Source organism: Streptomyces sp. TRM70350 (assembly GCF_019219825.1).
In the GTDB taxonomy this organism is placed as follows: domain Bacteria; phylum Actinomycetota; class Actinomycetes; order Streptomycetales; family Streptomycetaceae; genus Streptomyces.
This window is the reverse complement of record NZ_JAHUXH010000006.1, coordinates 226,557-337,407: the sequence shown is the minus strand read 5'-3', so window position 1 is coordinate 337,407 and position 110,851 is coordinate 226,557. Positions and strand designations below refer to the sequence as shown.

Genomic DNA, 110,851 nt, shown 5'->3' with positions numbered 1-110,851 from the left:
GGCGGCAGCCTCGTCACCCGGGCGGGCGGCCACTACGCCACCGGCGGCACCCGCATCGACGACTTCGTCGAGTCCCTACGGGCCATCACGCCCACCGGCGTCTGGGAGAGCCGCCGACTGCCCGGATCGGGGGCCGGTCCGAGCCCGGACAGGCTGCTGCTGGGCTCCGAGGGCGTCCTCGGCGTCGTCACCGAGGCATGGCTGCGCCTGCAGGACCGGCCCGTCCACCGGGCTTCGCAGGCCGTGCGGTTCCGCACCTTCCTCGACGGGGCGAAGGCCGTTCGCACCCTTGTGCAGCTTGGTCTGCGCCCCGCCAACTGCCGACTGCTCGACGGCGGGGAAGCGGCCCTGAGCGGGGCCGGCGACGGCACGAGCGCCGTGCTCCTGCTGGGTTTCGAGTCCGCCCACTTCCCGCAGGGCGGCGAGCTGGAGCAGGCCCTGCGGTGCTGCCGCGACCTCGGCGGAACGCCGGTCGGGACACCGCGCGTACGGGGCCCACAGGGTACGCCGCCCCAGGGTGGTGGGCCGGAACAGCGCTGGCGCGACGGTTTCCTGGCCGCCCCGTACCTGCGGGACGCGCTCGTGGCAGCCGGGATCCTCGTGGAGACGTTCGAGACCGCCATCACCTGGGACCGCTTTCCCGACTTCACCACCGGCATCACCCGCGCCGCGCGGGACGCGGCCGCCGACGTGTGCGGCGCCGCGGCCGTCAACTGCCGTCTCACCCATGTCTATCCCGACGGAGCCGCCCTCTACGTGACCGTCCTCGCACCCGCCCGGCGCGGTAGCGAGACAGCCCAGTGGGACGCGGTGAAGAGCACGGTCTGCGAACTCCTCCTCGACCACGGCGGCACCATCACCCACCACCATGCCGTGGGCCGCGAGCACCGCCCCTGGTACGACCGCCAGCGCCCCGACGCCTTCGCCGCGGCCCTCGGCGCCGCCAAGCGAGCCCTTGACCCGCGGGCGATCCTCAACCCCGGTGTGCTGCTCGACGCCTTCACACCGCCGACAACGGACTGACAGCCGGGCTCACGACTCCCACCATCCCGTCCCGCGTCCGGCCGACGCCGCCGGGCCGTCACCAGAAAGGGCAGGCGCCTGATGTCCGACGCCCACCTCATCCCGCGCATCGACAGACCCGCACCCGTGGCCACCGCTGCCACGGGCCGCCTACGCCCGTCACGCCGCCCCGCCCGGCATGCGGTGCGAGCCGCCGTGGCGGCCCTGTTCGCCGTACTGCTGGTGTTCGTATCCGGCAACACGGCCTGGGCGAGCGGTCGGCACAGCGAGGGGCTCGGCGCCGTCTCCCACCCCGACTGGATGGCCGCGCTGCCCGACACGGCACGGCTGGCCGACCTCTCGATCCCCGGCACGCACGACACCATGGCCCGTGACGTCACCTTCGTGGCGGAGACCCAGAAGAGCCCGCTGCCCGAGCAACTGGGCGCCGGTATCAGAGCACTCGACATCCGCGCACGGCACTTCAAGGACCACTTCACGATCCACCACGGCGTGGTCTATCTGAACGCCAACTTCACCGACGTCCTGCGCCAGACGACCGACTTCCTCAAGGCTCACCCCCGCGAAGCGGTGCTGATGCGGCTCAAGCAGGAGCACACCCCGGAAGGCAACACCCGTTCCTTCGCCCAGACACTGAGGTGGTACCTGGAGCAGAACCCGGAAACGGCCCCGCTCGCCCGGGACCACCTGTGGCGGCCGACCGACGGCGACCAGCAGGCTCCCACCCTCGGTGAGGTCCGTGGAAAGTTCGTCATCCTGCAGCAGTTCGACGGCGAGGGCACCGACTTCGGGCTGAGCTACTACAGTCCCGCCCTGAACATCCAGGACGCCTACGACGTGCCCACCATGTTCCACATCAAGGGAAAGTGGGACAAGGCCAGAGGACATCTGGAAGAAGCCGCCGGCAGCAACCCGCAGACGCTCTACGTCACCTTCCTCAGCGGCGTCGGTCCCGGTGCCTATCCGCACGCGGTGGCCGCAGGGGCCCTGTGGTTCACCGGAGTCAACCACTACGCCCTGCACTGGCTGGAGTCACGCGACATGAGACGGACCGGAGTGGTGATGATGGACTACCCGGGCCCGGATCTCGTCACCACGGTCCTGCGCTACAACGCGCAGGCACACCTCGGACAGCCTCTGACCCTCTGAGGCCGGGCCCGAGCCGGGCGAAGAGCGCCGGGGAGCCTCGTCATGTCGGCGACCCCGGGGCTGCCCCGCCCGGCTCGGACACGATGGCGCAGCACAGCAGGCCGAGCAGAAGCATGGCCACGGGGAGGGCGAGTGCGGCTCCAGGCCCGACATGGCTGCGCGAGCCAGGGGCCTGGAAACGAGGCCGAGCCCGATCCCGGAGAGCAGCAGCGACGGCATCAGGCACCACAGGCTGAGCCCGGGCCGCCGCAGCAACGTCAGAGAGCCGACTCCGGCCACCAGGACTCCGAAACCCATGGCTGCCAGCCGCCGCGGGCGGACAGAGTCCGTCCGTCCACCGGCGCCGCCGCCTGATCGATGCCGCCGCCGCGCGTCCGGCCGAGGTGGCTCAGCGCCGGCCGTCGACCTATTCGTAGCGGTCCAGCTCGTGCAGCAGCCTGCGGAGGAGGGCTCGCGTCCTGCCGACCTCCTCGGAGTCGAGTGCCGAGAAGAGTTCGGCGTGCACGGCCGAGGCGCGTTGCGTGAGGGCGGCGAGCACTTCGTGGCCACGAGGGGTGAGCGTCAGCAGCGGGGAGCCCCGGTGGTCGGGGTTGGCCTCGTAGGTGGCATGTCCCAGGTTCACGAGGTCGTTGGCGACGCGCTGGACGTTCTGGCGACTGACTCCCAGGCGGCGGGCGGCCTGCGGCACGGTGAGGGCCGTTTCGGAGACCACGCTCAGGACCTGCCAGCGGGCCTGGGTGAGCCCTTCGGCCTGTGCGGTGTGCTCGCCCAGGCGGCGCAGGGCGCCCGCGGCCTCGAACACGTCGGCCACGAGCAGGGCCATTTCACCGGACATCGATCCGCTCCCGTTGACAACACATTGTCTGTATGTGAATGTGTTGTCATCATACCCAAGAAATCCCGGACGAGGAGCAGCGCAGTCATGCCCAGGGTCGATTTGTACAGGAATGTTCACATGGGGCAACGGGAGCGGCTCTTCGCTCTCGCCGTCGATGTCGGCGCCGCCGACATCGCGCAGCCGGACTGTGCCGAGCGCATCGCGGAGGGCTGCCTGGCCATGACGCGGGAGCTCCGTGAGCACGCCGACCACGAGGACGCCTACATCCACCCGCTGCTGCGGGAGAAGGCGGCCGAAGCCGCCGAGGCGATGGACGCCGAGCACCTGCGCCTCGATGCGGCGCTCACCGCGTTCGACGAGCGGGCACGCCGGCTGCCGAAGACCCCGGCCGACTCGCTGCCCGAGGCACGACACGGCCTCTACCTGGCCGTGAACGAGCTGATCAGCGCCTACCTCGCCCACCTGCATGCGGAGGAGACGGTGGCGATGCCCGCCCTGTGGCAGGCGTGCAGTGATGCCGAACTCGCTGCCGTCTTCGGCGCCTTCAAGGCATCCCGCACCCCGGAGGAGAGCCTTGCCGACCTCCGCCGCATGCTGCCGTCCCTCCCGCCCGCCGACCGTGCGGCCATCGTGCGGGCCACGCTCGCCGCCGTACCGGACGACGAGGCAGGAGCCACTCTCGCGGCCCTCTCCACGACACTCGGCCCTCGCCCGCGCAGCCGGCTCTACGAGGATCTCGGAGTGCCGGAGCAAGTCCTCCGAACAGTGGAGCCGCCCACAGCCGCGGAACCGTACGGCAGCGGTACAGACCGGTAGGCGTAGTACGAGGGACCCTGAAGCACCAGGCGGCCCTCTGAGGGCCGCGGTGACACCCGAGTTGGAGAGGACCCCCGGCATGATCCGTATGGGCAGGAGGCATCTTGCTGCAACGACCGCCATGGCTGTCTGTGCTTTGGGTGCGGGCATGACGGGTTGCCCGCCTGCGGCCGCGGCGCCGGTCGGCCAGGACAAGATCACCTACCAGGCGTTCACCGAGGCCGACGAGGCGGGAGCGACATGCGATGTAACAGCCATGAAGGTGAATGAGACCTGCTGGCTGCACGTCCAGGTACCCGTGAAGTCCAGTACGACGGACAGCAACCGAAAGGTCTTCATGGAGATGTACTTCCCGGAGATCGACAAGTGGGAGGCCGACGGCACCTCGGCGACCGTGGACAAGGAAGGGCACGCCTGGCTTCCTCTGGCCTTCGGCAGGGCCGGCGATTTCGAAACGCAGGTGGCGTACAGGGCAGGAAACAATGATGTGTCTTACAAGTCGGATCCCATATTCACTCGCGTCACCGACTGACGAGGGGCCTTCACCCGTGCGGACACCGGCAGGCCGTGGGCGGCCCGACCGGACATGAATGAGTCAATGGGGAGTGCGGGGGCGGGTCGGCCCGCCCCCGCACTCCTTGTCGGATCGGCCGGGAATCAGTCAGGGTTCGCGGCGTGCCGACAATGGGGCGACCGGACAGGTGGATCAGCCGGCCGACCGCTCAGGGACACTCGTCCTGATCCGCCACTTCGTCACGGGCAGTTGGCGGTGACAGTTACTCGCCACGGGCCCATGACGACGTGCTCCGAGTGGATGTTCACGACCACGCAGGCGGGGTCGTGCGCCACCATTCGAGCCATGGCGGCATCCTCGGCCATGGACTGCGTCGGACCACTGCCATGGAAGTGCAGATAGGAAGCGGGAGCTGTGACTGAAGCGCCCGGCTGCGCCGGGGCGGCCATCGCTGAACCGCCGGCGACAGCGACAATTCCGACTGCGACCGAAGCCACAACACCCAGACGTGTACGCAAGAGTCTGTTTCCCTTCGTGTGGGGTGCTGCCAGGACTTGTTGAACGAGTTCCTGGCATTGCATGGCACCCGATGCTTTCTCCGAGCCCGACAGGGCCCGCGAGTGACCGACGATCACTCGCGAGTGACTCTTCCATGAACTCAGCGCATTGCAGCGGCAGTTAACTCACCGCAGTCTCACGGATAGGGTTCCGTCAACGGATTGGCGCACGCCTTCAGCTCGGCGCACGAGAACGCCCTTGAAGGGGATTCCTGCCGCGGCGTTGGAGTCCCAGTCGTTGATGGCTTTGGGATTGCCGCTCGACTCGCGCAGGATACCGTTGTAGCTGGCCGCCTGGTGTTCCCGCCGGTGCTTGCCGGTCTTCTCTGCGACCACGTGGGCGGTGAGGGACCCGTGCGGTGCTGGTCGAGTTGTGCGGCGCGGCAGTCATGTGAGGCGTCCTTCGCGCAGAGGCGGCCTGCACCGTCCCGGCGGCTGACGGGTGTCCCGTGGTGGCCAGGACACCGAGCCCGGCGACGACGCCAGTGGCGATCGTGGCGGCCTTGATCCGCCGCCTGCGGCCGATGAGCGCGGCAATCCGCTCGCGCATGCGCCCGAGGCGGGCCTGTGAGCCAGGATCGGCGACCGGGAACCTCTGGGGGCCGCAGTGGTCGGCCGCCGGTGCTGTTTCGTGGAACGGGCCGACGGTGGAGGACCAAGGGAGGACACCGCTCGCGCCGCTCGCCGCCCGTGGCGAGGCCGCGAGGAGGTCGGCTTGCGACGGCCTGCCGGAGTATCCGCCTTCGCTTCCCCGGCGGTCTGTCCGGAACGCGTGTCGTGCGTACGGGCGTCCGCGCGCCTAGGCTCGCTGCGTGCTGCGCATCATCGACGCCCGGACCGGCGAACCCGTCGACGCGTCCACGACCCGCCGGGGACTGACCTGTGTCGAGGCCCACGTGCCCGCCCTCGACCCCACCGCCCTGCGCGTCCTGCTGGTCGCCGACGTGCTGGTCCGCGCCCTGGAACTGGGCAACACGCCGGTCCTCGGGGTGCTGTCCGGCGACCGGGACCGGGCGGAACTCCGGACGGCCGCCGCGGCCCTCGGCATCCGGCCCTTCGAGGACCGCCACGACGCCGGGGCCGGGCTCGGTGAGCGGCAGGTCATCCATGTGGTGGAGGAGGGCGGGGCGAAGCCGGACGGGGTGCGCGTCGCGGTGGCGCCGGTGTCGGACGGCCGGGGGACGCCGGTGGGCGACGATCCGGCCGTGTTCCGTCTGGCGCTCCTCTCCCGGCACCGCAGCGATCCCGTGCGGCTCGACGACACGGCCCTGGGCGAGGCTCGCGACACGCTCGCCCGCTGGCGGCGGGCCGTCGCCGACTGGGCGCGGCATCCGTCGCGGCCGGTCCCCGACGAGGTGCGCGGACAGCTCCGCACCGCCTGGGAGGACGACCTGGACGTGCCCTCGGTGCTGCGCGTCCTGCGCCGGGTGGAGAGCGAACCGGACCTGCCGCACGGCGCCCGCTTCGAGACGTACGCCTACGCGGACCGGCTGCTCGGCCTCGACCTGACCCGCGACCTCGGAGCCCCGGCATGATCTCGCGCGCGGGATCGGGCCCGCTGCGCCGCCTGGTCGTGCTACGGCACGCCAAGTCCGCCCGGCCGCCCGGCGTCGCCGACCACGAGCGCCCGCTCGCACCCCGCGGCCGCCGGGACGCACCGGCCGCCGGCCGCGCGCTCGCCGAGGCCGACTGCCTGCCGGACCTCGCCCTGTGCTCCACCGCCGTACGCGCCCGCCAGACCTGGCAACTGGCGTCCGCCCAGTGGGGCACCCCGCCGCCGGTACGGCACGACCCACGGCTGTACGCGGCCGACGTACCCGACCTGCTGGCCGCCGTGCAGGCCGTCCCGCCCGAGATCCGGACACTGCTCCTCGTCGGACACAACCCCGGACTTGAGGAGCTGGTCCTCGCGCTCGCCGGGGACGGCCTCGGTGACACGCTGGACCGGGTGCGGGTGAAGTTCCCCACCTCGGCGATCGCCGTGCTGGCCTGGTACGGGAGCGGGTGGGACGCGCTGCGGCCCGGGGTGGCGCTGCTGACGGACGTGCTGGTGCCCAGGGGGAAGAAGAAGTAGGGAGGGCTCTTGGCAGGGCGGGCCCCAGGGGAGCGGCTTCGCCCGCCGGGGGCACGCGCGCGTAGCGCATAGGCTGGTCCGATGCAGGACGAGTACCGCACGGTCGCCCGCGCGGGCGTGCACGAAACCGAGGTCAACCGCTCGCGCTTCCTGTGCGCCCTCGCCCCGGCCGCCACCGAGCAGGAGGCCCAGGACTTCGTCGCCGCCGTGCGCAAGGAGCACGCCGATGCCACGCACAACTGCTGGGCGTACGTCATCGGCGCCGACGCCGCGATCCAGAAGGCGAGCGACGACGGCGAACCCGGCGGCACCGCCGGCGTCCCCATGCTGCAGATGCTGCTGCGCCGCGACATGCGGTACGTCGTCGCCGTCGTCACCCGCCACTACGGCGGGGTCAAGCTCGGCGCGGGCGGGCTCATCAGGGCGTACGGCGGGGCGGTCGGCGAGGCGCTCGACGCCCTCGGCACCCTCACCCGGCGCCGCTTCCGGCTGGCCACGGTGACCGTCGACCACCAGCGCGCGGGCAAGGTCCAGAACGACCTGCGCGCCACTGGGCGCGAGGTGCGGGACGTGCGCTACGGGGAGGCGGTCACGATCGAGGTGGGGCTTCCGGACGCCGACGTGGACGCCTTTCGGGCATGGCTCGCGGACATCACCGCGGGGACGGCGGGACTGGAGTTGGGTGGGGAGGCGTACGGGGACGTCTAGTTCGGGGGATTTCCGTAGTGAGTGGGGTTAAACGCCCGTAACGGACATGGCCGGAGCCGGTCAGACGGGGTGATACGGGAGTAACCGCCCGTGGTGTCAGACCTGGCCGTTAGTCTCGGGGATCATGAGACTGCTGCACACTTCCGACTGGCATCTCGGCCGGGCGTTCCACCGGGTGAGCCTGCTCGGCGCCCAGGCCGAGTTCATCGGCCACCTCGTCACGACCGTGCGCGAGCGCGACGTCGACGCGGTGGTCGTGTCGGGGGATGTGTACGACCGGGCGGTGCCGCCGCTGGCCGCGGTGGAGCTGTTCGACGACGCCCTGCACCGGCTCGCCGACCTCGGTGTGCCGACGGTGATGATCTCCGGGAACCACGACTCGGCCCGCCGCCTCGGGGTCGGCGCCGGGCTGATCGGGCGGGCGGGCATCCATCTGCGCACCGAGCCGTCGGCGTGCGGCACCCCGGTGGTGCTTCAGGACGCGTTCGGCGACGTGGCGTTCTACGGGCTGCCGTATCTCGAACCCGCCCTGGTGAAGGATGAGTTCGGGGTGGGCAAGGCGGGCCACGAGGCGGTGCTCGCCGCCGCCATGGAGCGGGTCCGGGCCGACCTCGCGGCACGCGCGCGTGGCACCCGGTCCGTCGTCCTCGCGCACGCCTTCGTCACCGGCGGCCAGGCCAGCGACAGCGAGCGCGACATCACCGTCGGCGGGGTCGCGGCGGTGCCGTCCGGTGTCTTCGACGGCGTGGACTATGTGGCGCTCGGGCATCTGCACGGCTGCCAGACCCTCACCGAGCGCGTGCGGTACTCCGGTTCCCCGCTGGCGTACTCCTTCTCGGAGGCCGGGCACCGCAAGAGCATGTGGCTCGTCGACCTCGACGCCCAGGGGTCCGTCACCGCCGAGCGCGTCGACTGCCCGGTGCCGCGGCCGCTGGCCCGGATCAGGGGGCCGCTGGAGGAGCTGCTCGCCGATCCGGCGCTCGCGCGGCACGAGGAGGCGTGGGTCGAGGCGGCCCTCACCGACCCGGTCCGCCCGGCCGATCCCATGGCCCGCCTCACCGAGCGTTTCCCGCACACCCTCAGTCTCGTCTTCGCCCCCGAGCGGGCCCCCGACGAGCCCGAGGCGTCGTACGCCGGCCGTCTCGCGGACCGCAGTGACCAGCAGATCGCCGAGGACTTCGTGGCGCATGTGCGCGGGGCGGGGCCCGACGAGCACGAACAGGCCGTGCTGCGGGACGCGTTCGACGCCGTGCGCGCGGACGAGACCCTGCGGGAGGTGGCCCGGTGAGGCTGCACCGGCTCGACATCACCGCCTTCGGCCCCTTCGGCGGCACCCAGAGCGTCGACTTCGACGAACTCTCCGCCGCCGGACTCTTCCTGCTGCACGGACCGACCGGCGCGGGCAAGACGTCCGTCCTGGACGCCGTGTGCTACGCCCTCTACGGCTCCGTACCGGGCGCCCGGCACAGCGGCCAGGGCACCGCCCTGCGCAGCGACCACGCCGCACCCGGCACGCGCACGTCGGTGACGCTCGAACTGACCGTCGCCGGACGCCGGTTGGAGATCACCCGCCAGCCGCCCTGGGAACGCCCCAAGAAGCGCGGCACGGGCACCACGCTCGACAAGGCCCAGACGTGGCTGCGCGAGTACGACGCCGGTGCCTGGAAGGACCTCAGCCGCTCCCACCAGGAGATCGGCGAGGAGATCACGCAGCTGCTCGGCATGAGCCGGGAGCAGTTCTGCCAGGTGGTCCTGCTGCCGCAGGGCGACTTCGCGCGCTTCCTGCGCGCCGACGCCGAGGCCCGCGGCCGGCTGCTGGGCCGCCTCTTCGACACCCACCGGTTCGCGGAGGTCGAGAAGCGGCTCGCCGAGCGCCGCCGCGCCACCGAGGCGGGCGTGCGCGACGGGGACGCGGAACTGCTGGCCGACGCCCACCGCATGCAGCAGGCGGCGGGCGGCGCGATGGAGCTGCCCGAGCTGGCGCCCGGCGATCCGGGGCTGGCCGAGGCCGTGCTGACCGCCGCCGCCGTCGCCCGCAGCACCGCGCGGGAACAGCTGACGGTGGCCCGGTGCGGGCTCGCCGCCGCAGAGTCCGCCCAGGTCGCGGCCGACCGGGCGCTGGACGACGTACGCGAAGTGGCCCGCCTGCAGCGGCGGTTCGCGGAGGCGCGGGAGCGGGCCCGGCTGCTGGAGGAGCGGGGGGACGCCCATCGGGCGGACCGGCAACGCATGGAGCGGGCCCGGAAGGCCGAGGCGGTCGCGCCCGCGCTGGAGCTGCGGGAGTCGGCCGACGCCGAGCACCGCGCGGCGGCCGCGGCGGAGGCACGCGCGCGTGCCGCGCTGCCGGAGAGCTTCGCCGAGGCGGGCGCGGCCGGGCTCGCGGCCGCCGCGCGCCGGACCGCCGAGGAGCTGGGCGGACTGGAGTCCGCCCGCCGGGCCGAGCGGCGGCTGGCCGACGTCCGCGCGGAGCGCGCCGACCTGGACCGGCAGGAGCGCGCCGACGAGGAGATCCTGCACGAGGCCGAGGTCTGGCTCGCCGGGTGGGAGACGACCCGGGCCGGGCTCCAGGGCCGTATCGACGCCGCCCAGGAGGCCGCCTCCCGGGCCGAGCAGCTCGCCGTGCGCCGTGAGCCGGTGCAGAAGCGGCTCGGCGCCGCACGGATGCGCGACCAGCTGGCCGGGGACACCGAGGCCGCCCAGCAGCGGGCCCTCGCCTCGGGCGAGCGCGCGCTCCAGGCGCGTGCGCACTGGCTCGACCTGAAGGAACAGCGCCTCAACGGCATCGCCGCCGAACTCGCCGCGGGACTCCAGGACGGCGAGCCCTGCGCCGTCTGCGGCGCCACCGAACACCCCGCCCCCGCGCGGAAGGTCGCCGGGCACGTCGACCGGGAGGCCGAGGAGCGCGCACTCGCCGCCTACCAGCGCGCGGAGGAGACGCACGCCGAGGACGAGCGCCGTCTGGGCGTCGTACGCGAGGCGCTGGCCGCCGCGACCGCCGAGGCGGGCGACACTCCGACCGGCCAACTCGTCGAAGAAGCCGAGGAGTTGGAGCGGCTGCACGCGCAGGCCCGGCGGGCGGCGTCCGGGCTGCATGCCGCGCGCGAGGAGCTGCGCCGGGCCGAGCAGGAGCACGAGCGCAGGACCGCCGCACGTCGGGAGGCCGAGCTGAGGGCGGCGTCCCGGCTGGCCCGCCGGGATGCCCTGGACCGGGAGAGGATCTCCCTGGAAGGGGAGTTGGCGCAGGCGCGGGGCTCCTCCGGGAGCGTGGCCGCGCGGGCCGCCGAACTGGAGGACCGGGTCGCGCGGCTCACCGAGGCCGCCGAGGCCGCACGGCACGCCGAGGACACCGCCCAGCGCCTCAAGGACGCCGACGCCCGCCTCGCCGACGCCGCCTTCCGCGCCGGTTTCGACACCCCGCAGGCCGCGGCCGCCGCCCTGCTGGACGCCGCCGCCCATCGTGAGCTGCAACGACGGCTCGACGCGCGGCAGGCCGAGGAGGCCGCCGTACGGGCCGTCCTCGCCGAGGCCGACACCGCGGCAGCCGCCCAGCAGCCGCCCACCGATCTCGCCGCCGCCGAGGAGGCCGCCGCGGTGGCGGACCAGCGGGTGCGCGACGCCGCCTCCGCGTGCGACGCCGCCGCCCGCCGCTGTGCCGAACTCGACCGGCTGTCCGCGCGGGCCGCCGCCGGGGTACGACGGCTGGGGCCGCTGCGCGAGGAGTACGACCGGGTGGCCCGGCTGGCCGCGCTCGCGGCCGGCACCTCCGCCGAGAACGAACGCCGGATGCGGCTGGAGTCGTACGTCCTCGCGGCCCGTCTGGAGCAGGTGGCGGCCGCCGCGACCGTACGGCTGCAACGGATGTCGTCGGGCCGCTACACCCTCGTCCACTCCGACGACCGGTCCGGACGGGGGCGCAGTGGCCTCGGGCTGCACGTCGTCGACGCCTGGACCGGGCGGGAGCGGGACACCTCGACGCTGTCGGGCGGCGAGACGTTCTTCGCCTCGCTCGCCCTCGCCCTCGGCCTCGCGGACGTCGTCACGGACGAGGCGGGCGGGGTGCGGCTGGACACGCTGTTCATCGACGAGGGGTTCGGCAGCCTGGACGACCAGACGCTGGACGAGGTGCTGGACGTGCTCGACTCACTGCGCGAACGGGACCGGAGTGTGGGCATCGTCAGCCATGTCGCCGATCTGCGGCGGCGCATCCATGCGCAGTTGGAGGTGGTGAAAGGGAGGTCGGGGTCGGTGCTGCGGCAGCGCGGCGCCGGTCATTGACCGACAGGCCGTCGGGGCAGGGGCGAGGAGTACACGATGCTCGTGGTCACCGAGCCGAGCGCGCCGATCCTGCCCGACACCTCTTCCAGATGCCGCATCGAGCGCGCGGTGACCTTGATGACGAAGCAGTCGTCGCCCGTCACATGGTGCGCCTCCAGGATCTCCGGCGTCGCGGCGACGAGATCGTGGAACGGCTTGTAGTTCCCGGTCGGATAGCGCAGGCGGACGAACGCGAGGATCGGCAGCCCCAGCCGCTCGGGGTCCACGACGGCGGCGTACCCCTGGATGACGCCCGCCTCCTCCAGCCGCCGCACCCGCTCGGTGACCGCGCTCGCGGACATCGAGACGGCACGCGCCAGCTCGGCGAAGCTGGCCCGGCCCTCCCGCTGGAGGACGTCGAGGATGCGCCAGTCGGTGGCGTCCGGGGAAAACGTGGTCATGGGCGATGAATAGCAGGGAAATCACCGGCTCATCAAGGGGATGGCCGGGAATTTCCCCTTCAGGAGGGGGACCATCAGCCCTAGGTTTTCGGCCATGACCTCGAAGACCTCGAACACCGCCGTCAACCCGGTCCTGCGCGCCGCCCCCGCGCCTTCCGCCGAGGCCGCCGCCTACTTCCGCGCGAGCCTCGCCTTCCACACCGACGTCTCCGATGTCGCCGCCGCGCTCGCGGCCGACGGCGATCCCGGGTTCGTCGTCGTGGACTCCCGCTCGACCGAGTCCTGGGACCAGGGCCACCTCCCCGGCGCGATCCACCTCCCCACCGCGCTCATCCCCGAGCAGGCCGAGCAACTCCTCGACAAGTCGGTGCCGGTGGTGACGTACTGCTGGGGCCCCGGCTGCAACGGCGCCACCCGTGCCGCGCTCGCCCTCGCCGAACTCGGCTACCAGGTCAAGGAGATGCTCGGCGGGTTCGAGTACTGGGCGCGCGAGGGTTTCGAGTACGAGACCTGGCACGGGCCTGCGCGGCGGGACGCCGATCCGCTGACGGCGCCGGAAGACGCGGCGGACTGCGGCTGCTGACGGCGGGTCCGCGTTCGGCGGTGTGAAAACCGCGTGCGTCCCGCTTCCTCGTCGCCCATCATGATCCACCATGCCTCACGTGCCGCATCCCTCGCCCGAAGACCTCCGCCGCGACCCCCTGCCGCTGCGCGGCCGTACCGCCCTGGTCACCGGGGCCAGCCGGCGCGGTGGCATCGGGCATGCCGTGGCCCGGCGGCTCGTCGCGTACGGGGCGAGCGTCCATCTGCACCACCATGTGCCGCACGACGCCGCCATGCCCTGGGGCGCCGACCGGATCGAGGACGTCGTCGCCTCCGTGCGAGCGGCCACCGGTGCCCCCCAGGCGCGCGTCGTCGCCGGGCCCGGTGACCTCGCCGATCCGGCCGCGCCCGCCGAGCTGATCACCACTGCCGTCGCGGCGCTCGGCGGACGGCTGGACATCCTCGTCGCCAACCACGCCCTCAGCGGATCCGACGGGCCGCTCGACGCGATCGACGCCGACATGCTCGACGCGCACTGGGCGGTCGACACCCGGTCGGTGCTGCTCCTGATCCAGGCCTATGCCCGGCAACCGGACCGGCCCCGGGGAGGGCGCGTGGTGATGATGACGTCGGGACAGGACATCGCGGGAGGTATGCCGGGAGAGATGCCTACGCCCTCCAGAAGGGCGCGCTCGCCTCGATCACCCGCTCGCTGGCGACGACGCTCGCCGAGCAGGGGATCACGGTGAACACCGTCAATCCGGGCCCCGTCGACACGGACTACATGACCGGCGAGGACTACGCGGCCATCGCCGCGCGTTTCCCCGCCGGGCGGTGGGGCATGCCCGACGACCCGGCCCGCCTCATCGCCTGGCTCGCGACGGACGAGGCGGACTGGGGCACCGGTCAGGTGATCAACTCGGAGGGCGGCTTCCGGCGTTGACGTGATCGTCAGAGCCGGGACAGCTCGTCCACCAGGTCGTCCAGGCCCAGGGAGCCCTGGGAGAGGGCGGCCATGTGCCAGGCCTTGAGGTCGAAGGCGTCGCCGTGCCGCTCGCGGGCGTTCTCCCGGCCCAGCAGCCAGGCGCGTTCGCCCAGCTTGTAGCCGATCGCCTGGCCGGGAATCGTGAGGTAGCGGGTCAGCTCGCTCTCCACGAAGTCCGCCGGGCGGCTGCTGTGCGCGCCGAAGAACTCCTGCGCCAGCTCGGGGGTCCAGCGCTCACCCGGGTGGAAGGGCGAGTCCGCCGGGATCTCCAGCTCCAGGTGCATACCGATGTCGACGATGACCCGGGCGGCCCGCATCATCTGCGCGTCGAGGTAGCCGAGCCGATGCTCCGGGTCGGTGAGGAAGCCCAGCTCGTCCATCAGACGCTCCGCGTACAGCGCCCAGCCCTCGGCGTTGGCGCTGACGCCGCCGATGGTGGCCTGGTAGCGGGAGAGGTCGGCGGCCACGTGCGTCCACTGCGCGAGCTGGAGGTGATGGCCGGGGACGCCCTCGTGGTACCAGGTCGACACCAGGTCGTAGACGGGGAAGCGGGTCTGGCCCATCGTCGGCAGCCAGGTGCGGCCCGGGCGGGAGAAGTCCTCCGACGGGGGCGTGTAGTAGGGGGCGGCGGCGCTGCCGGGCGGGGCGATGCGGGACTCCACCTTCCGGACCCGCGCGGCGAGGTCGAAGTGGGTGCCGTCCAGCGCCTCGATCGCCTGGTCCATCAGGCCCTGCAGCCACTGCCTGACCTCGTCGACGCCCTCGATGTGCTTGCCGTGCTCGTCGAGGTGGGCGAGCGCCACCCACGGCGTCTCGGCGCCCGGCAGGATCTTCTCGGCCTCCCGCCTCATCTCGCCGAGGATGCGGTGGAACTCCGCCCAGCCGTACGCGTACGCCTCGTCCAGGTCGAGGTCGGTGCCGTTGAAGTAGCGCGACCAGCGGGCGTACCGCTCCCGGCCCACCGTGTTCGGCGCGTCCTCGACCGTCGGCGCGTACACATCGCGCATCCAGTCCCGCAGCTCCACCACGGCCGTGGTCGCGCCGCGGGCGGCCTCGTCCAGCTCCGCGCGCAGCGCCTCGGGACCGGCCGAGGCGAAGTCCTCGAACCAGCCGCGTCCGTTGCCGTCGGTGTCCGCCCACTCACCGAGCTGGTGGATGAACGTCGCCGTCGGGCGCGGGCCCGCGTACAGCTTGCGCTCCAGACCCCGCGCGAGGGAGTCACGGTAGCCCGCCAGCGTGGTCGGCACCGCCCGCAGCCGCTGAGCGATCGCGGCCCAGTCCTCCTCGGTCTCCGCGGGCGTCACGGTGAACACCTCGCGTACCGGATGCACGATCGTGCCCAGATTGCCGACCGAGCGAAGCCCCTCCTCGGCGTCGTGCACGGCCAGTTCGGCGGTGAGCCGCTCGCGCAGCAGGCGCGCGCACCGGCGCTCGATGTCACTGTCCGCGCCGGGCACGCGCTCGGCCTCGTCGAGCTTCGCCAGGGTCGCCCGCGCCAACTCGGCGCGCGCCTCCTGGCCCGCGGGCGAGATGTCGGGCAGGCGGCTCGAACTCTCCTGCACGCCGAGATAGGTACCGGTGACCGGGTCGAGGGCGATGAGCTCGTCGACGTAGGCGTCGGCGACCTCTCGGGGTAGCGGGCTCTTGGTGTCAGACATGCGGACCATCCTCATACGAGGGGCCACGGTGCGTCACCCGGATTGAGCCGAGGGCGAAGGCGGCAGCAGGGGACCGCAGTCCCACCGCTGGAAGATCAACCGGGTCTCCACGCGGGCCACTTCACGCCGGGCCGTGAACTCGTCCAGCACCAGCCGTTGCAGATCGGCCATGTCCGCGACCGCGACATGCACCAGGTAGTCGTCGGGGCCGGTGAGGTGGAAGACGGTCAGGGACTCCGGCAGCGCCCGGATCCGCTCCACGAACGGCCCCACCAGCTCCCGCCGATGCGGTCTGACCTGCACGGACAACAGGGCCTGCAACCCGCGTCCCAACTTGGCCGGATCCAGTCGCAGCTGATGCCCGAGGATCACGCCCGCGCGACGGAGCCGGGTCACCCGGTCCAGGCAGGTCGACGGCGCCACGCCCACCTGCGCGGCGAGGTCGCGGTAGGTCGTCCGGGCGTCGTTCTGCAACAGCCGCAGCAGATCGAGATCCACCGGATCGAGTACGACAGATTCGGCCACTGGCCGAACGTAGCACGGTCTCGGCTCGCTGTGACCCGGTCAGTGTTCACTCTTCGGGGCATGGACTCCGTGACCAGGGGCGTCTACGACGACGTACGTCCCCCATCGATCGCAGCGAGAGCACTGGCCACCGAAGCCGTGCACGCCGGGCGTGACGATCTCGCCCGGCAGGGCCTGCACACCCCGCCCATCGATCTGTCCACCACCTACCCCTCGTACGACAGCCGGGCCGAGGCCGCCCGTATCGACGCCTTCGCCACCACCGGCGCCGAACCGGACGGCCCGCCCGTCTACGCCCGGCTGGGCAACCCGACCGTCGCCCGTTTCGAGACCGCCCTCGCCCGCCTCGAAGGCACCGAGTCCGCCGTCGCCTTTGCCAGCGGCATGGCCGCGTTGAGCGCGGTCCTTCTCGTACGGGCCTCCCTGGGCCTGCGCCATGTCGTGGCGGTACGGCCGCTGTACGGCTGCAGCGACCACCTCCTCACCGCCGGGCTGCTCGGCTCGGAGGTGACCTGGACCGACCCGGCCGGTATCGCGGACGCGCTGCGCCCCGACACCGGGCTCGTCCTGGTGGAGTCCCCGGCGAACCCGACCCTCGCCGAACTCGATCTACGGGCCGCCGCGCACGCCTGCGGCTCGGTACCGCTGCTCGTGGACAACACCTTCGCCACCCCCGTACTCCAGCGCCCCGCCGAACAGGGCGCGCGACTGGTGCTGCACAGCGCCACCAAGTACCTCGGCGGGCACGGTGACGTACTGGCCGGAGTCGTCGCCTGCGACGAGGAGTTCGCGGGGCGGTTGCGGCAGGTGCGGTTCGCCACGGGAGGGGTGCTGCATCCGCTGGCCGGCTATCTGCTGCTGCGCGGTCTTTCGACCCTGCCGGTGCGGGTGCGGGCGGCGTCCGCGAACGCCGCCGAACTCGTCCGCCGTCTCGCCGCCGACCCGCGCGTGGCCCGCGTCCACTACCCGAGCATCGGCGGCGCGATGATCGCCTTCGAGGTGCACGGCGACCCGCACGAGGTCATCGCCGGTGTCCGTCTGATCACCCCCGCCGTGAGCCTCGGCAGCGTCGACACCCTCATCCAGCACCCGGCGTCCATCAGCCACCGCATCGTGGACGCGGACGAGCGCCGGGGCGCCGGGGTCGGCGACCGGCTGCTCAGGCTGTCGGTGGGGCTGGAGGACGTCGAGGACCTCTGGGCCGATCTGGACCGTGCGCTGGGGGAGCCGGTGCAGCCACGGGCGACGGCCGGGGCGCGGCGCGCCTGACCCGCGGGACGCCGTCGGGCGGCCCGGCCTCCATCACCGTGCCGCCCCCGACCCGTCGGTCACCTCACTCCCGTACGATCCGCTCGCCGAGCCGCTCCTCGTCGTACGGCAGCCCCGAACGAACCGGCGTCGCGTCCAGCCGGGCCGTGATCACCAGGGTGCCCTCCTCGATCTGGTAGTCGAGGGGCAGGCCCAGTCCGCGCATCGCGGCGACCATGCCGGTGTTGGACGACTGCGTCACGGCGTACACGCTCTCGCAGCCCGCCTCGACCGCCATCGCCACCAGCCGGCCGAGCAGTTCGGCGCCGATGCCCCGGCGCTGCCACTCGTCCTCGACGAGCAGCGCGACCTCCGTCTCGTCCCCGTCCCACAGCAGATGGCCCAGCCCGACGATCCTCCCCGACGCGGTCTGCACGGCGAGCGTCCGGCCGAAGCGCGGGCTGAGCAGGTGGTTGAGGTAGCGGTCGGCGTCCTTCACCGGCCCGTGGTAGCGCATCGACAGGGTGCGCGCCGAGCACCGGTCGTGCATCGCCTTCGCGGCCTGAAGGTCATCGGTGTCGGCCCGGCGCACGGTGATGGCGTTGCCCTGCGGCAGCGTCAGCACGTCCTGGCCACGCGGGACGCGCGGCCCGAGCCGCGCGTCCAGCTCCACCAGGGCCCGCGCCCGCGCGAACTCGGTCGGCGTGAACGGCAGATACGGCCGCTCCACGGTGAGGACTCCGTCTTCCGGTGCTCGCAGCCGCATCACGGTGTCCGCCAGGACGCCCTCCACCGGCACGCCGTCCGCAGCGCGACCCCCGCCGCCCACCGGAGCCGCGGGCAGCGAACGGATCGTGCACCGGCCGAGCAACTGCCGTAGCGCGAGCGGCAGTTCGGCGGCGTCCAGCGCCGTACGCGTGGCCAGTCCCAGGACCCGGGTCGGCGCGTCCACCAGGTCGTGCGCGTCGGCCCGCTCGATCCACGTGCCCGTGCCGCCCGCCTGGCACACCGCCCGGGTCAGCTCAGCCGCCGGGAGCCCGGCCGGAGCCCGGAGCAGGAACTCGTCCACCGTGCCGTCACCCAGCGGATGCGTCTGCAGGCTCAGGATGTCGACCCGGTGCCCGGCCAGCGCCGTGCACAGCGCGGCCAGCGAACCGGGCTCGTCCTTCACCGTCGTCCGCATCCGCCACAGCGCCCCCTCCCCGGACTCCGGATCCGGGTGCTCCGAGGTCGGCGCGGGCTGCCCGGCCTGCCGCTCCGGGGAGGGCGGCCGGGCGCCGGTATCACTGGTCGGCGGTGCGTGACCATGGCGGCGTGACCACCAGATGTGGAACGCCGCCGTGGCGAGCAGCACGATTGCGGAGATCACCAGCAGCGCCGGGCCGTCGGGACCGTGGCCGATCATGTTCGCCACGGCGTCCGCCACCGCGACGGCGGTGAACAGGGCAGCGAGCTCCACGACCTCCCGTCGCCAGTGGTGCACGGGGCGGCCGTGTTTCGCGCGCGTCACATCAGACATGTCTCGACTCATGTACCCACTGTGAAGGAAGGGTGTTGCGTGATCACGAACGCTTTGTGACTGATCGGTAAAGCGTGGATCCGTCCGTATTGTTGCTCTTTTTATGATTGTGTGGCGGCAGGTCAGTGACCTGCGGTGACATGAGTGATCAGCCCACCCTCCGTACCAACCCCGCCCACGTCATGCGGCCCTACCTTCTTTCATGCCGGCTGCCGTCCATGGCTCGGGTGGCTGATCCCCCTGTCCCGCCACTTCTTCCGGACCGCTGATCAGGCTCTGCGGACCATCGCTGGGTAGGGCGAGGACGGGCGGAAGGAGTTGCGCCACAGGCTGTTCGACGAGGGGAGCGTCACCTTGTCCGCCAACGCGGGGTTCGACATCGCCAAGGACTTCCACTGGCTCGCGGTCACCGACGACCGCGGCCGTCAGATCACCAGCCGGCGGGTCGACAACGACCCTGATGCCATCGGCCAGGCGATCGCCGGCCTCAAGGCCGTCCAGACCGAGCACGGCGAACTCACCGTCGGAGTGGACCTGATGGGCTCGGTGGCGGCCCTGCTGACCGCGATGCTGCTCGCTGCCGGCTTCCGTGTGGTCCACGTGCCCGGCCTGGCCGTCAACCGCGCCCGCCGCGGCACGCGCGGCGGGGAAAACAAGTCCGACCCCCGCGATGCCAAGGTCATCGCCGAGCAGGTCATGCTCCGCACCGACCTGCGCCAGGTGCGCCTGCCGGATGAGGCCACCGCCGAGCTGCGGCTGCTGGTGTCCCACCGCACCGTGCTGGTGAAGGAGACCACGGCCCGCATCAACCGGCTGCGTGACCTGCTCGCTTCCATCCACCCCGGCCTGGAGAAGGCCACCGATCCGACGAACAGGTCCAGCCTGCGGCTGCTGGCTCGTTACGTCACACCACAAGAGATCCGCCGGGCCGGAGCGGGACGCATCACCGCATGCCTGCAAGGCGCGGTGTCGGTCAGCCCACCGCCAGGGGCCTGGCCGAGGCCGCGCTCGCCGCGGCCCGTGCTCAGCACACGGCGGTGCCCGGCGAACGCCGCACCGCACAGCTCATCAAGGAACTCGCCGACGACCTGCTCACCGTCAAAGGCCGGCTGAAGACCTTGGAGGCCGAGATCGAGGAGCTGGTCGACGTCCACCCTGACGGGGCCCTCATCCGCAGCCTGCCGGGGATGGGGGCCATCCTGACGGCAGAATTCCTCGCCCTGGCCGGTGAGCATCGCCGCTTTGCCAGCGGTGATGCCTGGCCGCCGCCTGCGGGCCGGCGCCCGTGCCGGCCCAGTCCGGCAAGATCCGCTCCTCGCGCAGCGCACTGGGAGGTGACAAGGCCCTCAAGCGGGTCTTCCACCAGTCCGCGTTCTGCGCCATCCAGCGCGACCCCACCTCGCGGGCCTTCTGCGACCGCAAGCGCAGCGAGGGCAAACGGCATCACCAGGCCCTGATTGCTCTGGCCCGCCGCCGCGTCAACGTCCTCTACGCCATGCTCCGCGACCGCAAACCCTACGAGGCACGGCCCAAAACTGCGTCGTGTGGCTTGACTTCAGCATGAGGCAGCCACCTCCTCGACCAGCGCACTGCGCAGCCGACGCGCCTGCGTCACCACACGTGAGGAGCCACGCCGGGCCGCCGCCTGCGCCAGATGCGGCAGATCGCCGCGCGCCCCCGTCCGCTCGGCGCACTCGGCCGCCACCGCGAGCAGCTCCCCGAGCCCCCGGGTCGGCGGGGCCGCGCCGCCGGTCGTGAGATCGGCGAGCAGCGCGGGCAGCGTCCGGCTCAGCACGCTCCAGATGGTGGCGTTGGCGCCGGTGGCCGCCGCCGTCCGCGCCGACTCGGCCAGCCGCTGCGTCTTCACCGCGCCGCACCGGACCAGCTGCCCGAGGTCCGCGCCCAGCCGGGCCGCGTCCAACTGCCCGCGCGCGGCGAGCACCAGCAGCGCGTCCACGGCGGCGAGCCGGTCCTCCTCATGCCGCGCTCCCAGCCCGTAGGCGAGGCCCAGATGGACGGCCTCGCCCGCCTCGCCGCCGGACTCGGCGAGCGGCGGCAGTGCGGCGGCGGCACCCCGGGAGTCGTCCACGGCGAGGTCGGACAGATCCTGCAGCAACCGTGCCGCCACCAGCTCGCGCCGCTCCGGCAGCAGGGCCGACCAGTGCTGTCGTATGTCGTCGTCCCAGTGGTAGCACCACCGCTTTTTCTGGAAGACGCTCATCGGCCTGCCCAGTGGCCGCAGCTCCGCCGGGAAGTCCTGCTGCAGGTCGGGGACCTCGCCGAGCTCGACCAGGACGCGCGGGCCCGAGGTCCGCCGCCGGACGGTGGGGAGCGCGGGGGCCTCGGAGGTCAGCCAGGCGGCGAGCCGTGTCCCTTCCTCCGTGCCGAGTGCCGCAGCCCGCCGGGCCGCCGATTCGGCCGCCTCCCGGTCCGCGCGGCGCACCCGCAGCAGGGCCTGCGCGAAGTCGGTGGCCGCGACCTGGGCATCCAGGCGCCGGTAGGTGTCGAGGCGTTCGACCAGCTCGGCCGGTTCCAGCAGGCCCGTGCTCCAGGTCGGGGTGGACAGCAGGAAGGGCAGTGGGTCGGTGCGCATCCGGTACGCCACCTCCCACAGGCGGCACTCGAACGCCCGGAACAGGGCACCGTGCACGCAGTCGCGGGAGGCAGACCCGCGCTGGACGTGCGCGTGCAGTGTGGCCGTGCGGAATCTGCCGCGCAGGGTGGCGAGGAGAAGGTCGAGGCCGTCGGCGGCGTCGGACACGGCGCCGTACGCGCTGCCGAAGCTGTCGCCCGACAGGGCCCCGTCGGCGCTGTCCCACCAGCGCCGGGTGATCACCGGCTCCAGGGCTGCCAGCAGGGCGTCGCGGTCCTGGTGTGCGTGGCGGACCAGGCCGTCCAGGGCCCGCTCGAAGCCGGTCACACCCGGCTCGGCGGCCAGCGCCGCCCCCACCTCCTCGGCCAGCTCCATGGCGGACGCGGCGGCGGGGGCCAGACGCGTCGGCTGCGGTGCCGGGGGCAGCAGCTCCTCGTAGCTCGTAGGCTCCGGATCCGCGGGTGCCGCGCCCAGTGTCCCGACCGCCCGGGCGCGCAGGCCGGGAACCAACTGCTCGGCGGCCATGGCCAGGTCCGCCCGCGCCCGAGCCGAGTCGACCTTCTGGACGTGGCGTTCGACCAGCTTCAGTGCCCGCTCCTGGACCTCTGCGTCCTCGTGCCCGAAGGCCTGCGCGACGGCCCGCAGCAGCTCTCCGGCCGCGGACGCGTCCCGCGCGAGCACCTTGCCCAGCAGCACGAGCTGGGCCCGCACGAGCTTCTTCTCGGTGCGGAACAGGACCGCCTCCGACATCTCCGCCAGTTGACGTGGCGCCATCTCGCCGCCCAGCGCCAGACCACCGAGGACGGTCTGGGCGTACGAGGCCACCGTCGACGCCGCGTCCGAGGCCAGTGCCAGCCAGTCGGCCGTCCGCTCCCGCTCCTCGTCCCGGGTGAGCGCGAGGCACTTCAACAACCGCAGGAACACCCGCTGGTCGGCGGTCGGACCACCCCGCAGCAGCCGCGCCACGCACGCGTCGACCGTCGCCCCGCGGTCGAGGGCGCCCTCGACGGTCAGCTGTGCCAGCGCGCCGGTCCAGCTGTCCGGGCCGTCGTGGTTCGGCCACTGGAGCCGGCTGCCGATGTCGTCCGTCTCGAACAGGGCGGCGACGAGCTCCCGCAGGTGCGGGTCCTGCCGCAACCGGTCGAGCAGCGTGCCCCCGCGCTGCCACGAGGCGCGCAGGTGGTCGATCCAGCCCCGGACGTAGGCGTCGGTCGTCGGCACCAGGCAGCCGCAGAGCCGTACCAGACCGGCCATCAGCTCGTACGGCACCAAGGCGGTGACCGGGCGCTGCGCGAGCCGGTGCGTCACATCCGCCAGCCAGTCGGTTTCCCGGTCGCCCAGGACATGCAGCAGCACGCCCGGCGACGTCGGGGACCAGCGCAGGTCGGTGGCCGCGATCCAGTTCGCCACCCCCGCCGCGCCCGTCTGGCAGGCCGCCCCGGCCGCGTGCAGCGCGGGATACGCGCGACGTGCCTCCGCCTCCCAGGGCGCTGCCCGCAACTCCTTGCGCAGCGCCTTCAACTCCGGCACGCATGACCGCCGTTCGGCGTCCGTCATCCCGTCCAGCAGGCCCACCACGTCCGCCGTACGGCCCGCCCGCACCAACTCCATCAGCGCACTCATCGCACACCCCCGTCGACCCGCTCCGGCTGTCCGGCCCGCTCCACGGCGACCCCGCGCCGCACCATGCGCACTGCCAGCGCGTGCTTGCACGGTCCGCGCCCGCCCCGGTACTTCGCCCACCACAGACAGCTGCAGCTCAGCGCCCCCGCCTGCTCGCGCACCCGGTGCGCGTGCCCGTCCTCCGCCGTCACCGTGGCGACGGCCCCGTCCAGGGCCACCGCGCCCGCCGCCACCAGTGCGCGGGCCGACCGCAGTCGCGGGTTGTGCCGCTCCACGCGCTCGGCGTCGTAGGGCAGTTCGCGGTGGAAGTAGGCCGCCTCCGCCACGTCGTACCCGACGCGCCCCGAGGTGCCGAGGCGGACCAGGGCCGCACGGACACGCTGGGCGGTCAGCCCGGAGGCGGCGGCGAGGTCGGAGACGTCGACGCGGGGCTCCCACGCCAGCAGCACCGAGATCAGCTCCGCGTCCTCGGCGGCCTCGTCGGTGGCCAGCGCGTCGAGGACGCCGCCCTCGCCGGAGAACCCGCGTGCGGCGTCGGGGGACAGCGTGAGGGTGAGCCGCATGCCCGGCAGGACGGCCTCCCAGGCGGCGGACGTGGCGGCGGCGTCGCCGGTGACCGCTGGGCCGTACACCCGCAGGGCCGTCGCATGCCGCAGCACCCGCTGGAGGGCGACCAGCCGCTCCGGGCCGGGCAGGCACACCGCGCCGGGCACGGCCCGGGTGCTCGGCCGCAGCCCTCGGCCGGTCGGCACCACCCAGCGGGCGCCGCCCGACGCGCCACGCCCGCCGCCCCGGGGCAGCGACCGCAGGAACCGCACCGCCTCGGCGGCCGGCAGCTCCGCCCGCAGGTCGAAGCCGGCGGCGATGACCTGGGCCTCGGCGAAGCCCCGCAGCCAGCGGTCGGGAAGCGGCACCTTCTTCTCCACGACCGGGCCGCCCAGCGTGGTCACCGCCAGCTGGTCCGGGCCGACCCGGAGGTGGAGCGGGTCGGTGGAGCCGATTCTCGACAGCGCCTCGCGCAGCGGGTTGTTGACGTCGACGTTCGTCGTCCCGTGCCCCACCGTGTCGCCGTCGAGGCCTGCCTCCAGGACGTCGAGGCGCGCGTACACCCCGCCGCAGCCGGAGAACGACTCGAAGCGAAGCCGGTCGCCGTTGCCCGTCACCACCGGGTCGAGCGAGGCGCGCAGCTGCCGCTGGTAGTACCGCGCGGCCGCCACGTCCGCCACCGCCAGCAGCCCTGCCGCAGCCACTTGAGGCGCTGTCAGAAACCCCGCGAAGAACTGCGGATGGTCCCGCACGCCCGAGGGCGTCGCACCTCGTGAGGTCTCCAGACCCAGGCGCTGTCCGTCCGCCGCGGACTCCAGCACGGAGGGTCGCCGATAGGCCACGGCCTGCAAAGATCGCGTCATGGGAAAACCGTAGAGGCGACCACTGACAATCGGCTCCGACCTGCGAAAGCACCGCGGAAGCAGCAGAGTTGAGGCGGATACGACCGTGCCGCGCACCAGGGGATGACGCCGGTGCGCGGCACGCGTTCCCGAGGGTACGGGAGCTACTGCCCGACCCGCCCCGGCTGCAGCACCTTCGTGAACAGCACCGTGCCGTCCTGCTCGCGCAGGCGGACCGTCAGCTCGGCGGTGTCGCCGTCGATGTCGACCTCGCCGAAGAACTGGTAGCCGTTCGCGGGGGAGACGTTGGCCGTCGTCGGCGCCTTCACGAACACCCGCTCCGGACCGAACGTGTTGTCGAGCGCGTTCGCCGGAAAGGCACCGGCGTTGAGCGGGCCGGACACGAACTCCCAGAACGGCTCGAAGTCCGTGAACGCCGCCCGCGACGGCTGGTAGTGCTGCGCCGAGGTGTAGTGCACGTCGGCCGTCACCCACACCGTGCCCGTGATCCGCCGGTGCTTGATGAACCGCAGCAGTTCGGCGATCTGCAGCTCACGGCCGAGCGGGGCGCCCGGGTCGCCCTGCGCGACCGCCTCGATGTTCGGCTTGCCGTCCCCGGTGTCCGGCACGACCAGGCCGAGCGGCATGTCGGAGGCGATCACCTTCCATACCGCCCGCGACCGGGACAGCTCCCGCTTGAGCCACTGCAACTGCTCGCGGCCGAGAATGCCCTGTGCGTCGGTGGTCTGGTCGTCCGTCGAGTTGGCGTTGCGGTAGGTGCGCATGTCCAGGACGAAGACGTCCAGCAGCGGGCCGTAGTGCTGCACCCGGTAGATCCGGCCGTCGGGGCGGCGCAGCGTCGATATGGGGAAGTACTCCGAGAACGCCTGCCGGGCACGCGCGGCGAGCACGTCGACGTTCTTCTCCGTGTACCGGCTGTCGGTGAGGATCTCGCCCGGGTACCAGTTGTTGGTGACCTCGTGGTCGTCCCACTGGATGATGGACGGCACCTGGGCGTTGAACGCGCGCAGGTTCTCGTCCAGCAGGTTGTAGCGGAAGTTGCCGCGGAACTCCGCCAGCGTCTCGGCGACCTTCGCCTTCTCCTCGGTGGTGATGTTCCGCCAGGTCCGCCCGTCGGGCAGCGCCACGGTCTCGGTGAGCGGCCCGTCGGCGTAGACGTTGTCGCCGCTGCAGATGAAGAAGTCCGGGTCCAGGGCGGCCATCGCCTCGTAGATCCGGTAGCCGCCGAGTTCCGGGTTGATGCCCCAGCCCTGGCCCGCCAGATCACCGGACCAGACGAACCGCACGCCGTCGCGGCGCCGGGCGGGCGCCGTACGGAAGGTGCCGGTCACCGGCTCGCCGGCGCGGCGCGGGTCGTCGGGGTCGGCCAGCAGCACGCGGTAGTGGATCTGCTCGCCGGGCGGCAGGCCGCGCAGCAGGGTCCTGCCGGTGAAGTCGGAGTCCTTGCCGAGCAGCGGGCCATACCATCTGCGCGGGTTGCGGAACGACTCGGTCGCGGAGGTCTCGACGATCATCCGGGCCGGGCGGTCGGAGCGCACCCACACCAGTCCGGAGTGTGCGGTCACGTCGCCCGTCTGCACGCCCCAGCCCGCCTTCGGACGCCCCGACAGGGCGAGGGCCGGCGCCGCGCCGGGACCGACGGGCAGAGTCAGGGCCGCCGACGCGGCGAGAGAGCCGCGCAGGACGCTGCGGCGGCCGGGCAAGGGTCGGTGTGACATGGGTGCGCCTCCAGGACAGGACGGAATCCGGCCAGTTGCCATGCCACAACTACTGGCACGTCGCAGCGCACACGCAAACCAGGAGTGAACAACGGGCCGCGGGGACACGGGGAGCGACATGTGACACCTGGGGGCGGTTGTGACACAGGGGGCAGCCGACGCCTCCCCTACGCGCCCCGTACCGCCTCCGCCATCACCCGCACCCCCTCCCCAATCCGCCCCGGCGACACATGCGCGTACCCGAGAACAAGCCGCACTGCCGCGTCCCCGCCCCCCGAGGCGCCCGCACGCGCGTACATGCACTCCGACAGTGTCCGTACGGCGATCCCAGCCGCCCCCACGCGCGCGAGGAACCGCTCCTGCGGCCCGTACCGCTCCGGCAGCGTCGCGATGACGTGCAGTCCCGCCGCGATCCCGGACACCTCGGCGCCGGGGAAGTGCTCGTCGAGCGCGGCCACCAGGGCGTCCCGCCGTTCGCGGTACGCGCGCTGGCAGCGCCGCAGCTGCCTGTCGTAGTCGCCGCGCTCCAGGAACCGGGCGAACAGCGCCTGGTCGAGGGCGGGATGGCCGAGGTCGAGGGCCCGCTTGCGGGCGATGACCTCGTCGGCCAGCCACTCCGGTACCAGAAGCCAGCCGAGCCGCAGTCCCGGGGCGAGGGACTTGCTGACGGACCCCATATAGGCGACGCGTTCGGGGTCGAGGCCCTGGAGCGCTCCCACGGGCGCCCGGTCGTAGCGGAAGTCGCCGTCGTAGTCGTCCTCCAGGACGAGCCCGTCCACCGACCGCGCCCAGTCGAGCAGTTCGGCGCGGCGCTGGGCCGAGTACGCGATCCCGGTCGGGTACTGGTGCGCCGGCGTCGTCACCACGGCCCGCACCGCGGACGACCGCAGCGGTGCCATGGCGAGCCCCTCGTCGTCCAGCGGCAGCGGCGCGGAGGTGACGCCGGCCGAGGCGTACACGCCGTCGTGCTGGGGGCTGCCGGGATCCTCGACGCCGATCGTGTGGATCCCGCGCGCGTGCAGCACGACAACGAGCAGCGTCGTCGCCTGGGTCACGCCCGAGACGACCACGATCCGCTCCGGGTCGGCGACCACACCCCGGCGGCGGCCCAGCAGCTCGGCGAGTGCGATGCGCAGCCTGGGCAGGCCGCGTGGATCGGGATAGCCGAGGTCGTGGTGCGGCAGCTCCGCCAGCACCTGGCGCTGGGCGGCGGCCCAGGCGGCGCGCGGGAACAGTGACAGGTCCGGCGTCCCCGGCACGAAGTCGGCGCGCGCACCGGTGGCGCGGGGAGCGAGGTCACGCGCGCGCGGGTGTGCGGCCCGTACGGCGTCGCCCACCCAGGTCCCCGCACCCCGGCCGCTGCGCAGATAGCCCTCCGCCGTGAGCTGCTCGTACGCCTCCGTGACGAGCCCGCGCGACACCCCGAGGTCGGCCGCGAGGTCACGGCTGGACGGCAGCCGGGTGCCCGGCGCGAGCCGACCGGAGCGGACCGCCGACCGCAGCGCGGCCTGCAACGAACGGCCACGCGTGCGTGCGGGCGCCGAGGCGGCGGGCAGCAGCAACTCCCAGGCAGCGGAGCCCATGTGTTCCGCCCCGTCGGTCTGCGGGGGCTCCGAGGGCTTCATGGAGGGGACATTAGCTGGCGCAGACCGAGGGGCCCTGGAGCCGGGTGTTCGTCCTGGAGGAGGTCCTCAGGGTGTCTCTCCCGCGACGGACCGGCTGCCGTCGAGCAGCACGCGCGCGACGAGTGCCGGGTCGTCGTTCATCGGGACGTGACCGCAGCCGGGCAGCCGTATCAGCCGGGCCTTGGGCAGGACGTACTTGGCGCGGATTCCCTGCCGGGGCACCAGCAGCCGGTCCCGGCTGCCCCAGGCCACGGTCACCGGGATCCCGGTGATGTCGTCGGTGAACTGCACGTCCCGGCCGCTGCGGAGGGTCTCCGAGAACCCCTGGGCACGGGCCAGCGCGAGCGTCTCGGCCACCACCGCTTCGGGTGAACGGCGACCCGGGCGGGCGTAGATGGTGCTCGTCAGCAGCGTACGGCCCACCGCGGGGCGGGCGAGCGTCTCGACGACGGGCGGCGGCATCCGCCGGGCGAGCTGCCGCATCGCGACGAGCACGGCGAAGGCGTAGCGCCGCTCCGCCTGCGACCAGAACCCGGCGGGAGACAGGGCCGTGACGGACCGTACGAGCTTGTCCCGGCCGAGCCGGAGGGCCAGCAGGCCGCCCAGCGAATTGCCCGCCACATGCGGCCGTTCGAGCCCCAGTGCCTCGCACAGCGCGGCGAGCACGGCGGTCATCGTCGGCAGGTCGTGCGCCAGGCCGTCCGGGAGCGCCGGGGACTCCCCGAACCCCGGCAGATCCACGGCGATCACGTCCCGTTCGACGGCCAGGACGGGGACGACCGGGTCCCACGCCTGCCGGTGGTGACCTATGCCGTGCAGCAGGACCAGCGGTTCACCGGTGCCCACGCGCGCGTACGCCAGGCTCAGGCTGCGCGGGCCCTGCGGGGTGGGAACCTTGAAGGAGACGGTGGCGGACATACAGCTCCTCGCGGAGGACGGGGGCGGGCCCCGACTCCCGGGGCCGTCGATGCTGTAGACACCTTGTCAGCAACGGCTACCGACGGGTAGCCCCCGTCACCGCCCAACAGATGGACATGACCGGACGGGTCGGATGGGATGAGGTGGTGACCGCCGACACCGCCACCGAGGTCTTCGAAGAGCACCGCTCCGTCCTGCTGGGCGTCGCCTACCGCATGCTCGGGCGTGTCGCCGACGCCGAGGACGTGGTGCAGGACGCCTGGCTGCGCTGGTCGGGCGCCGACCGCGCCGACGTGCGCGACCCGCGCGCGTACCTGGTGCGCGTCACCACCCGCCTCGCCCTCGACCGGCTGCGCCAGATCAAGACCCGCAACGAGGCGTACGTCGGCCCGTGGCTGCCGGATCCGTACCTCACCGAGTTCGGGGACACGGCCCCCGACACAGCGGAGCGGGCCGTGCTCGCCGACTCCGTCTCCCTCGCCGTCCTCGTCGTACTGGAGTCGCTGTCGCCGCTGGAACGGGCGGTGTTCGTCCTCCGGGAGGCCTTCGGCTACCCCTACGCCGACATCGCCGCCATGCTCGACCGTGCCGAGCCCGCCGTACGGCAGCTGGCCGGGCGCGCCCGTCGGCACGTCGAGGAGCGGCGGCCGCGCTACGACGTCGACCCCGCCCGGCGCCGCGACCTCACCGAGCGGTTCCTGGCCGCCGCCGCGGACGGCGACCTCGACGGGCTCATGGCGCTGCTCGCGGCCGACGTCCGCCTCGTCGGCGACAGCGGCGGCAAGGCGAAGGCGCCGCTGCGGGTGCTGCAGAGCGCCGACCACGTGGGCCGCTTCCTCGTCGGCGCCGCCCGCAAGGGCATTCCCGACATGTCGTACCGCTTCCTGGAACTCAACGGCGGTCCCGCGGTCCTCGTCCTGACTGGCGACAAGCCCGACTCCGTGTTCCAGCTGGACGTCTGCGACGGACGCGTCCAGGCCGTCTACGTCATCCGCAACCCCGACAAGCTGCGATCACTGGCCACCGCGTAGACGCCGTTGTGTCACGTCTGCGGCGTGGTGCGAACGGCCCATGAACGCTCGGCCGCACCGCACTCTGTGCAGCGCCTGAGGGATCGAGGATTGGTCTTGACCAAGGGTGAGGGCCGTCCTATGGTCGCAGATAAGTACAACAACCTTTAATAAACAAGGGCGCTAAAACGCCGCCGGATCACGGCGATTGCGGAGGACAGGGTGGGGACCACGCAGCTGGAATCGGTGCCGGAACCTAAGTACTGGCATCTCAAGACCGTGCTCACGGAGGCACTGGACTCCGAGTTCTCGGTGGGCGAGATCCTGCCCAACGAGCGCGACCTCGCCGCCCGCTTCGGCGTCGCCCGCGCCACGCTCCGCCAGGCCCTGGAACAGCTGGAACTGGAAGGCAGACTGCAGCGCCGCCGCGGTGTCGGTACGACCGTCGCCCCGCCGCGCGTGGGCGTGGCGGTCGGCACCGAACAGCACGCCTGGCCCGGCGCGCCCGGTGACGCCTGGCAGGCCGCGGACTGCACCGTCGCGGCCCCGCCGGCCGCGGTCGCCGACGCCCTGGAGACCGGCCGCGACGAGCCCGTGCACATCGTGCGCCGCACCCGTACGACGCACGGCCAGCCCGTCGCCGCCGAGCTGCTGTACATCCCCGAGTCGTCGGTGCCCGACCTGTCCGCCATCGACGCCCCGTCCGGACCGGCACGCGCGCGTGCGGTGCTGCGCGAGCTGCAGCACCTGGAGCTGGAGGGGCAGGACCGCGCCGTCGAACTCGGCTCGGCCCGCGCCGACGACGCCAAGGAACTCGACCGCCTGCCGGGCGCCCCGGTCCTCGTCGTCACCACCCGCTTCCATGCCGCCGGACGCACAGCGGCGGTCTCCGTCGCGACGTACCGCGCCGACACGTGCCGGTTGACCTTCGGCGACTCGGGTGGGGTGGAGATCCACGAGGACCCCCAGCGCCGGGCGTCCTGAACGCCGTAGGGCCTTTCGTACGGCGCCGTGGAGGGGCCTGCTCCGGGGCGCCGTACGTCCCTCGACACGGGCGTCTGTTCCGTGGGGACGTTCGACGAGCCGCCCCTCACCGCCGCGCCGTCACCGTGCCCTCCACGGCGAACAGCTGCTCCTCCACATGGTCCAGGGCCAGCCGCAGCGCCCCGGTCGCCACAGCCGCCTCCCCCAGCAGCGACAGCGTCACCTTCGGCGGCCGCAGACAGTACCGCGCCAGCTCCCGCCGCAGCGGATCCAGTACGCCGTCCAGTCCCGCCGCCCAGCCGCCGATGACGACCAGCTCCGGGTCGAGCGCCAGCACGAGCGCGGCCACGTCGTGCACGAGCCGTTGGATGAACCGGTCGACGGCGGCCATGGCCCGCTGGTCGCCCTCGCGGGCCTGCGCGAACACCTTGGCGACGGCCTGCTCGTCCAGCGGGTGCAAAGGCTCGTCCGTGGTGGACAGCAGCGTCTCCGGCGTCGCCTCCCGGCCCAGCAGATGCAGCGCGCCGATCTCACCGGCCGCCCCGCCGTACCCCCGGTGCAGCCGCCCGCCGATCAGCGCGCCGGCGCCCGGGCTCAACCCCGCCAGCACGAACACCACGTCGTCGGACTCGGTCGCCGACCCCTTCCAGTGCTCGGCGACCGCCGCCGCGTTGGCGTCGTTCTCCACCAGCACCGGGCACTTGAAGGAGCGGCCCAGCCGTTCCCCGAGCCGCAGCCCCGTCCAGCCGGGCAGCGCGGTGCCCAGCCGCACGGTCCCGTCCGCCTCGACGATCCCGGGCGTGGCCACCCCCACCGCCCGCAGCGAACTCCGTGCGACCCCGGCCCGGCGCAGCAGCTCCGCGACGGCGGTGCGCAGCCGCTCCAGCCGCTCGTCGGCGTGCGCGGTCTCGTCGACGTCCTTGGCCTGCGCGCCGACGATCCGCCCGTCCAGGTCCGCGAGCAGCGCGGCGACCCGGTGCGGCCCGATCTCCAGCCCCAGCAGATGCCCGGCCTCGGCCCGGAACCTGAACCGCCGCGCCGGGCGCCCCTGACGCCGCGCGGCACCCTCCTCGGCCGCCTTCTCCACCACGAGACCGGCCTCGATCAGCCCCTCGACGACCCCCTCGACGGTCGGCCGGGACAGCCCGGTCACCCGGGTGATCTCCGTCAGCGTCGCGCAGTCCGTGGCACGCAGCGCGTGCAGCACCACCGCGGAATTGATCCTTCGCAGCAGCGAGGGATCCCCGCCGGTCAGCCGCCCCAACGTCCGTCCTCCCAGCTTGTGCGCGTGTTGGCCGGATCGTACTCGGCACCGCGGACAGCGGCGAGTGCCGTAAGCCCCCAGTCCACCGAGGCCCGGGGCAGCCGGGCGAGAACCTGGGGCAGCCGGGGGAGACGAACCCCGACTCGTACGCCGTGATCACCGCCTGGGTGCGGTCCCGCGCCCCGAGCTTCGCCAGCACCGAGCTGACGTGCGACTTGACCGTCTCCGTGCCGACGAGCAGGTGCGCGGCGATCTCCGCGTTCGACAGTCCACGGGTCATCAGCCGCAGCACCTCCGCCTCCCGCTCGGTCAGCTGCGCCCGCTCCAGCACGGCCCGCGCCGCCGGGTTCCCACCCCCGTCGCCGTGCTCGGCGGCGAGTTGCCGCACCGACGCCGGGAACAGCAGCGACTCGCCCTCGGCGACCAGCCGCACCGCGTGCACGATCTCCGCCGGCCGGGCCCGTTTCAGCAGGAACCCGTCGGCACCCGCCCGCAGCGCCTCGTAGACGTACTCGTCGTTCTCGAAGGTCGTCACCACCAGGATCTTCGGCGGATCCGGCACGGTCCGCAGCACCACGCGCGTGGCCTCGATGCCGTCGAGCAGCGGCATCCGTACGTCCATGGCGACCACGTCGGGCCGCAGTCGCCGTACCAGCGGGATCACCGCCGCCCCGTCGGCCGCCTCCCCGACCACCTCGATGTCCGGCTGCGCCTCCAGCACGGCCCGCAGGCCCGCGCGTACGAGGGGTTCGTCGTCGACGAGGAGAACGGTGACCGGCATCCGGCCAGCGTAGATCAGCCCAGCGGCAGCTCGACGTGCACCTGCCAGTCACCGTCGTCGGGGCCCGTGTGCGCCCGGCCGCCCAGCAGCGCCGCCCGCTCCCGTATCCCGCGCAGCCCGCTGCCCCGACCGGGTCCGGGTATCGGCGCCGGCAGCGGATTGCGGACCTCCAGGTCCAGACGGCCGTCCGCGACCGCGAGCCGAACCCGCGCCGGGACACCGCCCGCGTGCCGCAGCACGTTCGTCAGCGCTTCCTGAAGGATGCGGTAGCCCTCCCGGGAGACCGGCCCCGGCACCGTGGCCAGCGGTCCGGTGAACTCGGCGTCGACCTTCGTCCCGGAGGCGCGCGCGGACTCCAGCAGCCGGTCCGCCTCGACGAGCGTCGGACGGCTGCTCACCGGACGCTCCGCCTCGCGCAGGATGCCGAGCACCCGGTCCAGGTCCTCCAGCGCGGCCCGCCCGGTCTCCTCGATCGCGCCGAGCGCCCGGTCCGTGAACGCCGGATCGCCCGCCGCACGCGCGGCGCCCGCCTGCACCACCGCCACGGTCAGCGCGTGCCCTATGGAGTCGTGCAACTCCCGCGCGATCCGGTTGCGTTCCAGCAACTGCTCGGTGCGCTCCTCCAGGGCGGCCAGCCGCTCGGCCGCCGACGGCCCGAGGAGGCGGCGTGCGAGCGCGGTGATCAGCTCGCCGAGCCCCACCACGCCGCCGTACATCGCCAGGAGGGGGAGCGGCACCAGGAAGGCGTAGGCCCAGTGGGGTTCGACGATCCGCAGGATCGGGTTGTCGTACGGCCGGGTGCCGAGCGCCGCCGAGGCCAGGTCGACGGCGAGGATCGGCGACCACACGGTCATCAGCGCGGTCACCGCGGCCAGGCCCATCCGGACCTCCAGCCACAGCACGGTCCGCAGCCGGTCGCCCCAAGTCGCCGACGGCGCGGTGGAGATCCCCGAGTCCCGCGCGTCCGGGGTCAGCATGAACTGCGCCTGCAGCCCCTCGCCGCGCCGCACGGCCGGGATCAGGCCGACCGGGATCAGCAGCACCGCGGGCACCCACGGCCGTGACATGTCAATGAACAACCACACGCCGGCCAGCAGCACCGGAACGCACAGGTGCAGCAGGCGCGTGTACGTCGTCCCGCGCAGCAGCGGGCGCAGAAGGCGGACCATCGCCTCATCGTGCCAGCCGCCACTGACATTGATACTCGTAGCGGCTTCCGGCGGTCGTGGCTCTGCCACTGACTGACGCCCTGCTGGGCTGTCTTCGCGTTGTTCTGTCCGACCGCCGGAGCTGGTTCTCATGGCTCCGGCCGGGCGGACCATGACCTGATAGGAGCACTGCGGGCCCATGCCGACCGACACCCTGGACGCTACGGCTGCAGACCGAGCATCTGGGGTCGATTCAACAAGTCAGGAGCATCAACGGGCCTCCCCCGAGCGGGGGAGACGACCTCCTCGCACAGGGGAGGCCCGGCCCCCGGGCCGGCGGTCAGGCTGAGGCCATGACCAGCATCGACGTCCGAGACCTCACCAAGGAGTACGGCACCCGGCGCGCCGTCGACCACCTCACCTTCACCGTCGAGCCCGGCCGGGTCACCGGCTTCCTCGGCCCCAACGGCGCCGGAAAGTCCACCACCATGCGGCTGGTGCTCGGCCTCGACCGGCCGACCTCCGGCACCGCGACCATCGGCGGCCGTGCCTACGCCACGCTGCACGAACCGCTGCGCGAGGTCGGCGCCCTGCTCGACGCCCAGGCCGCGCACGGCTCGCGCACCGGACGCGACCATCTGCGCACCCTCGCCGCGAGCAACCGCATCCCGGTGCGCCGGGTGGACGAGGTACTGCAGGAGACGGGCCTGGCCACCGCCGCCCGCCGCCGGGTGAAGACGTACTCCCACGGCATGCGCCAGCGCCTCGGCATCGCGGCCGCCCTGCTCGGCGACCCGCCCGTCGTCCTGCTCGACGAGCCCTCGAACGGCCTCGACCCGGAGGGCATCATCTGGATCCGCACGCTGCTGCGCCGACTCGCCGACGAGGGCCGCACGGTGCTGGTCTCCAGCCATCTGATGAACGAGACCGCGTCGTTCGCCGACCACCTGGTCGTCCTCGGCAGGGGAAGGCTCCTCGCCGACATGCCGATGCGGGAGTTCGTCCACGCGCGCGTGCAGCCCCGCGTCCGGGTGCGGACCACGGAGGACGCCGCGCTGCGGGAACTGCTCGCCCGGCACGGCTACGAGGCCGCCCCGGGCGACGGCGGCGGGTGGATCGTGCAGCACGCGCGCGTGGAGGACATCGGCCGCCTCGCCTCCGGGGCACGGCTGCCCGTCCTCGAACTCGCTGCCGAGGAAGGCACCTTGGAACAGGCCTATCTGGATCTGACCGCCGCCGACACCGAGTTCACGGCCCAGCCCCAGGAGGCCTGACCATGCCCTTCACTCCCGTCCTGCACGCCGAGTGGCTGAAGATCCGCACCCTGCACTCCCTGTACGGCGCCCTGGTGGCGCTGTTCGCCGTGACGACGGCGTTCTCCGCGATCGCGGCCACGGACGGCAGCGGCGACCCCGAATCCGATCCCCTGTTCACGGCGTTGCTCGGGATGGTGCCCGGCCAGATCGCCGCCGTCGCCTTCGGTGCCCTCGCCGTCTCCTCCGAACTCACCGGCGGCGGGCTGCGACTCGCCCTCGCGGCGGTGCCGCAGCGGGGGCGATGGTTCACGGCCAAGCTGACCGCCATCGCCGTACCGGTGTTCCTCGTCGGACTGGTCACCGGAGGCGCCTCGCTGGCCGTCGCCCGCGCGGGCATGGGTGCGGCGGCGGACGGACTCACCGCAGGCGAGCAACTGCGCGGCGTCCTGGGCAGCGGCGTCTATCTCGCGTTGATGGCCCTGTTCGCGGCCGGACTCGCGGCTCTGCTGCGCAGCGGGATCGGCGCGCTCAGCATCCTGATCCCCTTTCTGCTGGTCGTGTCCTTCGTGATCGGGGACGCCGCGGGCGGCCTGACCGACTTCCTGCCGGACCGCGCCGGCCAGGTCGTCCTGCACAGCACGTGGGACGGGACCCTGGGCCCGTGGACCGGGCTCGCCGTGACCGCGCTGTGGACGGCGGGCGCGGTGCTGGCGGGTGCGTGGAGCGTTCGACGGCGGGACGCATGACGCGCCGCCAATTGTCAGTGGCGCCGGGTTTACTGGGTTCATGAACATCGCAGGGTGCCTGGACACGATTGACCGGCTGTGCTCGCGCCCCTTTCCGGCGGAGCACGGCTGGTCGGACGTCGGCCGAGAAGGACCGGGCTACTACATAACGGAGTTAGGAGCCGCGGACCCCTACTGCGCGCATGGGGAGCGCACGGCCGAGGATGTCGAAGCCTTCAGGGAGGGGATCGCCCGGCGACTCAACGAGCGATGGGGGGCGAATCCCCTGTGGGGCATGCTCACCCTCCGGGTGCGCGGTGAGCGGGGCGAGGAGATACCGGAGCCGTGGGCGAGCATCAGCGCCCTGGCGGACGACCTGTACGTATGGCAGGCGACCGGAACGGGCCGATGGGTCGCGCTCGGTGTCGCCGACGGCGACGAGACGGACCCGGCCCGACTGCTCGCCGTCGTCACGGAGGTGGACCCCGAGTGACTGGCTGGCCCTGGGCACGAGGTGGGTGCGAGTGATCGGCTCGGCGATCGAGATCGCCCGGACAAGCCCAGCCCTGTGCACGAGACGGCTCCGCTTGGGTGCCGGTCAGTCCTCCGCGGCCACCCGCAGCCGCGCGAACTCCTCCGCCATCGTCTGAGCCGTCCAATGCGCGTTCAGCCCGGAGGGATTGGGCAGCACCCACACGCGCGTGTCGCCGATCGTCCGCACCTGCGGTCCCACCCTCGCCGTGCGGTCGTCGAAGGCGGCCCGGTACGCGGTGACGCCCACCACCGCCAGCCAACGCGGCCGCAGCCGGGCCACCTTCAGCGACAGCAGCCGTCCGCCCTCGCGGTACTCCTCCGCGCTCAACTCGTCGGCCCGAGCAGTCGCCCGCGCCACCACGTTCGTGATGCCGAGGCCGTACGACAGCAACTCGCCCTGCTCGGACGGCTTCATCAGCCGGGGCGTGAAGCCGGACAGATGCAGCACCGGCCAGAAGCGGTTGCCGGGGCGGGCGAAGTGGTGGCCCGTCGCCGCGGTCATCAGACCGGGGTTGATGCCACAGAACAGCACGCGCAGGCCGTCCGCGACCACGTCCGGCACCAGACGGTCGCGGGCGGCCTCCAACTCCTCCGGGGTGAAGCGCGTCAGAGGATCGCTCCCGGCGTGTAACCCGCCGCCTCCGGGCGCTGCTTCACGATCTCCTCGATCCGGCCGACCACCGCCCCCACCTGGTCGGCGGCGGCACCGGTGAAGGACAGCTTGTCGGCCATCAGCTCGTCCAGCTGTGCCCGGTCGAGCGGGATGCGCTCGTCGGCGGCGAGCCGGTCCAGCAGCTCGTTGCGCTCGGCACCCTGCTCACGCATGGCGAGGGCGCACGCCACCGCGTTCTCCTTGATCGCCTCGTGTGCTACCTCACGGCCGACGCCCGCCCGCACCGAGGCCATCAGCACCTTGGTCGTCGCCAGGAACGGCAGATAGCGGTCCAGCTCCCGCGCCACGACCGCCGGGAACGCCCCGAACTCGTCCAGCACCGTGAGGAACGTCTCCAGCAGCCCGTCCAGCGCGAAGAACGCGTCCGGCAACGCGACCCGGCGCACCACCGAGCAGGACACGTCGCCCTCGTTCCACTGGTCGCCCGCCAGCTCGCCGGTCATCGAGGCGTAGCCGCGCAGGATCACCATCAGGCCGCCCACGCGCTCGCAGGAGCGGGTGTTCATCTTGTGCGGCATCGCGGAGGAGCCGACCTGACCCGGCTTGAAGCCCTCGGTCACCAGCTCGTGCCCGGCCATCAGCCGGATCGTCTTCGCCAGCGACGACGGAGCGGCGGCCAGCTGCACCAGCGTGGTGACGACCTCGTAGTCGAGCGAGCGCGGGTAGACCTGGCCGACCGAGGTGAAGGCCTGCGAGAAGCCCAGGTGCCCGGCGATCCGCTGCTCCAGCTGCGCGAGCTTGACGGCGTCCCCGCCGAGCAGGTCCAGCATGTCCTGCGCAGTGCCGACCGGGCCCTTGATGCCGCGCAGCGGGTAGCGGCCGAGCAGCTCCTCGATCCGGCCGTAGGCGACCAGCAGCTCGTCGGCGGCGGTCGCGAACCGCTTGCCCAGGGTGGTGGCCTGCGCGGCGACATTGTGCGAGCGCCCGGCCATGACCAGCTCGCCGTACTCACCGGCCAGCTTGCCGAGGCGCGCCAGCACGGCCACCGTACGGTCGCGCATCAGCTCCAGCGAGCGCCGGATCTGCAGCTGCTCGACGTTCTCGGTCAGGTCGCGGGACGTCATGCCCTTGTGCACGTGCTCGTGCCCGGCGAGGTCGTTGAACTCCTCGATCCGCGCCTTCACGTCGTGCCGCGTGACCTTCTCGCGCTCGGCGATGGCGGCCAGGTCGACCTGGTCGAGGACGCGCTCGTAGTCGGCGATCGCCGCGTCCGGCACCTCGATCCCGAGGTCCTGCTGGGCCCGCAGCACGGCGAGCCAGAGCTGCCGCTCCAGCCTCACCTTCTGCTCGGGCGACCAGAGCGTGGCGAGCTCGGCGGAGGCGTAGCGTCCGGCGAGGACGTTCGGGATACGGGGCTTGGCGGGCGCAGAAGTCACGTAACCGGATTCTACTGGCGGTTTGTGCAGGCCAGCGCCACGGGTGCGTTCGTCGGAACCTACAAGGCGGTCCCCAGGGAGCCCGCCAGGCCATCCCTACCCGGCCGACTCGGCCAACTCCGCCAGTACGTCCGCATGGCACAGCTCCGGCGCACACCAGCAGGCCAGCGTCCGCCCGCGCAGCCCCGGCACCAGATCGAGCAGCTCCGGGCGCTCCAGCAGATACGCCCGGTACATCGCCATCACCTCGGCCCGGGTGCCGTCCCGCTTCTTCGTGGCCGTGTCGTAGGCGAACGGGTTGTACAGCGGGTGCCGGGGCAGGTCCCAGCCGCCCAGGGTCCAGCGACGGCCGACGTACACGATGTCCGCAGGGGCGTGTTCCAGCCGGGGACCGACGTCGTGGATCCGGCCCCTGAGGTTGATCACCCGGGCGGTCACGGTGGACCTACGCCGGATCCTCGTACGGCAGCAGCTCGGGGCGCTTCGGCGGGCGGCCGTCCCCGGAGGAGCGGCCCGTGAGCCGACGTCCTATCCACGGGACCAGATGCTGCCGGGCGAACCGGACGTCCGCCACCCGGCGCGTCACCCACCCCGGCGGCAGCGTGGCCGGCAGCGGCACCCGCCAGTGGGGGTCCTCGGCCTCGTACCCGAGCGCCTGCCACACCGCTTCCGCGACCCGGCGGTGTCCCTCGGCCGTCAGGTGCAGCCGGTCCACGTCCCACAGGCGCGGGTCAGTCAAGGACGCCGCCCCGTACAGGCCGACCACCACCGCGCCGTGCCGCGCGGCCAGCTCGTCGACGCAGGCGAACAGCTCCTCCATGCGCGGCCGGAACCGCTCCAGCACCGGGCCCTGCCGTCCGGGGCTGCGCATCAGCACCAGCTGCTTGCAGGCCGGGGCAAGCCGCTCAACGGCCTCCTCCAGCAGCCCGCGCACCCGGCCCATGTCGCACTTGGGCCGCAGGGTGTCGTTGAGCCCGCCGACGAGGGTGATCACGTCGGCGCCCATGGCGGTCGCCACGTCCACCTGCTCGTCGACGATCTGCCCGATCAGCTTGCCGCGCACGGCGAGGTTGGCGTACCGGAAGCCGGGCGTGCGCGCGGCCATCCGTGCCGCGAGGAGGTCGGCCCAGCCCCGGTAGGTGCCGTCGGGCAGCAGGTCCGACATGCCCTCGGTGAAGGAGTCGCCGACCGCGACCAGGCTGGTGTATGTGGGTGAGGCGTTCGTCTGCATGGCGTCGGAGATGGTATCCCGAGGCGCATACCCGCCGGTCGGTCACCTCCCCGCCCCCACGGCCACCGCCCGGCCACGAGCCTCACGCCCACTGCCCGAACAGCTCCCGCAGCACGTCCTCCATGGTCACCAGCCCCGCCAGCCGCCCGTCCGAGCCCAGCACGGCCGCCAGATGCGTACGGCTGCCGCGCATCGCGGTGAGGACGTCGTCCAGCGGCGTGGTCTCCCGCACGCGCGCGATGGACCGCATGTCGCGCAGCCGGAACGGCAGGTCCCGCGGCATGGCGTCCAGCGCGTCCTTCACATGCAGATAGCCGACGATCCGGCGCCCCTCGTCCACGACGGGGAAGCGGGAGAACCCGGACTGGGCCGACAGCCCCTCCAGCTCCTCCGGAGTGACACCCACGCGCGCGTACACGACACGCTCCAGCGGCAGTACGACATCCCGCACGGGCCGGTGACCCAGTTCGAGGGCGTCGTGCAGCCGTTCCTGCGCCCGGTCGTCGATCAGCCCGGCGGCACCGGAGTCCTGGACCATCCGGGCCAGCTCGGCGTCCGAGAAGCTCGCCGTGACCGCGTCCTTGGTCTCGATCCGCAGCAGCTTCAGCAGCCCGTTGGCGAGCGCGTTGATCGTGAAGATCACCGGCCGCAGCGCCCGGGACAGCGCGACCAGCGGCGGCCCGAGCAGCAGCGCGCTGCGCACCGGCTCGGCGAGCGCGATGTTCTTCGGCACCATCTCCCCGAGCAGCATGTGCAGATACGTCGCCAGGGTCAGCGCGATCACGAAGGACACCGCGTGTCCCGCACCGCTCGGCACGCCCATCGCGTGGAACACCGGCTCCAGCAGATGCGCGATCGCGGGTTCCGCGACCACACCGAGCACCAGGGTGCTCAAGGTGATGCCGAGCTGCGCGGCCGCCATCAGCGCGGACACGTGCTCCAGTCCCCACAGCACGCTCTTGGCGCGCCGGTCGCCCCGCTCGGCGTACGGCTCGATCTGGGAGCGGCGCACGGAGATCAGCGCGAACTCGGCGCCCACGAAGAAGGCGTTCACGACCAGCGTCACCAGACCGATCAGCAGCTGTACGGCGGTCATGCCTGCGCCTCCTTCTCGTCGTCCAGGGGCGCGTGCAGCAGGACGCGCGCCGCCCGGCGCCCGGAGGCGTCCAGCACCTCGAACCGCCAGCCGGCGACCTCCACGGTGTCACCGACGGCCGGAATGCGGCCGAGCTCAGCGGCAACAAGACCGGCCAGCGTTTCGTACGGCCCCTCCGGCGGGCGCAGGCCGACGCGCGCCAGCTGGTCCATGCGGGCGGCGCCGTCCGCCGAGTACAGGGCGTGGCCGTCCTCGTCGGCGCCGGCGGCGGCGAGGTCGGGTGTCTCGTGCGGGTCGTGCTCGTCGCGCACCTCGCCGACGACCTCCTCGACGATGTCCTCCAGCGTCGCCACACCGGCCGTACCGCCGTACTCGTCGATCACCACGGCCATCGTGCGCTTGCCGGACAGCCGGTCGAGGAGCCGGTCCACGGTCAGCGACTCGGGGACGAGCAGCGGTTCGCGCATCATGTCGGCGACCGGCACCCGGGGTCGGCGCTCGGCGGGCACGGTCAGGATGTCCTTGATGTGGGCGGTGCCCACGACCGAGTCGAGGCTGCCGCGGTAGACCGGGAACCGGGACAGGCCCGTCGCCCGGGTCGCGTTCGCCACGTCCTCGCAGGTCGCCTGCACGTCGAGGGCGACGACCTGGACGCGCGGCGTCATCACGTTCTCCGCGGTGAGGTCCGTGAGTTTCAGGGTGCGGACGAACAGCTCGGCGGTGTCCGGCTCCAGGGCGCCCTCCCGGGCGGAGTGCCGGGCGAGCGCGGCCAGTTCCTGTGGCCCGCGCGCGGAGGCCAGCTCCTCGGCGGGCTCGATGCCGAGGCGGCGCACCAGGCGGTTCGCCGTGTTGTTGAGGTGGGTGATGAACGGCCGGAAGACCGCGCTGAACCAGCGCTGCGCGTTGCCCACCCGCCTGGCCACGGCCAGCGGCGAGGAGATCGCCCAGTTCTTGGGCACCAGCTCGCCCACCACCATCAGGAACACCGTCGACAGCGCCGTGCCCAGCACCAGCGCGATCGAGGACGCCGTGGTCCGCGAGATGCCGATGCCGCGCAGCGGGCCCGCGATCAGCCGCGCGATGGACGGCTCGGCGAGCATGCCGATCACCAGGTTGGTGACGGTGATGCCGAGCTGCGCCCCGGAGAGCTGGAAGGTGAGATTCCGTACGGCCTTCAGGGCACCGGAGGCGCCGCGCTCGCCGTGCTCGACGGCGCGTTCCAGCTCGCCGCGCTCGACCGTGGTCAGCGAGAACTCGGCCGCGACGAAGACGCCACAGGCGAGCGAGAGCAGGACCGCCACCAGCAGGAGCAGCACTTCGGTCATCGGGTCACCCCCGTCCCAGGATCCGTCAGGGCAGGGAGGATCGCGCGATGTCCGGTACTGGGAGGCTCGCCCATGGGCGGACGCTCACACCTTTCACTGAGGGTGGGTCGGATCCTGGGAGGACCGAGTGGCCCTCCCAGGGTAAAGGGTCGGTAAAGGGCGTCAGGATTCCGTCAGCGGCTTCACCCAGCGCCGCCACTGCTCCTCCGGCGAGTACCCCGCCGCACGCCACGCGTGCTGCGCGGTCGCGTTCCGGGTCAGCACCATCGCGTCGCCGCGTCGCCCGCCGAGTCCTACGAAACGTTCCTCGGCGGCGGCCAGCAGCGCGCCGCCGATGCCCTGGCGGCGGTGCTCCGGGTGCACGGCGAGCCGGTAGAGGTGGCAACGCCAGCCGTCGAAGCCCGCGATCACCGTGCCGACCAGCTCGCCCTGCCGCTCGGCCAGGATCAGCGCCTCGGGGTCGCGGGCGACCAGCCTCTCCACGCCGTCGCGGTCGTCGCTGATGCTGGTGCCCTCGGCGGCGGTCTTCCAGAAGGCCAGCACGGTGTCCAGGTCGTCGGGTTTCGCGGCCCGTATCCGCAGGTCGGTCATGGCCTGATCCCATCACCGGCGATCTGGCACCGCCCCCGATTTCCAGCATCCGGACCGACGCTCACGGCAGGCGCGGTTCGCGATGCGGGGTCGTGCGTGGTCTCACGCACGCTCCACCACCAGCTCGGGGTGCTCTGTTCGCGTGGGCTCCGCCGCCTGCTTCTCTGTCCCGCTCACGCCTGCTTCACCCCCGCTCGGATGTCCCGCTCACGCCTGCTTCACCCCCGCTCGGATGTCCCGCTCACGCCTGCTTCACCCCCGCTCGGATGTCCCGCTCACGCCTGCTTCACCCCCGCTCGGACGCCCCCCTCACGCCCCCTCAGTCGCTCACCCTCACTCGTGTGCGATCGCCGCCAGCACATTCATGCGCGACGCCCGCAGCGCCGGCAGCAGTGCCGCCACGACCCCGACCACCGCCGATCCGATCACGACCGCGACGATCGTCCCCCACGGGATCGCCAGCGCGGTCATGCCCTCCAGCGCCAGCACCTGCTGGGTGCACAGACCCCACACCAGCCCCAGCGCGAGCCCGAGCACCGCGCCGAACACCGCGATCACCACCGACTCCAGCCGGATCATGCGGCGCAGTTGCCGCCGGGCGAGCCCGACGGCCCGCAGCAGACCGATCTCCCGGGTGCGCTCGACGACGGACAGGGCGAGGGTGTTGACCACGCCGAGCACGGCGATGACGATCGCCAGCCCGAGCAGGGCGTACACGAGGTACAGCAGCACCGCGATCTGGTCGCGGACCAGCTGCTTGTAGTCGGCGAGGTCCCGCACCTGCACCTGCGGATACCCCTCCAGCGTCGCCTCCAGGCTGCCACGCAGGTCGTCCGGATCGGTGCCGGGCGAGCCGTTGACGTACAGCGCGGAGTCCTGCGCGCCCGGCGCGTGCCGCTCCAGGGTGGCGAGCCCGAAGTAGATCCCGCCCTGCATGCCGAAGCCCTCGGCGGACTCCTGGTCGGTCAGCGCGCCGACGGTCAGTTCGGCCTTCCGTCCGCCCTGGAACTCGACGGGGACCGTGCTGCCGACCCGTACGCCGTGGTCCCGCGCGAAGTCCCGGTCCATCGCCATCCGCCCGGGGGCCAGCGCGGCGGCGCTGTCCCCTTGCGCGTAGGTGACGTTGGCGACCTCGTCGAGCTGCGGGTCGTAGCCGGCGGCCGTCGTCTCGATCCGGGCGCCGTCGGGGAGCGTCACCGCGATCGGCGCGAACTGCGAACGCACGACCAGGCCGACGCCCTCGGTCTCGCGCACCCGCTGGGTGACCTCCTGCGGGAAGGGCACGAAGTTGGCGTTCTGGAGCACGAAGTCCGCGCCCAGTGTCTGGTCGATCTGCTCGTCGAACGACTTCGTCATCGAGGCGCTCGCCACCGACATCCCGCCCACCAGCGCGAGCCCCACCATGAGCGCGGCCGCGGTGGCGCCGGTACGACGGGGATTGCGCAGGGCGTTGCGCTGGCTCATCCGCCCGATGGAACCGAACAGCGCCGGGAACCAGCCGCCCAGCACCCGGATCACCGGCCGCACCAGCAGCGGTCCCGCGATCACGGTCGCGACCAGCGTCAGGACGACCCCGAGGCCGAGCAGGGACGCGGCCGACCCGGTGTCGGAGGCCACGACACAACCCGTCAGCGCGGCCGCGCCGGTCGCCCCGACGACGGCGCCCACGATCGCGCGCACCTTGAGCGGCCGACCCACCCCGGCGACCTCGGCGTCCGCGAGCGCCGCCATCGGCGGGACGGCGGCGGCGCGGCGGGCCGGGAGGTACGCGGCGACGAGGGTGACGCCGACTCCGACGACGTACGCCGTCACGGGTGTCGCCCAGCCGATGACCATCTCGGTGGACTTGATGTTCATGCCGAGCAGGCCCATCAGCTCGATCAGCCCGGCGGCGAGCCCGATACCGGCGGCCAGGCCCAGCGTGGAGCCGACCAGGCCGAGCAGCAGCGCCTCGGTGAGCACCGAGCGGCGGACCTGGCGGCGGTCGGCACCCAGCGCGCGCAGCAGACCCAGTTCGCGGGTGCGCTGGGCGATCAGCATGGAGAAGGTGTTGACGATCAGGAACACGCCCACCAGCACGGCGATCCCGGCGAAGCCGAGCATCACCCACTTGATGATGTCGAGGAAACCGCCGAGCTGTTCGACGTCGGACTGGGCCTGTTCGCCGGCGGTGCGGAAGCCGTGGCGGCCCTCGCCGAGCGCCGCCGCCACGCGCTCCTTGAGCGTCTCGTCGCTGACGCCCGGTGCCGCGTCCACGGTGATGGCGGTGGCGCCCTTCGGATCGCCGAGGAGTTTTGTCTGCGCGGTCGGCGTGTCCACGAACAGCAGTGCGGCACCGGGGTTGGTGGTGGTGAAGGTGACGATGCCGACGACCTCGACCCTGAACGAGCCGGGCGCCGCGATCACCGTCAGGGTGTCCCCGATCCGTACGTCCTTGCGGTCGGCGGTCTCGGAGTCGATCAGCGCCTCGGTCGGCCCGCGCGGGGCGTGACCCGAGGTCAGCTCCACGGGGCTGCGCTCGGTCGGGTTCCAGTTGCTGCCGAGCGTGGGAGCGCCGGTCGTCGGGCTGACCGACTCGTTGCGGTCGTCGACCACGGTGATGTTCTGGACCTCGACCTCCGCGCGGGCGGCGGCCACCCCGTCGATGCGGGCCACCCGCTCGGCGAGGTCGGCCGGCAGAGTGGCCGTCGCGCCCGACGGCACCGCCTCGTCGAGGGTCTCCCTGAGGCTGACGGTGACGTCGGCCGCCGTCGAGGCGAAGAGCCGGTCGAAGGTGCGGCTGACGGTGTCGGAGAAGATCAGGCTGCCCGCGACGAACGCGACGGACAGCAGTACGGCCAGCGCCGAGAGGAGCAGCCGCCCCTTGTGAGCGAGGAAGCTTCTGAGGGTCGCCTTCAGCACCGGTTCAGTCTCCCTGGGCGGGGGCGTCGTCGGACTGACGGCGGATCACGTCGAACCCGGGGGTCTGGGGGGCACCCCCAGTGAAGAGGCGCATCCGTTCCAGCACCGCCTCCGCCGTGGGCCGCGCCATCTCGTCGACGATCCGTCCGTCGCCGAGGAAGAGCACCAGGTCGGAGTGGGCGGCGGCGCCCGGGTCGTGGGTGACCATGACCACGGTCTGCCCGAGTTCGTCGACGGCCTCGCGCAGAAAGCCGAGGACCTCCAGGCCCGCGCGCGAGTCGAGGTTGCCGGTCGGCTCGTCCGCGAAGATCAGCTCCGGCCGGGAGGCGAGGGCCCGGGCGCAGGCGACGCGCTGCTGCTGGCCGCCGGACAGCTGCGAGGGGCGGTGCCCGAGCCGGTCCCGCAGCCCGAGAGTGTCGACGACCTGGTCCAGCCACTTCTGGTCGGGCTTCTGGCCCGCGATGTCCATGGGCAGGGTGATGTTCTCCAGCGCGTTCAGCGTCGGGATCAGGTTGAAGGACTGGAACATGAACCCGATCCGGTCCCGGCGCAGCCGGGTCAGCTCGCGCTCCTTCAGTCCGGTGATCTCGGTGTCGCCGAGCCACACCTGTCCCGACGAGACGGTGTCGAGTCCGGCCAGGCAGTGCATGAGGGTGGACTTGCCGGACCCCGACGGGCCCATCACGGCGGTGAACCGTCCGCGCGCGATGTCGACGTCCACCGAGTCCAGGGCGAGCACCGTCGTCTCGCCCGAGCCGTATGCCTTGGTCAGACCGCGGGCCCGGGCGGCGACCCCGTCGGCCGAGGCGAGCCCCGGGGCGTGCTGCGCAGCAGGTGTGGACAAGGGTGCCTCCTTGGTCGCTCCTCGTTCGTGGACGTCCCGGGTTCCTTGCCGTGGCCGACGGCAGCGTCTTGCTCGACCGACAGTAGTGTGATCCGCAGCACACACGGTATCCACCGGAGGTCCCGGGCCGTCTCCTGCCCAGGTCGCGCGCCGTATGCGGGTGTAAGGGGCATTCAACCGGCCTCGCAGGCGCCCTTGCCCTGCTAGCGCCTCAGCGCTAGCTTCAAGGTATGGCCAAGACCCAGTTGAACGTCCGCGTCGACGAGGACACCGCCCGCGCGGCCCGCGAACGCGCCCTCGCGCGCGGGATGAGCGTCAACCGCTACATCGAGGAACTCGTCAAGCAGGACACCGGCGAGGTCGGCCACACCTTCGTGGAGGCGGCCGCCGACTTCATGAAGCAGTACGAGTCGGTCTTCGCCGAGGAGTTCGGCACCGACCGTGAGGGTACGCGCGAAGGTCGCCGCTGATCCCTTGAGCGACCTCACCATCGACCTCGCCTGGCTCCTGATGCTCGCCGAACAGAAGACGCCGGGAGACCCCCAGGTCACCGACTGGGGAGCCCTCGTCGCCGCCGTCGCGCGCCACCGGGCCGAGATCTTCGACGTCCCCGTCTACGACACCCCGCACGCCCGCGCCGCGGCCCTGCTCCAACTGCTGATCCACATCCCGGCGCTGGAGCGTTCCAACGCCCTGTTCGCCTCCGCCGTCGCGTACGCCTATCTCGTCGCCGGCGGCGCCAAGGTCGTCACCTCGCCCGAGCAGGTGCGCGATCTGGCCCGGCTGGTCAAGAGCGGTGAGGCGTCGGTGCACGACATCGCGCGCGAGCTGCGCCGGTGGAGCCAGTGAGACGCCCGCCTACTGCTGCGGCCGCCACGCGGTGCCGAGCACGCAGAACGACGTGGGCAGCACCGGCCCCTTCTCCGGCATCAGCATCCGCCGGTACGGCCCCAGTTCGAACCCGGCGTCCCGGAGCGCCCCGACCGGATCCCGGGACAGATGGCAGCCGCCGTTCAGCACCGGCCACACCGTGCGGTCCAGCGCCCGCTGCGTGAAGCCCATCGCGCGGCCGCCGCCCCGGCCGTGCTCGAAGAACCGCACCTGACCGCCGGGCCGCAGCACCCGCCGTACCTCACCGAGGGCGCGCGGCACGTCCCGCACACTGCACAGCACCAGCGACAGCACCACCGCGTCGAAACCCTCGCTCTTGACCGGCAGCGCCTCCGCCGCGCCCGGCACCACGTCGACGGGCATTTCGGCACGCAGGGCGGCCTCCACCGCGAGCTGCCGCAGGCTGCGCTCCGGTTCGATGGCGACGACCTCCGCGACCGTACGCGGATAGTGCGCGAAGTTCAGGCCGTTGCCCGCGCCGATCTCGATCACCCGCCCGGACAGCCCGGCGAGCAGCCGGTCGCGCACCCCGGCCATGCCCATGCGGGTCTCGGCGGCCACGCTGAGACGGGCGTAGTAGCGGGCGAACAGCGGGTGGTGCACGGGATCCCGCGCCACCTTGCCGGTGCCGGTGGACCGTAGCGGCATGGAAACCTCCCGGGCAGGACGGGCCATACGGGGATTGTCCCCCGGAAACGCCCCGCGCACCCCGCGACTTCGAACGCGCCCGCACCGCGCGCTCGTGAGCCTCCCTACGACGCCGTTCCGGCGTCCTTCAACGGACCGGGCCGCTCCGCAACCCGGAACGCCTCCGCGTCCCACGTCCCGTCCAGCCGCGGCGCCAGCCACCCCGGCGCCGCCGCCCGGAAGACCTCCGGCGCCAGCGCCCCCGCCCCGTCCGGAAGCGCTCCCAGTAGCGGCGCGCACGCCACCTCCGGCAGATCCGCCAGATTGCAGCGCGAGGCCAGGTCCGGCTCGGTGGGCCAGCTGCCGATCACCACGCCCAGCAAGTCGAGCCCCCGGCGGCGTACTTCACGTGCCGTCAGCTCGGTAGTGTTCAGCGTGCCCAGTCCCGCCGCCGCCACCACGAGCACCGGCGCCGCCAGCAGCTCGGCCGCGTCCGCCAGGGTCCCGCCCGCCGGGTCGAACCGCACCAGCAGCCCGCCCGCGCCCTCCACCAGCACCAGATCGTGCTCGGTGGCCAGCTTGGCCGCGGTCTCCGCGATCTCCTGCGGATGCACCGGCGCCCGCCCGGCCCGCCGCGCCGCGGTACCCGGCGCCAACGGCTCCGGATAGCGGGCGAGTTCGCTCGCCGCGACCGGTCCCGCCAGCCGCGCGACCTCCTCGGCGTCCCCGCGCTCATCCGGTCGTACGCCCGTCTGCGCGGCCTTCAGAACGGCGACCGAGCGCCCCGCGGCCACCGCCGACGCGGCGACCGCGGCCGTCGTGACCGTCTTGCCGACCTCCGTGCCCGTCCCCGTGATCACCAGGATCGGCATGTCATCCCTCCCGCGCGGCCGCGCACACCGCGCGCCCGATCCGTGCCAGGTCCGCGTCGCCCGTGACGTACGGCGGCATGGTGTAGACGAGGTCGCGGAACGGCCGCAGCCACACGCCCTCGCGCACGGCGGCCCGCGTCGCCGCCGCCATGTCCACCGCGTGGTCGAGCTGGACGACCCCGATGGCGCCCAGGACCCGTACCTCGCGTACTCCCGGGAGGTCCGCGGCCGGTGCCAGCCCCTCCCGCAGTCCCGTCTCGATCCGCTTGACCTCCGTGCGCCAGTCCTGGCCGAGCAGCAGCTCGATCGAGGCGCAGGCCACGGCCGCCGCCAGCGGATTGCCCATGAACGTCGGCCCGTGCGCCAGCACGGGCACCTCGCCCCGGGAGATGCCGTCGGCCACCCGTGACGTGCACAGCGTCGCCGCCATCGTCAGGTAGCCGCCGGTCAGCGCCTTGCCCACGCACATGACGTCCGGCGTCACGGCCGCGTGCTCCGCCGCGAACAGCGCACCCGTACGGCCGAACCCGGTCGCGATCTCGTCGAACACCAGCAGCACGTCGTGCGCGTCGCACGCCTCGCGCAGCACTCGCAGATACGCGGGGGAGTGGAACCGCATGCCGCCCGCGCCCTGCACCACCGGCTCCACGACGACGGCGGCCAGTTCGCCCGCGTGTCGCTCGATCAGGCCGCGCAGCCGGTCGGCGTACGACTCCTCGTACGCGGGCGGCGGCGGGTCCGCGAACACCTGCCGGGGCAGCACCCCGGTCCACAGTTCGTGCATGCCGCCCTCGGGGTCGCACACCGACATCGGCTGCCAGGTGTCGCCGTGGTAGCCGCCCCGCCAGGTGAGCAGGCGTCGCTTCTCGGGTCGGCCGAGCGAACGCCAGTACTGCAGGCACATCTTGATCGCGACCTCGACCGACACCGACCCGGAGTCGGCGAGGAACACATGCTCCAGACCGTCGGGCGACATGTCGACAAGGAGCTTCGCGAGCCGTACGGCGGGCTCGTGCGTGAGCCCGCCGAACATCACGTGGCTCATCCGCGCCAACTGCCCGCGCGCGGCCTCGTTCAGCACCGGGTGGTTGTAGCCGTGGATCGCCGACCACCAGGACGACATCCCGTCGACCAGCTCGCCCGAGCCGTCGGCGAGCCGCAGCCGGACCCCGCTCGCCGACTCCACGACGAGCGGTTCCTGCCGGCCGGGCATGGGGCCGTACGGGTGCCAGACGTGCCGCCGGTCGAGGTCCAGCAGCTCGGGCAGGGTCAGGTCAGGCATTGGGCGCGAGGTCCGTTCCGGCACCCCGGCGGCGTACGGCGACCAGGTCCGTACGCGGCTCGGCGGTCTGCGGGGCGGACGCGGAGCCGCAGACTCCGCCCCCCTCGTGCGACCCGCACCCGGCACCTTCGGCGCTCTTGTGGGTACCGCACCCGCCGCCCGCCCGGTGCTCCGGCAGCGTCACCTGGTCGGTGCCCTCCACCTCGAACCCGGCGTCCGCGATCATCTCCAGGTCGGCCTTGCCCGCCTGGCCCTCGCTGGTGAGGTAGTCGCCGAGGAAGATGGAGTTGGCCAGATGCAGGGCGAGGGGCTGCATCGAGCGCAGATGGACCTCGCGGCCGCCCGCGATGCGCACCTCGACGTCCGGGCACACGAACCGCACCATCGCCAGGATCCGCAGACAGCGCTGCGGGGTGAGGTGCCACTCCTTGGCGAGCGGGGTGCCCTCGAACGGGATCAGGAAGTTGACCGGCACCGAGTCCGGGTCCAGCTGACGCAGCGCGAACACGACGTCGACCAGGTCCTCGTCGCTCTCGCCCATCCCGGCGATCAGACCGGAGCAGGCCGACAGCCCGGCCGCGTGCGCCTTCTGGACCGTGTCCACCCGATCGGCGTACGTGTGCGTGGTCGTGATGTCCGCGTACGTCCCCTCGGACGTGTTGAGGTTGTGGTTGTAGGCGTCCGCGCCGGCGTCGCGCAGCCGCTCCGCCTGGCCCTCGGAGAGCAGCCCGAGGCAGGCGCACACCTCGACGCCCTCGTTCTGCTCCTTGATCGCCCGGATGGTCTCGGAGACCCGGTCGACGTCCCGGTCGGTCGGGCCGCGCCCGCTGGCCACCAGACAGACCCGCTTGGCGCCGCCCGCGAGCCCGGCGGCCGCCGCCTGGGAGGCCTCGTCGGGCTTCAGCCAGGTGTACTTGAGGATGTCGGCCTTGGAGCCGAGGCGTTGGGAGCAGTACGAGCAGTCCTCGGGGCACAGCCCCGACTTGAGGTTGACGAGATAGTTCAGCTTCACCCGACGGCCGAACCAGTGGCGGCGCACCTTGCCGGCCGCGGCCACCACATCGAGCACGTCGTCGTCGGAAGTGGCGAGGACGGCCAGTGCTTCCTCGCGGGTCGGCGTCTCGCGCCGAAGCCCCTTGTCCACCAGCGTGTTCAGCAGGTCCATGGAAGCTGATCCTGTCCTAATGCACCACCTCAGGCCAAGAGGAGACTTCGCACAACCCTGGGCCGTCGACGTGTGGGTATTGCCACACCCTGAGCTGCGTTGGGTCCCGCTAGGGTCTGTTCATTGCCTACAAAAACACCGGAGGGCTAAACCCCATGGCGTTCGGCTGGATCGACGAGCAGGCGGAGCTGCGCCGCCGCGCCGGACTCGTACGGACCCTGCGTCCCCGCCCGGCCGACTCTCCGCTGCTGGACCTGGCGAGCAACGACTACCTCGGTCTGGCCCGGCACCCCGAGGTCACCGAGGGCGCCGCGCGGGCCGCGCGGAGGTGGGGCGGCGGGGCGACCGGCTCCCGGCTCGTCACCGGCAGCACCGAACTGCACGCGGAACTCGAACGCGAGCTGGCCGGATTCTGCGGCTTCGAGGCGGCGCTGGTCTTCTCCTCCGGTTACGCCGCCAACCTCGCCGCGGTCACCGCGCTGGCGCCGCACGGCTCGCTGATCGTCTCCGACGCGGGCAACCACGCCTCGCTGATCGACGGCTGCCGACTGGCCCGCGGCACCACCCAGGTCGTCGCGCACGCCGCCCCGGACGCGGTGCGCAAGGCCCTCCAGACGCACGACGGCCCGGCCGTCGCCGTGTCCGACACGGTCTTCTCGGTCGACGGCGACGCGGCCCCGCTCGCCGCCCTGGCTCAGGTGTGCCGGGAGCAGGGCGCGGGGCTGGTCGTGGACGACGCCCATGGCCTCGGTGTGCTCGGCGACGGCGGCCGGGGCGCCCCGTACGCGGCGGGGCTCGCGGGCGCGGACGACGTGGTCGTCACGGTCACGCTGTCCAAGTCGCTGGGCAGCCAGGGCGGCGCCGTGCTCGGCCCGGCGCGAGTGATCGACCATCTGGTCAACGCGGCCCGGACGTTCATCTTCGACACCGGTCTGGCCCCCGCCGCCGCGGGCGCGGCACTCGCGGCCCTGCGGCTGCTGCGCGGTGAACCGGAGCGGGCGGCGCGGGCCCGCGCGGTGGCGGGCGAGCTGCACACGCGGCTGACGGCCCTGGGCCTTCAGGCGGTACGGCCGGACGCGGCCGTCGTCTCCGTCCGCGCGCCGTCCCCGGAGAGCGCCGTGCGCTGGGCGGCCGACTGCCGTGCCGAGGGGCTCGCCGTGGGCTGTTTCCGACCTCCTTCCGTGCCCGACGGCATCTCCCGGCTGCGGCTGACGGCCCGCGCGGACCTCTCCGGGGACCAGATCGAACGCGCTGTACGTGTCATCGGCGACACGCGACCATGAGTCGGCGAACCACGGCCGTGCATCGCGCTCTGGAGAACTGATCAGGGACGATCCAGGTTCAGACCCTCAGAGGTGAGCCGTGAACCCCGCCCAGCTCTCGCGGGAGAAGAGCAGCGCGGGTCCGGCCGGGTCCTTGGAGTCGCGTACGGCGAGCAGTCCGGCCCACGGGCCAAGGGCCGGCCGGGCCGTCTCGACGCAGTTGTTCGCGCCGGTGCTGTAGCTGCTGCGCAGCCAGTGCACACCGAGCAGTTGAGTACTGGAAGGTACGTTCCGAGGCAGAGCGGTCATGGTGCCTCCTTACACGCCGTCACCTATCACGGCGATGTAGTCCAACGATTCCTCGGGCGAAAGGGCGTGGAACTGAAGGGCGTTGAAGGCCTCGGTGTAGGCCTCTACGTCTTCTTTCCGTTCGAGGTAGAGGCTACTCGTCAAGTGGTCGAGAACAACAACATCCAGATCAGAAGTGCTCGAAAATGAGAAGATAACGAAAGGTCCGGTGACGCCGATGTGCGCCCCTGCCGCGAAGGGCAGAACCTGGAGTCGCACTTGCGGCAGCCTGGCCGCGTCCACCAGCCGCTCCAGCTGCCGCGCCATCACCTCCGGCCCGCCGACCTCCCGGCGCAGCACCGCTTCGTCGAGCACCGCGCTCAGCTCCAGCGGAGGGTGCGAACGCAGCACGTCCTGCCTGGCCAGACGTACCTCCACCAGGGCGTCCAGGCGGTCCTCGTCCAGGCCCTCCACCGCGGCGTGGGTCACGGCGCGGGCGTACTCGGGGGTCTGGAGCAGGCCCGGGACCACCGAGGTCTCCAGCGTGCGCATGGTGCCGGCCTGCGACTCCAGGCTGATGAAGTCCCGGTAGGTGGGTGGCAGCACCCCCTTGTAGGCGTGCCACCAGTGGTCGCGGCCGTGGCCGCCGCCGGAGCCCGCCAATGCCAGCAGGAGGTCCCGGAGTTGGGCGTCGTCCACCCCGTAGGCATCCAGGAGTAACCGCACATCGGCCGGTTTCACGCCGCTGGCGCCGGTCTCGATCCGGCTCACTTTCGACTGGTGCCAGCCCACCAGCCGGGCCGCCTCACCGCTTGTGAGGCCCGCGCGGCCTCGCAGTGTGCGTAATTCGGCGCCCAGTTTCCGGCGGCGCACCGCGGGACCGTGCTGCATGGGCTACTCCCTACTCCTTCCGAGCCGCCCAAATACGCTCTGCCGTCGCAGAGTTCACCGCTTCGAGCGACAGATATATGCATATCTTGGTGGATCGCCACCGCTAACGGCCCATGAGTGGCACTCTGGCGACGAAGCACCAGTCCGGGACCGTACTCGAACCATCCGCTCCGTGTCGGACTGCGGTCCCGTGGGAAGGGACGACGTCGCCATGGCAGACCACCTGGAAGCATCCGTCACTCTGCCGAGCGATCCCGCCTCGGTCTCCACCGCCCGCACCTACGTGGTCAGCACCCTGGCGGAATGGGGTCTGCCACCGGAGACGGAGGTGGCCGACACGATCCGGCTCATCGTCTCCGAACTCGCCACCAACGCCGTTCAGCACACCCTCGGCCAGTCGCCCACCTTCACGGTCGCCATGGAGCTCGACCGCGACGAACAGCTCCGCATCGGGGTGACCGACAGTCACCCGCGCCTCCCCAAGCGGCTTCCGGCCGCCGTCCAGCAGGACAACGGCCGCGGCCTGGTCATCATCCGCTGGCTGACCGCCGAGTGCGGCGGCCGCCTGAGAGTCCGCCCGACCCGCGAGGGCGGCAAGACAGTCTCCATCGAGCTCCCGTGGACGGTGCGGGCGGGGCCGGTACCGGCGGCGGGCACGCAGGAGCCGTAGCTTCCGGGGCGGGTGTGCGGCGCCTTGCGAGGGGCACCCCCTCGTAGCCGTGGCCACGGGCGCGTTGCGCAGCTGGTGTCGTCGGTGCTTGGGCGGGGTGGTTTTGTCTGCGGGGCGGGGCGGGGCGGGGCGCGGTGCGGTGGGGTGGGGTCTCAGGTTTGGGCCTTGGGTGGTTCGGTCTGGTGGGCGGGGCGCGGTGCGGCGGGGGCGGGGGTCTCAGGTCTGGGCCTTGGGTGGTTCGGTCTGGTGGGCCGGGAGCGCCGCGTACGAGGCGGGGGCCTCAGGTCCGCGCAGGTTGCTGGGCCCGGCCGAACGTGCCGCGCAGCAGGGCGCGGAAGGCGTCCGCCGCGGGAACCGTCTCACCGGCGCGGTGGACGACCGAGATCGTCCGGCGCAGCTCGCCCGCCGACAGCAGCCGCGTTCCGACCGGTGTGACCGCCGTGCGCGCCACCATCTCGGGTACGACCGCCACCCCGAGCCCCGCACTGACCAGCGCGCACACCAGGGCGTACCCCGGCGTGGCGACGACCACCGACGGCGCCGCCCCGGCGCGGGCCAGCGCCGCCTCCACCCCCTGCCGGGCCGGATGGTCCGGCGCCATGCTGATCAGCGGCTGCCCGGCGAGCTCGGCCAGCGGCAGCCGTGAGCCACCGCCGCCGAGGGCGTGCCCCGGCGCGGTCACCAGTACCAGCTCCTCGACCAGCAGCGGCTCCGCACCGACCGATGAGGGCAGCGGCACCGGATCGGCCGGCTCGTAGGTGTGCGTCAGCGCCAGATCCACCTCGCCCGCGGCCACCGCCGCGACCCCGGCCGGCGGTTCGTAGTCCGCGACGGTCAGCTCCACGTCCGGATGCGCCCGGCGGAACGCGCTGAGCACCGGCGGCAGCAGATGGATCCCCGCGGTCTGGAAGGTGCCGACCCGGAGCGTGCCGCCGGTGAGCCCGGTCAGCCGCGCCAGTTCGTGGCGCGCCCGCTCCAGCTCGTCCAGCACCGTACGGGCCCGCGCCGCCAGCAACTCGCCCGCGGCCGTCAGCCGCGCCCCCCGATGGTGCCGTACGAGCAGTGCCGCGCCCGCCTCCCGCTCCAGCTTCGCCAGTTGCTGGGACAGCGCGGGTGGGGTGTAGCCGAGCCGCTCGGCGGCCCGGGTGATCGACCCGGCCTCGGCGACCGCCACCAGCGCGGCGAGCCGCGTCGGGTCGTACATGCCTCTCCAGGGATGCTCACAGACGGAGACGAAAGCAATGCTTTAGGCTCACCCAGGTTATTCGAAATACCTGCTGAAGGCCCGCTCGCGGCAGCCTATGACGTCATGGACGCTCAGCTCATCGCCTTCACCGGAGTCGCCGCGGGCATGGTCGCCATGCCGGGCGCGGACTTCACCGTCGTCGTCCGCAACGCCCTGATCTCCCGCCGGGCGGGCGTGGCGTGCGCGCTGGGGATCACGGGCGGGCTGCTGCTGCACACCGCGCTGGCCGTGGCCGGTGTCGCGGCGGTGCTGGCCGCCGTGCCCGCGCTGTTCCGGGCGCTGCAACTGGCCGGGGGCGCCTATGTGCTCTGTCTCGGGATCCGGACCCTGTGGTCGGTACGACGACCCCGTACCGCCGTCGGCGAGGCGCCGACCCCGGCCGCGCCGCACCCGCTGCGCCAGGGCTTCGTCACCAACGCGCTGAACCCGAAGGCGCCGGTGACCTTCCTCAGTCTCCTGCCGCAGTTCGTCCCGGCGGGCGCCCCGGCGCTGCCCCGCACCCTGCTGCTGGCGCTCATCGTCGTGGCCCTCGCCCTGGTGTGGTTCCCGGCGGTGGCCCTGCTGGTGGACCGGCTCGGCCGATGGCTGCGCAGGCCGCGCGTCGCCCGTGCCCTGGAGGGCGTCACGGGCGCCGCGCTGACGGTCCTCGGCGCGACCCTGCTGCTGGAAGCGGGCTGAGCCGGCGTCACGGGTGGGGCGGTGACGGCCCGTCGGGGCGCCGCCACCGCCACCCGAGGGTCACTTGACCCGGCCGTACCAGACGCTCTTCGTCCAGATCTTCTGCAGCCGCACCACGTCCCCGGTCTTCGGGGCGTGCCAGATCTTGCCCTTTCCGGCGTAGATCCCGACGTGGTACACGTTCGACCCCGAGTGGAAGAACACGAGGTCGCCGGCCTTGCGGTTCTTGGCCGAGATGTGGCGGGTCTTGTTGTACTGCTGGGCGGCCGTCCGGGGCAGCTTCTTGCCCGCCTTCTTGTACGAGTACAGCGTCAGCCCCGAGCAGTCGAACCTGCGCGGTCCGGTGGCGCCCCACCTGTACGGGGAGCCCTTTTTCGAAGCGGCGACTTGGAGCGCCTTCTTCGCCGGCGTGGCCGCCTCGGCCTCCGAGGCGAAGCCCGGAGCCACGACGGAGCCGCCCACCGCGGCGAGGGTGAGGGCCGAGGCCGTACCGGCCCGGACCATGAGCGACGGGACACGATTGAGCGCGGTCATGCGCAACCCTTCGTCAGCCGCCTGTGAAGGATGACCTGTCGGATTCGGGCTGGCGAAGTTGCCCGGCCGCTTTGTCAGCGGCTTCACCCCAAGGGACGCCCGGAAGATGCCCTCCGGCGGCCCGTCGTGCTTGGGTCCTCCACTCCTGCCGATCCACTCCTGTCGACCGGTCATCCGGGCGGCGGCAGGACTCGGCGTCCGCCCGGACCGCCCCGCCGCGGTGGCGGGGGCTTGTCGTCAGTCAGGGATCTTGACTCACGTAAGTCCGAAAATCCCAACGCAACCAGGGATTTGTGGCGTTACTCACCGCTCGCCCATTCGGGTGGACAGCCTGACCCGCGAACAGGTGTCAAGGGCGCCACGCCACCCCGGACCAGCGGTGGAGCGTCCCATTCCGCCCCGAAGCAGCATCCGTTGCGCAACCGCAAGGGCCCCGGAAAGGGAGGCAAGGATCCTTCGGACGGGGGTAGTCCTTTTGGTCCGTTTCGACACGGGACCGGACGTCCGGTCGTGTCACCTCGCGATCCGGGCCGACGGCGGATGTGCCGACGGTGCCTCAACTGTCGGAGCGCGGCGGAAGAGTGACACGCGCCGTGCGGCGTTCACCGTCCAGCACGCGCAGCGCCCGCGCGAGGGTTCCGGCATGGAGTTCGGTCTCGCCCCGCTGGTGCATCAGCGCGAGCGCGTCGCGCAGTTCGGCGGCCTTGCGCACCAGCGCCTGTGCGGCGCGCAGTCCACGGTACGTGTCCCCGTCGTACGCCGGGTTGACACGCCCGAGCAGGTCAGCCACCTCCAGGTAACGGTCGATCAACTCGCCTTCGGCGCGGGTGAGGGCGGGCAGCGGCGGCAGCTCCGGCGGCAGCATCCGCGGCTCACCTCGCGCCGGGTGCGGGGCGGGTGGCCTTGCGGCTGGGGACGATCCGGTCGATCAGGCCGTACTCCAGGGCCTCCTCGGAGGTGAGGACCCGGTCCCGCTCGATGTCCGCGCTGACCTGCGCGTGGGTGCGCCCGGTGTGCCGTACGAGCAGTTCCTCCAGTCGGGTGCGCACCCGCGCCAACTCCTCCGCCTGGAGGGCGAGATCGGTGGTCTGCCCCTCGATGGGCTCGGGCAGCGCCGGCTGACTGATCACCACCCGGGCGCCGGGCAGGGCGAATCGCTTGCCCGGGGTGCCGGCGGCGAGCAGTACGGCCGCGTTCGGTCCGGCCTGGCCGAGGCAGATCGTCTCCACGTCGCAGCCGACGTACCGGATCGTGTCGTACACCGCGGACATCGCGCTGAACGAGCCGCCGGGGGAGTTGATGTACAGCGAGACGTCCCGGTCCGGGTCCTGGTACTCCAGGTGCATGAACTGCGCCATCACGTCGTTCGCCGATGTGTCGTCGATCGGCGTCCCGAGAAGGACGATCCGCTCCTCCAGCAGCTTCGAGTACGGATCCATCGTCTTGTGCCGGAAGCTCGTGCGTTCGGTGAACTCGGGCAGCACGTGACGAGCGGACGGTCGGGTCATGGCGAACCCCCTCCTCGCGGCGGAAACCGGCTCCAGACGCGGAGCCGTCTGTAAAAAATGTACAGGATGTACGTGCCGTTAGAATGGGTGCATGGCCTACGAGATTCCGGTGACGCAAGCCAGGGCTGAGCTCGCCGACCTGATCAACCGGGTGGTGTACGGCGGTGAGCGCGTCGTCGTGACACGGCACGGCAAGCCTCTGGTCGCCCTAGTCTCCGCCGCCGATCTCGAACGCCTCGACGCGCTGGAGCAGGCTCCGCGTCCCGGCGAGGAGCAGGTGGTCAGTTCCCTCTCCACCGTCCGCGAGGCCGCGTCCGCACCCCGCGAGCGGCAGCGGTTCGGCATCGCGGCGGAGCATCGCGGGCCCAATCCGTCGTAACGCACGTAAAAGGCCGCGCGGGACACGCGAAAGCCGTGCGCCCGTCCGCTGCGGCGGGGCGCACGGCCCGTCCGTGGTCAGCCGGCCAGCGCGGGCTTCCGGTCGGCCGCGGCTTCCCCGCCGGCCTGCGTACGGGACTTCAGCGCACTGCCCAGCAGTACGGCCCCCAGTCCCACCGCGACCCACCACGTCAGCGTCAGTGCCGGGCCCAGCGCCGCCGCGCCGTCGAAGTACGACACCGAGCGCAGCAGCGTCGTCCCCGCGCCCGGCGGCAGCCACTGGCCGAGCGCCCCGGCCGGTTCGGGCAGCATCTGCGGCGCCGATCCCGCCCCCGAGAACGGGTTGCCGAGCAGCATCAGCACACCCGCGCCGAGGCCGAGCCCGGCCTTGCCCAGGAGTGCGGCCAGACCGGCGACCGCGCCGCTCACCGCCAGCGTCGACAGCGCGAGGGTGGCGGCCTCCGCCCACCAGTCGCCGGTGAGGACCTCCAGCCAGCTGTGCGCGATCGCGGCCGTGGCGACACCGACCAGCGCCGAGGCGCCCACCAGTGCGGTCACCGCCCGGATGCCGCGCAGCCCGATCAGGGAGACGGCCGAGCCCGCCGCGATCCCGGCCAGCGCCAACGGCAGCACACTCGCGGTGAGGGCGGCGCCCCGCGGGTCGTTCTCGGGGGCGGCCACGACATCCACCGTGCGGAGCCGGGCGCCCTCGGCCGACACCGCGTGTTGCAGCAGCTGCGCGACCGTCGGGCTCGCGGCCGACGCGGTCAGCAACGCGGGCCCCCGGTCGGTGACGACCAGCGCGCCGTACACCGTCCGGTCCTCGACAGCCTTCCGGGCGGCGGCCTCGTCGGCGTAACGGTGGATCTCGAACGCGCCCTGCTGACGCGCGAGCCGCTGCTCGACCTGCGCGGTGGCGGCGGCCGGGCCCGCGACGCCGAGCGGCAGGTCGCGCGGCGCCGTGCGGGCGGCGGGCCAGGCGAACGCCCACAGCGCCAGCGCCGCGACGAGCGGGACGAGGGCGACGATCGCGATCAGGCGACGGGGGTCGGGGTGGGTGGCGTGCGGGCCGGGTGGCGCGGACATGGGGTCCCCTCGGGTCGGGTTCGGATTTGAGAGAAGGATCGTTCGTTTTTTGATGAGGTCACCACCGTGCGCCTGTGCCGTTCCCCTTGTCAAGAAGGAATGTTCGTTCTACATTCGGGTCATGGCCCGCGTATCCCAGGAACACCTCGACGCCCGCCGCCGGCAGATCCTCGACGGCGCCGCCGTCTGCTTCGCCCGCAACGGGTTCCATGCCACGTCCATGCAGGACGTGCTGAAGGAGGTGGACCTCTCCGCGGGCGCCGTCTACCGCTACTTCAGCAGCAAGGAGCAGTTGATCGCCGCGATCGTCGGCGAGGTGCTCGCATCGGTCCGCGAGGCCTTCGAGGAGGCGGCCCGGCAGAGCCCGCCCCCGCCGCCGGACGACCTCGTCGCCGCGGTCCTCGGCCGGACGCTCGCCGCCCGGGAGAACCTGACCGTCGACGGACGGCCCGCCTTTCCGCGGCTCGTCATCCAGGTGTGGACGGAGACGCTGCGCAACGAGGAACTGGCGGCCGTCCTGCACGCCGGGTACGGCTCGGTGCGCGCGGCCTGGTCGCGGATCGTCGCGGGCTACCAGGACGCCGGGATGATGCGCCCGGACGTCGCCCCGGACCACGTGGCGCGCACGATGATCGCCGCCGTGATGGGCTTCCTCGCGCAGCAGTCCCTCTTCGGGCCCGTCCCGGTCGAGGTGCTCCGCGACGGACTGCGGGCGTTGACGAGCATGAGCGGCGAGCGCACCGCGGCGCAGGGATCACAGCTTGGTTAACTTGCCCGAAACTCGTGCCAACTAGCCTGCCCCTCCATGCCACCAGGGACTTTGCCGGTGGCCGCGGCAACCGGGCCCCGCACGGCCCGGAGCGAGGATGTGAGGTGGGACGTGCAACTGACCCCGCACGAGCAGGAGAGGCTGCTGATCCACGTGGCGGCCGACGTGGCCGAGAAGCGCCGCGCCCGTGGGCTGAAACTCAACCACCCCGAGGCCGTCGCCCTCATCACGTCGCACATCCTCGAAGGCGCCCGGGACGGCCGCAGCGTCGCCGAACTCATGGCCTCCGGACGCAAGCTGCTCACCCGGGACGACGTCATGGACGGCATACCCGAGATGATCCACGACGTCCAGGTCGAGGCGACCTTCCCGGACGGCACCAAGCTCGTCACCGTCCACGACCCGATCGTGTGAGGGGGCCTCGATGATTCCCGGAGAGATCCTCTTCGCCGACGGCCCGATTGCCTACAACCAGGGCCGCGAGGTCACTCGCCTCACCGTGCTCAACGCCGCCGACCGGCCCGTCCAGGTCGGCTCCCACTACCACTTCGCCGAGGCCAACCCCGGTCTGGAGTTCGACCGCGCGGCCGCGCGCGGCAAGCGGCTCAACGTCGCCGCCGGTACGGCCGTACGCTTCGAGCCCGGTATCCCTGTCGACGTCGAACTCGTCCCGATCGCCGGCGCCCGCGTGGTGCCCGGACTGCGCGGGGAGACCGGAGGTGCCCTCGATGCCTGAGATCTCGCGTGCCGCGTACGCCGACCTGTTCGGGCCGACGACCGGCGACCGCGTCCGGCTCGCCGACACCGATCTGCTGATCGAGATCGAGGAGGACCGCAGCGGCGGGCCGGGACTCGCCGGTGACGAGGCGGTGTTCGGCGGCGGCAAGGTCATCCGCGAGTCCATGGGGCAGGCGCGTGCCACGCGCGCGGAGGGCACGCCCGACACCGTCATCACCGGCGCGGTGATCGTCGACCACTGGGGGATCGTCAAGGCCGACGTCGGCATCCGCGACGGCCGGATCACCGGGATCGGCAAGGCGGGCAACCCGGACACGATGGACGGGGTGCATCCGGAGCTGGTCATCGGACCGGAGACCGAGGTCATCGCGGGCAACGGGCGGATCCTGACAGCCGGGGCCATCGACGCGCACGTCCACTTCATCTGCCCGCAGATCGCCGACGAGGCGCTGGCCGCGGGGATCACGACCCTCGTCGGCGGCGGCACCGGCCCGGCCGAGGGCTCCAAGGCGACCACCGTCACGCCCGGCCCCTGGCATCTGGCGCGGATGCTGGAGGCGATGGAGCAGTACCCGCTCAACATCGGCTTCCTCGGCAAGGGCAACACCGTCTCCCACGAGGCGATGCTGTCCCAGATCCGCGGCGGCGCCCTCGGCCTGAAGCTGCACGAGGACTGGGGCTCCACCCCGGCCGTCATCGACGCCTCCCTGACCGTCGCCGAGCAGACCGGCGTCCAGGTCGCCATCCACACCGACACGCTGAACGAGGCCGGTTTCGTCGGCGACACGCTGGCCGCGATCGCCGGGCGGGGTATTCACGCGTACCACACGGAGGGCGCGGGCGGCGGGCACGCGCCCGACATCATGACCGTGGTCTCCGAGCCGCACGTGCTGCCCAGCTCCACGAACCCGACGCGGCCGTTCACCGTCAACACCGCCGAGGAACACCTCGACATGCTGATGGTGTGCCACCACCTCAACCCGGCGGTGCCGGAGGACCTGGCCTTCGCCGAGTCGCGGATCCGGCCGTCCACCATCGGGGCCGAGGACATCCTGCACGACCTGGGCGCGATCTCGATCATCTCGTCGGACTCGCAGGCCATGGGCCGGGTCGGCGAGGTCGTCATGCGGACCTGGCAGACCGCCCATGTGATGAAGCGGCGGCGCGGCGCGCTGCCCGGCGACGGGCGGGCGGACAATCACCGGGTACGTCGTTATGTCGCCAAGTACACGATCAACCCGGCGCTCGCGCAGGGCCTCGCGCGCGAGATCGGTTCCGTGGAGACCGGCAAGCTCGCCGACCTGGTGCTGTGGGAGCCCGCGTTCTTCGGCGTCAAGCCGCAGCTCGTCCTCAAGGGCGGGCAGATCGCGTACGCGCAGATGGGCGACGCCAACGCCTCCATCCCGACACCGCAGCCGATCCTGCCCCGGCCGATGTACGGGGCGATCGGGCGGGCGCCCGCCTCGAACTCGGTCAACTTCGTGGCGCCGCTCGCCGTCGAGGACGGGCTGCCGGAACGGCTCGGGCTCGGGAAGCGGTTCGTCGCCATCGAGTCGACGCGTGGGGTGACCAAGGCGGACATGCGGGAGAACGACGCCCGGCCCGACGTACGGATCGACCCCGACAGCTTCGCCGTGCACATCGACGGGGAGCTGGTCGAGGCGACTCCGGCCGCCGAACTGCCCATGGCCCAGCGGTACTTCCTCTTCTGAGGCGCGGTCTGTGATGTCACGAGCAGCACTCCTCGTCCTGGCCGACGGCCGTTTCCCCGCCGGAGGGCACGCGCACTCCGGCGGCGCCGAGGCGGCGGTGAAGGCGGGGCGGGTCACGGGCGCGGCGAGCCTGGAGGACTTCTGCCGGGGGCGGTTGCACACGGCGGGGCTGGTGTCGGCCGCCCTCGCCGCGGCGGCCGCGCTCGGCGTCGATCCGGTGGAGCTGGACGCGGCGGCGGATGCGCGGACGCCGTCTCCGGCGCTGCGGCTCGCCGCGCGCAGGCTGGGGCGGCAGATGCTGCGGGCCGCGCGGGCCACCTGGCCGTCCGGTGAGCTGGACGCCGTGGCGCGGGAGTTCCCGAAGGGGGCGCATCAGCCGGTGGTGCTGGGGCTCGCGGCGCGGGCCGCCGGGCTGGGGGCTGACGATGCCGCCTACTGCGCGGTCTACGAGAGTGTGAGTGGACCGGCGAGTGCGACGGTGCGATTGCTGAGTCTGGATCCGTTCGATGCGACCGGGGTGCTGGCGCGGCTGGCGCCGGAGCTGGATCGCGTCGCGGATCGGGCGGTGGAGGTGGCACGGGGGGTCGTGGATGCGGGGGTTGATGTGCTGCCCGCGGCTTCCGCGCCGTTGCTGGAGATCGGGGCGGAGGTGCATGCGGGGTGGGGGGTGCGGTTGTTCGCCTCGTGAGTTCTCTCGCCCCCGCCGCCCCTACCCGTTCCCATCCCCAGGGGCTCCGCCCCTTCGACCCCGCCAGGGGGCTTGTGCTCCCTGGACCCCGATCGGCCTGAACGGCCTCGTCCTCGAACGCCGGACGGGCTGAAAGGGCACAGCCCGCTTGAACAGGAGCCGCACATGCACCTCGACCACTCCCACGACAGCACCCCCGCCCTCAGCGCCGACGCCCGCCGCCCCGACGGCCGTCGGCGGGCCCTGCGAGTCGGGCTCGGTGGGCCCGTCGGGTCCGGGAAGACCGCCACCGTCGCCGCGCTGTGCCGGGCCTTGCGCGACGACCTGTCGCTCGCCGTCGTCACCAACGACATCTACACGCGCGAGGACGCCGAGTTCCTGCTGCGGGAGGCCGTGCTGCCGCCGGAACGGATCACCGCCGTGGAGACGGGGGCCTGCCCGCACACCGCGATCCGGGACGACATCTCCGCCAACCTCGAAGCGGTCGAGGACCTGGAGGACGAGGTCGGGCCGCTGGACCTGATCCTCGTGGAGTCCGGTGGGGACAATCTCACCGCCACCTTCTCCAAGGGCCTGGTCGACGCGCAGATCTTCGTCATCGACGTGGCCGGCGGAGACGACATCCCGCGCAAGGGCGGCCCCGGCGTCACCACCGCCGACCTGCTCGTCGTCAACAAGACCGACCTCGCCCCGTACGTCGGCTCCGACCTGGCCAGGATGGCCGCGGACGCCAAGGCCCAGCGGGCCGAACTGCCGGTCGTCTTCCAGTCGCTGCGCAGCGAGACCGGCGTGCGGGACGTGGCCGCCTGGGTGCGTGCGCGGCTCGCCGCGTGGACGGCATGAGCGCGACGACCACCGGGGTACGCGCCACCGCCCGGATCCTCGCCGCCCCCGACGGACGCGGCGGTACGGCCCTGCCCGTACTGGCGGGGGAGGGGCCGCTGGCGTTGCGCCGGACGCGGGGGAGCGCCGACGAGGCCCGGGTGATGGTGGTCGGCGCGATGAGCGGGCCCCTCGGCGGCGACCACTTCACGGTCGAGGCCAGGGTCGAGGAGGGAGCGCGGCTGCGCGTCGGGTCGGCCGCCGCCACCATCGCGCTGCCGGGCCAGGCCAAGGGCGAGGCCCGCTACGACGTCCGCCTCACCGTCGCCGACGGAGGCGAACTGCGCTGGCTGCCCGAGCAGTTGATCTCCGCGTACGACAGCGACCTGCACGTCCACACGCGGGCCGACCTGGCCCCGGCCGCCCGTCTCGTCCTCCGGGAGGAGCAGGTGCTCGGCCGGGCCGGTGAGGAACCGGGGCGGCTCACCAGCCGCCTGTCCGTGCGGATCGCCGGGCGGACCGTCCTCGACCAGGAGCTGTCCTGCGGCCCGGGCGCGCCGGGCGGCTGGGACGGCCCCGCCGGGCTCGGCGGCCACCGTGCCGTCGGGCAACTGGTCGTCGTACGACCCGAGTTCGCCCAGCGTCCGGTGCGGGTCCGGGTGCTGGGGGAGGGGGCCGCGGTCCTGCCGCTGGCCGGGCCCGCCGCGCTGGTGACGGCCGTCGCGCCGGACGCGCTGCTTCTGCGGCGGCTGCTGGACGAGGCGCTGGCCGCGTTCGGGTGACGATGCGCCACCTGGCCGGTCAAGGGCTCCCGCCCGAGCGCCGAGAAGGACGTCGGCTCGCATGCGTCGCTCGGCGCGCGGCAGAACTCAGCCGAGCGGCATCCGGCGGAACCTGCGCTCCCGCCGGTCGGTCTTCGCCGCGGCGGCCTCCGCCTTCACGACGGCCGCGTACTGGTCGACGTACTCCTGCTCGGACAGCGTCAGGATGGCGTACATGATCTCGTCGGTGACGGCGCGCAGGATGGCCTTCTCGTTCTCCATCCCGGCGTAGCGGGAGAAGTCGAGGGGCTCGCCGAAGCGGATGAGGACGGGGTGGACACGGGGGATGACCTTGCCCGGCGGCTGGGCCTCGAAGGTGCCGATCATCGCGCACGGCACGACCGGGACCCCTGCCTTGAGGGCCATCACCGCGACACCGACCTTGCCCTTGTAGAGGCGGCCGTCGTGCGAGCGGGTGCCCTCGGGGTAGATGCCGAGCAGTTCACCCTTGCCCAGTACCCCGAGGCCCTCGCGGATCGCGGCCTGACCGGCGTCCTTGCCCGAGCGGTCGACCGGGATCTGCCCGGCGCTGCGGAAGAACGCGGCCGTCAGTCGGCCCTTGATGCCGGGGCCGGTGAAGTACTCGGCCTTCGCGAGGAAGGTGATCCGGCGCTTGAGGATCGCCGGCATCAGGAAGTGGTCCGAGAAGGACAGATGGTTGCCCGCGACGATCGCCGCGCCCGATGACGGCACATGCTCCAGGCCCTCGATCCGGGGCCGGAAGACCAGTCTGAGCAGCGGCCCGAGAAGGACGTATTTGAGCAGGTAATAGAACAACGGGTGGCTCCTCACTCCGTCGGTTCGGCGCACCGCAGCGTTCTCGCAGGTCAACCAGCACGTCGTGAGGTGTCAGTGTAGGCGCGGGCGGGATGGGGGGAAACCGGTACGACCCGAGGGTGTGGGCCGTTCCGGGGGCGCTTCAGCCGGTGGCGCCGAGAGACCAGCGCGGGCTGCTGCCGGTGAGTCGGCAGGTGAGGAAGTACAGCGGAATCGGCGGGGTGTACGGCGAGCCGTCCATGGGGGAGTGGATCAGGCGCGGGTGGTTCCTGCCCGGTTTCGGGCGGGTGGCGGTCCAGGACGGGTCGCGCATCACGGCGCCGATCGCGTACGTGGTGCTGGGCGGCCAGGTGATGCCGATGTGCGAGCCGGACGGGACGATCCACCACCAGTAGTGGTCGTCGGCGAAGACGCAGCCGACGCGGGGGAGAGCGCCCAGGATGCTCTCGCCGTACTCACCGGGGGTGCCCACGGCGTCGTGTCCGAGGCTCGTGGAGAGCTGCGGGGGAATCGGGAGCCGGGAGTGGTGGTGCCGGACGGGCGTGGGGTGGAGCGTCGCCGCGGGACGGGGCGGACGGGGGTCATGAGTCTGCGGTCGGTGCATGCGGGGCGAGTCCTTCGGCCGAGTGGGGGATGGGCCGGGCGGGGGGTGCGGTGGGGGCGGGACGGGGACAGGTGGTCGTCAGACGGGATGGGGACGGGTCGTCGTCAGATCGGCCCAGACGATGCGTCCGGAGCGGTTCGGGGCGGGCCGGACTCCCCAGTCGTCGCAGATCGCCTCGACCAGGAGGAGCCCGCGGCCGTTCTGGTCGTCGGGGCAGGCCTGCCGGGGCGTCGGCAGGGTGGACCCGAGGTTCTGGTCCTCGACCTCGACGCGGAGCCGGTCCCCGGTGGTGTGCAGCCGGCACACGATGCGCTCGCTGCCGGAGTGGGTGACCGCGTTGGTGACGAGTTCGGAGGTCACCAGCACAGCGTTGTCGAGGTCGTCGGGGTGGGTGTGCCACGAGGTCAGCATCTCGCGCACGGTGCGGCGGGCCGCGCCGACCGACTCCGGGGCGGCCGGCAGGACGAACGTGTGGGTCCGGGGTGCGGGCAGGTCCCCGGAGGCGAGCCGGTCGCGGCCTTTCGGCCCAGGGAGTCGACCGGTGAACTCGCCCCCGGGTGGCTGGGGGGTGCTGCGCGTCGCCTTCGACGGCGCCCGGAGCGTGTGCTCGGAGCCGGGCAGCCGGCCGAAGGGGTCGGCGCCGGACAGGTGCAGAGCCTGGCGTGTGGTGGGCAGGTGGTCGGGGAGTTCGTTCCCGGGCAGTCGGTCCAGCGGGTGGGGGAGGGAGGGCGGAGCCATCGCCGTACGCCTTTCGTCTGCCATGTGCGTCATCGCCGTACAGGTGTCCGGTCGGTCGGCTGCGCGGGGTCGCGGAAGCGGATGGCAACCCGCGTCGGAGAACGGCGAGGTGCGGCCCGGTCTCCCCCAACTGGACCGGCCCGTCTCCCCGTTCGGCGAGCCGAGAGGACAGTGAGTCCACTGTGGCAGCCGCCGACAACTCCCCGCAAGCGGCAAGTTGAAAATTGCAATTGGCCAAGTGCATGCTGCTCTCGCCAGGAAATGATCGAATGGCATTCCGAACGTGACCGCGTGAGACGGTGGCCCTGGAGCTGACGGCGTGAGGGGGTAGGGCGTGACCGCGGAAACCGACTGGGGCGGGGCTCCTTCCGTGCTGCGCATGATCCTCGGCAGACAGCTGGAGGAGCTGCGCACCCGGGCCGGACTGACCTACGAGCAGGCGGGCGCGGCCATCGGGGTCAGCCACTCCACCATCCGCCGGATGGAGGCCGCCAAGGTGGCCCGGCTCCGGCTGCCGGACGCCGAGAAGCTGCTCCAGGTCTACGGCGTGACGGACCAGCAGGAGATCGACACGTTCCTGAAGTCGGTCCGCGAGGCCAACAAGCGCGGCTGGTGGCACACCTACCGTGACGTACTGCCGGACTGGTTCGCCGCGTATCTGAGCCTGGAGCAGGCGGCGTTGCAGATCCGTGCCTACGAGAACCAGTTCGTGCACGGTCTGCTGCAGACGGAGAGCTACGCCCGGGCCCTGCTGAGCGCCGGCAATCCGCACGCCCCGGCCGAGGCGACCGAGCGCCGGGTGGCGCTGCGGATGCGGCGCCAGGAGCTGCTGAACCGCGAGGCGCCGCCGCGGCTGTGGGTCGTGATGGACGAGACCGTGCTGCGCTGGCCGGTCGGCGGCGCCGACGTGATGCGCGCCCAGGTCGACCATCTGATCGAGGTGAACCGGCTGCCGCATGTGACCCTGCAGATCATGCGGTTCGCGAACGGCCCGCACCCGGCCATGCGGGCGGGCGCCTTCCACCTCTTCCGGTTCCGGGCACGCGAACTGCCCGACATCGTCTATCTCAGCGGTCTGGTGGGCGCCGTCTACCTGGACAAGTGCGACGACGTCGTGGTGTATCGCGAGGCCCTGGACCGGCTGGGCGCCCAGGCGGCGCCCGCCAGTAGGACCGAGGCCCACCTCGGCGCGATTCGCAAGGAGCTCTGACGTGCACCACCCCATACGCAACGGCATGCCGGCCCCCGAACTGGGCGCACGCGGCTGGACCAAGCCGTGGAGCGACGACGCCGGAGGCGCCTGCGTGGAAGTGCTGAAACTCGACGACGGGCGGGTCGCCGTCCGCCAGTCGACCGATCCCGAGGGGCCGGCGCTGGTCTTCACGCCCCTGGAGGTGTCGAGCTTCCTGACGGGTGTGAAGGCGGGTGAGGCCGACTTCCTGCTCTGACCCTCCGGTTGAATTCCCTTGCTATTGCTGAGCGTTCCCCGCAGACCCCCGACCCGAATGGGAGACACGGCGTTGCCTGACAACGGATGGCCGGCCGACCGTATCGACACCGAGAACGCGCACTCCGCGCGGATCTACGACTACATCCTGGGGGGCAAGGACTACTACCCCGCGGACCAGGAGGCGGGTGACGCCATGGCCCGGGAGTGGCCCGCCCTGCCCATCCACATGCGGGCCAACCGCGACTGGATGAACCGCGCCGTGCGCTGGCTCGCCGAGGAGGCGGGGATGCGCCAGTTCCTCGACATCGGCACCGGCATACCCACCTCGCCCAACCTCCACGAGATCGCCCAGGCGGTGGCCCCCGAGTCGAGGGTCGTCTACGTCGACAACGATCCCATCGTCCTCACCCTCTCCCAGGGCCTGCTGGCCAGCACCCCCGAGGGGCGGACCTCGTACATCGAGGCCGACTTCCGCGACCCGGGCAGCATCCTGGACGCCCCCGAACTGCGCGAGACCCTCGACCTCACGCGGCCGGTGGCCCTCACCGTGATCGCGATCGTCCACTTCATCCTCGACGAGGACGACGCGGTCGGCATCGTCCGCCGCCTGCTGGAGCCGCTGCCCTCGGGCAGCTACCTGGCGATGTCCATCGGCACCGCCGAGTTCGCGCCGGAGGAGGTGGGCCGCGTCGCCCGCGAGTACGCCGCCCGCAACATGCCGATGCGGCTGCGCACCATCGACGAGGCCCACGAGTTCTTCGACGGCCTGGACCTCGTCGAACCCGGCATCGTCCAGGTCCACAAGTGGCACCCGGACGGCAGGGGCGAACAGGGGATCCGGGACGAGGACATCGCCATGTACGGGGCGGTGGCGCGCAAGCCGTAAGCCGTAGGCCGTGATTCGCGGGGCCGGGGCCGCGTATGGCCCCGGCCCGGTCAGGGCGTGCGGCGAGGGGGCGGGTCGGCTCATTGCGGGCGACCGGCTCGCGCTCTGTCGGCTGCTGCGCCGGTGGCTGTCCGGTCCGGGCCCGCTCCATGTCGGCCGCGCGTGGACCAGCAGTGCCACGGCCTTGGTGATCGTGGCCGCGCTCACGCCGACGGCCGTCCCCAGCGCGCCGAGGTCCGTGACCACCTCGGCGGTCTCCGACGCCTCCGGCGCATTGCCCCGGCGGAGTTCGCGGCGGGTGGCGGGGCGCCAGGAGGGCCGGGACCCAGGCCTCGGGGGATGTCCCACGCAGCCCACCCCCGACCCACGGCGCGCAACACCTCTCTCCTCCACGACGGCGCCGGCGGATTCGGACCGGCCTGCAGCCCCGACGCCAGACCGGAACCCCCGACCACGGACGTCCGCGAGGGCCGCGCGCCGAGGCAAGGCCGGGCCGCGCCCGCGGCGACTGCCCATCGCGCGACGGCACCCCACGGCGGTGTGCTTCTTCGAGGAACCGCACCAGCCGCCAGGGCGCCCGCCCGGTCATGGCCACCCAGCCCCGAGCGCCGAGCGTGCCGCCCTGCAGGATCGCCGAGATCACCACCAGTCAGACGCCGCCGAACCACGATCACCGCTGCCACGGGCGACGCGGGGCACATGATGTCCGCGGCGCCCGCACCTGGCGGCACGCAGGCCTACGCATCGACGGTCAGAGCCGCACGATGATCAGGGCGGTGTCGTCGGTGGCGCCCTCGGGTGGGAGCAGTTCCAGCAGGACGGCGTCCGCCAAGGCCTCGGGATCCGCGTCCCGGTGCCGGACGAGGGACTCGGCGAGGCGGGCCAGGCCCGTGTCGATGTCCTCGTGCCGGCGTTCGACGAGCCCGTCGGTGTACAGGGCGAGCGTGGCGCCGGGCGAGAACGTGGTGTCGGCCTGCGGGCGGGGCCGCGGGTCGGGACGGGCGTCGAGCGGCGGGTCGGTGGCCTGGTCGAGGAACTCCACGCGCCCGTCGCCGTGCACCAGCACCGGCGGCAGATGACCCGCGCTGCTGTAGGTGATGGTCCGCGCGTCGCAGTCGATGAACGTCGTCACGGCCGTGGCCGACTCGGCGCCGTCGACGACATGGGCGTACCGCCCCAGCACGTCGAGCGCCTGCGCCGGACCCTCCGCCACCCGGGAGGCGGCGCTCAGCGCGCTGCGCAGCTGACCCATGACTCCCGCGGCGGCCAGGCCGTGACCGACCACGTCGCCGACGGAGACGCCGATGCGGTTGCCGCCCACCAGGTCGACCAGGTCGTACCAGTCCCCGCACACGTGCAGCGCGCCGACCGCCGGCCGGTAGCGCACGGCTGCCTGCTGGTGCCCCACCTGCCGGCGGGCGGGCAGCATCGCCTGCTGCAGCGCCAGCGCCACCTCGCGTTCCCGGGCGTGCGCCCGGCGCAGCCGGTCGTTGAGTTCCTGCAGCTCGCGGGCGCGGGTGTACAGCTCGGCCTCCAGTACCCGGTCGGCCTTCCCGCCGGTGCCGCCACGGGCCCGGATCAGGTCGGTGACCTCCTCGACCCGGTGCACGAGCAGCGCGACCTTCCCGTCCGGGCCGATGACCGGCGCGTTGACGACGCTCCAGTACCGCGCCTCCCACTGCCCGGGCCGGCCGGGGCACTCCAGGTCGTACTGCTGCAGGGCCATGGCGTCCCGTTCGCCGCTGGCCAGCACCCGGCGCAGCGAGGCCTCCAGGTTGCGCATGCCGGTCGCGGCGGGGTCGTTGGGGTTCTCCGGGAAGGCGTCGAAGACATAGCGGCCGACGACGTCCGCCCGGCAGCGCCCGGACAGGCGCAGGAACTCCTCGTTGACGTCCGCGTACACCAGCTCGGGCGTGAGCAGCGCGACCATGCCGGGCAGGGCCTGGAACACCGCCCCGTAGTCGATCGCCGCATCCTTCATGGCTGCCGCCTCACACCGCTGTCCCACCAGTTTTCCACGCCCACCGGCAACGGAGCTGCCGCGTCACTCCGCGAAGCCGGTCAGCGGCTGCTCCGCCCAGATGACCTTGCCGTCGGGGACGAACCGGGTGCCCCACCGCTGGGTGAGCTGCGAGACCAGCAGCAGCCCGCGCCCGCCCTCGTCCGTGGTGCGCGGATGGCGCAGATGCGGTGCGGTGGCGCCGCCGTCGAACACCTCGCAGGCCAGCGTCCCCGCCCTGATCAGGCGCAGCCGGATCGGGCCGGTGGCGTGCCGGATGGCGTTGGTGACCAGCTCGCTCACGACCAGCTCGGTGGTGAAGGCCAGCTCGTCCAGCCCCCACTCCGACAGCTGGCGGCAGGCCGCCTTGCGGGCGTCGGCGACCACGGCCGGATCGGAGGGCAGGTCCCAGCTCGCCATCTGTTCGGCGCCGAGCAGCCGGGTACGGGCCATCAGCAGGGCCACGTCGTCATGCGGGCGGGCGGGCACCAGCGCGTCGACCACGGCCCGGCAGCGCTGGACCAGCGACGGCGCGGACAGCTGCAGCGCACCGCGCAGCCGGTCCCGGCTCACATCGATCGCCCACGCCTCGTCGTCACCGGCCAGCAGCCCGTCGGTGTGCAGCGCGAGCGTGCTGCCCTCGGCCAGCGTCACCTCCACCGACTCGAACGGCGGTCCGCCCACGCCGAGGGACGGACCCTGCGGCAGCTCCATGAACATGACCTTGCCGTCCGGGCCGATCACCACCGGCGTGGGATGCCCGGCGGCGGCCATCGTGCACCGGCCGTCGACCGGGTCGTAGACGACGTACACGCAACCGGAACCGACGGCCTGGGAGCTGTCCGCGTCCTCCACCTGCGGCCCGCACTGGTTGCCCTCGGTCCCGCCCGCGTCCGGCACGACACCCTCCTCGGGCGCGCCCCGGGCGACCAGGTCGTCGAGATGGCCGAGCACTTCCTCCGGCGGCAGGTCCAGCGCCGCGAGGGTGCGTACGGCGGTCCGCAGCCGCCCCATGGCAGCCGCCGCGTGGATGCCGTGCCCGGTGACCTCGCCCACCACGAGGGCGACCCGTGCCCCCGACAGCGGGATCAGGTCGTACCAGTCCCCGCCGAGGCCGGTCAGTTCGTCGGCGGGCCGGTAGCAGGCGGTCACCTCCACGGCCTCCTGCTCCGGCAGCCGGTGCGGCAGCAGGCTGCGCTGCAGCACCAGGGCCGCGTCCCGCTCGCGGGTGTAGCGCCGGGCGTTGTCCACGCACACGGCCGCCCGGGAGACGAGATCCTCGGCGAGGCTCAGGTCGCCCTCGTCGAAGGGCTCGTGGCGGCGGCGCCGGAAGAAGGTGGTGACGCCGAGGGTGACGCCCCGCGCGCGGATCGGCACGGTCATCGCGCTGTGCAGGCCCAGCTCCAGGAAGATGGACCGCCGGCCGCCACGGACGTCCGTGGCCCACTCCTCGGCGAGCGGGTCGAGCCGTTCCTCACGCCAGGAACTGCCCGTGGTCAGCGAGCGGATCGGCGGCGATCCGGCCAGATACGAGGCCACCTCGCCGATCTCCACGACGGCCTCCGGGATGGACCGGTCGAGCGAGCGGTGACCCGCCCGGCGCAGCCGCACCCGGTCCGTGTCGCGCGGGGGCCCCGGTTCCGGTTCCGCGCCGCGCAGCACCGACTCCAGCAGGTCCACGGTCACGAAGTCGGCGAGCTCCGGCACCGCCACGTCGGCCAGCTCCTGTGCGGTGCGGGTGATGTCGAGGGTGCGGCCGATGCGCTCGCCGGCCCGGTCCAGCAGGGCGAGGCGCTGGCGGGCGCGGTGCCGGTCGGAGATGTCGACGACGGTGTAGTACACGCCCACCGGATGGCCGTGGCCGTCGTCGAGCCGGGTGAACGTCATCATGTGGGCGGTCTCGCGGAACGGGGCGGACCGTACGTGGCCCACGTGCTCGAAGTCCACGACCGACTCGCCGGTCGCCAGGACGTGCAGCATCTGCGCCTCGATCGCCTCGCTGTCCAGGCCCGGCTGGATGTCCGCCAGCCGCAGGCCCAGCCGGTGGCTCGGTGGCCCGCCGCCGAACTGGGCGAGGGCGGCGTTCGACCAGACGTAGCGCAGGTTGGTGTCGACGATCGCTATGCCGACGGGGGAGCGGGCCACCAGCTGCTCGAGCAAGCTGCGGCTCATGTCCCAGCCGGGGGCATCGGCCAGCTCCGACAGCAGCACCAGCCAGCGGGAGGGGCCCCGCGTCTCCAGCGCCGAGGCGATCCGGGTCATCACCCGCAGCGGCGCCCCGTCCTCGCGCCGGGCCGTCAGCAGGCCCGCCCAGCCGCCGTCCCTGCGGCACCGCTCGACCAGCTCCGGCACCCGTGCCGCGTCCTCAGGCATCAGCAGCTCGGCGACACCGCGGCCCACCGCCTCCGCGGGGGCGTACCCCAGCAGGCGCTGGGCGTCCCTGGTCCAGCTCGTCACCACGCCCTGGGCGTCGAGCAGCACGGGAGCGGCGTCCGCCACGTCGAACCGCCGACGGTCGACATCGCGCTCCTCGAATGTGCCCACGGTTGACCTCTCTGTCGGTGAGAGTGGTCTACCACCTCTTGCACCCATCTTCACCCCTGCGGGGGCGGGGCTGCCGCGCGGGGGCACCGCACGCCGGGGGAGGCACGGGGCGGGCGGTCGTGCGGACGGCCTGGTGAGAGCGCTCCTCTTGCTTGCGGGCGCTGCTCACATGACGGAGCGCCGCCCTCCTCCGGGCACGCTCCTCGGGCTCGCGGAGCGGTGCGCCCCGTCGCGCGGCGGTGTTGGTGTGGCGGGGTGCTGCTTGTGTGTGGGATCGCTGCTCGTGCTGGGGGAGCGGTGCGCCCTGTCGCCGCGCGGCGCTCTTGTGCGGGGGTGCTGTTCGCCTTTGGGATTGCTGCTCCCTGTGGCGGGGTGCTGCTTGTGTGTGGGATCGCTGCTCGTGCTGGGGGAGCGGTGCGCCCTGTCGCCGCGCGGTGCTCTTGTGCGGGGGCGCTGTTCGCCTTTGGGATTGCTGCTCCCTGTGGCGGGGTGGTGCTCCTGTTGCGGACCGCCGCTCGCGATCGCGGAGCGGTGCGCCCTGTCGCGCGGCGGTGTTGGTGTGGCGGGGTGCTGCTTGTATATCGGGATCGCTGTGCTGCTCACCGTCCCCGAGCGCTGCTCATCGTCGCCGAGCGGTTCTCATCGTCGCCGAGCGGTGCTCTTGGCCCGGAGCGATGCTCACCTTCGGGATCACTGCTCCCCGTCGCGGAGCGTCGCTGCTGTCGCGGAGTGGTGCTCGTGTTCGGGAGCGCCGCTCGCGCTCGGAGTGCGGTGATCCCGGCGTGGAGCGGCGACGCCGTCGGAGAGCACTGCTCCCGTCGTGCGAAGCCGCCCCACCCCGCGGTCGGCAAGCCGTTCAGGCCTGTCCCAGCACCGACCCCAACGTCCCCACCGCCGACCGCAGCTCCTCGACCGTGATGGTCAGCGGAGGCGCGAGCCGGATCGTGGAGCCGTGCGTGTCCTTCACCAGCACGCCCTCGCGCATCAGACGTTCGCTGATCTCCCGCCCGCTGCCGATCGCCGGGTCGATGTCGACCCCGGCCCACAGCCCCCGCGCCCGGAAGCCGACGACGCCCTTGCCGACCAGCTCCTGAAGGCCGCCCCGCAGTACCACGCCCAGCTCCGCGGCCCGGCGCTGGAACTCGCCCGTCTGAAGCAGCTCGACCACCGCCGTGCCGACCGCGGCGGCCAGCGGGTTGCCGCCGAACGTCGAACCGTGCTCACCCGGCCGCAGCACCCCGAGCACCTCCCGGCGCGCGACCACCGCCGACACCGGCACGATGCCCCCGCCCAGCGCCTTGCCGAGCAGCAGCACATCGGGGACGACGTCCTCATGCTCGACGGCGAGCGTCCGGCCCGTACGGCCGAGGCCCGACTGGATCTCGTCCGCGATGAACAGGCACCCCTTGCGCCGCGTCAGCTCCCGCACGCCCGCCAGATAGCCGTCGGACGGGATGCGGACGCCCGCCTCACCCTGGATCGGCTCGATCAGCACCGCCGCCGTCGTCTCGTCGACCGCCGCCTCCAGCGCCGCGAGGTCGTCGTACGGCACGATCCGGAAGCCCGGCGTGAACGGGCCGAACCCCGCCCGCGCCGTCTCGTCCGTCGAGAAGCTCACGATCGTCGTCGTACGGCCGTGGAAGTTCTCCGCCGCGACCACGATCGTCGCCCGGTCGGCGGGGACGCCCTTCACGTCGTACGCCCACTTGCGGGCCACCTTGACACCGCTCTCCACCGCCTCCGCGCCGGTGTTCATGGGCAGCACCATGTCCAGGCCGGTGAGCTCGGCCAGCCGTTCGGCGAACTCGGCGAGCCGGTCGTTGTGGAAGGCCCGCGAGGTCAGCGTCAGACGGTCGAGCTGGCGGTGGGCCGCCTCGATCAGGGCGGGGTGGCGGTGACCGAAGTTGAGGGCCGAGTAACCGGCCAGCATGTCGAGGTAGCGGCGGCCCTCGACGTCCTCCACCCACGTGCCCTCCGCACGGGCGACGACCACGGGCAGCGGATGGTAGTTGTGCGCGAGCACCGGCTCCTCGGCGCGGATCAGCTCGGCGGAGTCACGGGTACGGGCGGGTGCGGTCATGAACGGATCTCCCGAATTTCCTGGGTACAGCACTTGATGCCCCCACCGGCCTTGTGGAACTCCGACAGGTCCACGGGGACGGGCACATAGCCGCGGTCGGCGAGCTGCGCGGCGAGGCCCTCGGCGCGGGGCGGGACGAAGACGTGGCGCCCGTCGGAGACGGAGTTCAGCCCGAACGCCATGGCGTCCTGACGGGTGCCGATCACCGCGTCCGGGTACAGCCGCGCGAGCACCTCACGGCTGCCCGGCGAGAACGCCTCCGGGTAGTACGCGATGTTCTCCTCGTCCAGCACGAACAGCGCCGTGTCCAGGTGGTAGAAGTACGGGTCCACCAGGGTCAGGGAGATCACCGGCACACCGAGGAACTCCTGCACCTCGCGATGCGCCTCGCGGGTGGTGCGGAAACCGGTGCCGGCCAGCACGTACCGGCCCGTCGGGACGAGGTCGCCCTCGCCCTCGCACACGTTCTCCGGGCGGTAGACGTCGAAGCCCGCCGCCTTGAACCACGTGTCGTAGTAACCGGACTCGGGGCGCCGCTCGGGCGCGTGGAAGAGGGAGCCGAAGACGCGGCCGTCGACGACGACCGCCGAGTTGGCGGCGAAGACCATGTCCGGCAGCCCGGGCACCGGCGGCACGGTGTCGACCGTGTGGCCGTGGTCCTCGTAGGCGCGGACCAGCGTCCGCCACTGCTCCTGGGCCAGAGCGACGTCGACCCGGACGTCGGGGTCCATCCAGGGGTTGATCGCGTACTGCACGGCGAAGTGTCTGGGTTCGCAGACGAGGAAGCGCCGCCGGCGCGGCACACGGTTCTCGGGCACAGAGGGGTCCCTCCGCTTCCTGCGGTGTCGACTGGGGGTGACACCAAGGTAGGAACGGCGGAAAGGACCGACAAGAAACAAAAGCTGCGTGTCCGCGCAGGATCGCTGCGTAGTTTCCGGCTTCAGCGCACGTCTGGTGCGCGCTCCGGCGCGGGCTGGCTCGCACCCGCATCCGGACTCTCCGGGATCAGATGGGACAGCACCATCACACTGATCGTCTTCCGGATGAAGGGCTCGGTACGGATCCGCTCCAGCACCTCCTCGAAGTGCTCCACGTCCCGCGCCCGCACATGCAGCAGCGCGTCCGCGCCGCCCGTCACCGTCATCGCCGCCGCGATCTCGGGATACCCCCGCACCACCTCCGCCAGCCGCCGGGGCGGCGCTGCACCCTCGCAGTACACCTCGACATACGCCTCGGTGCGCCAGCCCAGCGCCGACGGCTCCACGGTCGCCGTGAACCCGGTGATCACGCCGGTCTCCCGCAGCCGGTCCACCCGGCGCTTCACCGCGGTCGACGACAGGCCGATCGCCGCGCCGATCTCGGCGAAGCTCGTCCGGGAGTTCGCCATCAGCGCGGTGATGATCTTCCGGTCCAGTTCGTCGAAGGGCACCGGCCTGCTGTTCATAACGGCACTGTATCCAGCGCGAACGTCTACGCCCCGGCCGTGGGCAGGCGGACGAATCGCACCTAGACTCCACATTCATGCTGCGCGCCCTGGCTGTCGACGACGAACGACCCTCCCTTGAGGAACTCGTGTACCTGCTGAACGCGGATCCGCGGATCGGCAGCGCCGAGGGTGCCGGCGACGCGACCGAGGCGCTGCGCCGGATCACCCGCGCCCTGGAGTCCGGACCGGACGGACCCGAGGCCATCGACGTCGTCTTCCTCGACATCAACATGCCCGGCCTCGACGGCCTCGACCTGGCCCGCCTGCTCACCGGGTTCGCCCAGCCGCCGCTGGTCGTCTTCGTCACCGCGCACGAGGACTTCGCCGTCCAGGCCTTCGACCTCAAGGCGGTCGACTACGTCCTGAAACCGGTCCGCAAGGAACGTCTCGCCGAGGCCGTACGCCGGGCCGCCGAGCAGCGCGGCACCGCGCCCCGCATCCCCGTCCACGAACCCGACCCGGACCACATCCCCGTCGAGCTGGGCGGCGTGACCCGTTTCGTCCCCGTCGACGACATCACCCATGTCGAGGCCCAGGGCGACTACGCCCGCCTGCACACCGGCAAGGGCAGCCACCTGGTCCGCATCCCGCTGTCCACCCTGGAGGAGCGCTGGCGCTCCCGCGGCTTCGTGCGCATCCACCGCCGCCACCTGGTCGCCCTGCGCCACATCGGCGAACTCCGTCTCGACGCGGGCACGGTCAGTGTCCTGGTGGGCACGGAGGAGCTCCAGGTCAGCCGCCGCCACGCCCGTGAGCTGCGGGACCTGCTCATGAGGAGGTCGTGACGATGCCCCCGGAACCCAGCGAACGCCGCGTGGTCGTCACCGGCCCGCCCCGCCGCACAAGCCGCGCCTCCGGCTACTACCGCCCGCGCACCGAGATCGACGAGCAGACCACCCTCGGCCACACCTACGTCCGCTCCCTGATGCGCACCCAGCTCCGCGCCGCCCTCACGGTGGTCGCGGTCCTGGTCCTGCTGTTCGGCCCCCTGCCCCTGCTGTTCGCGACCACTCCCCATGCCCGCCACCTGGAGTGGCTGGTCCTCGGCTTCTGCCTGTACGCGCCCCTGGTGCTGCTGGCCCGCTGGTACGTCGGTCGCGCCGAACGCAACGAACGGGACTTCGTCCGCCTGGTCGAGGACCGCTGAGGACGTGGTCCCGTGTACTCCGGATACGCCGTTCCCGCCGTCGCCCTCGTGGTCGTCGCGACCATCCTCGTCGGCGCCTTCGGCCTGCGCATCTCCCGGACCACCTCCGACTTCTACGTCGCCTCCCGCACCGTCGGCCCCCGCCTGAACGCGGCCGCGATCAGCGGCGAGTACCTGTCCGCCGCGTCCTTCCTCGGCATCGCGGGACTGGTCCTCGTCCAGGGCCCGGACATGCTCTGGTACCCGGTCGGCTACACCGCCGGATACCTGGTGCTGCTCGTCTTCGTCGCCGCCCCCCTCCGCCGCTCCGGCGCCTACACGCTGCCCGACTTCGCCGAGGCCCGCCTCGCCTCCCAGGCGGTACGGCGGCTCGCGGGCGCCTTCGTCGTCGGCGTCGGCTGGCTGTACCTGCTGCCACAGCTCCAGGGCGCCGGACTGACGCTGACCGTCCTGACGGACGCGCCCGACTGGCTCGGCGGGATCATCGTCGCCGTCGTCGTGACCGCGATCGTCGCGGCGGGCGGCATGCGCAGCATCACGTTCGTGCAGGCCTTCCAGTACTGGCTGAAGCTCACCGCCCTCCTGGTTCCCGCCCTCTTCCTCGTCCTCGCCTGGCAGAGCGACGGCGCCCCGCGCAACGCCTTCGACGAACCGGCCGCCTTCCGCGAACAGCGGGTCGTCCGCGTCGACGACACCCTCGACCTGAGGCTCGACAGGCCGCTGACGGTGACGGTCAGCGGCACGGTCGACGGGCGGTCGTACGAGGAGCAGCGGCTCGACCTGCCCGCAGGCACCCACCGCATCGAACAGAGCACCCGCCTCACCTTCGACAAGGGCACGCCCGTCCCCCCGGCCGACTCCGCGAGCGGCGGCGGGATGTCACCGTCACGGGCCGAGAACCGTGCCGAACGCCCGCTGTACGCCACGTACGGACTGATCCTCGCCACCTTCCTCGGCACCATGGGCCTGCCGCACGTCGTCGTCCGCTTCTACACCAGCCCGCACGGCGTCGCCGCCCGCCGGACGACGGTCGCCGTGCTCGCCCTGATCGGCGGCTTCTATCTGCTGCCGCCGGTGTACGGCGCCCTCGGCCGCATCTACGCCCCCGAACTCACCCTCACCGGCAACGCGGACGCGGCGGTGCTGCTGCTGCCGGAGCGCATGATCGGGGGCGTCGGCGGCGATCTGCTGGGCGCACTGGTGGCGGGCGGGGCCTTCGCGGCGTTCCTGTCCACGGCGTCGGGGCTGACCATGGCGGTGGCGGGCGTGCTCGCGCAGGACGTCCTGCCCGCGCGGGGCGTGCGGCACTTCCGGCGCGGCACGGTCCTCGCGATGGCCGCGCCACTCGCGGCGAGCGTGCTGGTCGGCGGGTTGCCGGTGGCGGACTCGGTGGGGCTGGCCTTCGCCGTGTCGGCGTCGTCGTTCTGCCCGCTGCTGGTGCTCGGCATCTGGTGGCGGCGGCTGACTCCGCCGGGCGCGGCGGCCGGGATGCTGGTGGGCGGCGGTTCGGCGTTCCTGGCGGTGGCCGCGACGATGGCGGGCTTCCCCGGCGCGGGTCCGCTGCACGCCCTGCTCGCCTGGCCCGCGCTGTGGTCGGTGCCGCTGGGCTTCCTCACGATGGTGCTGGTGTCACTGGCGACCCCGAGCCGGGTCCCGGCGGGGACGGCGGCGATCCTGGCGCGGTTCCATCTGCCGGAGGAAGTACGTGCGGAGGTGAAGGCATGACCGAGCCACGCCGGGCGCCGGGAGCCGTTGGTGGCGCCGGGGGTTCGGGTGGTGCTGTTGTGCTGCTGCGGGCGGGTGTGAGCGACCGCTCGGGAGGCCTGGGGGAGGTGACGGCATGAGCGAGTTCCGTCGGGGGTCGGGGGTCGCTGGTGCGTTGCTGCCGCCGGAAGTCACGGCGATGGGCGATGACCTGGTCGGCCCGGCGTATGCCGGGGTTCGGTGGCGGGGGCCGGGCGGTGGCGCCGAGGGTTCGTGTGGTGCCGTTGGGCTGCTGCGCAGGGACGTGGGTGACCGGTTGGAGGTGAGGGCATGAGCGGTTTCGTCGCCGGGCTCTGTGTCGCCGTACTTCCGCTGCTCGCCGCGGGCTTCTGGCTGGGCCGGCGCACGGCCCGCCCCGAGAGCCTCGGCGGCCTCGGCACCCCCGTCGAGCACGCCACCTTCCAGACCCTGCACACCGCGTCCCTCGCCGCGCCCCCGCTGCGGGCCGGTCTCACCGAGGAAACGGCCCGCAAGTCCGCCCGCAGGCTGCGCTCACTGCTCGGCACGGACGCCCTGTGCCTCACCGACGACACGCACGTCCTCGCCTGGGACGGCGTGGGCGCCCACCACCGCGCCGAGATCATGGAACGCCTCACCGGCCCCCTGGAGACCGGCCGCGGCGAGGCCTTCCGCCTGACCTGCGACGCCCCCGACTGCCCGCTGCACTGGGCCGTGGTCGCCCCGCTCACCGTCGACGACCGGGTGCACGGCGCCCTCGTCGCCTGCGCGCCCCGCGAGTCCGCCGTCCTCGTCCGCGCCGCCGGCGAGGTGGCCCGCTGGGTCTCCGTCCAACTCGAACTCGCCGACCTTGACCAGTCCCGCACCCGCCTCATCGAGGCCGAGATCAAGGCCCTGCGCGCCCAGATCTCCCCGCACTTCATCTTCAACTCGCTCGCGGTGATCGCCTCGTTCGTCCGCACCGACCCCGAGCGCGCCCGCGAACTGCTGCTGGAGTTCGCCGACTTCACCCGCTACTCGTTCCGCCGGCACGGCGACTTCACCACCCTCGCCGACGAACTCCACGCCATCGACCACTACCTGGCGCTCGTCCGGGCCCGCTTCGGCGACCGCCTCTCCGTCACGCTCCAGATCGCCCCCGAAGTCCTCCCGGTCGCGCTGCCCTTCCTCTGCCTCCAGCCGCTCGTCGAGAACGCCGTCAAGCACGGCCTCGAAGGCAAGGCCGACACGTGCCACATCAGCATCACCGCGCAGGACACCGGCGCCGAGGCCCTCGTGGTCATCGAGGACGACGGCGCCGGAATGGACCCCGGCCTGCTGCGCCGCATCCTCGCCGGGGAGGTCAGCCCGTCCGGCGGCATCGGGCTGTCCAACGTCGACGACCGGCTCCGGCAGGTCTACGGCGACGCCTACGGCCTCGTCATCGAGACCGCCGTCGGCGCGGGCATGAAGATCACCGCCCGGCTGCCCAAGTACCAGCCGGGGGTGCACTCGGCGGGGCGGCTCACCCGCGAGTGAACGTCCTCAGGTGCTGTGGGTGGCCACCATCCCGAGGGTGATCAGGCCCAGCACGACCCAGCCGAACCACAGCCAGCCGTTGCTGCCGAGCGCCACCGTGTAGGCGGTCACCGCCACGAGTCCGCCGACGGTGAGCACCCCCATCGCCTTCGTAGAACCGTCCGTGGAACCGGGCATCGCGACACCCTCCTCATGGTTCGTTCCCTCCCATGGTGCCCCCGTTCTGCTGTCGTACCGTGCACACGACGAAATGAGTGCCCCAATTCCAGGACCTCTCGCTCGTCCAGGACCCGGCCGCGTGGACGGAAGGGTGGAATCCGTACTACAGCGTGCAGCCCGGCGAGAACAGACCGGCGGCGGCCGAGGACGGCCAGGACACCCCGCTCGTGTCCGGCGGTCAGGGCGTCCAGTGCGGTCAGTCAGCCCGATGCAGGCGCACCCCGCCGGGGCGAGCGGCCGCGCCGGGCGACGAGGTCGCGCAGGTCGACGGCTCCGTTTACGTCGTGGCGCTTGGCGTCGGCTCGCTTGTGGGGGGTCCGGCTGGTCGGCGGCCAGCTGGTCGGCGGCGATGCCGACGTACCCGGACCCGGGGGAGTGGCCGGACCGTCCCCCCGTGCCCCCGGCCCCACTCAGCGGCCCGCCGTGCCGACCGGGCGGCTGATCCCGCGGCCCGGTCCCTCGATGTCGACGAGTGGCCCCCGGCGCGGTACAGCGGGGTGACACGCAGGTCAGCGGCCGTGTGCGTGCAGTGACGCCAAATAGGCGTTGTATGCCTCAAGTTCCTTGTCGCCGTCGCGGTCGGCGGCCCGGTCCTTGCGCCGCGCCTGCCGCTGTTCGGAGGCGTACCACTGGAACAGCAGCGCGATCAGCACCAGCACGGACGGGATTTCGCTGAACGCCCAGGCGATACCGCCGGCCGCGTTCTGGTCGGCGAGCGCGTCGATGCCGAGCGAGGCGGGCGGGTCGGCGTAGGTGCCGACCATCGGCGTCGAGGCCATCATCAGCGCGATGCCGAAGAACGCGTGGAACGGCATGCCCGCGAACAGCTCCAGCATCCGCATCAGATGGCCGGGCCGGTGCGGCCCCGGGTCCACGCCGATGATCGGCCAGAAGAACACCAGGCCGACGGCGAGGAAGTGCACCATCATCGCGATGTGCCCGGGTTTGGAGCCCATCAGGAAGTCGAAGATCGGGGTGAAGTACAGCGCGTAGAGGCTGGCGATGAACAGCGGGATCGTGAACGCCGGGTGCGTGATGATCCGCATGTACCGGCTGTGCAGCAGCGCCAGCAGCAGCTCACGCGGACCCTTGTGGCCCCGGGCGGCGGGCGGCAGCGCGCGTAGCGCGAGCGTGATCGGGCCGCCGAGCAGGATCAGGATCGGCGACAGCATGCTGATCACCATGTGCTGCACCATGTGCACGCTGAACATGACCATGCCGTAGTCGTTCAGCTTGGTGCACATCATCAGCCCGATGGTCAGCACCCCGGCGACGAAGGACACGGTCCGCCCGACCGGCCACGCGTCCCCACGCTGCCGCAGCCGGACGACGCCCCACCCGTACAGCGCGAGCCCCAGCAGGCAGGCCACGAGAAAGAACGGCTCCGCCGACCACTGCAGCCCCCGCCCCAGCGTGAACGGCGGCAAATCCGTGGTCATGCCGTGCCCGCTGTGATCCATCCGACGGCTCCTGTTTCGTGGGGGTTGTGCGTTTACGTCCGCCCCAAGACTAGAACCGCGTCCGGTGACACCTGCGACCGGGGGGAGTGCATGCCCTCAGGGGTGCGGGGCTGCGTCGATATGCGGCTCCGCCGCGTGGGCGCGAGCAACCCACCACGACCCGCACCCGCCGGACGGCTAAAGCACGCACTCCGCTTCCGCGTACCGATCCGACGGCACGGTCTTGAGAGTCTCCACCGCCTCAGCCAAAGGCACCATCACGATGTCGGTCCCCTTCAGCGCGGTCATCTTCCCGAACTCCCCCCGATGCACCGCCTCCACCGCATGCCACCCAAACCGAGTCGCGAGCACCCGGTCATAGGCCGTGGGCGTACCACCCCGCTGCACATGCCCGAGAATGACCGGCCGCGCCTCCTTCCCGAGCCGGTTCTCCAGCTCGACGGACAGCTGCCGGGCGACCCCCGCGAACCTCTCGTGCCCGTAGATGTCCTTGCCGCCCTCGTCGAACGCCATCGTGCCGGGCCGCGGCTTCGCCCCCTCCGCCACGACGACGATCGCGAACCGCTTGCCCGCCTCGAACCGCTCGCCGACCTTCGCGGTCAGCTCCTCGATGTCGAAGGGCCGCTCGGGTACGACGATGGCGTGGGCGCCCGCCGCCATGCCCGAGTGCAGGGCGATCCACCCGGTGTGCCGCCCCATGACCTCGACGATCAGCACCCGCTGATGCGACTCGGCGGTGGTCTTCAGCCGGTCCAGCGCCTCGGTCGCGACGGTCACGGCGGTGTCGAAGCCGAAGGTCACGTCGGTCACGGCGATGTCGTTGTCAATGGTCTTCGGCACGCCCACGATGGGCAGCCCGCTGTCCGACAGCAGCCGGGCCGCCTTGAGCGTGCCCTCACCGCCGATCGGGATGATCGCGTCCAGGCCGAGATCCTGGACATGCCCCCTGGCCCGCTCCACGCCGTCCCGCAGATGCTCGGGACGGACCCGGGAGGAGCCGAGGATGGTGCCGCCGCGGGCGAGGATGCCGCCCACCGCGTCGAGGTCGAGCTTGAGGTAGTCGCACTCCAGGAGGCCTTTCCAGCCGTCGCGGAACCCGATGACCTCGTCGCCGTGGTCGGCGACGGCACGGTGCACGACGGACCGGATGACGGCGTTCAGGCCGGGGCAGTCGCCGCCGGACGTGAGGACACCAATGCGCATAGCCCGAAATACCTTCTCGACGTGGGCCGGATCCGGACCACGCTGTCCGGCTCGATCCCCGCCACCCTAGCGGCACCGGGGGGCGGGACCGAACCGTACGTCCGCCTGCTGGACGCCCCCGCTCACCTGTGCGGACGGTCCGTCAGACGGGCTCCTGAAGCGGTGCTGGACCGCCGGTGAACGGGCCTCAGGCGGGCTGCTGCTGCGCCGCCGCGATGCGCTCGCTCCGCAGCGCCTCGTACCAGCGGTCGTCGGTCGGCGGCAGCGCGTTGACGTCCAGTGCCAGCTTCAGCAGCAGATCGGCGATCTGCGGGTTGCGGGCCAGCACCGGGCCGTGCATGTACGTACCGAAGACCGTGTCGTTGTACGCGCCCTCCGTGCCGTCGCCCGTGCCGTTGCCGTTGCCGAACCGCACCTGCGCGAGCGGGCGGGCGGTGGGGCCGAGGTGGGTGACGCCCTGGTGGTTCTCGAAGCCGGTCAGCGGGGGCAGGCCCAGGCGCGGGTCGATGTCGGCCAGCACGTCACCGACGCACCGCGCGCCCTCGCCGCGCACGGACACCACGTCCAGCAGCCCGAGGCCGGGCTCGCGCTGGCCGAGGTCGTTGATGAACTCGTGGCCGAGGATCTGGTAGCCGGCGCACACGGAGAACACGATCGCGCCGTTCCCCACGGCCCGGTGCAGACCGCCGTCCCGGCGCAGCCGCTCGGCCGCGAGCCGCTGCGGGCGGTCCTCGCCGCCGCCGATCAGGTAGATGTCGCCGGACGTCGGGATCGGCTGGTCGCTGCGCACGTCGAGCCGGGCCACGTCCAGGCCGCGCTGCCGGGCCCGGCGTTCCACGACGAGGACGTTGCCCTGGTCGCCGTACGTGCTGAGCAGGTCCGGGTAGATCCAGACGACCCGCAGTTGGTTGTCGCTCACGAAAGTCCCCTGAGTGCTTGTCAGTTGCCGACGCGGCGGCGCAGGTCCTGGAACGCGGTGTAGTTGGCGATGACCTCGATCCGGCCGGGCGGGGCCGTCTGCACCGCCTGGTCGAGGTTGTCGCACACCTGGAAGTGCTGGTTCGCCACCTCCAGCCGCACCGCGAGGTCGAGCTTCCGGTCGCCGATGACGAAGATCGGGTGGCCGGTCAGCCGCGTGTAGTCGACGTCCCACAGCCAGGAGGTGTCCGTACCGTCGGCGGAGCGCGCGTTCACGGACAGGATCACCGGCGTCGGCGGCGGGTCGATGAGGGAGAACGTCTCCAGCCATCCGGCCGGGTTCTTGGCGAGCAGCAGCCGCAGATCGCGCTGCATGAACTGCACCACGTCGTACCGCCCGGCCACGGCCTGCACCTGGTACATCCGCTCCAGGGCGACCTGCGGCGGCACACCGAACACGGCGGCGACGGCGGCCGAGGAGGTGGCGTTGGCCTTGTTGGCGCGGCCCGGCAGCTGGAGGTGGATCGGCCAGGCGGAGCCGTGCGGGTCGAGGACGTGGTCGCCGGACAGCGCCCAGCTCGGCGTGGGCCGGCGGAAGCCGCACTCGCCGCAGAACCAGTCGTCGCCGGGGCGCTGCATCACACCGCCGCAGGACGGGCAGGACCAGGCGTCGTCCTTCCACATCTGCCCGGCGGCGACCCAGATCACGTTGGGGGAGGAGGACGCCGCCCACACCACCAGCGGGTCGTCCGCGTTGGCGACCACCACGGCCTTCGACCCGGCGAGCCCCTCACGCCAGTTCTCGGCGAGCATCCGGGTCTCGGCGGCACGGTCGAGCTGGTCGCGGGAGAGGTTCAGCAGCGCGATGCACTTCGGGTCGGTGTCCCGGGCCACCCCGGCGAGGTACTTCTCGTCCACCTCGATGACACCGAACTTGGCGTCCGAGTTCCCCGCCAGCGCCGAGGTGATACCGGCGGGCATGTTCGCGCCGAGTGCGTTGGACACCACGGGCCCCGCGGCGCGCAGCGCCTCGGCGATGAGCCGCGTGGTCGTGGTCTTGCCGTTGGTCGCCGACACCAGGACCACGTCCAGGTTCTGGGCGAGCCGGGCGAGGAGGTCGGGGTCGAGTTTGAGGGCCACCCGGCCCCCGATCACCGAACCGCTGCCGCGCCCGGCGGCGCGCGATGCCGCAGCGACCGCCTTGCCCGCGGTCACGGCCAGCTTGGCCCGCGGCGTGAGCGGGTCCGAGTTGCCTGCCATCAGTTCTCGATCCTCCTTGCGTACGCGCCGCGCCGTAGCATCCGGCAACGTGGTGAGGACTCAGCCTATCGAGATCCACTCACCTGCCCGAATCGCGGCACCGTCACGATCCCCGCGCGCGGGGAGCGCGCCAGCGAGGACCGTACCCTTGCCGGCATGCGACAAGGCCCCATCCCGGGCGCTCACGGGCGTGTCCGGCCCCTCACCCTGCTCGGCGACCCGCACCTTCACACACCCTGCACGGAAGTCACCGACTTCGGCCCCGAACTCTCCCCCTTGGTGGAGGACTTGTTCACGACGATGTACGCCGCCCAGGGCGTGGGCCTGGCCGCGAACCAGGTCGGCGTCCCGTTCCGGGTCTTCGTCTTCGACTGCCCCGACGACGATGACGTACGACACCTCGGCCACGTGGTCAACCCACGCCTGGTGGAAACGGACGGCGTGGTGATCCGCGGCCCCGAGGGCTGCCTGTCCCTGCCGGGCCTGGAGGCGGGAACGGAGCGCTACGACCACGCGGTGGTGGAAGGCGTCACGACGACCGGGGACCCGATCACGATCCACGGCACCGGTTTCTTCGCACGGTGCCTGCAGCACGAGTGCGACCACGTGGAGGGGACGGTCTACGCGGACCGTGTGAAGGGCTGGCGTCACAGACGCCTGATGCGACAGGCGGCCCGAGCCTCTTGGCGCAGGTGAGGATGCCCACCCCAGGGGTGCGGGGAACTGCGCGACCAACCCCCCACGACCCGCAGACGACACCCAGCCGTCAGAACCCCGGGCTCCCCATCCGATCCCCCGCAGCCGCGAGACGCCCCCACAACAGATCGGCCAGACTCCGCACCAACTCAGCCCGAGAACAAGGCCGTTCCCCCAACCACCAGTCCCCCGCGGCATGCATCATCCCGACGATCCCATGCCCCCACACCCGAGCCAGCTGCTGACTCCCCGGCCCGAGATCCAGCCGCTCCTCGATCACCTGGGCCAGTTCCTCACCCATCCGCCGCAACAACGGCGCCGAGTGCTTGCCCACATCGAATCCCTGGTCCCCCGACGACCCCTCCGCCGGATGCATCAGGAACCGATACACCTGAGGCCGCGCCTCGATCGCCGCGAGGTAGGTGTCCAGCGTGGCCTCCACCCGTTCACGCCGCTCCGCCGGAGCGTCCAGCGCGGCCCGCAGTGAGTCCAGCAGCGCGTCCGTGTGCCGCTTGGCCAGCGCCGCGTACAACCCGCCCTTGTCGCCGAAGTGGCGATACAGGATCGGCTTCGTGATGCCCGCCTCCGCGGCGATGGCGTTCATCGACGCCTGCGGACCGTCCCGCAGCACCACTCGGTCGGCGGCCTCCAAGAGCTCGCGCCGTCGGCGGTCGGCGGACCGCTGCTGCTCGGTCCGCTGCGTGGTGTCCATGAGCTCTCCCCACCCGTGCTGAATCGGTGACGCCAGCGCAAACTAACACTCAACGCGCCCAGTACCTCGAACGGGCTGCCGAGGAGTCGTCGTCAGTTGACTTTTCCTACCCATGGGTAACAGACTGCCGTTACCGCAAGTAACATGCTTTGTGCGCCACTGGAGGGGACATGGCCGAGTTCACCATGGAGCTCAACGACGAACAGAAGGAGGTCCGGGACTGGCTCCATGGCTTCGCCGCCGACGTGATCCGCCCCGCGGCCGCCGAATGGGACGAGCGTGAGGAGACTCCCTGGCCGGTCATCCAGGAGGCCGCGAAGGTCGGCATCTACTCCCTCGACTTCTACGCGCAGCAGTACTTCGACCCCACCGGCCTCGGCATCCCGATGGCCATGGAGGAGCTGTTCTGGGGCGACGCCGGTATCGCCCTGTCGATCGTCGGCACCGGCCTCGCGGCAGTGGGCGTGCTCGCCAACGGCACCGAGGAGCAGATCGGCACCTGGATCCCTCAGATGTACGGCGACGCGAGCGATGTCAAGGTCGCCGCGTTCTGCTCCTCCGAGCCCGACGCGGGCTCCGACGTGGCGTCCATGCGCACGCGTGCGGTGTACGACGAGGCCAAGGACGAGTGGGTCATCAACGGCACCAAGACCTGGGCGACCAACGGCGGCATCGCGGGCGTCCATGTGGTCGTCGCGGTCGTCGACCCCGAGCTGGGCTCCAAGGGCCACGCCTCCTTCATCATCCCGCCGAACACGCCGGGGCTGTCCCAGGGCCAGAAGTTCAAGAAGCACGGCATCCGCGCCTCGCACACCGCCGAGGTCGTCCTCGACAACGTCCGCGTCCCCGGCTCCTGCCTGCTCGGCGGCAAGGAGAAGCTGGACGAGCGGCTCGCCCGCGCCCGGGAGAAGGCGAAGGCCTCCGGCGGGGAGCGGGTGAAGAACGCGGCGATGGCGACGTTCGAGGCGAGCCGTCCCGCCGTCGGCGCGATGGCGGTGGGCACGGCCCGGGCGGCGTACGAGGTGGCCCTGGACTACGCGATGACGCGTGAGCAGTTCGGTCGGCCGATCATCGACAACCAGGGCGTGGCGTTCCAGCTCGCCGACATGCGTACGTCCATCGATGCGGCGCGGCTGCTGGTGTGGCGGGCGTCCTGGATGGCGGTCAACGGCAAGCCGTTCACGGCCGCCGAGGGCTCCATGTCCAAGCTGTTCGCCAGTGAGACGGCCAAGAAGGTCACTGCCCAGGCCGTGCAGATCCTGGGTGGCAACGGCTACACGCGTGAGTACCCCGTGGAGCGGATGCACCGGGATGCCGCGATTTACACGATCTTCGAGGGGACCAGTGAGATTCAGCGGCTGGTGATTGCTCGGACGGTCTCGGGGATGTCCATTCGGTAGTACGCGCGCTGCGGGGTGTGGGGGGCTGGGCGCGCAGTTCCCCTCGCCCCTGAGTCAGTCACCTGTGCCGCAGTGGAGTCAGTTGCTGGATGTCGTACCTGGCGCGCAATGCCTCGATCGCCTCGTGATCCGGCGGGCCCCCGTCCCTCAGGATCTCCAGCAGCTCCTCGAAGTACCGCTCGTGATCCGGGGGCGGGGACGCCTGGAAGAACATCTTCGCCGGGGTCTCCGTCGGATTCGCGAACGCGTGCGGGCAGCCGGGCGGTACGACGATGAGCGTGCCCGGTGTCGCCCGGACCACCCGTCTGCCCGAACTCGACTCCCACTTCTGCCAGTTGTCGGGCGTCCGGACGCGGGGCTCGAAGGCCAGCACGTCCAGCTCGCCTTCGAGGACGTAGAACAACTCCTCGCTGCGGGTGTGCACATGGGCGCCGACGTCGAAGCCCGGGGGGACGAGCACCTCGAAGGTGGAGGCCGTCCGGGAGTGCGAGCCGGTGACCTTGAACGTCACGTGCTGGGCGGGTGTCTGGACCACCCGGCCATGGCCGGGTGGCACCAGGAGCCCCTCGGTGGCGGTCATCGTGGGCTCACCAGGTCACGGGCAGGGTCTCGGGCCCGCGGACCAACGGGCCCTTCTTGAAGGGCAGGGCGTCCACCAGCAGTTCGGACTCCAGCTTCGCCGGCATCCCGCCCACGCAGCAGTGGGGTCCGACCCCCAACGCCACATGCGGGTGGGGGTTGCGGGAGAAGTCGATCGTCTCGGGGCCGGGGAAGACGTCCGAGTCCCGGTTGGCCGCGAGATACGGCCGGTCGGCGGCTGGGACGCCCATCGGCTCACAGATCACCGCGATCGGGAACGGGGTCGGCACGGCCGCCGTGAGATCGGCGGGCGGGCCGTCCTGGAGCAGTTCGTCCGCCAGCTCGTCGAGCATCCGCCGGGACGTCTCCCGCACTCGCTCCACGCCCCGCGCCGGGAACGCGGAGGCCGCCGAGCGGCGCGGCCGGGTGTGGTCCGGCGGGTCCAGGAAGCCGACCGCGCCACGGTCCGGGACGAAGTGCGGGGCAAGCCGGGTGACCGGCCAGGCCCAGCCCTCGCCCCACTGCCGGACGGGGGCCACGGTCTCGGTGGTCGTTGCTGCGCTCATCTCACGCCATCTCGTCGATCTGCCAGCGGCCCACGGACATCTCCGCGGTGATGCCGGGTCCGAACCCGGCGAGCAGTCCGCGCGCCCGGTGCTCGGCGCCGCCCTCCTCGAACAGCCTGCGCAGGGCGTCCAGGACGACGGCGCTGGCGATGTTGCCGTACTCGGTGAGGGTGGCCCGGCTGAACCGGAAGGCGTGCGGATCGACCTGCAGGAACTTGCTCAGGTCGTCGAGGATGCGGGGCCCTCCGGCGTGGATGATGTAGAAGTCCAGGTCGGAGGCGTCCCAGCCGTGGGCGCCCGCCAGCTCGTGCAGCGCCGGGGCGAGCGGCTCCATGGTGCCGGGCACCCGCTTGTCCAGCAGGAAGTGGAATCCGGTGGCCCGGACGTCGTACGAGATCCAGTCCTCGGTCTTGGGGATCAGGTACGAGCCGTTGCGCTCCAGCTTCACGCCGGTGCCGCCGCGGCCGCGGACCACGGCGGCGGCGATGCCGTCGCCGAACAGGCCGTTGGACAGCAGCGATCCGACGCCGATGTCGGTGGGCTGGTAGCACAGCGAGCAGAACTCGCAGGCCACGATCAGCACATTGCCGTTTGGGTAGGCCATGCAGAAGTCGTGGGCCCGGTTGATCGCCGCGCCGCCGGCCGCACAGCCCAGCTGCGCTATGGGGATCTGACGGGTGTTGCTCGGGAAGCCCATCTCGTTGATCAGCCAGGCCGTGAGCGAGGGCATCATGAAGCCCGTACACGACACATAGATGATCACGTCGATGTCGCCGGTGAGCAGTTCCGCGTCGTCGAGCGCCCGTTGCACGACCGCCGGGACGCGCGCCTTGGCCTCGGTCTCGTAGATCTTGTTGCGTGTCTCGAATCCGGGGTGCTTGAGGGTCTCCTCGATGGGCTGCACGATGTGCCGCGTGCGCACGCCGGTGTTCTCGATCAGCCGGAGGGCCAGCGGAAGTTGGGGATGGTCCGCGTGGCGGGAGCGCGCCAGCTCCAGCGTCTCTTCCATCGTGATCACATGTTCTGGAACGGACACCGAGGGTCTGCACAAAGTCGCCATGAACCGTGCCTGCTTTCGCCGTCCGGAAGGCTCTTGGCCCCGGTCAGAAGGTGGTTCACCTCCAAGGAGGTGTAAACCCACGATCACCCGGGAGGCCCGCGATCTCTCGCCAACTACTCCGTACAGGCGACAGCGACCTTGGGCTGCCGGACCACCGCACGCCGGTGACCTCTACGAACCGGCCCCACTGCTGTGCGCGATGCACGCCACGTCGATCCGGTCGGCCAGCTTGGCCAGCTCAATGGTCAGCGCGGCCACCGTGTCCTCGTCGAGCCCCTCCTGCCCGGCCTCGACGAGACGCAGCCACCTCCCGCCCACCGTGCGGAGCAGCTTGCTCACATCGGCCGCGGCCACCTGCAAGGTACCGCGGTCGTCGACGATCAGTGGCAGGGTCACTTCGCGGTTCACAAAGGGGATCGTAGCCCCGGAACCCTCACGCTCCGTGCCATACGGTCGTGATGTTGCAGAACTCGCGGATTCCGTGCCCGGACAGCTCACGCCCGTACCCGGACCGCTTCACACCCCCGAACGGGAACGCCGGGTGGGAGGCGGTCATCCCGTTGACGTACACACCGCCCGCCTCCAGGTCCCGTACGAACCGGTCGACATCCGCCTCCTCGCGCGTCCACACGTTGGAACTCAGCCCGAACGGAGAATCGTTGGCGATCAGCACCGCCTCGTCCAGGTCACCCGCCCGGTACAGCGTGGCGACGGGGCCGAACGCCTCCTCGCGGTGGACGCGCATCTCGCGGGTGATCCCGGCGAGGACCGTCGGCGGGTAGTACCAGCCGTCGCCCTCGGGCCGCTCGCCGCCGCACAGCACCGTGGCACCGGAGCGCCTGGCGTCGTCGACCAGTTCCTCCAGATCGGCCCGGCCCTGCTCGCTGGCCAGCGGTCCGACCTCCGTCTCCTCCGCGATCGGGTCGCCGACCTTGAGAGCCTTCATGCCCTCGGTGAAACGCTCGGCGAAGGCGTCGTACACGTCCGTGTGCACGATGAACCGCTTCGCGGCGATGCACGACTGCCCGTTGTTCTGCACCCGCGCCGCCACCGCGACCTGGGCCGCCCGGTCGAGGTCCGCCGACGGCATCACGATGTACGGGTCGCTGCCGCCCAGCTCCAGCACCGTCTTCTTGACCATCTCCCCGGCGGTGGAGGCGACCGCGCGTCCGGCGGGCTCGCTGCCGGTCAGGGTCGCCGCCCTGACGCGTTCGTCGCGCAGGATGTCGCCGACCGCGGCGGAGCCGATGAGCAGGGTCTGGAAGCAGCCCTCGGTGAAGCCCGCCCGGTGGAACAGGTCCTCCAGGTAGAGGGCGGTCTGCGGCACGTTCGAGGCGTGCTTGAGCAGACCGACGTTGCCCGCCATCAGCGCGGGCGCCGCGAAGCGGATCACCTGCCACAGGGGGAAGTTCCACGGCATCACCGCGAGGATCGGGCCGAGCGGCCGGTAGCGGACCCGGACCCGGGACGCGCCGGAGTCCCTGACGTCGGAGTCGGCGGGCTCCTCGTCGGCGAGGAGCCGCTCGGCGTTCGCGGCGTACCAGCGCATCGCCTTGGCACACTTCGCGGCCTCCGCGCGCGCCTGCTTGATCGGCTTGCCCATCTCGGTGGTCAGCACGCGGGCGATGTCCTGCTGGTCCTCGTCCAGGAGGTCCGCGGCCCGGTTCAGCAGCCGCGCGCGGTCGGCGAAGCCGGTCTCCCGGTACGTACGGAACGTGGCCGCGGCGAGCTGGAGCCGGCGCTCGATCTCCTCGGCGCCCATGGCCTCGTACGTCTTGATCGTCTCGCCGTTCGCCGGGTTAACCGTTGCGATGGGCATGGCTGACCTCCTGGGGAGCGACTGTGCTTCGACCTTCCCGCGCGGCGGTGGGGGCCGCAACGCGTGCGGGCCTCTTCAGGCCGAGTGCTCCGCCAGGCGGTCGAGAAACGCGCACTGCGCCTTGATGATCACCTCGCGGGCCCGCTCCATGCCGAACCACGCCACGCGGTCCAGCTCGGGGAACTCCTGGGTGCGTCCCGACTTCGGCGGCCACTCCATGGTGAAGGTGCCGGGATTGACGGAGCCGGGGTCGAGGTCGCCCTCGACCGCCCACACCGTGACGATCTTGCCGCCCGTCTGCCGGACCTCGCCGAGCGGCACGGCCTCGCCGTCCGGCGGCGGCACCCCGAGCTCCTCCTGGAACTCCCGGCGCGCCGCCTCCCAGGCGGGCTCCGCGGGGTCGTACTCGCCCTTCGGCACGGTCCACGCGCCCGCGTCCCGCCGGGCGAAGAACGGTCCGCCCATGTGGCCCAGCAACACCTCCAGACCGCCGTCGGTGTGCCGGAACAGCAGCAGACCCGCGCTGTGCCTGCCCCTCACGGCCCGACCTCCGGATGCGCGGCCAGCACCGTCTCGACGGCGTCCGCCTCCTCCGGGCGCTTGTCCTCCCGGTAGCGGACCACGCGCGCGAAGCGGAGGGCGACACCGGCCGGATAGCGGGTCGACCTCTGCAGACCGTCGTAGGCGATCTCCACGACGAGTTCCGGGCGTACGGTCACCACATGTCCGTCGGACTCGACGGCCAGCTCCTGGAGCCGCTCGGTCTGCCAGGTCAGCATCGCGTCGGTCAGGCCCTTGAACGTCTTGCCGAGCATCGCGAAGCCGCCGTCGGCCGTGCGGGCGCCGAGGTGGAGGTTGGAGAGCCTGCCGGTGCGGCGGCCGTGGCCCCACTCGGCGGCCAGGACCACCAGGTCGAGGGTGTGCACGGGCTTGACCTTCAGCCAGGCGGCGCCGCGCCGCCCCGCGTTGTAGGACGCGTCCAGCGCCTTGACCACGACGCCCTCGTGACCGCGTTCGAGGGTCTGGGCGAGAAACGCCTCGGCGGCGGGCACGTCGTCGGGCCCGGACACCACGGTCCGCCGTACCCGCATCGGCTCGGGCACCAGCCGGGCCAGCTCCGCGTGCCGCTCGGCGAACGGCAGGTCGAGCAGATCACGGCCGTCGACGGACAGCGCGTCGAAGAAGACGGGGGAGACCGGGACCGCCCGGGCTGCCGTGGCCACGTCCACCCGGGAGCCGACCCGGCCGGCCGTCTCCTGGAACGAGCGCGGGCGGCCGCGCTCGTCGAAGGCGATCACCTCGCCGTCCAGCACGAACCGCTCGCCGCGCAGCTGAAGCGCGGCCGAGGTCAGCTCGGGCAGCCGGTCGGTGATGTCGTCGAGGGTGCGGGTGTAGAGACGTACGTCGTCGCCGTCGCGGTGGACCTGGACGCGGATGCCGTCCAGCTTCTCCTCCACCGCGCAGGCGCCCAGCTTGCCGACCGCCTCGGGAACCGAGGACGCGGTGTGCGCGAGCATCGGCAGGACCGGGCGGCCCACGGTGAGGCGGAACCGGTCCAGGGCCTGCGGACCGTCGGTGAGCAGTGCCTGCGCCACGGACTGCAGCGAACCCGCCAGCATCACCGCCCGCCGCACGTCCGGGCCCGCCGCCCCGGTCGCCTGCGCCAGCCCCTCGACGGCGAGCGCGTCCAGCGCGCCCTGCCGGACCTCACCGGTGATCAGGCCGATCAGGAAACGCTGCTCGCCCTCGGTGGCCGCGCCCATCAACTCCCCGACCAGCCGGGCCCGCTCGGCCTGCGAACCGGTGCCCGTGACCTTGCCGATCGCGCTGAGGCGGGCGTCGACCTCGCGCACGGTCAGGGTCGGCTCGGCGGCCGGATCGACCCGGCGGCCGAGCACCTTCCAGCCGATGCCGAGCCGGCCCTGCGGCAGGCGGCCCGCGAGATACGGGATGACGATCGGCACGTCGTCCGGCTCCGCGTCCCGGAACAACTCGGCGAGCAGGGCGATCTTGCGGGACCGCGCCGAGGTGGCGGCGACCTCCCGGGACACGTCGGCGAGCCGGGTCAGCAGCATGCAGTCATGGTGCACCGGGGAGGCGGGGCCTACACCTGGACGGCCGCGTCGAGGTCGGCCATCAGCAGCTCCCCGTTGATCGTGGCGCCCGCGCGGTAGCCGCCGCTCGCCGCGTTCACCACCTGCTCGGAGAAGCCGACGGCGTTGCCCGCGGCCCACACGCCCGGCACGCTCGTCAGGCCCGTCGCGTCCACCACGGCGTACGCGCCGAACGGCGTCTCGTTCAGCTCGGAGCCCAGCCGCTGCAGCAGGCCGGTCTGCGGGACGGCGCGGGGCGCCGTGAACAGCACCTGACGGTCGTGCACCGTGCCGTCCGCGAGCCGGACACCGGTGAGCCGGTCGTCCTCGACCACCACGCCCGCGACCTCGCCCGGCACGACCTTGACCCCGGCCGCGGCGAGCCGGCGCAGGTCGTCGTCGGACAGCTCCTCCTCGGCGACCTCGTGCAGGAAGAACGTCACGTCCTTGGACCACTGGGTGACGATCAGCGCCTGGTGCACGCTCAGCGGGCTGGTGGCGAGCACGCCGAAGGCCTGGTCGCGGACCTCCCATCCGTGGCAGTACGGGCAGTGCAGCACATCCCGGCCGAACCGCTCCGCGACTCCCGGCACCGCAGGCAGCTCGTCCTTGAGGCCGGTGGTGACGACGAGCCGTCGGGCGTGCACGTGCCGTCCACTCGCCAGCGCGACCGCGAAGTCCTTGCCGCGCGTGACGTCCACCGCCCGGTCCCGGACCAGCTCCACGCCGTACCGCGCGATCTCCTCGCGGCCGATCGCCAGGAACTCGGCGGGCGGCATGCCGTCCCGCGACAGATAGCCCTGCATGTGCGCGGCGGGCGCGTTGCGCGGTTCGCCCGCGTCGATCACCAGCGTGCGGCGCCGGGCGCGGCCCAGTACGAGGGCGGCGGACAGGCCCGCCGTGCCGCCGCCGATCACGATCACTTCGTAAGTCTCGGTCATACCGACACGGTCGCTCGCTGGTACGGGATTGACAAACGTCTTTGCCGATTCTGCAATACGGACATGACGACCGATGACGTGCTGGCGGGTGTGGGGCCGAGGCTGCGGCGGATCCGGAAGGAGCGGGAGGTGACCCTGGCCGCGCTGTCCGAGGCCACCGGCATCTCGGTGAGCACCCTCTCCCGGCTGGAGTCGGGCCTGCGCAAGCCCAGCCTGGAGTTGCTGCTGCCGATCGCGCGGGCCCACCAGGTGCCGCTGGACGAGCTGGTCGGAACGCCGCCGGTGGGGGACCCGCGGGTACGGGCCGAGCCCCTGGTGCGACACGGACGCACCTACTGGCCGCTCACCCGGCAGCCCGGCGGTCTCCAGGCCTTCAAGGTGCTGGTACCGCAGCGTGAGGAGGAGCCCGAACCGCGCACCCATGAGGGCTACGAGTGGTTGTACGTGCTGTCGGGACGGCTGCGGGTGGTGCTGGGCGACCATGATGTGGTCCTCACGGCCGGGGAGGCGGCAGAGTTCGACACGCGGGTGCCGCACTGGTTCGGGTCGACGGGGGAGGGGCCGGCGGAGTTCCTGAGCCTGTTCGGGCCGCAGGGCGAGCGGATGCATGTACGGGCGCGGCCGAAGCGGGCGTGACGCATCTGACTGTTCCCTGACGGGCAAGCGACCGCTTAGTATGCGGTGAGACCCGGTCAGACGACGCAGTCCCCCGTGGAGGCCCCGCATGCAGGCATGGCAGGTGCACGAGAACGGCGAGCCGAGCGAGGTGATGCGCCTGAAGGACGTGGCGTCGCCGACGCCCGGCGACGGCCAGGTGCTGCTGAAGGTGCGGGCCGCGAACATCAACTTCCCCGACGCCCTGCTGTGCCGGGGCCAGTACCAGGTCCGGCCCTCGCTGCCCTTCACGCCCGGCGTGGAGATCTGCGGCGAGACCGAGGACGGCCGCCGCGTGATCGCCAATCCGGCGCTGCCGTACGGCGGCTTCGCCGAGTACGCCGTCGCCGACGCCGCCGCCCTGCTGCCCGCGCCCGACGCGCTGGACGACGCCGAGGCCGCCGCCCTGCACATCGGCTACCAGACCGGCTGGTTCGGCCTGCACCGCCGGGCCGGGTTGGAAGCCGGTGAGACGCTGCTGGTCCACGCTGCCGCCGGAGGGGTCGGCAGCGCGGCCGTGCAGCTCGGGAAGGCGGCGGGGGCGACGGTCATCGGCGTCGTGGGCGGCGCGGAGAAGGCCGCCGTCGCGCGTGAGCTGGGCTGCGACGTCGTGATCGACCGGCGTGCCACCGATGTCGTCGCGGCCGTGAAGGAGGCCACCGGCGGCCGGGGCGCCGACGTGATCTACGACCCCGTGGGCGGCGAGGCGTACACGCAGTCCGCCAAGACGGTCGCCTTCGAGGGCCGGATCGTGGTCGTCGGCTTCGCCGGCGGCACGATCCCGAGCCCCGCGCTCAACCACGCCCTGGTCAAGAACTACTCGATCCTCGGCCTGCACTGGGGCCTGTACAACACCAAGAACCCCAAGCTGGTCCAGCACTGCCACGAGCAGCTCACCGAACAGGCCGCCCGGGGCGCGATCAAGCCGCTGGTGAGCGAGCGGGTGCCGCTGAGCGGCGCCGCGGCGGCGGTGCAGAAGGTGGCGGACGGCCTCACCACCGGCCGGATCGCCGTTGTCATGGAGGAGGCAGCATGACCGACGCCGCTGATCTGCGCCGCCGCACCCAGGAGCTGCTGGCCGCGTGTCCGCCCGCGTCGACGGACCGGCTCGACTTCCTCAGGGCCCGCTTCGACGCCGGGCTCGCCTGGGTGCACTACCCCGAGGGACTCGGCGGACTCGGCGCCCCGCGCTCGCTCCAGGCGATCGTGGACGCCGAGCTGGAGGCCGCGGGCGCGCCGGACAACGACCCGCGGCGGATCGGCATCGGCCTGGGCATGGCCGCGCCGACGATCCTGCGCTACGGCACCGAGGAGCAGAAGCGCCGGTACCTGCGGCCGCTGTGGGTGGGGGAGGAGGTCTGGTGCCAGCTGTTCAGTGAGCCGGGCGCCGGGTCCGACCTGGCCGCGCTGGGCACCCGGGCCGTCCGGGAGGGCGACGACTGGATCGTCAACGGGCAGAAGGTGTGGACGTCCAGCGCGCATCTGGCCCGCTGGGCCATCCTCATCGCCCGCACCGACCCGGACGTGCCCAAGCACCAGGGCATCACCTACTTCATCTGCGACATGACCGACCCCGGTGTCGAGGTCCGGCCGCTGCGCCAGATCACCGGCGAGGCCGAGTTCAACGAGGTGTTCCTGACCGACGTCCGGATCCCCGACGCGCGCCGCCTCGGCGAGGTCGGCGACGGCTGGCGGGTCGCGCAGACCACGCTGAACAACGAACGCGTCGCCATCGGCGGCATGCGACTGCCCCGCGAGGGCGGCATGATCGGACCGGTCGCCAAGACCTGGCGCGAACGCCCCGATCTGCGCACCCACGACCTCCACCAGCGGCTCCTGAAGCTGTGGGTCGAGGCCGAGGTCGCCCGGCTCACCGGCGAACGGCTGCGCCAGCAGCTCGTCGCGGGCCAGCCCGGACCCGAGGGCTCCGGCATGAAGCTCGCCTTCGCCCGGCTCAACCAGGAGATCAGCGGCCTGGAGGTCGAACTCCTGGGCGAGGAGGGGCTCCTGTACGACGACTGGACCATGCGCCGCCCCGAGCTCGTGGACTTCACCGGCCGCGACGCCGGCTACCGCTACCTCCGCTCCAAGGGCAACAGCATCGAGGGCGGGACCAGCGAGGTCCTGCTGAACATCGTCGCCGAACGCGTCCTCGGACTGCCCGCCGAGCCGCGCACCGACAAGGACGTCGCCTGGAAGGACCTGGCCCGATGAGCACACAGCCCGATCTGCTCTACTCGGAGGAGGAAGAGGCCCTCCGCGCCGCCGTCCGGGACCTGCTCACCGACCACTGCGGCGCACCCGACGTGATCGCCCGCAGCGAGTCCGGCACCCCGCACGACAGGGAGCTGTGGAAGCTCCTCACCGACTCCATGGGCCTGGCGGGACTGCTGGTGCCGGAGGACCGGGGCGGGCAGGGTGCCTCGCACCGCGAAGTCGCCGTCGTCCTGGAGGAGCTGGGGCGGGCGGTCGCGCCGGTGCCGTATCTGACGAGCGCCGTCGTCGCCACCGAGGCGCTGCTGGCCTGCGAAGGCTCCGGCGAGCTGCTCACCCGGCTGGCGTCGGGCCGGACCATCGGCGTCCTCGCCGTCGGCCTGCACCTCGCACCGGGGGCCGCCTTCCCCGTCGTACGACGCGAAGACGGGCTCCTGCACGGGGAGCTGACCGGCGTCGCGGACGCCTCGGCCGCCGACGTGCTGCTCGTGCCCGCCGACGACGGCGGGTTGTACGCCGTGGAGGCCGACGCCGTGACGGTGGTGCCGCAGGTGTCGATGGACCTGACGCGGCCCGTGGCGCGGGTCGTTCTTCAGGGTGCGGCGGGGCGTCGGGTGGGCGCCGCCGAGCCCGCCGTACGACGGGCCCTGCGGGCGGCGGCCGGGCTGCTGGCGTCGGAGCAACTGGGCCTCGCCGACTGGTCACTGACCGAGACCGTGCGCTATCTGAAGGAGCGCAAGCAGTTCAACCGGCCCGTCGGCGGGTTCCAGGCGCTCAAGCACCGGCTGGCCCAGCTGTGGCTGGAGGTCGTCCACCTGCGGGCCGCCGCACGTGGCGCGGCGGACGCGCTGGCGACCGGCGAGGACGTCGACGTGTCGGTCGCGGTGGCCCAGGCGTATGCCGCGCCCGTGGCCGTGCGCGCCGCCGAGGAGGCGCTGCAACTGCACGGCGGCATCGGGATGACCTGGGAACACCCGGTGCATCTGTATCTGAAGCGGGCCAAGGCGGACTCCATAGCGTACGGCACCGCGGGCGCCCACCGTGCCGCGCTGGCCGAACTGATGGACCTTCAGGCCTCCTGACGTACACCCGGAAACGCGCGGCCGAAGCGCGCGGGAACCCGGAGGAAAGCCCGTCCCACCCGGGGCGGGCTTTTCGGTGTGCCGTAGTGCGGTGAAGTGAATTCACGGCGGCGGTCCGGCCAACTCCCCTGCTCCCACCTGCCGGTTGAGCGGGTCGGAACCTCATACTCGCTGGGGTTCCGACCCGCCCACCAGGGAGGCAGAGCATGGCCCTCACCACCCGTCGCAGAGCCCTCACCACCCTTGGCGCCGCCCTCGCGGGTGCGGTCGCCCTGCCCGGCGCGAGCGCGCTGGCGGACGACCGGAAGCGCTCCCCGCGGCCGCTGTGGCGCGCCCACGCGCACAACGACTACGAGCACCCCCGGCCGCTCCTCGACACCCTCGACCACCGCTTCGGCAGCGTCGAGGCCGACATCCATCTCGTCGGCGACCAGCTCCTCGTCGCCCACGACCCCGAGGACCTCGACCCGGCCCGCACGCTGGAGTCCCTCTACCTCGACACCCTCGCCGCCCGCGTGAAGGCCCACCGCGGCTCGGTGTACCGCGGCCACCGCGGCTCGCTCCAGCTGCTGATCGACATCAAGACCGAGGGCGCCTCGACCTACCTCGAACTCGACCGCCACCTGCGCCGCTACCGGCACCTGTTCACCACGTACGCCCACGGCAAGGTCTTCCCCGGCCCGGTCACCGCCGTCGTCTCCGGCGACCGTGCGGCGCGCGTGCCGATGGAGGCGCAGAAGGTGCGCCGGGCCTTCTACGACGGCCGGCTGGCCGACCTCGGCAGCTCAGCGCCCGCCTCCTTCATCCCGCTGATCAGCGACAACTGGACGCTGAACTTCACCTGGCGGGGCGCGGGCGAGTTCCCGGCGGCCGAGCGGCAGAAGCTGCGGAGCATCATGCGGGCGGCGCACTCACGCGGGCAGAAGGTGCGGTTCTGGGCCACGCCGGACGTGGCCGGGCCCGAACGGCACGCGCTGTGGACGGAGCTGCTCGCCGCGGACGTCGACTTCATCAACACCGACGACCTGCTCGGGCTGGAGGCGTTCCTGGACGCCCACGAGCGGGCGTAGCCCTCGCACGTCCGTAGGCCTACGAACACCACACTTTCGGGGGACAGGTCAGCCCCCCGGAGGAACCCTCCGCTACGCCACACTTGCGGCCGAACGCCGCGAAGCGGACGTGGCGGAGGAGGTTGACGATGGCCATTTCCATCTCTGTGGTGCTGCTGCTGTTCATCCTGGCGGTGATCTTCGTGCGCAACGGGGGGCTCAAGCCCACGCACGCGATCGTCTGCCTGCTGCTCGGCTTCTACCTCGCGGGTTCGAGCATCGCGCCGACCATTCACAGCGGCCTCACGGCCACGGCCGACATGGTGAGCGGTCTGCGACCGTGAGGTCCGCGTGGTCATCCTGAGCGTCAGGTGCGCCTGCACCGGGCCCAGCTGCCGCATGGTGTCCGCCACCTCGTCGATCGTCAGGCCGGTGCGGTGCTCGGGGGCGCCGAACACCGCGAGCAGCAGCACGCGCCGCCCGCCGTCCACGAGGCCCACGGCGGTGCGCACCGCCGCCGTCCGGTCGTCCGGGCCGGGCAGCGGCTGTCCGCCCTTCAGGACCGGGTAGCCGCCCAGGGCGAAGCGGTACGGGATCCGGGACGCCGCGCGCACCAACCGGTGCCGTACCTGCACGGACTGCTCACCGCGAACTGGTTGAGGCCGCCGAGCGGCAGCTGTCCCTCCGGTGTGGTGACCGACCCTCGCAGCGCGAGGCTGTCCAGCCGGGCCCGCCGGTAGGTCCCGACGCCCATGACGTCCTTGGTGCTCGCGCCCGGCGCAGCGCAGGGCCGAATCACTGGCCGTTCCAGACCGCCGCCTTCAGCGCCTTGCCGCGCACGATCACCGGTCCGACGCTCGCGCCGGTCGCGGCGACGCCCGGGTGCTGGGTGCCCCTTGGCCGCCTGGATGTCGAACGCCCGATAGACGACGCCCGGCGCGACCGGGGCCCGTCCGAAGCGGCGCGGGCCGGTGAGGCCCCGTCAACTTTCCCAGGACGCGGGGGAAGCCCACCAGACGGCAGTGTCCGAAGGGGTGAGCGGGAGCGACCGCGCGAGAACGGGCGGGAGAACGGGGAGCCGGGAGTTCCGGCGGTGGGCGGAGCGGCAGGAGCACATGGGCCGCTTTGTCAAACGCAGCCCCGTGTGGCACCGCCGTGGCGGGCGGCCGAGTATGAAAGCGGACCGGTTGGGCACTCGGGCCGCTGTCGCCGGGAGTGGCGCATATCAGGGCTTCGGTAAGGGGTCTTCGGCCTCATCGGCGGAAGGAAGGTTGCTGATGACGACGATGACGTTCTCCGCGACGGCGACGGCCACGGCGACGACGCGGCCCGGCTGGGAGCGGGCCGTGGTGACCGGCGGTGCCGGATTCCTGGGCTCGCATTTGTGCGAACACCTGCTCGACAGCGGTGTCGGCGTCGACTGCGTGGACAACCTGTCGTCGGGGTCGGTGGACAACGTGCGCCACCTCACCGGCCGTCCGGGCTTCCGGTTCCTGGAACTCGACGTGGCGGACCCCGGCTTCCCGGACGCCGTGACCGGCCACCCCTACGACCTGGTCCTGCACTGCGCGGGCCCCGCCTCACCGGCCGACTGCCGGGACCGCCCGCTGGACGCGCTGGACGCCGCCGGAGTCGGCACCCGCAACGCCCTGGCCGTCGCGGGCCGGGCCGGAGCGCGGTTCCTGCTCGCCTCGGCGGGCCGGGTGCGCGGGGACCCTCTGGGGGCTCCCGAGCCGGAGGAGGCGTTGCGTGAGGCCGGTCCGGACGGACCGTGCGCGGTGTACGACGTCGCCAAGCGCTTCTCCGAGGCCCTGACCGCCGCGTACGCCACCGCTCACGGCACGGACGCCGGGATCGTGCGTCTCTTCGACACCTACGGCCCCCGGATGCGGGCGGACGACCCTCAGTCGATCCCGGCCCTCGCCGAGCAGGCGCTGGCGGGCGGGCCGGTGATCGTCGAGGACGACGGCACCGGCGCCCGCTCCCTGTGCTACGTCGACGACGTGGTCGACGGTGTGCTGCGGGTGGCCGCGAGTCGGTCCGTCCGGCCCGTCGACATCGGGGGCGGGGACGAGACGACCGTCCAGGAGATCGCCCGCCGGGTGATCGACCTGACCGGCTCCCGCGCGGGCCTGGAGTTCGGCACGGCTGACGGGTCCGATCCCGCCCGGCGGCGGCCCGATCCGTCCTTCGCCTGCGAGCTGTTCGGCTGGATGCCCAAGGTGTCCTGGGAAGAAGGGTTCAAGCGGACGATCGCCCACTTCGCCGGGCTGCGACCGGGCGCGGGCCCGTGCGAGAGGACGGGCGGCCCCCTGCCGTGGCCTGAGGGAGGTGCCCGGCATGCGTGCTGCTGGTGACCGGGGCCGGGTGCCTCAGGAGCGGGGCTGTGTGCCGAAGAAGCGGGGCTGTGTGCCGAAGAAGCGGGGCCGAGGGCCGGGGGAGCGGGTTCGAGGGCCGGGGGAGCGGTCGCGGTGAAGGCCCTCGTCGTGCGTCTCGACGGCTTCGGCGGGGTGCTGCTGGCCGGACCCGCCGTGCGTGCCGTCGCCGCCCGGGCCGACCACGTGACCATGCTGTGCGAGCCTGGCGGTGCGCCCGCCGCCGGGCTCCTGCCGCACGTCGACGCCGTACTCGTCCGGGAGGCGGCCGCCGAGTCCGACGGCGCTGCGGAGCCGCCGGGCGGCCAGGACGGCGACGACGCGCTCCTCCGGCGCCTGCGCGCGGAGGCCTTCGACGTGGCGCTGGTCCTCGCCCCCTACGGGCAGAGCCCGCTGCCCGCCGTGGGTCTGCTGCGCCGGGCACAGGTCTTCCGTACCGGCGCCGACGGGCTCGACTCGGAGCGCCCGCCCGGGCGGCACGACGTCGAGGCGGCCCTCGACACGGCTGCGGCCATGGGCTTCGCCCCGAGGGCCGGGGACGACGGACGGCTGCGTGTGCTGCCCCCGCCGGACACCGTGGGGCTCACCGGCAACGGCCCCTACGTCGTCGTCCACCCCGGAGCCGGATCCTCGGACGGGGCGGCCTGGGCACCGGACCGCTGCGCGGAGGCGGTCGCGCTGCTCGTCGACGCCGGACACCGTGTCGTCGTCACCGGCGGTCCGCAGGAGACCGCGCTGACCCGGTACGTCAGCGGCAGCACGGCGGTCGACCTCGGGGGCCGTACCGACGCGCGGCGGCTGTCCGGCGTCCTGCGGGCCGCCGACGTCGTCGTGGCCGGGGCCTGCGGCGCGGTCCACCTCGCCGCGGCCAACGGCACGCCGGTCGTCTCGCTCGTCCCGCCGGTGCCGCCGCCCGAACACCGGGGCCCCTACCGCGTGCCCGCCGTGCTGCTAGGCCGGGACGACGTCACCGCACAGGACGTGGCGAGCGCCGTGCGGAAGCTGGTCAACGCGTGACGTGTGCCTGCGTGACTGAGCGTGCGGGAGATCATGTGAGGTTTTCGCCGCACGTCCGGCGGTACGCGTTCGCGGGGTGGCCCGCTGCCACCGCCGTTCCGGACACCCACCTGGAGGAGCCCATGGCCGAAGTCGTCGTCTCCCGGCCCGCCGTGGCCGACCGGCGCTCCAGCCGGGTCACCGTCGCGATGATCACCCGTAACCGGCGCCCGAGCCTGCTGCGCACCCTGGACCGGCTGGCCGCGCTGCCCGAGCGCCCCGAGGTCGTCGTCGTGGACAACGGCTCCTCCGACGGCACGGTGGACGCGGTACGGGACCACCCGGTGGGGGCACGCGTCCTGGCCGCCGGGCGCAACACCGGTGCGCTGGGCCGCAATCTCGCGGTGCGGCACGCCACGACGCCGTACGTGGCCTTCAGCGACGACGACTCGTGGTGGGCGCCGGGCGCCCTGGACGCAGCGGCCGACGTCCTCGACGCCCATCCACGCCTGGGCCTGCTGGCCGCGCGGACCCTGGTCGGTCCGGACGCCACCGAGGACCCGCTGAACTCCGTGCTCGCCGACTCGCCGCTGCCGCCCGCCGAGGACCTGCCCGGCCGCCCGGTCCTGGGCTTCCTCGCATGCGCGGCGGTGGTCCGGCGCCGGGCGTTCCTGGAAGCCGGCGGCTACCACCCGGTGCTGTTCTTCGGCGGCGAGGAGACCCTGCTCGCCTACGATCTGGCGGCCCGGGGCTGGGGCGTGAGCCATGTGCCCTCGGTGACGGCCCTGCACCACCCCGACCCGGGCGAGCGCCCCGGCCGCTCGGCCCTGCACCTGCGCAACGCCCTGCTCACCGACTGGCTGCGCCGCCCCCTCCCGGTCGCCCTGCGGCACACCGCCCCCCTCTGCGCCGCCGCGGCCCGTGGCGATCGGGAGGCCCGGGCGGCCCTGCGCGGCACCCTCGCCCGGCTCCCCGCGGCGCTGCGGCACCGCGAGAGGCTGCCCGACCGCGTCGAACACGCGGCCCGGCTGCTGGAACGGGCGGCCCGGTGAGCGCCCACGGGCAGGCCCCGGACCCCCGGACGACGGTCGTGGTCATCACCCGCGACCGCCGTACCGAACTGCTGCGCACCCTGCGCCTCATGCGGGACCTCCCCGAGCGACCCCGGATCGTGGTCACCGACAACGGCTCCCGCGACGGCACCGCCGAGGCCGTCGCCCGGGACTTTCCGGACGTACTGCTGCTGCGCCCGGGACGGAACCTGGGCGCGGTCGGGCGGAACCTCGCGATACGGCACGTGCGGACGCCGTACGTGGCCTTCTGCGACGACGACACCTGGTGGGAGCCCGGCTCCTTGCGGCGGGCGGCGGACCTCCTCGACGCCCACCCCGCGCTGGCGGCCGTCACCGCCCGTATCGTCGTCGAGCCGTCCGGGGCGGAGGACCCCGTGGTCGCCGAGCTCCGCGACTCGCCCCTCACCGGCCCCGACTGGCTGCCCGGCCCCGCCCTCGGCTCGTTCCTCGCCGCCGCGACGGTGATGCGCGTCGACGCCTTCCGGGAGGTGGGCGGCTTCCACGCCGGGCTGTGGATCGGCGGGGAGGAGGAACTGCTGGCCACGGATCTGCTGCGGCGGGGGCACTGGCTGAGCTACGTACCGGAACTGACCATCCACCACGCCGCGTCACCGGTCCGCGACAGCACCGACCGGCGCGTGCTCGGCCTGCGCAACACCCTGTGGTTCACCTGGCTGCGCCGCCCCTGGCGGTCGGCCCTGCGCCGCACCGGCTACCTGCTGCGCACCGTCCCCCGGGACCGGGCGTCCGTACGGGCCTTCGCGCTGGCGGCCGCCGGGCTGCCGTGGGTGCTGAAGCAGCGCGATCCCGTCCCGGCCGACCTCGAAGCCCGCCTGGTGGCCCTGGAGCGGGCGCGCCGGTCCTCGCCCGCGCGCAGGTACGTCGGCTGAACCGCCCGCTCGCGACCGCGGCGGCCGGGCGTGAGAGCCCGGCCGCCGCGAGGGCCGTGTGTCACTCGTTCTTGAAGACGGCCTTGCTGACCTCGGCCGGGTTCTCGTATTTCTTCTTGCCGAGGTGCTCGATCCGCTCGGTGACCTCCTTGGGCGCGTGATTCTTCCGGGCGACCTTGACGAGCTGCTCGCGATCGGCCGGGTACTCCGCACCGGACAGGGCCTTCTGCAGATCAGGGGGGCTGATACCAGCCATGACTCCTCCACTGTGGTGGGGTTTCGACTCCCCGCGTTCCCGTGACCTGCGTCGCATAACGCGATCGGCGCATGATCCTGTGAGCAAGTGCACAGGCGGGAGCAAACCCCCAGGTGCATCGGCCGATCGCCGTTTGTGGATCTTCCCGCGGGCAGGGCGCCGGTCCGGACTCGAAGGTCCCGTCTGCCACGATGGGCGGCGCCCAGATCCAGGTGGAGCGACCGCGCAGCGCAGCCGGTGTTCCCAGCTCAGCCTGACCACCTTCGCGCCTGCCGCGGCCTGCCTCCGAGTACTCCTGTGCCTACGTCACCTGATTCCGACCTGCCTCCTGCCGCCGGCTCCCGCTCGCCGTGGCGCTCCCTGAAGTACCGCAGCATGCGCTGGTGGTCACTGGCGAACTTCGTCTCGAACGCCGGTACCTGGATGCAGCTCACGGTGCAGAACCTGCTGGTGCTGCAGATCACCGGGTCGGCCGCCGCCACCGGGCTGTCCGTGTCCGTGCAGGCCGCGCCCGCACTGCTGGTGAGCCTCGCGGGCGGTGCCGCCGTGGACCGCTGGCCCCGGAAGCTCACCGCCTTCGTCAGCCAGGCGCTGCTCGGCGTCGTCGCCCTCGTGACGGCCGTGCTGGTGGCCACCGACCGGCTCGACCTGACCGTCCTGCTGGTGCTGGCCGCCGTCACCGGGACCATCGCCACGGTCGACGGACCCGCCTGCGCCCTGCTGGGCAACGACCTCGTCCCCACCGCGGACGTGCCCTCCGCCATCGGGGTCGGTTCGCTGGTGCACAGTGCGGGCCGGCTCGCCGGTACCGCGCTCGCCGGTGTCGCCGTCGGCTTCCTCGGCACGGCCGCCGCCTACGCGGCCAACGGGCTGTCGTTCCTCTTCGTCGCCTCCGTCGTCCCGTTCCTGCGCCCCGCCGCCGGAGCGGTCACCTACGTCATCCCCGCCCAGCGGGGCGCCGAGGCGCCCCCCAAGCGGCCGGCCGCGCCGGACATGACCGTGCGGCAGGGCCTCGCCTACTTCGTGCGCCGCCCCCGGCTGGTCGCCCTCGCGGGCGTCACCGGAATCAGCGCGATCTTCGGCCGGAACTACGGCCTGACCCTCGCCGTCCTCGTCACCGGCCCGCTCGCGGCCGACGCCGGCGCCTTCGGCACCGTCTCCACCGTCCTCGCCGTCGGCGGCATCCTCGGCGCGGTGCTCGGCGCGCGGCTGCGCAAGCCCTCGGTGCGGCTGGTGGGCGCCCTGGCCGCCACCGGCGCGCTGCTCCAGGCGGCGGCGGGACTGTCGCCGTCCATCGCCGTCCTGCTCGTGCTCGTGCTGCCCATGGCCGTCGTGGAGTCCGTCTCCGACACCGCCGGCACGACCGTCCTGCAGACCGACCCGCCCGCCCACATGCGCGGCCGCGTCCTCGGCGTCTGGGGCAGCATCAGCACCGCCTGGGCCCTCGCCGGTCCGCCGCTGCTGGGCCTGCTGATGGAATGCGCCGGGGCCCGGGGTGCCCTGGTGATCGGCGGCGTGGTCATCGCCGGTGTCCTCGGGGCGGGGTACCTGCTGCGGGGACGCCGCACGGCGACGCCGGTGCCCGTGCGGACGGGGGAGCGCGACGGCACGGCACCGCAGCCGGAGCTGAGCACGGCCGCCTGAGGGGCCGAACGTCAGGGGCGTACCGACCCGAGAACCGGCGCGGTGTCCCCGACACCCCCCGTCACCGCCCGCACCGCCTCGACGACCTCCTGCACGCCGATCCGCAGCAGCCGGGCGTCCGGCACCCGGCCGTGGGCGTCGCCGGGGCGGGCCGAGTCGTCCGCCCCGGGATGCCACAGCACCCGGTGGCGCGGGTCGGGCGGCGGGCCCCACAGCCGAGGGGCGACCGGGCCGAAGAGGACGACCGAGCAGGTGCCCAGCGCCGTGGCGAGATGGGCCAGTCCGGTGTCGCCGACCACCACGCAACGAGCCTCCGCGACGAGCGCGGCCAGCTGGTCGAACGGCACGTCACCGGCGCCGCCGAGGACCGCCGTCGGCGGCAGCCCGGCCTCCGTCGCCACGTACGCGGCCGGCGCGCCCTCCCCGGCCCCGGCGGTCACCACGACGTCGTGACCGGACCGGCGCAGTTCCCGGGCCACGGCCGCGAACCGTTTTCTCGGCCAGCAGCGGGCGGGGGCGTCCGCGCCGGGATGCACGACCACGGCGCCCGGCGCGGGGGAGGGCGTCGAGGGCGCCGGGATCCGCAGGTCCAGAGGGTCGGCCGGGATGTCGTACCAGCGCAACAGGCGGCACCAGCGGTCCCGTTCGTGCTCGTCCTCCCGCCAGACGGGCCCGGCGATGTCCGGCGTGTCCGGGTGCGCGTAGGCGAACAGGCGGTGCGGGCGCAGGCGTTGGAGCAGCAGGTGGCTCGGCGGGCCGTTGCCGTGCAGGTCCACGGCGAGTTCGGGGGCGGGGCCCGTCCAGGGCAGGGCGGTGGGCACCTCCCGGCCGGGGGCGGACGTGGGCAGCAGCCGGTCCACCAGGCCGGTGGCGGCGACCGGCCCGGACAGCCGTGGCGGGGCTGCCAGGACCAGCTCGTGGCCGGGGAGGTGGCGGCGCAGCGCCCGGAGCGCGGGCACCGCGGTCAGCAGATCGCCCAGGCCGAGGGCGCGCAGCACCAGCACCCGGGGGGCCGGTCGGGCGGTCACGGGGCGGCGGCGCGGGCCGCGCGGCGGGCCAGCAGGGTCGTGGACCGGCCGTCCAGGTAGGGCAGGACCACCGCCTGTCCGCCCCACGCGCGCAGGGTCTCGGCCTCGGGCAGGTCCTGGACGGAGTAGTCGCCGCCCTTCACCCACACGTCGGGCCGCAGCCGGGCGAGGACCTCCTCCGGAGTGTCCTCGTCGAAGACGGCGACGGCGTCGACGCTGCCCAGGGCCTGCAGGACGCGGACGCGGTCCGCCACCGGGTTGAGCGGGCGTCCCGGTCCCTTGAGGCGG

At 72.6% G+C, this 110,851-nt stretch carries 109 protein-coding genes, 3 pseudogenes and 1 riboswitch (2 of these 113 only partly in view); of the genes and pseudogenes, 52 read left to right on the top strand and 60 right to left on the bottom strand.

All coding sequences use genetic code 11. From position 1 onward, the window contains the following. A protein-coding gene (locus KWI83_RS13030; protein WP_218514542.1) for an FAD-binding oxidoreductase crosses the window boundary here: on the top strand, positions 1 to 1,023 show its 3' portion. It extends 618 nt beyond the left edge of the window; only the last 1,023 of its 1,641 coding nucleotides appear in the window; its start codon lies off the left edge, out of view; the stop codon is at positions 1,021 to 1,023. A gap of 81 nt (positions 1,024 to 1,104) precedes the next feature. Further along, positions 1,105 to 2,172: a phosphatidylinositol-specific phospholipase C gene (locus tag KWI83_RS13025; RefSeq protein ID WP_218514484.1), complete on the top strand. Its 1,068-nt coding sequence runs from the start codon at positions 1,105 to 1,107 to the stop codon at positions 2,170 to 2,172. Between the two features lie 406 nt (positions 2,173 to 2,578). On the opposite strand, the gene KWI83_RS13020 is transcribed toward KWI83_RS13025, so the two are convergent. Further along, the gene (locus KWI83_RS13020; RefSeq protein ID WP_218514483.1) at positions 2,579 to 3,007 is read right to left on the bottom strand and encodes a MarR family winged helix-turn-helix transcriptional regulator; all 429 of its coding nucleotides are present in this window, start codon (positions 3,005 to 3,007) and stop codon (positions 2,579 to 2,581) included. Between the two features lie 87 nt (positions 3,008 to 3,094). On the opposite strand from KWI83_RS13020, the gene KWI83_RS13015 reads away from it, so the two are divergent. Both KWI83_RS13015 and KWI83_RS13010 read left to right on the top strand, forming a co-directional pair. After that, positions 3,095 to 3,826 carry a hemerythrin domain-containing protein gene (locus KWI83_RS13015; protein ID WP_218514482.1) on the top strand — a complete coding sequence of 244 codons (732 nt, stop codon included), beginning with the start codon at positions 3,095 to 3,097 and terminating at the stop codon, positions 3,824 to 3,826. Between the two features lie 79 nt (positions 3,827 to 3,905). Next, on the top strand, positions 3,906 to 4,358 hold the full coding sequence (locus KWI83_RS13010) for a hypothetical protein (RefSeq protein ID WP_218514481.1): 453 nt from the start codon (positions 3,906 to 3,908) through the stop codon (positions 4,356 to 4,358). 665 nt (positions 4,359 to 5,023) lie between these two features. On the opposite strand, the gene KWI83_RS13005 is transcribed toward KWI83_RS13010, so the two are convergent. Further along, complete coding sequence (locus KWI83_RS13005; RefSeq protein ID WP_218514544.1) at positions 5,024 to 5,233, bottom strand: hypothetical protein; 210 nt, start codon at positions 5,231 to 5,233, stop codon at positions 5,024 to 5,026. A 476-nt stretch (positions 5,234 to 5,709) separates the two neighbouring features. On the opposite strand from KWI83_RS13005, the gene KWI83_RS13000 reads away from it, so the two are divergent. The 5 genes from KWI83_RS13000 to KWI83_RS12980 all read left to right on the top strand — a co-directional run bounded on the left by KWI83_RS13000 (position 5,710) and on the right by KWI83_RS12980 (position 11,954). Then, positions 5,710 to 6,432: a hypothetical protein gene (locus tag KWI83_RS13000; RefSeq protein ID WP_218514480.1), complete on the top strand. Its 723-nt coding sequence runs from the start codon at positions 5,710 to 5,712 to the stop codon at positions 6,430 to 6,432. Further along, the gene (locus tag KWI83_RS12995) at positions 6,429 to 6,971 is read left to right on the top strand and encodes a histidine phosphatase family protein (RefSeq protein WP_218514479.1); all 543 of its coding nucleotides are present in this window, start codon (positions 6,429 to 6,431) and stop codon (positions 6,969 to 6,971) included. Before KWI83_RS13000 ends, KWI83_RS12995 begins: the two co-directional genes overlap by 4 nt. Positions 6,972 to 7,052: 81 nt before the next feature. After that, positions 7,053 to 7,679 carry a YigZ family protein gene (locus KWI83_RS12990; protein WP_218514478.1) on the top strand — a complete coding sequence of 209 codons (627 nt, stop codon included), beginning with the start codon at positions 7,053 to 7,055 and terminating at the stop codon, positions 7,677 to 7,679. A gap of 124 nt (positions 7,680 to 7,803) precedes the next feature. Continuing rightward, entirely contained in the window at positions 7,804 to 8,967 is a 1,164-nt protein-coding gene (locus KWI83_RS12985) for an exonuclease SbcCD subunit D (protein WP_218514477.1), read from the top strand. Beyond that, a complete protein-coding gene (locus KWI83_RS12980) occupies positions 8,964 to 11,954 on the top strand; it encodes an AAA family ATPase (protein WP_218514476.1) in 2,991 nt (996 codons plus the stop codon). Before KWI83_RS12985 ends, KWI83_RS12980 begins: the two co-directional genes overlap by 4 nt. On the opposite strand, the gene KWI83_RS12975 is transcribed toward KWI83_RS12980, so the two are convergent. Continuing rightward, positions 11,948 to 12,394: an Lrp/AsnC family transcriptional regulator gene (locus KWI83_RS12975; protein WP_218514475.1), complete on the bottom strand. Its 447-nt coding sequence runs from the start codon at positions 12,392 to 12,394 to the stop codon at positions 11,948 to 11,950. The two genes, KWI83_RS12980 and KWI83_RS12975, sit on opposite strands and share 7 nt — an antisense overlap. A gap of 94 nt (positions 12,395 to 12,488) precedes the next feature. Between KWI83_RS12975 and KWI83_RS12970 the strand changes: the two genes are divergently transcribed. Then, positions 12,489 to 12,977 carry a rhodanese-like domain-containing protein gene (locus tag KWI83_RS12970; RefSeq protein ID WP_218514474.1) on the top strand — a complete coding sequence of 163 codons (489 nt, stop codon included), beginning with the start codon at positions 12,489 to 12,491 and terminating at the stop codon, positions 12,975 to 12,977. Positions 12,978 to 13,047: 70 nt separating this feature from the next. After that, a pseudogene (locus KWI83_RS12965) lies at positions 13,048 to 13,880 on the top strand (SDR family oxidoreductase). 8 nt (positions 13,881 to 13,888) lie between these two features. Here KWI83_RS12965 and KWI83_RS12960 read toward each other — a convergent pair. Both KWI83_RS12960 and KWI83_RS12955 read right to left on the bottom strand, forming a co-directional pair. Next, on the bottom strand, positions 13,889 to 15,580 hold the full coding sequence (locus KWI83_RS12960) for a DUF885 domain-containing protein (protein WP_218514473.1): 1,692 nt from the start codon (positions 15,578 to 15,580) through the stop codon (positions 13,889 to 13,891). A 33-nt stretch (positions 15,581 to 15,613) separates the two neighbouring features. Further along, entirely contained in the window at positions 15,614 to 16,105 is a 492-nt protein-coding gene (locus KWI83_RS12955) for an Lrp/AsnC family transcriptional regulator (protein WP_218514472.1), read from the bottom strand. A gap of 60 nt (positions 16,106 to 16,165) precedes the next feature. On the opposite strand from KWI83_RS12955, the gene KWI83_RS12950 reads away from it, so the two are divergent. Then, positions 16,166 to 17,374 carry a PLP-dependent aspartate aminotransferase family protein gene (locus KWI83_RS12950; protein ID WP_218514471.1) on the top strand — a complete coding sequence of 403 codons (1,209 nt, stop codon included), beginning with the start codon at positions 16,166 to 16,168 and terminating at the stop codon, positions 17,372 to 17,374. 64 nt (positions 17,375 to 17,438) lie between these two features. Here the strand turns inward: KWI83_RS12950 and KWI83_RS12945 are convergent, their stop codons facing one another. Next, positions 17,439 to 18,872 (bottom strand): GNAT family N-acetyltransferase, encoded by a 1,434-nt coding sequence (locus KWI83_RS12945; protein WP_218514470.1) that lies wholly within the window; start codon positions 18,870 to 18,872, stop codon positions 17,439 to 17,441. A gap of 354 nt (positions 18,873 to 19,226) precedes the next feature. Between KWI83_RS12945 and KWI83_RS12940 the strand changes: the two genes are divergently transcribed. Both KWI83_RS12940 and KWI83_RS12935 read left to right on the top strand, forming a co-directional pair. Continuing rightward, positions 19,227 to 19,985: a transposase gene (locus KWI83_RS12940; RefSeq protein ID WP_218514469.1), complete on the top strand. Its 759-nt coding sequence runs from the start codon at positions 19,227 to 19,229 to the stop codon at positions 19,983 to 19,985. Positions 19,986 to 20,130: 145 nt separating this feature from the next. Then, on the top strand, positions 20,131 to 20,436 hold the full coding sequence (locus tag KWI83_RS12935) for a transposase (protein WP_256362198.1): 306 nt from the start codon (positions 20,131 to 20,133) through the stop codon (positions 20,434 to 20,436). On the opposite strand, the gene KWI83_RS12930 is transcribed toward KWI83_RS12935, so the two are convergent. The 5 genes from KWI83_RS12930 to KWI83_RS12910 all read right to left on the bottom strand — a co-directional run bounded on the left by KWI83_RS12930 (position 20,428) and on the right by KWI83_RS12910 (position 28,758). Further along, positions 20,428 to 23,088 carry a DUF6493 family protein gene (locus KWI83_RS12930; RefSeq protein ID WP_218514467.1) on the bottom strand — a complete coding sequence of 887 codons (2,661 nt, stop codon included), beginning with the start codon at positions 23,086 to 23,088 and terminating at the stop codon, positions 20,428 to 20,430. The two genes, KWI83_RS12935 and KWI83_RS12930, sit on opposite strands and share 9 nt — an antisense overlap. Further along, complete coding sequence (locus KWI83_RS12925) at positions 23,085 to 24,497, bottom strand: SWIM zinc finger family protein (protein ID WP_218514466.1); 1,413 nt, start codon at positions 24,495 to 24,497, stop codon at positions 23,085 to 23,087. The genes KWI83_RS12930 and KWI83_RS12925 overlap by 4 nt, the downstream gene beginning before the upstream one ends. Before the next feature lie 143 nt (positions 24,498 to 24,640). Then, complete coding sequence (locus KWI83_RS12920) at positions 24,641 to 26,215, bottom strand: alkaline phosphatase (RefSeq protein WP_218514465.1); 1,575 nt, start codon at positions 26,213 to 26,215, stop codon at positions 24,641 to 24,643. 167 nt (positions 26,216 to 26,382) lie between these two features. Next, positions 26,383 to 27,840, bottom strand: a complete 1,458-nt coding sequence (locus KWI83_RS12915; RefSeq protein ID WP_256362145.1) for a PLP-dependent aminotransferase family protein — start codon at positions 27,838 to 27,840, stop codon at positions 26,383 to 26,385. A gap of 66 nt (positions 27,841 to 27,906) precedes the next feature. Continuing rightward, positions 27,907 to 28,758, bottom strand: a complete 852-nt coding sequence (locus tag KWI83_RS12910; protein ID WP_218514464.1) for an alpha/beta fold hydrolase — start codon at positions 28,756 to 28,758, stop codon at positions 27,907 to 27,909. 146 nt (positions 28,759 to 28,904) lie between these two features. Between KWI83_RS12910 and KWI83_RS12905 the strand changes: the two genes are divergently transcribed. Next, positions 28,905 to 29,789, top strand: coding sequence for an RNA polymerase sigma-70 factor (locus tag KWI83_RS12905; protein ID WP_218514540.1), 885 nt, complete (start codon positions 28,905 to 28,907; stop codon positions 29,787 to 29,789). 201 nt (positions 29,790 to 29,990) lie between these two features. Continuing rightward, positions 29,991 to 30,752: a GntR family transcriptional regulator gene (locus tag KWI83_RS12900; protein ID WP_218514463.1), complete on the top strand. Its 762-nt coding sequence runs from the start codon at positions 29,991 to 29,993 to the stop codon at positions 30,750 to 30,752. A gap of 106 nt (positions 30,753 to 30,858) precedes the next feature. On the opposite strand, the gene KWI83_RS12895 is transcribed toward KWI83_RS12900, so the two are convergent. The 3 genes and pseudogenes from KWI83_RS12895 to KWI83_RS12885 all read right to left on the bottom strand — a co-directional run bounded on the left by KWI83_RS12895 (position 30,859) and on the right by KWI83_RS12885 (position 33,966). After that, the gene (locus KWI83_RS12895; protein ID WP_218514462.1) at positions 30,859 to 32,016 is read right to left on the bottom strand and encodes an ROK family transcriptional regulator; all 1,158 of its coding nucleotides are present in this window, start codon (positions 32,014 to 32,016) and stop codon (positions 30,859 to 30,861) included. Between the two features lie 121 nt (positions 32,017 to 32,137). Then, positions 32,138 to 32,797: pseudogene (locus KWI83_RS12890) on the bottom strand (response regulator); the annotation flags it as partial. Positions 32,798 to 32,811: 14 nt separating this feature from the next. After that, positions 32,812 to 33,966 carry a sensor histidine kinase gene (locus KWI83_RS12885; protein WP_218514461.1) on the bottom strand — a complete coding sequence of 385 codons (1,155 nt, stop codon included), beginning with the start codon at positions 33,964 to 33,966 and terminating at the stop codon, positions 32,812 to 32,814. 332 nt (positions 33,967 to 34,298) lie between these two features. On the opposite strand from KWI83_RS12885, the gene KWI83_RS12880 reads away from it, so the two are divergent. The 3 genes from KWI83_RS12880 to KWI83_RS12870 are packed head-to-tail and all read left to right on the top strand — an operon-like array spanning position 34,299 to position 36,419. After that, positions 34,299 to 35,219, top strand: a complete 921-nt coding sequence (locus KWI83_RS12880; RefSeq protein WP_218514460.1) for an ABC transporter ATP-binding protein — start codon at positions 34,299 to 34,301, stop codon at positions 35,217 to 35,219. 2 nt (positions 35,220 to 35,221) lie between these two features. Next, the gene (locus tag KWI83_RS12875) at positions 35,222 to 35,947 is read left to right on the top strand and encodes an ABC transporter permease (RefSeq protein WP_218514459.1); all 726 of its coding nucleotides are present in this window, start codon (positions 35,222 to 35,224) and stop codon (positions 35,945 to 35,947) included. A 40-nt stretch (positions 35,948 to 35,987) separates the two neighbouring features. Further along, positions 35,988 to 36,419, top strand: coding sequence for a hypothetical protein (locus KWI83_RS12870; protein ID WP_218514458.1), 432 nt, complete (start codon positions 35,988 to 35,990; stop codon positions 36,417 to 36,419). Positions 36,420 to 36,524: 105 nt separating this feature from the next. Here the strand turns inward: KWI83_RS12870 and mug are convergent, their stop codons facing one another. The 9 genes from mug to KWI83_RS12825 form a co-directional block, all read right to left on the bottom strand. Beyond that, positions 36,525 to 37,070 carry a G/U mismatch-specific DNA glycosylase gene (gene mug, locus KWI83_RS12865; RefSeq protein WP_218514539.1) on the bottom strand — a complete coding sequence of 182 codons (546 nt, stop codon included), beginning with the start codon at positions 37,068 to 37,070 and terminating at the stop codon, positions 36,525 to 36,527. After that, positions 37,067 to 38,509, bottom strand: a complete 1,443-nt coding sequence (gene purB / locus KWI83_RS12860; RefSeq protein WP_218514457.1) for an adenylosuccinate lyase — start codon at positions 38,507 to 38,509, stop codon at positions 37,067 to 37,069. The genes mug and purB overlap by 4 nt, the downstream gene beginning before the upstream one ends. Before the next feature lie 96 nt (positions 38,510 to 38,605). Further along, a complete protein-coding gene (locus KWI83_RS12855; RefSeq protein WP_218514456.1) occupies positions 38,606 to 38,947 on the bottom strand; it encodes a DUF4326 domain-containing protein in 342 nt (113 codons plus the stop codon). 7 nt (positions 38,948 to 38,954) lie between these two features. Then, a complete protein-coding gene (locus KWI83_RS12850; RefSeq protein WP_218514455.1) occupies positions 38,955 to 39,740 on the bottom strand; it encodes an SGNH/GDSL hydrolase family protein in 786 nt (261 codons plus the stop codon). 82 nt (positions 39,741 to 39,822) lie between these two features. Continuing rightward, positions 39,823 to 40,836, bottom strand: a complete 1,014-nt coding sequence (locus KWI83_RS12845) for a hemolysin family protein (protein WP_218514454.1) — start codon at positions 40,834 to 40,836, stop codon at positions 39,823 to 39,825. After that, positions 40,833 to 42,161: a hemolysin family protein gene (locus tag KWI83_RS12840; protein WP_218514453.1), complete on the bottom strand. Its 1,329-nt coding sequence runs from the start codon at positions 42,159 to 42,161 to the stop codon at positions 40,833 to 40,835. Before KWI83_RS12840 ends, KWI83_RS12845 begins: the two co-directional genes overlap by 4 nt. Before the next feature lie 162 nt (positions 42,162 to 42,323). Further along, entirely contained in the window at positions 42,324 to 42,752 is a 429-nt protein-coding gene (locus tag KWI83_RS12835) for a GNAT family N-acetyltransferase (RefSeq protein WP_218514452.1), read from the bottom strand. A gap of 333 nt (positions 42,753 to 43,085) precedes the next feature. Continuing rightward, complete coding sequence (locus KWI83_RS12830) at positions 43,086 to 45,653, bottom strand: ABC transporter permease (protein ID WP_218514451.1); 2,568 nt, start codon at positions 45,651 to 45,653, stop codon at positions 43,086 to 43,088. Between the two features lie 4 nt (positions 45,654 to 45,657). Continuing rightward, the gene (locus tag KWI83_RS12825) at positions 45,658 to 46,497 is read right to left on the bottom strand and encodes an ABC transporter ATP-binding protein (RefSeq protein WP_256362143.1); all 840 of its coding nucleotides are present in this window, start codon (positions 46,495 to 46,497) and stop codon (positions 45,658 to 45,660) included. Positions 46,498 to 46,727: 230 nt separating this feature from the next. Between KWI83_RS12825 and KWI83_RS12820 the strand changes: the two genes are divergently transcribed. Together KWI83_RS12820 and KWI83_RS12815 are read left to right on the top strand one after the other, a co-directional pair. After that, complete coding sequence (locus KWI83_RS12820) at positions 46,728 to 46,967, top strand: toxin-antitoxin system HicB family antitoxin (protein WP_141310281.1); 240 nt, start codon at positions 46,728 to 46,730, stop codon at positions 46,965 to 46,967. 4 nt (positions 46,968 to 46,971) lie between these two features. Further along, positions 46,972 to 47,346, top strand: coding sequence for a fic family toxin-antitoxin system, toxin component (locus tag KWI83_RS12815; RefSeq protein WP_218514449.1), 375 nt, complete (start codon positions 46,972 to 46,974; stop codon positions 47,344 to 47,346). A 9-nt stretch (positions 47,347 to 47,355) separates the two neighbouring features. Here the strand turns inward: KWI83_RS12815 and KWI83_RS12810 are convergent, their stop codons facing one another. The 4 genes from KWI83_RS12810 to bioB all read right to left on the bottom strand — a co-directional run bounded on the left by KWI83_RS12810 (position 47,356) and on the right by bioB (position 51,334). Beyond that, positions 47,356 to 48,036: a class I SAM-dependent methyltransferase gene (locus KWI83_RS12810; protein WP_218514448.1), complete on the bottom strand. Its 681-nt coding sequence runs from the start codon at positions 48,034 to 48,036 to the stop codon at positions 47,356 to 47,358. A gap of 104 nt (positions 48,037 to 48,140) precedes the next feature. After that, the gene (bioD, locus tag KWI83_RS12805; RefSeq protein ID WP_218514447.1) at positions 48,141 to 48,887 is read right to left on the bottom strand and encodes a dethiobiotin synthase; all 747 of its coding nucleotides are present in this window, start codon (positions 48,885 to 48,887) and stop codon (positions 48,141 to 48,143) included. A 1-nt stretch (position 48,888) separates the two neighbouring features. After that, on the bottom strand, positions 48,889 to 50,169 hold the full coding sequence (locus tag KWI83_RS12800) for an adenosylmethionine--8-amino-7-oxononanoate transaminase (protein WP_218514446.1): 1,281 nt from the start codon (positions 50,167 to 50,169) through the stop codon (positions 48,889 to 48,891). Next, a complete protein-coding gene (gene bioB / locus KWI83_RS12795) occupies positions 50,162 to 51,334 on the bottom strand; it encodes a biotin synthase BioB (protein WP_218514445.1) in 1,173 nt (390 codons plus the stop codon). The genes KWI83_RS12800 and bioB overlap by 8 nt, the downstream gene beginning before the upstream one ends. Before the next feature lie 155 nt (positions 51,335 to 51,489). Between bioB and KWI83_RS12790 the strand changes: the two genes are divergently transcribed. After that, entirely contained in the window at positions 51,490 to 52,617 is a 1,128-nt protein-coding gene (locus KWI83_RS12790) for an 8-amino-7-oxononanoate synthase (protein WP_218514444.1), read from the top strand. A gap of 66 nt (positions 52,618 to 52,683) precedes the next feature. On the opposite strand, the gene KWI83_RS12785 is transcribed toward KWI83_RS12790, so the two are convergent. Further along, complete coding sequence (locus tag KWI83_RS12785; protein ID WP_218514443.1) at positions 52,684 to 52,905, bottom strand: DUF397 domain-containing protein; 222 nt, start codon at positions 52,903 to 52,905, stop codon at positions 52,684 to 52,686. Positions 52,906 to 52,914: 9 nt separating this feature from the next. Next, the gene (locus tag KWI83_RS12780; RefSeq protein WP_218514442.1) at positions 52,915 to 53,775 is read right to left on the bottom strand and encodes a helix-turn-helix transcriptional regulator; all 861 of its coding nucleotides are present in this window, start codon (positions 53,773 to 53,775) and stop codon (positions 52,915 to 52,917) included. Between the two features lie 211 nt (positions 53,776 to 53,986). On the opposite strand from KWI83_RS12780, the gene KWI83_RS12775 reads away from it, so the two are divergent. Further along, the gene (locus tag KWI83_RS12775) at positions 53,987 to 54,445 is read left to right on the top strand and encodes an ATP-binding protein (protein WP_218514441.1); all 459 of its coding nucleotides are present in this window, start codon (positions 53,987 to 53,989) and stop codon (positions 54,443 to 54,445) included. A gap of 280 nt (positions 54,446 to 54,725) precedes the next feature. Here KWI83_RS12775 and KWI83_RS12770 read toward each other — a convergent pair whose 3' ends face one another. Beyond that, a complete protein-coding gene (locus KWI83_RS12770; RefSeq protein ID WP_218514440.1) occupies positions 54,726 to 55,649 on the bottom strand; it encodes a LysR family transcriptional regulator in 924 nt (307 codons plus the stop codon). Between the two features lie 105 nt (positions 55,650 to 55,754). Here KWI83_RS12770 and KWI83_RS12765 point away from each other — a divergent pair, with 105 nt between their 5' ends. Then, complete coding sequence (locus tag KWI83_RS12765; protein WP_218514439.1) at positions 55,755 to 56,369, top strand: LysE family translocator; 615 nt, start codon at positions 55,755 to 55,757, stop codon at positions 56,367 to 56,369. A gap of 60 nt (positions 56,370 to 56,429) precedes the next feature. On the opposite strand, the gene KWI83_RS12760 is transcribed toward KWI83_RS12765, so the two are convergent. The 3 genes from KWI83_RS12760 to KWI83_RS12750 form a co-directional block, all read right to left on the bottom strand. Next, a complete protein-coding gene (locus tag KWI83_RS12760; RefSeq protein ID WP_218514438.1) occupies positions 56,430 to 56,903 on the bottom strand; it encodes a C40 family peptidase in 474 nt (157 codons plus the stop codon). A 3-nt stretch (positions 56,904 to 56,906) separates the two neighbouring features. Beyond that, a riboswitch (cyclic di-AMP (ydaO/yuaA leader) is annotated at positions 56,907 to 57,110 on the bottom strand. A gap of 349 nt (positions 57,111 to 57,459) precedes the next feature. Next, positions 57,460 to 57,768 (bottom strand): hypothetical protein, encoded by a 309-nt coding sequence (locus KWI83_RS12755; RefSeq protein ID WP_218514437.1) that lies wholly within the window; start codon positions 57,766 to 57,768, stop codon positions 57,460 to 57,462. A 7-nt stretch (positions 57,769 to 57,775) separates the two neighbouring features. Next, positions 57,776 to 58,411 (bottom strand): ATP-dependent Clp protease proteolytic subunit, encoded by a 636-nt coding sequence (locus KWI83_RS12750; RefSeq protein ID WP_218514436.1) that lies wholly within the window; start codon positions 58,409 to 58,411, stop codon positions 57,776 to 57,778. Between the two features lie 91 nt (positions 58,412 to 58,502). On the opposite strand from KWI83_RS12750, the gene KWI83_RS12745 reads away from it, so the two are divergent. Then, entirely contained in the window at positions 58,503 to 58,790 is a 288-nt protein-coding gene (locus tag KWI83_RS12745; RefSeq protein WP_218514435.1) for a type II toxin-antitoxin system Phd/YefM family antitoxin, read from the top strand. A gap of 77 nt (positions 58,791 to 58,867) precedes the next feature. On the opposite strand, the gene KWI83_RS12740 is transcribed toward KWI83_RS12745, so the two are convergent. Then, positions 58,868 to 59,875 (bottom strand): ABC transporter permease, encoded by a 1,008-nt coding sequence (locus KWI83_RS12740; RefSeq protein WP_218514434.1) that lies wholly within the window; start codon positions 59,873 to 59,875, stop codon positions 58,868 to 58,870. A gap of 121 nt (positions 59,876 to 59,996) precedes the next feature. Here KWI83_RS12740 and KWI83_RS12735 point away from each other — a divergent pair, with 121 nt between their 5' ends. The 7 genes from KWI83_RS12735 to KWI83_RS12705 all read left to right on the top strand — a co-directional run bounded on the left by KWI83_RS12735 (position 59,997) and on the right by KWI83_RS12705 (position 65,386). Further along, the gene (locus tag KWI83_RS12735) at positions 59,997 to 60,644 is read left to right on the top strand and encodes a TetR/AcrR family transcriptional regulator (protein ID WP_218514433.1); all 648 of its coding nucleotides are present in this window, start codon (positions 59,997 to 59,999) and stop codon (positions 60,642 to 60,644) included. Positions 60,645 to 60,755: 111 nt separating this feature from the next. Beyond that, the gene (locus KWI83_RS12730; RefSeq protein WP_218514432.1) at positions 60,756 to 61,058 is read left to right on the top strand and encodes an urease subunit gamma; all 303 of its coding nucleotides are present in this window, start codon (positions 60,756 to 60,758) and stop codon (positions 61,056 to 61,058) included. A 10-nt stretch (positions 61,059 to 61,068) separates the two neighbouring features. Continuing rightward, a complete protein-coding gene (locus KWI83_RS12725) occupies positions 61,069 to 61,380 on the top strand; it encodes an urease subunit beta (RefSeq protein ID WP_141310264.1) in 312 nt (103 codons plus the stop codon). Continuing rightward, a complete protein-coding gene (locus KWI83_RS12720; protein ID WP_218514431.1) occupies positions 61,373 to 63,094 on the top strand; it encodes an urease subunit alpha in 1,722 nt (573 codons plus the stop codon). The genes KWI83_RS12725 and KWI83_RS12720 overlap by 8 nt, the downstream gene beginning before the upstream one ends. A 13-nt stretch (positions 63,095 to 63,107) precedes the next feature. Next, the gene (locus KWI83_RS12715) at positions 63,108 to 63,782 is read left to right on the top strand and encodes an urease accessory protein UreF (RefSeq protein ID WP_218514430.1); all 675 of its coding nucleotides are present in this window, start codon (positions 63,108 to 63,110) and stop codon (positions 63,780 to 63,782) included. A 165-nt stretch (positions 63,783 to 63,947) separates the two neighbouring features. Next, complete coding sequence (ureG, locus tag KWI83_RS12710) at positions 63,948 to 64,625, top strand: urease accessory protein UreG (protein WP_218514429.1); 678 nt, start codon at positions 63,948 to 63,950, stop codon at positions 64,623 to 64,625. Next, positions 64,622 to 65,386 (top strand): urease accessory protein UreD, encoded by a 765-nt coding sequence (locus tag KWI83_RS12705; RefSeq protein WP_218514428.1) that lies wholly within the window; start codon positions 64,622 to 64,624, stop codon positions 65,384 to 65,386. Before ureG ends, KWI83_RS12705 begins: the two co-directional genes overlap by 4 nt. Positions 65,387 to 65,473: 87 nt before the next feature. On the opposite strand, the gene KWI83_RS12700 is transcribed toward KWI83_RS12705, so the two are convergent. The 3 genes from KWI83_RS12700 to KWI83_RS12690 form a co-directional block, all read right to left on the bottom strand. Continuing rightward, positions 65,474 to 66,202 (bottom strand): 1-acyl-sn-glycerol-3-phosphate acyltransferase, encoded by a 729-nt coding sequence (locus KWI83_RS12700; protein ID WP_218514427.1) that lies wholly within the window; start codon positions 66,200 to 66,202, stop codon positions 65,474 to 65,476. A 142-nt stretch (positions 66,203 to 66,344) separates the two neighbouring features. Then, positions 66,345 to 66,806: a hypothetical protein gene (locus KWI83_RS12695; protein WP_218514426.1), complete on the bottom strand. Its 462-nt coding sequence runs from the start codon at positions 66,804 to 66,806 to the stop codon at positions 66,345 to 66,347. Positions 66,807 to 66,884: 78 nt separating this feature from the next. Further along, on the bottom strand, positions 66,885 to 67,568 hold the full coding sequence (locus tag KWI83_RS12690; protein ID WP_256362142.1) for an ATP-binding protein: 684 nt from the start codon (positions 67,566 to 67,568) through the stop codon (positions 66,885 to 66,887). A gap of 310 nt (positions 67,569 to 67,878) precedes the next feature. Here KWI83_RS12690 and KWI83_RS12685 point away from each other — a divergent pair, with 310 nt between their 5' ends. The 3 genes from KWI83_RS12685 (at position 67,879) to KWI83_RS12675 (ending at position 69,880) form a co-directional block, all read left to right on the top strand. Further along, positions 67,879 to 68,754 (top strand): helix-turn-helix transcriptional regulator, encoded by an 876-nt coding sequence (locus KWI83_RS12685; protein WP_218514425.1) that lies wholly within the window; start codon positions 67,879 to 67,881, stop codon positions 68,752 to 68,754. Between the two features lie 25 nt (positions 68,755 to 68,779). Beyond that, positions 68,780 to 68,992 (top strand): DUF397 domain-containing protein, encoded by a 213-nt coding sequence (locus KWI83_RS12680; RefSeq protein ID WP_218514537.1) that lies wholly within the window; start codon positions 68,780 to 68,782, stop codon positions 68,990 to 68,992. A 72-nt stretch (positions 68,993 to 69,064) separates the two neighbouring features. Next, positions 69,065 to 69,880: an SAM-dependent methyltransferase gene (locus KWI83_RS12675; RefSeq protein ID WP_218514424.1), complete on the top strand. Its 816-nt coding sequence runs from the start codon at positions 69,065 to 69,067 to the stop codon at positions 69,878 to 69,880. A gap of 751 nt (positions 69,881 to 70,631) precedes the next feature. Here KWI83_RS12675 and KWI83_RS12670 read toward each other — a convergent pair. From KWI83_RS12670 to KWI83_RS12650, 5 genes are all read right to left on the bottom strand, one after another. Further along, a complete protein-coding gene (locus KWI83_RS12670) occupies positions 70,632 to 71,861 on the bottom strand; it encodes a PP2C family protein-serine/threonine phosphatase (protein ID WP_218514423.1) in 1,230 nt (409 codons plus the stop codon). A gap of 63 nt (positions 71,862 to 71,924) precedes the next feature. After that, positions 71,925 to 74,423, bottom strand: coding sequence for a SpoIIE family protein phosphatase (locus KWI83_RS12665; RefSeq protein ID WP_218514422.1), 2,499 nt, complete (start codon positions 74,421 to 74,423; stop codon positions 71,925 to 71,927). Between the two features lie 856 nt (positions 74,424 to 75,279). Then, complete coding sequence (gene rocD, locus KWI83_RS12660) at positions 75,280 to 76,503, bottom strand: ornithine--oxo-acid transaminase (RefSeq protein WP_218514421.1); 1,224 nt, start codon at positions 76,501 to 76,503, stop codon at positions 75,280 to 75,282. After that, positions 76,500 to 77,321: a dimethylargininase gene (gene ddaH, locus KWI83_RS12655; protein WP_218514420.1), complete on the bottom strand. Its 822-nt coding sequence runs from the start codon at positions 77,319 to 77,321 to the stop codon at positions 76,500 to 76,502. The genes rocD and ddaH overlap by 4 nt, the downstream gene beginning before the upstream one ends. A 122-nt stretch (positions 77,322 to 77,443) precedes the next feature. Beyond that, positions 77,444 to 77,947 carry an Lrp/AsnC family transcriptional regulator gene (locus tag KWI83_RS12650; protein ID WP_218514419.1) on the bottom strand — a complete coding sequence of 168 codons (504 nt, stop codon included), beginning with the start codon at positions 77,945 to 77,947 and terminating at the stop codon, positions 77,444 to 77,446. Positions 77,948 to 78,024: 77 nt separating this feature from the next. On the opposite strand from KWI83_RS12650, the gene KWI83_RS12645 reads away from it, so the two are divergent. From KWI83_RS12645 to KWI83_RS12630, 4 genes are all read left to right on the top strand, one after another. Then, entirely contained in the window at positions 78,025 to 78,774 is a 750-nt protein-coding gene (locus KWI83_RS12645) for a LytTR family DNA-binding domain-containing protein (RefSeq protein ID WP_218514418.1), read from the top strand. A gap of 2 nt (positions 78,775 to 78,776) precedes the next feature. Next, entirely contained in the window at positions 78,777 to 79,136 is a 360-nt protein-coding gene (locus KWI83_RS12640; RefSeq protein ID WP_218514417.1) for a hypothetical protein, read from the top strand. Positions 79,137 to 79,148: 12 nt separating this feature from the next. Next, entirely contained in the window at positions 79,149 to 80,861 is a 1,713-nt protein-coding gene (locus KWI83_RS12635; RefSeq protein ID WP_218514416.1) for a cation acetate symporter, read from the top strand. A gap of 309 nt (positions 80,862 to 81,170) precedes the next feature. Continuing rightward, positions 81,171 to 82,376: a sensor histidine kinase gene (locus tag KWI83_RS12630; protein ID WP_218514415.1), complete on the top strand. Its 1,206-nt coding sequence runs from the start codon at positions 81,171 to 81,173 to the stop codon at positions 82,374 to 82,376. A gap of 6 nt (positions 82,377 to 82,382) precedes the next feature. On the opposite strand, the gene KWI83_RS12625 is transcribed toward KWI83_RS12630, so the two are convergent. The 5 genes from KWI83_RS12625 to KWI83_RS12605 all read right to left on the bottom strand — a co-directional run bounded on the left by KWI83_RS12625 (position 82,383) and on the right by KWI83_RS12605 (position 87,436). Next, positions 82,383 to 82,553: a hypothetical protein gene (locus tag KWI83_RS12625; RefSeq protein WP_218514414.1), complete on the bottom strand. Its 171-nt coding sequence runs from the start codon at positions 82,551 to 82,553 to the stop codon at positions 82,383 to 82,385. A gap of 551 nt (positions 82,554 to 83,104) precedes the next feature. Further along, the gene (locus KWI83_RS12620) at positions 83,105 to 84,055 is read right to left on the bottom strand and encodes a cytochrome c oxidase assembly protein (protein ID WP_218514413.1); all 951 of its coding nucleotides are present in this window, start codon (positions 84,053 to 84,055) and stop codon (positions 83,105 to 83,107) included. A 177-nt stretch (positions 84,056 to 84,232) separates the two neighbouring features. Continuing rightward, entirely contained in the window at positions 84,233 to 85,258 is a 1,026-nt protein-coding gene (locus KWI83_RS12615) for a 6-phosphofructokinase (RefSeq protein ID WP_218514412.1), read from the bottom strand. Between the two features lie 187 nt (positions 85,259 to 85,445). Continuing rightward, entirely contained in the window at positions 85,446 to 86,177 is a 732-nt protein-coding gene (locus tag KWI83_RS12610) for a type 1 glutamine amidotransferase (protein WP_218514411.1), read from the bottom strand. Positions 86,178 to 86,197: 20 nt separating this feature from the next. Continuing rightward, the gene (locus KWI83_RS12605; protein ID WP_218514410.1) at positions 86,198 to 87,436 is read right to left on the bottom strand and encodes a MurT ligase domain-containing protein; all 1,239 of its coding nucleotides are present in this window, start codon (positions 87,434 to 87,436) and stop codon (positions 86,198 to 86,200) included. Between the two features lie 156 nt (positions 87,437 to 87,592). On the opposite strand from KWI83_RS12605, the gene def reads away from it, so the two are divergent. Beyond that, entirely contained in the window at positions 87,593 to 88,132 is a 540-nt protein-coding gene (gene def, locus KWI83_RS12600) for a peptide deformylase (protein ID WP_218514409.1), read from the top strand. Between the two features lie 70 nt (positions 88,133 to 88,202). Here def and KWI83_RS12595 read toward each other — a convergent pair whose 3' ends face one another. Beyond that, entirely contained in the window at positions 88,203 to 88,844 is a 642-nt protein-coding gene (locus KWI83_RS12595; RefSeq protein ID WP_218514408.1) for a TetR family transcriptional regulator, read from the bottom strand. A gap of 170 nt (positions 88,845 to 89,014) precedes the next feature. Here KWI83_RS12595 and KWI83_RS12590 point away from each other — a divergent pair, with 170 nt between their 5' ends. Further along, a complete protein-coding gene (locus tag KWI83_RS12590) occupies positions 89,015 to 90,244 on the top strand; it encodes an acyl-CoA dehydrogenase family protein (RefSeq protein WP_218514407.1) in 1,230 nt (409 codons plus the stop codon). Positions 90,245 to 90,302: 58 nt separating this feature from the next. Here the strand turns inward: KWI83_RS12590 and KWI83_RS12585 are convergent, their stop codons facing one another. From KWI83_RS12585 to KWI83_RS12550, 8 genes are all read right to left on the bottom strand, one after another. Further along, positions 90,303 to 90,824, bottom strand: a complete 522-nt coding sequence (locus tag KWI83_RS12585; RefSeq protein WP_218514406.1) for a cupin domain-containing protein — start codon at positions 90,822 to 90,824, stop codon at positions 90,303 to 90,305. Positions 90,825 to 90,831: 7 nt separating this feature from the next. Beyond that, positions 90,832 to 91,389 carry a hypothetical protein gene (locus tag KWI83_RS12580; protein WP_218514405.1) on the bottom strand — a complete coding sequence of 186 codons (558 nt, stop codon included), beginning with the start codon at positions 91,387 to 91,389 and terminating at the stop codon, positions 90,832 to 90,834. Between the two features lies 1 nt (position 91,390). Next, on the bottom strand, positions 91,391 to 92,530 hold the full coding sequence (locus KWI83_RS12575) for a type III polyketide synthase (RefSeq protein ID WP_308122038.1): 1,140 nt from the start codon (positions 92,528 to 92,530) through the stop codon (positions 91,391 to 91,393). 90 nt (positions 92,531 to 92,620) lie between these two features. Continuing rightward, positions 92,621 to 92,857 (bottom strand): DUF6213 family protein, encoded by a 237-nt coding sequence (locus KWI83_RS12570; RefSeq protein WP_141310221.1) that lies wholly within the window; start codon positions 92,855 to 92,857, stop codon positions 92,621 to 92,623. Positions 92,858 to 92,882: 25 nt separating this feature from the next. Then, the gene (locus KWI83_RS12565) at positions 92,883 to 94,268 is read right to left on the bottom strand and encodes an NADP-dependent succinic semialdehyde dehydrogenase (protein WP_218514403.1); all 1,386 of its coding nucleotides are present in this window, start codon (positions 94,266 to 94,268) and stop codon (positions 92,883 to 92,885) included. A 75-nt stretch (positions 94,269 to 94,343) separates the two neighbouring features. After that, a complete protein-coding gene (locus tag KWI83_RS12560; RefSeq protein WP_218514402.1) occupies positions 94,344 to 94,808 on the bottom strand; it encodes an NUDIX domain-containing protein in 465 nt (154 codons plus the stop codon). Beyond that, the gene (locus KWI83_RS12555; protein ID WP_218514401.1) at positions 94,805 to 96,343 is read right to left on the bottom strand and encodes an ATP-dependent DNA ligase; all 1,539 of its coding nucleotides are present in this window, start codon (positions 96,341 to 96,343) and stop codon (positions 94,805 to 94,807) included. Before KWI83_RS12555 ends, KWI83_RS12560 begins: the two co-directional genes overlap by 4 nt. A gap of 29 nt (positions 96,344 to 96,372) precedes the next feature. Beyond that, positions 96,373 to 97,302, bottom strand: coding sequence for an NAD(P)/FAD-dependent oxidoreductase (locus KWI83_RS12550; RefSeq protein WP_218514400.1), 930 nt, complete (start codon positions 97,300 to 97,302; stop codon positions 96,373 to 96,375). A gap of 63 nt (positions 97,303 to 97,365) precedes the next feature. Between KWI83_RS12550 and KWI83_RS12545 the strand changes: the two genes are divergently transcribed. From KWI83_RS12545 to KWI83_RS12520, 6 genes are all read left to right on the top strand, one after another. Next, a complete protein-coding gene (locus tag KWI83_RS12545; RefSeq protein WP_218514399.1) occupies positions 97,366 to 97,938 on the top strand; it encodes a helix-turn-helix domain-containing protein in 573 nt (190 codons plus the stop codon). An 88-nt stretch (positions 97,939 to 98,026) separates the two neighbouring features. Further along, positions 98,027 to 98,992 (top strand): NADPH:quinone oxidoreductase family protein, encoded by a 966-nt coding sequence (locus KWI83_RS12540; protein ID WP_218514398.1) that lies wholly within the window; start codon positions 98,027 to 98,029, stop codon positions 98,990 to 98,992. Beyond that, positions 98,989 to 100,170, top strand: a complete 1,182-nt coding sequence (locus KWI83_RS12535; RefSeq protein ID WP_218514397.1) for an acyl-CoA dehydrogenase family protein — start codon at positions 98,989 to 98,991, stop codon at positions 100,168 to 100,170. The genes KWI83_RS12540 and KWI83_RS12535 overlap by 4 nt, the downstream gene beginning before the upstream one ends. After that, entirely contained in the window at positions 100,167 to 101,252 is a 1,086-nt protein-coding gene (locus KWI83_RS12530; protein WP_218514396.1) for an acyl-CoA dehydrogenase family protein, read from the top strand. The genes KWI83_RS12535 and KWI83_RS12530 overlap by 4 nt, the downstream gene beginning before the upstream one ends. A 206-nt stretch (positions 101,253 to 101,458) precedes the next feature. Continuing rightward, complete coding sequence (locus KWI83_RS12525; RefSeq protein ID WP_218514395.1) at positions 101,459 to 102,322, top strand: phosphatidylinositol-specific phospholipase C/glycerophosphodiester phosphodiesterase family protein; 864 nt, start codon at positions 101,459 to 101,461, stop codon at positions 102,320 to 102,322. A 128-nt stretch (positions 102,323 to 102,450) separates the two neighbouring features. Continuing rightward, entirely contained in the window at positions 102,451 to 102,645 is a 195-nt protein-coding gene (locus KWI83_RS12520; protein WP_141310211.1) for a hypothetical protein, read from the top strand. A gap of 90 nt (positions 102,646 to 102,735) precedes the next feature. Here KWI83_RS12520 and KWI83_RS40255 read toward each other — a convergent pair. Next, positions 102,736 to 102,915 (bottom strand): annotated as a pseudogene (locus tag KWI83_RS40255) (phosphodiester glycosidase family protein); the annotation flags it as partial. A 663-nt stretch (positions 102,916 to 103,578) separates the two neighbouring features. Here KWI83_RS40255 and KWI83_RS12510 point away from each other — a divergent pair. The 4 genes from KWI83_RS12510 (at position 103,579) to KWI83_RS12495 (ending at position 107,635) form a co-directional block, all read left to right on the top strand. Further along, a complete protein-coding gene (locus KWI83_RS12510; protein WP_256362139.1) occupies positions 103,579 to 104,658 on the top strand; it encodes an NAD-dependent epimerase/dehydratase family protein in 1,080 nt (359 codons plus the stop codon). Positions 104,659 to 104,772: 114 nt separating this feature from the next. Further along, positions 104,773 to 105,693 (top strand): glycosyltransferase family 9 protein, encoded by a 921-nt coding sequence (locus tag KWI83_RS12505; RefSeq protein ID WP_218514394.1) that lies wholly within the window; start codon positions 104,773 to 104,775, stop codon positions 105,691 to 105,693. Between the two features lie 122 nt (positions 105,694 to 105,815). Further along, positions 105,816 to 106,724 (top strand): glycosyltransferase family 2 protein, encoded by a 909-nt coding sequence (locus tag KWI83_RS12500; RefSeq protein WP_218514535.1) that lies wholly within the window; start codon positions 105,816 to 105,818, stop codon positions 106,722 to 106,724. Next, positions 106,721 to 107,635 (top strand): glycosyltransferase family 2 protein, encoded by a 915-nt coding sequence (locus tag KWI83_RS12495; RefSeq protein ID WP_218514393.1) that lies wholly within the window; start codon positions 106,721 to 106,723, stop codon positions 107,633 to 107,635. Before KWI83_RS12500 ends, KWI83_RS12495 begins: the two co-directional genes overlap by 4 nt. 61 nt (positions 107,636 to 107,696) lie before the next feature. Here KWI83_RS12495 and KWI83_RS12490 read toward each other — a convergent pair whose 3' ends face one another. Continuing rightward, a complete protein-coding gene (locus tag KWI83_RS12490; RefSeq protein ID WP_218514392.1) occupies positions 107,697 to 107,891 on the bottom strand; it encodes a DUF2795 domain-containing protein in 195 nt (64 codons plus the stop codon). Positions 107,892 to 108,266: 375 nt separating this feature from the next. Here KWI83_RS12490 and KWI83_RS12485 point away from each other — a divergent pair, with 375 nt between their 5' ends. Continuing rightward, positions 108,267 to 109,535: an MFS transporter gene (locus KWI83_RS12485; protein WP_218514391.1), complete on the top strand. Its 1,269-nt coding sequence runs from the start codon at positions 108,267 to 108,269 to the stop codon at positions 109,533 to 109,535. Positions 109,536 to 109,546: 11 nt separating this feature from the next. Here KWI83_RS12485 and KWI83_RS12480 read toward each other — a convergent pair whose 3' ends face one another. Beyond that, positions 109,547 to 110,563, bottom strand: coding sequence for a glycosyltransferase family 9 protein (locus KWI83_RS12480; protein WP_218514390.1), 1,017 nt, complete (start codon positions 110,561 to 110,563; stop codon positions 109,547 to 109,549). Continuing rightward, positions 110,560 to 110,851, bottom strand: partial view of a D-glycero-beta-D-manno-heptose 1-phosphate adenylyltransferase gene (rfaE2, locus tag KWI83_RS12475; RefSeq protein ID WP_218514389.1) — the 3' portion only. 1,118 nt of this gene lie beyond the right edge of the window; 292 of the gene's 1,410 nt are visible here — the last part of the coding sequence; its start codon lies off the right edge, out of view; the stop codon is at positions 110,560 to 110,562. The genes KWI83_RS12480 and rfaE2 overlap by 4 nt, the downstream gene beginning before the upstream one ends.

Excerpts from the sequence above, each read along its gene's own strand:
- KWI83_RS13025 (WP_218514484.1), top strand. The coding sequence starts at position 1,105 with ATGTCCGACGCCCACCTCATCCCGCGCATCGACAGACCCGCACCCGTG.
- KWI83_RS13020 (WP_218514483.1), bottom strand. The coding sequence starts at position 3,007 with ATGTCCGGTGAAATGGCCCTGCTCGTGGCCGACGTGTTCGAGGCCGCG.
- KWI83_RS13015 (WP_218514482.1), top strand. The coding sequence starts at position 3,095 with ATGCCCAGGGTCGATTTGTACAGGAATGTTCACATGGGGCAACGGGAG.
- KWI83_RS13010 (WP_218514481.1), top strand. The coding sequence starts at position 3,906 with ATGATCCGTATGGGCAGGAGGCATCTTGCTGCAACGACCGCCATGGCT.
- KWI83_RS12995 (WP_218514479.1), top strand. The coding sequence starts at position 6,429 with ATGATCTCGCGCGCGGGATCGGGCCCGCTGCGCCGCCTGGTCGTGCTA.
- KWI83_RS12990 (WP_218514478.1), top strand. The coding sequence starts at position 7,053 with ATGCAGGACGAGTACCGCACGGTCGCCCGCGCGGGCGTGCACGAAACC.
- KWI83_RS12985 (WP_218514477.1), top strand. The coding sequence starts at position 7,804 with ATGAGACTGCTGCACACTTCCGACTGGCATCTCGGCCGGGCGTTCCAC.
- KWI83_RS12975 (WP_218514475.1), bottom strand. The coding sequence starts at position 12,394 with ATGACCACGTTTTCCCCGGACGCCACCGACTGGCGCATCCTCGACGTC.
- KWI83_RS12970 (WP_218514474.1), top strand. The coding sequence starts at position 12,489 with ATGACCTCGAAGACCTCGAACACCGCCGTCAACCCGGTCCTGCGCGCC.
- KWI83_RS12960 (WP_218514473.1), bottom strand. The coding sequence starts at position 15,580 with ATGTCTGACACCAAGAGCCCGCTACCCCGAGAGGTCGCCGACGCCTAC.
- KWI83_RS12950 (WP_218514471.1), top strand. The coding sequence starts at position 16,166 with ATGGACTCCGTGACCAGGGGCGTCTACGACGACGTACGTCCCCCATCG.
- KWI83_RS12945 (WP_218514470.1), bottom strand. The coding sequence starts at position 18,872 with ATGTCTGATGTGACGCGCGCGAAACACGGCCGCCCCGTGCACCACTGG.
- KWI83_RS12930 (WP_218514467.1), bottom strand. The coding sequence starts at position 23,088 with ATGAGTGCGCTGATGGAGTTGGTGCGGGCGGGCCGTACGGCGGACGTG.
- KWI83_RS12925 (WP_218514466.1), bottom strand. The coding sequence starts at position 24,497 with ATGACGCGATCTTTGCAGGCCGTGGCCTATCGGCGACCCTCCGTGCTG.
- KWI83_RS12920 (WP_218514465.1), bottom strand. The coding sequence starts at position 26,215 with ATGTCACACCGACCCTTGCCCGGCCGCCGCAGCGTCCTGCGCGGCTCT.
- KWI83_RS12915 (WP_256362145.1), bottom strand. The coding sequence starts at position 27,840 with ATGAAGCCCTCGGAGCCCCCGCAGACCGACGGGGCGGAACACATGGGC.
- KWI83_RS12910 (WP_218514464.1), bottom strand. The coding sequence starts at position 28,758 with ATGTCCGCCACCGTCTCCTTCAAGGTTCCCACCCCGCAGGGCCCGCGC.
- KWI83_RS12885 (WP_218514461.1), bottom strand. The coding sequence starts at position 33,966 with ATGGTCCGCCTTCTGCGCCCGCTGCTGCGCGGGACGACGTACACGCGC.
- KWI83_RS12880 (WP_218514460.1), top strand. The coding sequence starts at position 34,299 with ATGACCAGCATCGACGTCCGAGACCTCACCAAGGAGTACGGCACCCGG.
- KWI83_RS12875 (WP_218514459.1), top strand. The coding sequence starts at position 35,222 with ATGCCCTTCACTCCCGTCCTGCACGCCGAGTGGCTGAAGATCCGCACC.
- KWI83_RS12870 (WP_218514458.1), top strand. The coding sequence starts at position 35,988 with ATGAACATCGCAGGGTGCCTGGACACGATTGACCGGCTGTGCTCGCGC.
- KWI83_RS12850 (WP_218514455.1), bottom strand. The coding sequence starts at position 39,740 with ATGCAGACGAACGCCTCACCCACATACACCAGCCTGGTCGCGGTCGGC.
- KWI83_RS12845 (WP_218514454.1), bottom strand. The coding sequence starts at position 40,836 with ATGACCGCCGTACAGCTGCTGATCGGTCTGGTGACGCTGGTCGTGAAC.
- KWI83_RS12840 (WP_218514453.1), bottom strand. The coding sequence starts at position 42,161 with ATGACCGAAGTGCTGCTCCTGCTGGTGGCGGTCCTGCTCTCGCTCGCC.
- KWI83_RS12835 (WP_218514452.1), bottom strand. The coding sequence starts at position 42,752 with ATGACCGACCTGCGGATACGGGCCGCGAAACCCGACGACCTGGACACC.
- KWI83_RS12820 (WP_141310281.1), top strand. The coding sequence starts at position 46,728 with ATGGCCAAGACCCAGTTGAACGTCCGCGTCGACGAGGACACCGCCCGC.
- KWI83_RS12810 (WP_218514448.1), bottom strand. The coding sequence starts at position 48,036 with ATGCCGCTACGGTCCACCGGCACCGGCAAGGTGGCGCGGGATCCCGTG.
- bioD (WP_218514447.1), bottom strand. The coding sequence starts at position 48,887 with ATGCCGATCCTGGTGATCACGGGGACGGGCACGGAGGTCGGCAAGACG.
- KWI83_RS12800 (WP_218514446.1), bottom strand. The coding sequence starts at position 50,169 with ATGCCTGACCTGACCCTGCCCGAGCTGCTGGACCTCGACCGGCGGCAC.
- bioB (WP_218514445.1), bottom strand. The coding sequence starts at position 51,334 with ATGGACCTGCTGAACACGCTGGTGGACAAGGGGCTTCGGCGCGAGACG.
- KWI83_RS12790 (WP_218514444.1), top strand. The coding sequence starts at position 51,490 with ATGGCGTTCGGCTGGATCGACGAGCAGGCGGAGCTGCGCCGCCGCGCC.
- KWI83_RS12785 (WP_218514443.1), bottom strand. The coding sequence starts at position 52,905 with ATGACCGCTCTGCCTCGGAACGTACCTTCCAGTACTCAACTGCTCGGT.
- KWI83_RS12780 (WP_218514442.1), bottom strand. The coding sequence starts at position 53,775 with ATGCAGCACGGTCCCGCGGTGCGCCGCCGGAAACTGGGCGCCGAATTA.
- KWI83_RS12775 (WP_218514441.1), top strand. The coding sequence starts at position 53,987 with ATGGCAGACCACCTGGAAGCATCCGTCACTCTGCCGAGCGATCCCGCC.
- KWI83_RS12770 (WP_218514440.1), bottom strand. The coding sequence starts at position 55,649 with ATGTACGACCCGACGCGGCTCGCCGCGCTGGTGGCGGTCGCCGAGGCC.
- KWI83_RS12765 (WP_218514439.1), top strand. The coding sequence starts at position 55,755 with ATGGACGCTCAGCTCATCGCCTTCACCGGAGTCGCCGCGGGCATGGTC.
- KWI83_RS12760 (WP_218514438.1), bottom strand. The coding sequence starts at position 56,903 with ATGACCGCGCTCAATCGTGTCCCGTCGCTCATGGTCCGGGCCGGTACG.
- KWI83_RS12755 (WP_218514437.1), bottom strand. The coding sequence starts at position 57,768 with ATGCTGCCGCCGGAGCTGCCGCCGCTGCCCGCCCTCACCCGCGCCGAA.
- KWI83_RS12750 (WP_218514436.1), bottom strand. The coding sequence starts at position 58,411 with ATGACCCGACCGTCCGCTCGTCACGTGCTGCCCGAGTTCACCGAACGC.
- KWI83_RS12745 (WP_218514435.1), top strand. The coding sequence starts at position 58,503 with ATGGCCTACGAGATTCCGGTGACGCAAGCCAGGGCTGAGCTCGCCGAC.
- KWI83_RS12740 (WP_218514434.1), bottom strand. The coding sequence starts at position 59,875 with ATGTCCGCGCCACCCGGCCCGCACGCCACCCACCCCGACCCCCGTCGC.
- KWI83_RS12735 (WP_218514433.1), top strand. The coding sequence starts at position 59,997 with ATGGCCCGCGTATCCCAGGAACACCTCGACGCCCGCCGCCGGCAGATC.
- KWI83_RS12725 (WP_141310264.1), top strand. The coding sequence starts at position 61,069 with ATGATTCCCGGAGAGATCCTCTTCGCCGACGGCCCGATTGCCTACAAC.
- KWI83_RS12720 (WP_218514431.1), top strand. The coding sequence starts at position 61,373 with ATGCCTGAGATCTCGCGTGCCGCGTACGCCGACCTGTTCGGGCCGACG.
- KWI83_RS12715 (WP_218514430.1), top strand. The coding sequence starts at position 63,108 with ATGTCACGAGCAGCACTCCTCGTCCTGGCCGACGGCCGTTTCCCCGCC.
- ureG (WP_218514429.1), top strand. The coding sequence starts at position 63,948 with ATGCACCTCGACCACTCCCACGACAGCACCCCCGCCCTCAGCGCCGAC.
- KWI83_RS12705 (WP_218514428.1), top strand. The coding sequence starts at position 64,622 with ATGAGCGCGACGACCACCGGGGTACGCGCCACCGCCCGGATCCTCGCC.
- KWI83_RS12695 (WP_218514426.1), bottom strand. The coding sequence starts at position 66,806 with ATGCACCGACCGCAGACTCATGACCCCCGTCCGCCCCGTCCCGCGGCG.
- KWI83_RS12690 (WP_256362142.1), bottom strand. The coding sequence starts at position 67,568 with ATGGCAGACGAAAGGCGTACGGCGATGGCTCCGCCCTCCCTCCCCCAC.
- KWI83_RS12680 (WP_218514537.1), top strand. The coding sequence starts at position 68,780 with ATGCCGGCCCCCGAACTGGGCGCACGCGGCTGGACCAAGCCGTGGAGC.
- KWI83_RS12670 (WP_218514423.1), bottom strand. The coding sequence starts at position 71,861 with ATGAAGGATGCGGCGATCGACTACGGGGCGGTGTTCCAGGCCCTGCCC.
- rocD (WP_218514421.1), bottom strand. The coding sequence starts at position 76,503 with ATGACCGCACCCGCCCGTACCCGTGACTCCGCCGAGCTGATCCGCGCC.
- KWI83_RS12650 (WP_218514419.1), bottom strand. The coding sequence starts at position 77,947 with ATGAACAGCAGGCCGGTGCCCTTCGACGAACTGGACCGGAAGATCATC.
- KWI83_RS12645 (WP_218514418.1), top strand. The coding sequence starts at position 78,025 with ATGCTGCGCGCCCTGGCTGTCGACGACGAACGACCCTCCCTTGAGGAA.
- KWI83_RS12640 (WP_218514417.1), top strand. The coding sequence starts at position 78,777 with ATGCCCCCGGAACCCAGCGAACGCCGCGTGGTCGTCACCGGCCCGCCC.
- KWI83_RS12630 (WP_218514415.1), top strand. The coding sequence starts at position 81,171 with ATGAGCGGTTTCGTCGCCGGGCTCTGTGTCGCCGTACTTCCGCTGCTC.
- KWI83_RS12625 (WP_218514414.1), bottom strand. The coding sequence starts at position 82,553 with ATGCCCGGTTCCACGGACGGTTCTACGAAGGCGATGGGGGTGCTCACC.
- KWI83_RS12620 (WP_218514413.1), bottom strand. The coding sequence starts at position 84,055 with ATGGATCACAGCGGGCACGGCATGACCACGGATTTGCCGCCGTTCACG.
- KWI83_RS12615 (WP_218514412.1), bottom strand. The coding sequence starts at position 85,258 with ATGCGCATTGGTGTCCTCACGTCCGGCGGCGACTGCCCCGGCCTGAAC.
- KWI83_RS12605 (WP_218514410.1), bottom strand. The coding sequence starts at position 87,436 with ATGGCAGGCAACTCGGACCCGCTCACGCCGCGGGCCAAGCTGGCCGTG.
- def (WP_218514409.1), top strand. The coding sequence starts at position 87,593 with ATGCGACAAGGCCCCATCCCGGGCGCTCACGGGCGTGTCCGGCCCCTC.
- KWI83_RS12595 (WP_218514408.1), bottom strand. The coding sequence starts at position 88,844 with ATGGACACCACGCAGCGGACCGAGCAGCAGCGGTCCGCCGACCGCCGA.
- KWI83_RS12590 (WP_218514407.1), top strand. The coding sequence starts at position 89,015 with ATGGCCGAGTTCACCATGGAGCTCAACGACGAACAGAAGGAGGTCCGG.
- KWI83_RS12585 (WP_218514406.1), bottom strand. The coding sequence starts at position 90,824 with ATGACCGCCACCGAGGGGCTCCTGGTGCCACCCGGCCATGGCCGGGTG.
- KWI83_RS12580 (WP_218514405.1), bottom strand. The coding sequence starts at position 91,389 with ATGAGCGCAGCAACGACCACCGAGACCGTGGCCCCCGTCCGGCAGTGG.
- KWI83_RS12565 (WP_218514403.1), bottom strand. The coding sequence starts at position 94,268 with ATGCCCATCGCAACGGTTAACCCGGCGAACGGCGAGACGATCAAGACG.
- KWI83_RS12555 (WP_218514401.1), bottom strand. The coding sequence starts at position 96,343 with ATGCTGCTGACCCGGCTCGCCGACGTGTCCCGGGAGGTCGCCGCCACC.
- KWI83_RS12550 (WP_218514400.1), bottom strand. The coding sequence starts at position 97,302 with ATGACCGAGACTTACGAAGTGATCGTGATCGGCGGCGGCACGGCGGGC.
- KWI83_RS12545 (WP_218514399.1), top strand. The coding sequence starts at position 97,366 with ATGACGACCGATGACGTGCTGGCGGGTGTGGGGCCGAGGCTGCGGCGG.
- KWI83_RS12540 (WP_218514398.1), top strand. The coding sequence starts at position 98,027 with ATGCAGGCATGGCAGGTGCACGAGAACGGCGAGCCGAGCGAGGTGATG.
- KWI83_RS12535 (WP_218514397.1), top strand. The coding sequence starts at position 98,989 with ATGACCGACGCCGCTGATCTGCGCCGCCGCACCCAGGAGCTGCTGGCC.
- KWI83_RS12530 (WP_218514396.1), top strand. The coding sequence starts at position 100,167 with ATGAGCACACAGCCCGATCTGCTCTACTCGGAGGAGGAAGAGGCCCTC.
- KWI83_RS12525 (WP_218514395.1), top strand. The coding sequence starts at position 101,459 with ATGGCCCTCACCACCCGTCGCAGAGCCCTCACCACCCTTGGCGCCGCC.
- KWI83_RS12520 (WP_141310211.1), top strand. The coding sequence starts at position 102,451 with ATGGCCATTTCCATCTCTGTGGTGCTGCTGCTGTTCATCCTGGCGGTG.
- KWI83_RS12510 (WP_256362139.1), top strand. The coding sequence starts at position 103,579 with ATGACGACGATGACGTTCTCCGCGACGGCGACGGCCACGGCGACGACG.
- KWI83_RS12500 (WP_218514535.1), top strand. The coding sequence starts at position 105,816 with ATGGCCGAAGTCGTCGTCTCCCGGCCCGCCGTGGCCGACCGGCGCTCC.
- KWI83_RS12490 (WP_218514392.1), bottom strand. The coding sequence starts at position 107,891 with ATGGCTGGTATCAGCCCCCCTGATCTGCAGAAGGCCCTGTCCGGTGCG.
- KWI83_RS12485 (WP_218514391.1), top strand. The coding sequence starts at position 108,267 with ATGCGCTGGTGGTCACTGGCGAACTTCGTCTCGAACGCCGGTACCTGG.